Source organism: Phyllobacterium sp. 22552, assembly GCF_052044585.1.
GTDB lineage: Bacteria > Pseudomonadota > Alphaproteobacteria > Rhizobiales > Rhizobiaceae > Phyllobacterium > Phyllobacterium ifriqiyense.
This window is the reverse complement of sequence record NZ_JBQENG010000005.1, coordinates 230,295-345,637: the sequence shown is the minus strand read 5'-3', so window position 1 is coordinate 345,637 and position 115,343 is coordinate 230,295. Positions and strand designations below refer to the sequence as shown.

Genomic DNA, 115,343 nt, shown 5'->3' with positions numbered 1-115,343 from the left:
GTTCATCGCAGCACACTCATCGGTACGTGGTCCATGTCGGTAAAGCTCTTATTGTCGCCGCCCATTGCCCAGATGAAGGCATAATTGGCCGTGCCCACGCCGGAATGGATCGACCAGCCGGGGGAAAGGATCGCCTGTTCATTTGCCACGATCATGTGGCGTGTCTGGCTCGGCTCACCCATCATGTGAAAAATGCGGGTGTCGGGGGCAAGGTCGAAATAAAGATAGGCCTCCGAGCGGCGGTCATGCGTATGGCAGGGCATGGTGTTCCACATATTGCCGGGTTCGAGCTGTGTCATGCCCATGACAAGCTGGCAGCTCTCGCAAATATCCGGGTGGATATACTGGTAAAGCGTACGCTTATTGGCGGTCAGCTGATCGCCCAGTATCAGCTTGTTGGCTTGTTCAGGCTTGATAAGCACATTTGGATGCGAAGCGTGAGCAGGCGTTGAAAGTAGATAGAACTTAGCCGGATTTGCCGCATCCACGCTCTCGAAGATCACATTGACGACGCCTTTGCCGACATAGAGACAGTCGCGGGCGGCAAGTTCGTGCACAGTGCCGTCAAGCGACACGCGGCCAGCGCCGCCAATGTTGAATATGCCAAGTTCGCGTTGCGCAAGAAAGAATTCCTGACCCACGGGAGTGGGCGCTGTCAGCGGCAGAGGCTTGGAGAGGGGCACCGCCCCGCCAATGATCAACCGGTCAATATGACTATAGGTGAGGGTAATCTCATCGGCCTCGAACATGTTTTCCATCAGGAAATGGCGACGCAGTTCGTCCGTGTCAAAATTGCGTACCGCATCCGGATGGCAAACCTGTCTCACTTCGATCTTCATTTCAGAACCTTTGCATGTCGGTGTTTTGCCGCTTTAAAAGCGGTCAGTCAGTCATCATCGATGAAAAATGCCGGGTCGACATTCGTCGTGTCTTTCACCTCGTTCAGCATCTGCCCGAGGTGAAAGCCCATGGCTTCTGTTGCGTGCGCTATATCGTGGCGGCGGATGCCATCGAGAATTGCTTCATGCTCGACAATGACGCGGGTAAGACGCCCGCTGAGCGGTAGTGTCAGCCGCCGATAGCGGTCGATCTGCATCTTTACCTGCTGGATCACGTTCCATATGCCGGGAAATCCGGCAATTGAATTGATCGACAGATGAAAATCCGTATCAGCGCTGTGAAAGCGTTCATTGTCGCCAGATGCTTCGGCGGCCACGAGATCGGCAATGCTTCGTTCCAGCCGGGCAATATCGGCAGGTCTCGCCTGTTCGGCAGCCAGCTTCACGGTCGTCTCTTCAAGGGATTTGCGGATGAGGATTGCTTCATAGAGCGCGCGTCGCGGAATGCGCGAAACGAAAGTTCCCGATTGTGGAAAAATATCGATCAGCCCGTCATCGGCAAGTCGCAAAACCGCTTGGTGGACAGGCGTGCGGCTCACGCCAAACTGCGCGGCGATTTCCTTCTCAAGAATGGGCTCCATCGGTCTGCGGCGCAGCGAAATAATGTCGTCAAGCAGTTGCTTGTAAATATGGGTTGCAGCCCGGGGGGTGGCTGCCCGCTGCTGAGCATAGTCCGTGCTGGATGTCGCGAGCGGGTGGGCCCGGTCACGCTTGCGCTCCGATGATGCGAGGGGGTTATCGGTCACTGAAAGCCGCAATCGCCCGCAAGGCGAGTCGTTAACAGGGGCAACCGGAACTTTTGATACTGCAAGAAAACCTCCTCCCAAAGGATTTGAAATATAAATATTCTAATATTTTAGTTTTGGCAAGCGCTTGCTTTCTGCTGGAGCGGGCCGGAGGATCACTGCGGGGAAAGCTGTTGCAATTATGCGTTGCACAGTTTACGCATATACACCGAAGCGAGATTGTATCCGGTTGTATTGCCGATGAAGTACAACCTTTTGTCGAGACTGAATTCTGATTTTATAGTAGCGTGCACGATATTTCGATAAGAACGGGCTGTTCTTTGACGACTGATTAAAAGCTTTGTGAAATTATGTGCCGTTAGGCGCGTCACCAGGTAATATTTACGATATAAAAATTGCCCGTAAACCATTTCATTTTGGGTATTGTGCGTTTTTTGGAAAGTTTCACGAATATTATGGAAACGGATTCAGGCAAATCACTGGACACATCCCGTCAACGCATTTTTGGCGTTCCCGTGGTCGCCGTTATTGGCCTTCCGCTTTTGGCCCTGCTGATTGTGCTGTTTTTGGGTTTTAGCCTGATCTTGCAGACGCAACGTACCGATCTGACAAAGACTTATGCTGACAGGACGGCGGAGTTTCTGGCCAGAGATATCGCCAATCAACTCGGCCATCTTGTTACGCCGCTTGAGGAATATGCCGATGCTTTTGCATCGCGGGTAAAAGCTGCTGGATGCAGCAATGCTGAATGCGTTTTTTCTTTTATCGAGGCGGATAGGGCCACTCCAGAGCGGGTTCCTATCCAGGTGTCGGTTCTCCGTTTCGGTGCAAGCAATGGTCATCTGTTAAGCGTTTTCAAGATCAAGGAGACCGACCGGGATTTTAAGGGGCAGGGCAAGACGCAATCGGACAACCCATCGCGTCTTCTTGTGACAAGGCCGGACAGGCCCATGCAAGAACGTGACTTCAATCTGTTTGAGCGAGGCTGGTATCGCGGCGGTATTGTCGGCAGGACACCGACCTGGAGTGCTCCCTATGTGGTGAATAATACCAGTGATCTGTGCGCTTCCACGCAAGGCAGCGTATGGACCATGACCCGGGTTCTGCCGATTTTTGGTCCGGATCGGAAGCCTTTAGGGGTCCTTGCACTCGACATGTGCGTCAATCGCATCAGCGCATTCCTGAGCAGCGCGACAGGCAATACTGTCCAGGAAATTAGCGTTTTCACGCCTTCCGGAGAGGAGCTTTCGGTTTCGGGCGGTCAATTCACGATCGGGCGGGACACAAGCAAAATCTCCGCCGACCTGGGAAACGCCGTATCTCTGGATAAGTTTGATCTCAAAGGCTGGCGCGTCGTCGTTACACTTGGTGACGAATTATCGGCGAAGGCGGATTGGGATTGGTATTATACGGCCGTCTGCTTGATCGGGCTTGCAATAAGTATTGCGCTGACTGCCTGGGCCGCGAGCTTTGTCGTCAATCCATTGATGCGGCTTTCAAGGGCTGTGACAGATGTCGGCAATCTCAATCTGGACACGCCCATCTCCGTTCCCACCAATATTAGAGAAGTCGGCCTGCTGGCCTCGGTGATTGAAAGAATGCGTCTTGTTCTGCAACGCAATCAGACGCGCCTCGAATTTCTGGCCTATCATGATCCGGCCAGCGGTTTTCTCAATCAGGCCGGTTTGGTCAAAGAGTATGATTTGCTGGTTGGCAAGGAAGGCCAGATTGATCTGATCCTCATAAAAATATGCAATTACCATCAGATCGCCAGCATTTTTGGCGATGAGGTTCTGGCACGAATGATCAGCAGCAAGATCGACAAGCTTCAAGCCACGCTTGCAGGGGGCGTCGTGGGCTGCCTCAACAATAATCTGATAGCCTATATCTATCCCAGCGACGAGGGGGTGGATATTCCTCTCATGCGCAAGATGCTTGCGGAAATGCGGTTGCCTTATGAAAATGAGGGGATACGTATTTCACCGGTTATTGCCTGCTCTGTCGCCCAGAAACAGGGGCAAATAGAGCCATTCGGCTCTTTGCTGCGCCGCGCCAATGGTGCCATGTATCACGCGGAAGACACCAAGAGCGAAGATGCTGTCTGGCACAATTCCGCTCTCATTCAGGATCTGCGGGCAGCTTTGGATTTTGGCGGTGATATTACGCGGGCCATCGGGCGCGGCGAATTTTCAGTGAGATATCGCCCTGTCGTGGATTTGCGGACAGGCCGGATTTGCGAAGCGCATACAAGTGTTATCTGGCATCATCCGGAATTCGGAGACATCAAATCGCATAAGTTCATTCCAATCTTTGAACAAAATGGCTCCATTCTTCATCTCGGCCTTTTTATCATGTCACGAGCATTTGAATTCCTGCACAATTTCAAAAAATACTACCCCGACAATAAATTACTGATCGGGATCAAGCTTTCTTTCCCCCAGCTCATGGACCCGCTGTTCATTGAACGCATCAGGGAGCTGCAGGCCGAATGGGGCGTCAATGCTTCGGAAGTAAATTTCATTATTTCGCAGAATATTGCGATGCTTGACGATCAGCAGATCTTCCGTGTCATGCGCAGGCTGCGGGATATCGGTTTCCGCCTGATAGTCGACCAGTTTGCCATGTCTCATTCTACGGTAAATGGAGCCATGGCGCTCCAATATGATGGAATGATGATTGGGTCGGAGGCCTATCGGAACATTGACCAGCCAGGCCCCGAGCGGGTCATTCTGTCAGCAGTATGCGAACTGGCAGGAAAACTGGATATGGAAAGAATAGCCGTTGGAATTGATACGCATGCCATCATCGAGCCATTGGTAAAATGCGGCTGCAATTTTGGCCGGGGTCCATGGTTTGGCCATTCGGGTTCGGAACAGGAGTTTCTGTCGCGCTATGACGAGAACGCCGCCATGTTCTCCAATGAGCCCGCTCACTGAGCAGATGACGTCTGCACCGACTTTGTGCGTGGTTCGATGAGGCTCACCATGGGGAAGGTGAGATGATTGGCAGGGCGCAATATTCTAAACGATGAAGATTATCTGTGCAGTTTACCAACTTTCCTCATGGTGAGCCCCGTCGAACCACGCACTATATAGTTGCAAGTTAAATTGCCGAGCTAGGCGAGGGGCCAAATGCAATAAGCCGACCCACCCCCTAATCAACACGCCCGCGAGCGGCCACCGGGGCGATCTCAGTGACCGTATCGCCCGAAATAAGCACGACACTATCGAAGAGATTGGACACGACACAGGCATGATTGGGGATGATGCGGATGCGCTCGCCTACCTTGGGCTTGTGCTGACATGCAGACAGGTCGATTGTGCCATGCTCTTCGCTAAGCGAGGAAATGACCGCATCTGGATATTCCACCACCCTGCCAAATCCGCTTAAACCCAATGTATCGCTTGTCAGCGACTTCGAGCCCGCGTCGATGATGGCGCGATTTTTGGTCGGGCGGCTTACGACAGTTGCAAGCACGGTGAGAGCGCAATCATCAAGGGTGCCGGCACCTTTGGCGACCTGAAAGAGATCCATATAGATATAAGTGCCAGGACGGTGTTCCGTTGCGCTCGCCACTTCATGGGCCCGCCACATATCGGGGGTTCCGCCATTGGAAATGGTGTGCGGGTCCAGCCCGGCTGCGATCGCCAGTTTTTCCGCCTCTGCGAGAAATGCCTGCGTGGTTTCGATACCGCCAGTTTTCGGATATGTCATGAAGCCGGCAAAGTTAAGCCCTTCCGATGCGTCGATCAGCTTGGCAAGCGCGACCGCTTCCTGCGGGGATTGAACGCCGCAGCGGCCCATGCCCGTATCGCATTCGACCAGAACGGTCAGTGGCTTCTTGCGCCCGGCAAAAGCCTCGGCATAACCGCGTATGGCCGTTTCATTATCTGCGGTTACGCTGATCGTGATGCGCTCATTAAGCTTGGCAAGACGCTCAAGCTTTGCTTTGCCGATAATATTGTAGGGGATGAAAATATCGCTCATTCCCGCATCGGCCATCACTTCAGCCTCGCCGAGTTTTTGGCAAGTAATCCCGATAGCGCCAAGCTCTATGGCTCGTTTGGCAAAACGCGGCAATTTATGTGTCTTGATATGCGGACGCACGGTCAAGGCATGATTGTCGGCATAGGTCTGGAATTTTTGTAGATTTGCCTCTGCGCGGTCCGTGTCGATGAGAACAGCGGGTGTATCAATATCGGTCAGCTTCAATCTCAATCTCCGAGCGGCAGTGTGGTCGCGTTATTGGCGTGCATGGCTTGCAGGTTCTTGATGCGGCGCATCCGCTCGACGGCAGGGGCACCGATTTTTTCGGCAACGGTCATTGCCAGCATATCGGTAAGCGCGAGCAGGGCATAGCGGGCGGGGGAGGGCCGGTAAACATTGGTGCCTTCGTCAATGTGAAAAGGCATGACAAGTTCTGCGGCCGCCGCAAGCTTCGTGCCGGGTGCCGTGAAGGCAATTGTTTTGGCGCCATAGCGCCGCGCGATCATGACGGCCTCGATCAAGGGCTTGATTTCCCCTGAAAGCGAATAGGCAATGATAACAGTATCCTTGTTGCTGGTTGCCGCTGTCATCTGCTGCATTTCGCCATCAATATGCGATGAGGCGGCAATGCCCAGGCGGAACAGGCGATTTTCCATTTCGGTAGCTGCCATTGAGGACGACCCGCCGGAGCCATAGGCGCGAACCATTCCCGCTTGCGCAATGAGCGAGGCCGCAAGTTCCAGATCGTCTCTGTTGATCAGATTGCACACGGTTTCGACAGCATCGACGGCGCTGCGCGCGATGACCGACGTCACACTGCCGTTTTCATCCTGCGCGGGTCCCGGCGCGATAAACCGCCCGGCAATGGCAAGCGATTGCGCCAGCCTTACCTTGAAATCCCGCGTGCCCTCAAAACCGAGCATACGGCAGAAACGCGTGATTGTCGGCTCGCTCACCCCAGCCTTTTCGGCCAGCTTGTTGATAGGCGCATGAGTGGCGAAATCCGCATCGGACAGGATCGCAGCTGCGACCTGGCTGTCGGAATGTTTGCCTGTATCGGCAACCTCCCTCAGCCTTGCAACGATGTCGAAATGCGGTGGTGCCATCTGTTGCTTTATCCATCTCGTTTGCAATAACGATGTGCGTGGTTTGACAAGCTCACCATGAGGGAGGAATTTAGTGGCAAAACAAAAGCCAGTAACCTCACAGCTTTATGCAAGCAACCCACCTTCCTTATGGTTGGCTATCCTGAGCTTGTCGAAGGGCGAACCCAAGCACATGTCAAATTCTGTTTCCGGTTTTAGCGTCAAAGACATGCACCTTTGCCGGGTCAACCGTCAATGATAATTGAGTGCCGGGCTCCGGCGCTAAACGATCACGGAACACGCAGCGCACGGCAACACCGGAAATCGTGCCGAACAAATGGGTCTCGGAACCTGTCGGCTCAATCACCTCGACGTGATAGGCAAATCCATTGCCATCGGGTGCGAGGCGATAGTGTTCGGGGCGTACGCCGATCTCGACCGGCTGGCCCGAAGCGGCAGTGGTATCGCCGACCGGAATGATGGTGCCATTGTCGGTGCGAACCTTTGGCGCGCCATCGCCACGTTCCAATATTCCGGGAATGAAGGTCATGGCGGGCGAGCCAAGGAAACCTGCAACGAATTTGTTGACCGGCTTGTCGTAAAGCTCAAGTGGCGAGCCCGCTTGCTCAATACGTCCGGCATTCATGACAACGATTCGGTCGGCCATGGTCATGGCTTCGATCTGGTCATGGGTAACATAGACCATTGTGGTCTTTAACTGCTGGTGAAGCGCCTTCAGCTCCGTGCGCATCTGCACGCGCAGCTTGGCATCAAGATTGGAAAGCGGCTCGTCAAATAAGAACAGGTCCGGCTCGCGCACGATTGTACGCCCCATTGCAACCCGCTGGCGCTGCCCGCCGGAAAGTTGGCGCGGCACGCGGTCCAGATAGTCATGCAGATTGAGCGTTTCCGCAGCCTTGCCGACCTTCGCGTCAATGGCTGCAGCCGACTCGCGCCGGATTTTCGGACCAAAGCCGATATTCTTGCGCACACTCATATGCGGAAACAAAGCATAGCTCTGAAACACCATCGAAATATTGCGCTGCTGCGGCGGCAGACCATTGGACAGGCGGTCACCGATCCATAACTCACCGGAAGAAATATCCTCCAATCCGGCAATCATGCGCAGGAGCGTGGATTTCCCGCAGCCGGAAGGTCCGATCAGCACCAGAAATTCGCCGTCCCGCACTTCGAGGTCGATCCCATGCAGTATATTCATTGCGCCATAGGATTTGGCGAGTTGCTTGATCTGTAGTCCGGCCATGTCACTTGTCTCCGGCGAGCACGTCATTGATGAAATGGAGATTGCCTGCTGTCAGGCCAGCATCGACAGTCAGTGTTGCACCGGTAATTCCCGATGCGGAGGCGCAACTGAGGAAGAAAGCCGCTTGCGCCACTTCGCCAGGTGTCACAAGACGTCCGAGCGGATAATGCGGCAGAACCTTTGCCAGAAGCTCCGGCTGTTTTTCCAGACGATGATCCCATGCCGGGGTGCGCACGGAACCCGGACATACGGCATTAGACCTTATACCAAACCGGCCGCGCTCAACTGCAAGCGCCTTCATATAGGCGATCATGCCAGCCTTAGCGGCCGAATAGGCGGGATTGCCGAAATGGCTGAGCGCATTGACCGATGAGATGAATACGATACTGCCGTCGCCTTTTGCGGCCATGGCCTCCGCAATCGGGTCCGTGACATGAAATGCGCCATTCAGATTGGTCGCAATTTCGCGCTCCCAAACATCGCCATCGACCTGATCGAGAATCTCGCCGCGGGAAAAGCCGGCATTATTGATCAATACGTCCGGTGTGCCGTGATCGGCAATAAAGTTTCGAATTGCGCTGCCGGTCTGCGCCTTGTCATTGATGTTGAAGACAAGCCCATTTGCCAGCGGCAGTCCGGTCAATAAGCTCTCATCTTGATCGGCGCCTGAAACAATGGCCCCTGCCGCATTGAACGTGTCGATCAATGCTTGCCCGATGCCGCCACCCGCGCCGGTTATAAACACCTGTTTGCCATACAAACCAAGGGCTCTGTGCAATGTCTCTGAAGTCATATCGTGACCTTGTTTTGAAATGTTCCCCTAGCTTATTAATGACGGCATATGAAAAAAAGCAACATAAAACTGTCATAACCCCTCAATTTTTGACTTGCATGAAAATAAATTACATAGAATGATGGTGAAAGTTTCAAAATTACGCCGATGGGAGAATGCGGCGTGTAACAAAGGGGAACATCATGATGATCAGAAAACTAAGCCTACTTGCAGGCCTTAGCCTTCTCGCCTTTTCGGGTGGAGCATTTGCCGACACCGTCCGCGTCACCATTGCTGAATATAGCAAGGGCACAGGCCCCTATTTCGAAGAAGCGGCCAAAGCCTTCGAAGCGGCCAATCCAGATACGAAAATCCAGATCGAAGTTGTTCCGTGGGACAGCCTTCAGCAAAAACTGACGACCGATATTTCGGCCGGTGCCAATGCCGACCTTTCCATTATCGGCACGCGCTGGCTGCTGGATTATGTCAAGGAAGGCATTATCGCCCCGCTTGACGGCAATATTACGCCGGATTTCAAGGCGCGCTTCATCGATACATTCCTCACGCCATCGGTCATGGACGGTAAGGTTTATGGCCTGCCGATCGCAGCTTCAGCGCGCGCCATGTATTATAACAAGGATATCTTCGCCAAGGCTGGCATTGATACCCCGCCTGCAACCTGGGCAGACTTCAAGACGAGCGCCGAAAAGATCAAGGCGCTTGGCACCGAGACCTATGGTTTCGGCTTGCAGGGCAAGGAAATCGAGACGGATGTCTATTTCTATTATGGGCTCTGGGCCAATGGCGGCGAGATCGTCAAGGATGGGAAATCCGGTCTTGATTCAAAAGCAGCCATTGATACGGCGACGCTTTACAAGAGCTTTATCGATGGCGGTCTGACCCAACCGGGCGTTACCTCCTATAGTCGCGAAGATGTGCAGAACCTGTTCAAGCAGGGCAAGGTTGCAACCGTCATCACCGCGCCATTCCTTTCCGGCCAGATCAAGACCGAAGCGCCAAATCTCAATTATGGCGTAGCGCCCATTCCCGCCGGTCCTGATGGCGGCAAGGGTACCTATGGCGTGACGGATTCCATCGTCCTGTTCGAAAATTCAAAGAACAAGGAAGCAGCATGGAAATTCCTCGACTTCCTGTTCACAACGGAACAGCGCACAAAATTCGACAAGATCGAGGGCTTCCTTCCCGTCAATGCCGAAGAAGCCAAAGACCCGTATTTTGCCGATAATGCCGATCTGAAAGTGTTCACGAGCCTTCTTCCGAATGCGCGTTTTGCTCCGGTCATTCCGGGCTGGGAAGACATTGCCCAGACGACGTCCAACGCCATCCAGAAGATTTATCTGGGGCAGGGCGAGATCGAGCCAACGCTGAAAGAAGCCGCTGCCAAGATCAATGAGACGTTGAAGTAACATACCCCTCCCGGCTGCTTGGCAGCCACCCTCCCCACAAGGGGGAGGGCATGGTGCCACATCCGGCTATCTGGCTCTAAAGTCGGGTCAAGCGCTAGCCCAACCCTCCCCCTTGTGGGGAGGGACGGACCCCAGGTCCGGGGAGGGGTCTTTTACAAACCAAAGGTAATTCCATCGATGCAACGGGCTTCAGTCCCCTATTTTCTCATCTTGCCGAGCTTTCTTCTGGCGGCTGCCATCATCCTTTGGCCGCTAAAGGAGATCGTCTCGCTATCGCTGCATGATGTGAACCGCTTTGGCATGTTGAAGGATTTCATCGGGCTTGAGCATTATCGCAGCCTGTTTGCCAATCCGGATTTCATTGCCGCGACATGGCGCACCCTGTTCTGGACGGCGGCCGTTGTCATTGGCACGCTGATTGTTTCCGTTCCCATCGCGCTTATCCTCAATGAGGATTTTTATGGCCGCGGCATTGCGCGCATTCTCATCATGCTGCCTTGGGCCATATCCTTGACCATGACTGCAATTGTCTGGCGCTGGGCGTTGAATGGCGAAAGCGGCATGCTTAATTCGGCGCTGCGTGATCTCGGGATCATCAACACCAATATTCAGTGGCTGGCGGAAGCCTCGACCGCTTTTCCCATGCAGATACTCATCGGCATTCTGGTCTCGGTGCCCTTTACGGTCACAATCTTCCTTGGCGGCCTTTCTTCCGTGCCGGAAGATCTCTATGAGGCGGCGGCGACTGAGGGTGCGGGACGCTGGGACCAGTTTCGCCTGATCACGCTGCCTCTGCTCAAGCCCTTCATCAATATCGCCTTCGTACTGAACACGATCTATGTGTTCAATTCCTTCCCCATCATCTGGGCGACGACGCAGGGCGGTCCGGCCAATTCCACCGATATTCTGGTCACCTATCTTTATAAAACCGCCTTCCGCATGGGCAGGCTGGGCGAAGCCGCCGCCGTTTCGCTGATCATGTTCGCCATTCTCATTATTTTCACTATTCTTTATGTGCGCCTCGCCATGCGGGAGGAAAAGCAATGAGCAAGAAACTGAAACGCTCCATCCTGTTCTGGCTTTTCCTGTCGCCCATTGTCGTGGTGATCCTGTTTCCCTATGCGGTGATGGCCATAAGCTCACTGAAATCGGCGACCGAAGTGCTCAATCCGACCTGGTGGCCGGACGAGCTGCATTGGCAAAATTTCCCGGAAATGTGGCGCACCTCCGGCATTGCATCGGCACTGGCCAATTCGCTTTACGTGTCCGGCCTGTCCACCGCCCTGACGATCCTTGTCTCCATTCCTGCCGCCTATGCGCTCAGCCGCTATCAATTTGCCGGGCGCAATGCCTTCCGCCAGTTTTTGCTCATCTCGCAAATGCTCTCGCCCATTGTTCTGGTCATCGGGCTTTTCCGCCTTGTTGCCGGGGCGGGTATGATTGATAGCCTCAATGTGCTCGTCATCATCTATACGGCCTTCAACATCGCCTTTTGCGTGTGGATGCTGCAAAGCTATTTCTCCACCATCCCGCGCGATCTGGAAGAGGCCGCGTGGATGGAAGGCGCAAGCCGCACGCGCACGCTCTTCACCGTGTTTTTGCCGCTGGCGGTTCCTGCCATGGTGGTTACGGCGATTTTCACCTTCATCAATGCATGGAATGAGTTTGTCATTGCGCTGACCATGCTGCGCACGGAAGGCAGCTATACTTTGCCGATCCGCGTCTTTTCGCTGGTTGCGGGGCGCTATACGGTCGATTGGCACTATGTTATGGCCGCCGCTTTCGTCGCGTCAGTGCCGGTCGCCATACTTTTCGCCTGGCTGCAACGCTATCTGGTGCGCGGACTTTCCATCGGCGCAGTGAAATAATTCAACAACAGGAAACAGATCATGACAAAACAGCATTTCGGCCAGTCGCATGTGCCATTGTCGCCAGCGGTTCGGGCAGGGGATTTCATCTATATTTCCGGTCAGGTGCCGGTCGGCGCGGATGGAACAGTCATTATCGGCGGTATCGAAGCCCAGACCAAGCAGGTAATGGAAAACATCAAAACCGCGCTCGCCCTTGCGGGGGCAGAGCTTTCCGATGTGGTCAAGACCTTCGTCATTCTGGAAGATGCGCGCGAATTTGCTGCCTTCAACAAGACCTATGCCACCTATTTTCCGCAGAATCCGCCCGCGCGCACAACCATTGAATCGCGGCTGATGATCGATATCAAAATCGAGATTGAAGCGGTGGCCTATAAGCCTGCATGAATATTGTGCGCCCTTCGACAAGCTCAGGATGAGGAAGGTGAGTTGATTGCAGGGTGCTTGATCGTCAAGCGTTGAAGATGAGCTTTGCAACCCGCTACCTCCCTCATGGTGAGCCCCGTCGAACCACGCACAACTCAACTGCCATAACCACCCAACCGAAAGCATAAAATGCGTATATTCACCGCATCCTTCGCTACCGAGACCAACACCTCCTCGCCAGTGCCGACAGATCGCGCCAGCTTTGAGATGGCATTCTATGCCGGTCCCGGCCAGCACCCGGATACGCCGACATTGTGCTCGGCGCCCATGGTGGTCCTGCGCCGCCGCGCGCGGGAAGAAGGTTTCGAGCTTATCGAAGGGACAGCAACATGGGCCGAGCCCGGCGGCCTGTTGCAGCGCAAGACCTATGAAGATCTGCGCGACGAGATTCTCGACCAGCTCACGGCGGCAATGCCGGTCGATGGTGTTATTCTTGGCCTGCATGGTGCCATGGTCGCGCAGGGTTATGATGATTGCGAAGGCGATCTTCTGGAGCGCATCCGCGCCATTGTCGGCCCGGATATTCTTATTGCTTCGGAACTCGACCCCCATAGCCATCTGACGAAAAAGCGCGTCGCCAATGCGGATATATTGGCGGCATTTCTCGAATTTCCCCATACGGATTTTTACGAGCGCGGCGAACATGTGGTTGACCTGGCCCTGCGGACACTCCGTGGCGAGATCAAGCCGGTCATTTCAACCTTCGATTGCCGCATGATCGGCGTCTATCCCACAAGCCGCGAGCCGATGCGGTCCTATGTGGATCGCATGAAAGCCCTGCACGGCAAGGATGGTATTCTTTCCGTCTCGCTGATCCATGGTTTCATGGCGGGCGATGTGCCGGAGCTGGGAACACAGCTCATGGTGGTTACGGATAATGATCGCGCCAAGGGCGATGCTTTGGCAGAAAGGCTCGGCATGGAGCTTTTCGCCCTGCGTGGCACCACGGCCATGCCGATGCTCGACACGGAAGCGGGGCTTGATGCGACCATGGCGATTGTCGCGCAGCGCCCGGGCAAGCCTGTGGTTGTCGCCGATGTCTGGGATAATCCGGGCGGCGGTGTAGCGGGCGATGGCACGCTGATCCTCAATCGCATTATCGAGCGCGGTATTGGCAATGTGGCTGTTGCGACGATCTGGGACCCTATCGCCGTCACCTTTTGCCTCGCCGCAGGCGAGGGCGCGCTGATACAGCTGCGCTTTGGCGGCAAGGCCGGTCCTGATGGCGGCGCGCCTATTGATGCGCGTGTCGAGGTGGTAAGGGCCGTGGAGGAAGGCTGGCAAAGCTTTGGTAAGAGCCGGGTTACGCTTGGGCCCGCAGCGCTGATCCGCCTTGAAGGCACGGATATCGACGTCATCCTCAACACGAACCGCACCCAGACTTTTGAGCCTGACATCTTTTCCAATATTGGCATTGATCCCTTGTCGAAAGATATTCTGCTGGTCAAATCAACCAATCATTTCCATGCGGGGTTCGAGCCGGTGGCGTCGGAGATCATCTATATCGATGCGGGCGCGCCTTATCCCTCAAACCCGAAAAAGACAGACTACCGCAAGCTCTCGCGTGAAATCTGGCCAAGAGTGGAAAATCCTTTCGGTTAGTATTTCGGTCATCTCAAGGCACATGCTTGCGTGGCTTTTGATTGTGCGTGGTTCGCCCTTCGGCTCGCTCAGGAGGGCTCACCATGAGGAAGAGAGCTGAGTGCAGGGAGCCAGCTCTTGCAACGCTGAAGACTGTCATCGCAACCCACGCACTTTCCTCATGGTGAGCTTCGCCGAACCCCGCACTATACTATTTGCAGCGGGCCTACCGGAGCGTTAGACCGAGCTAGTCAAAGGGCAAAAAACGCCCCTTGCAATTACTAGACGACTGGTCTATTATAACCTTATGAGCAAGATCGACACACGAGCAGTTTTGATTGATGAGGGCCTGAAGGCGCTTCTTTCCCACGGCTATGATGGCGCGGGAATCGGCCCGATCCTCAAGTCGGCGGGCGTGCCCAAGGGTTCGTTCTATCACTTCTTCGAAAGCAAGGAAGAGTTTGCTTCGGCGGTGCTTGCAAACTATTGCACCAACAACCAGAAGGTACGCACGCGTCTTCTGCTGGAAAATAGGTCGAAAGCACCGCTCCAACGTCTGCGTGATTATTTCGATTATTACGAGACAGTCTATAGCAGCGGCGATCCAACCTGCGGTTGTCTTCTTGGCAATCTTGCCCAGTCCATTGCGGCCCATAGCGAAGTGCTCCAGCGCGAGCTGAATCGCTCATTCACCGCTTGGCAGGAGGATTTTAAAACGGTGTTGCGTGAGGCACGTGATGCCGGAGAATTGCCGGAACATCTTGATCCGGATGAGACGGCCGCCTTTCTGATTGATGCCTATGAGGGCGCGCTGATCAGAATGAAGGCGGAAGGAAGCATCAAACCATTACAGCGGTTCCGCGCGATGACGCTCGACGGCCTGCTGACCCGCACATCATAGGAGTATTTATTATGGCTTATATAGAGACGACTGGTCTACTAGAAATTGACCGCAACTATCGCACTGGCCGCAGCTATTCGTTGCGAAACTCCAATAAGGCTGGTTTGCTTGAGCGGTTTGTCGAAAGAGTCCGCACAAGTTTTGCTTCCGGTGGCGTGGTTAGCGCGGAAGATGCGCCTCTGGCCCGCCTCAGCGATCGCATGCTTGACGATATTGGCCTGACAAGAGCGGAGGCCTTGGAGCTGGATCGGCGGGCGAGAGAATTGAAGTGATTTTCGGCATGCATTAGAGTGATGCGTGGTTCACCCTTCGACAAGCCCGTCGAACCACGCACTATATTAATGCGAATAGTTAACCTTGCACATAAGCCAACGGGGGAGCGCCAAGGGATGGCAACCTAGCCCAGCTCACTCCGCCAGGGCGGGTTTGCGCCTGCGCGGGAAACGGTTACGGCTGCTGCCTTGGCACCAAGTGTCAGTGCAGCGCTGATCTGATCCTGTGTCAGGGCAGGCAGGGCCGTTTTCGTCAAAAGCCCGGCTTCCTGCAATGAAGCCAGTACACCGGCGGTAAATGTATCGCCAGCGCCCACCGTATCGACAACCTCAACACGCTGCGCATCGACATGCACGGTCTGATCCTGCGTATAGCCGGTAACGCCATCAGCGCCATGGGTAACGAGAATGAGTTTCGGTCCCTGTTGATCTGCCGCAACGATCCAGCGTTTTGCGATTTCGTCCATCGTTCCGGCTTCACCGAACCATCGCATATCCTCATCGGAAATCTTGACGATATCGGTCATGGCGATCATGCGGCGCATGCGGGCGAGATGCTTTTCCTTGTCAGGAATGAAACCGGGTCGGATGTTCGGGTCGAGCACGATGACGCGCTTTTCATGCTCGCGCGCCATCAGCGCTTCATAGGTCGCGCCGCAAGGTTCCGGAATGAGACTGATCGCCCCAAATTGCACTGTGGTGACATTATCGTCCAGCACCGGCAAATGGTCTGTTGTCAGGGACCGCCCCGCGCTGTTTTCATCATAGAAAATATAGCTGGCCTGTCCGTCAACAAGCCGCACGAAAGCCAATGTGGTCGGCTGCGGCGAAATATGCGCATAGCGCGTGCCAACATGGTTTTGTGCCAGGCTGTCCCGCAACATCTGGCCGAAGAAATCCGAAGAAATTCCCGAAAAGAATTCGGTTGGCACCCCAAGCCGTCCGAGGGCAATCGCCGTATTGAAAACAGCGCCGCCGACATAAGGAGCAAAAGCAGCTTCTCCGGCGCCGGTCTGGCGCGGCAGCATGTCGATCAGGGCTTCACCACAACATAAAATCATAGAATATCTCTCTGGATTCAGGACTTATCTGGATAAATCACACCCTTGCGGATGATGATATTGGCATAAAGTCGAGGTTCACTTGTCGCAACAATCGTGTGCGCCTTTTTGATGCGCGCATAGAGTGCCTCGCCATTGAGCGCAACCAATTCAAACCCCGGCGCGCGTCTGGAGCAGACAGCCTGCATTTCGTGGTGAACGGGGTCGGCGCGGTCCGGATCGCCCATTACGGAAGCGCGGAACAATGCCTTTGGTACGAAGTCATCGACAGGCAGCACTTGCAAGATTGCATCGAGAAGCGGAATCAGCGGCAGGCCATCGGCGCGGATCAGCCGCCGAGCATCTTCCTGCGCCGGATAATTGCCGTCGACGAGTGCAATCTCGTCGCCATGTCCCATGGCGCGCAGTGTCGCCAGCAGTTCCGGCCCCAGCATTGGGGAAATTCCAATCAACATGGGACATCACCAGAGAGAATAGCAATCGGCATCCCATTTTTCTTAAAGCCATAATTTTGCATGCACTAAATTTCTTTCCTGAAAATCTTCTGGCCCAGAAGGAAACGGTCAGCCAGTGGCAGGCTGGCGGCTCCCAGTGAACGGGCATGGATCCCAACAGTTCCTGCAAGAATTGAGGGAAGCGATAGTCCCTCCAGCCGGAACGTATTTATATGTTTTTGAACGGCCTCCACGACCCGGGCGCGAACATCTTCAGGCATCCAGCCATCGATAATTGCGGCTTCAAAATCCACAACCGAGGCCGATGCGACGACGGCCTGCGCAATCGCTTTGCCGGCTGTGTCGATCCACTCGTCGAGTTCAGGGCCCATCTGTCCCCAATCGTCAGGCGAAGCCCAGAGCGGCGAGGGGTCACGGCCAAGCGTGGTGACGACGCGCTCAAGACCGGTGATTGAAGCCATATCGATGAGCTGGCGGGCTGTGCCGTCATTCCCGAATACCGGCATTGAGCCAAGCGCACCGGCATTGCCGCTGCGCCCGGGATAAAGACTGCCATTGATGACAATACCGCCGCCGATAAACGAACCGATATAGAAATAGACGAAATCATTGATATCTTTGGTTTGGCCAAAGACAAGCTCTGCGCCGCAGGCGGCGGTCATGTCATTTTGCAAATAGGCGGGGAAGGAGCAGAGTTCCTGGATTCGGGCACGGATATCGCAGTCGCGCCACTGGTCCAGCACCTCCTGCGGCGCGCCGACGGCATCGGCCCATTTCCACAGCTCAAACGGCGCGGCAATACCGATCCCGGCGACCCTTTCGCGCTGTTTGGGTGTCAGTTCGGCCAGCATGTCCCGCATGCCTTCTGCAGCAATGCGAAAGATCGGCGCCGGTGCCAGATAATCATAGGGCGTATGGCGCATGGAGCGGATGCGTCCGAGAAAATCGATCAGCACAAGGTCGGCGCTGCGCCGCCCGATCTTGAAGCCAAAGAAGAATGCGCCTTCAGGATTAAGCGCCATGGGGATCATGGGTTGACCGATCCGCCCGCGCAAAGGCTCTTCGCGGATCAGCAGTTCATCGGCTTCCAGCATGCGCATGATGATTGAGCTTGTCTGGGCGGAGAGCCCGCTCATCCGCGCAATCGCCGTCTTGGCAAGGCTGCCATGCTGGCGAAGCAGCGACAGCACCACACGCTCATTGTGATCGCGCATGCCGCTCTGGTTCGTACCGTGATGATGCGACGGCCGCGCGGCGGCACTTCGCTCCGATACTCGAATAGCCAACGAAATTCCTCCCGATTTCCCTGGGACAATGGAACGGGGACCGGCTTCTGTCAATATTAAATCACAGTGATTTATTAATGTTGACAGGTTGGGACGAGTGGTATTTGCTTATAGGGCACTTGGCCGGGAGGATAACTGTCCGAGATGTTTAGAAAATTGAACAGGGACCTGTCGAACACGGTCTCAATGCGGACGAGTATGCGCTTGCCGCGTCCATAGGAGGAAGTCACACATGGCTAAGAATCTATATTTGAAATCCACGGTATTTGGAGCGGCTGTCGTTGCTCTGGCCGCTTTGGCCGCGCCTGCACAGGCTGCGGATGTCAGCGCATGCCTGATCACCAAGACAGACACCAATCCGTTTTTCGTCAAGATGAAGGAAGGTGCGCAGGCCAAAGCCAAGGAACTCGGCGTTGAGCTGAAGGCCTATGCGGGCAAGATCGACGGCGACAGCGAAAGCCAGGTCGCGGCAATCGAGACCTGCATCGCCGATGGTGCCAAGGGTATTTTGATCACAGCATCCGACACAGCCGGTATCGTTTCCTCGGTCAAGCAGGCACGTGATGCCGGTCTTCTGGTTATCGCGCTCGATACGCCGCTTGATCCTGTCGATGCTGCCGATGCGACCTTCGCAACGGATAATCTTCTGGCCGGTGAACTGGTCGGCAAGTGGGCTGCCGGTACTTTGGGTGACAAGGCGAAGGATGCCAAGATTGCTTTCCTCAACCTCACCCCATCGCAGCCATCGGTTGACGTTCTGCGCGATCAGGGTTTCATGAAGGGCTTTGGCATTGATGTTGCCGATATCAACAAGATCGGCGACGAAACTGACCCGCGCATTGTTGGCCACGACATCACCAATGGCAATGAAGAAGGCGGCCGCAAGGCAATGGAAAGCCTTCTGCAGAAAGACCCAAGCATCAATGTCGTGCACACGATCAACGAGCCTGCAGCTGCCGGTGCCTATGAGGCTCTGAAAGCGGTCGGCAAGGAAAAGGACGTTCTGCTCGTTTCCATCGATGGTGGTTGCCCGGGCGTCAAGAATGTTGAAGCCGGTGTTATCGGCGCGACGTCGCAGCAATACCCGCTTGCCATGGCAGCGCTCGGCATTGAGGCCATCAAGAAGTTTGCCGATACCGGCGAAAAGCCAAAGCCAACGGAAGGCAAGACATTCTTCGATACCGGCGTCGCGCTGGTCACTGACAAGCCGGTCAAGGGTGTTGAGTCGATCAGCGTCAAGGACGGCCTGGCCAAGTGCTGGGGCTGATCTGAGCGGTCTTACCCTCCCCCTTGTGGGGAGGGACGGAGCGTAGCGACGGGCAGGGGTTCTTCTCACTTTGTAAGACCCCTCCCTGCTGCTTCGCAGCTTCCCTCCCACAAGGAGGAGGGTTAGCATCGCGCCCAGCCTTTTGTTTTCAACAGAATTCATTACCCTGTTCTAGGGAGGTCACATTATGACAGAAACAGAGCGAACGCCTCATAAGGGGCAGGAGTTCGAAAGCGTGCTGACGCAAAGCGCGACGACCGTCGCCAGCTTTGACAGCGATGACAAGAGCGCGCTGGAAAAGATACGGCATTTCCTGCATTCAAGTCCGGCAGCCGTCCCCCTTATTGTTCTGGTCCTGTCGCTGGTCATTTTCGCCGCGCTGGTCGGATCGCGTTTCTTCACGCCATTCGCGTTGACGCTGATCCTGCAGCAGGTGGCCATTGTCGGCATCGTCGGAGCGGCGCAGACCCTCGTCGTTCTTACCGCCGGTATCGACCTTTCCGTCGGCGCCATCATGGTTCTGTCTTCGGTGGTCATGGGGCAGTTTACCTTCCGCTACGGCCTGCCTGTCGAGGTGGCTGTCGCTTGCGGGCTGGCGCTCGGTGCCTTTTGCGGCTTCATCAACGGCATGCTGATTGCCTATGTGAAACTTCCGCCATTCATCGTCACCCTTGGCACGTGGCAGATATTTCTTGCCACGACCTATATCTATTCCAATAATGAGACGATCCGCGCCCAGGAGATCGAGCAGAACGCTCCCTTGCTGCAATTCTTCGGCGACAAGATCAATCTGGGTGGCGGGGCCATGTTCACCTATGGCGTGTTCGCCATGATCCTGCTGATCATGCTGCTTTGGTATGTGCTCAACTATACTGCCTGGGGCCGTCATCTTTATGCGATCGGCGACGATCCGGAGGCGGCGCAGCTTTCGGGCGTGCGCACCAAGCGCGTGCTTGTCTCGGTCTATGTTCTTGCGGGCCTCATTTGCGGGCTGGCCGGTTGGGCCCAGATTGGCCGTAATGGCTCGGTTTCGCCGCAGATTGGCCAGTTCGCCAATATTGAATCCATAACGGCTGTGGTTATCGGCGGCATGTCGCTGTTCGGTGGGCGCGGCTCCATTCTCGGCATGCTCTTCGGTGCGCTCATCGTCGGCGTTTTCTCTTTCGGCATGCGCATGTATGGCACGGATGTGCAGTGGACCTATCTCATGATTGGCGTGCTGATTATCGCAGCTGTGGCAATCGACCAGTGGATCAGAAAGGCGGCAAGCTGATGAGCACGACACAAACCTCCGCGACCCCGCTGCTCACAGCACGCGGTCTGGTCAAGCGCTATGGCCGTGTCACGGCGCTGGATCATGCCGATTTCGACCTTTACCCCGGCGAAGTTCTGGCGGTTATCGGCGATAATGGTGCCGGAAAATCCTCGCTGATCAAGGCGATTTCCGGTGCCGTGCATCCCGATGAGGGCGAGATCAAACTGGATGGCAAGGTCATCAATTTCCGCTCGCCCATGGAAGCGCGCGATGCGGGTATCGAGACGGTCTACCAGAACCTCGCTCTGTCTCCCGCGCTTTCCATTGCCGACAATATGTTCCTCGGCCGTGAATTGCGTAAACCTGGCATTGCGGGAAGCCTGTTCCGCATGCTCGACCGCAAGGCGATGGAAAAGATGGCGCGTGACAAGCTCACGGAGCTTGGCCTCATGACCATCCAGAACATCAGCCAGACGGTGGAAACCCTGTCGGGTGGCCAACGTCAGGGCGTCGCCGTGGCGCGTGCGGCGGCTTTCGGCTCCAAAGTCATCATCATGGATGAGCCGACAGCTGCACTCGGCGTCAAGGAATCGCGCCGCGTTCTGGAGCTTATTCAGGATGTAAAAAAACGCGGGCTGCCAATCGTGCTGATCTCGCATAATATGCCACATGTTTTCGAAGTGGCAGACCGTATTCACATCCACCGCCTGGGAAAACGCTTAACAGTGATCAACCCCAAGGAATATACGATGTCGGACGCCGTCGCCTTTATGACCGGAGCGAAAACGCCGCCAGCACAGGTAAACTGAACGAATATTACAAGTATATCTCCCCCGCAAAAGGGGGAGATATACAGCTGCCAATCGACCCACTATACCCATAGGAATTTTTGAGAATGAAGCGTTCTGAAATCAATGCGATCATCCGCGAGAGCGACAAGTTCATTCGCTCGTTCGGCTATGTCATGCCGCCCTTCGCCTATTGGTCGCCGGAAGAATTGAAGGCTCGCACATCAAGCGATGCCAAGGCAATTCTCGATGCGCGTCTTGGTTGGGATATCACCGATTACGGTCAGGGCAAGTTCGATGAACTTGGTCTGTTTCTCTTCACCACCCGGAACGGCAATCAGGAAGATCTGAAAAAGGGTGGCGGCATGCTTTATGCCGAAAAGATCATGATCAGCCGCGAGAAGCAGCTGTCACCCATGCATCGCCACATCGTCAAGGCGGAAGATATCATCAATCGCGGCGGCGGCACGCTGGTGCTGGAACTTTTCAACTCCAATGAAGATGGCAGCGTAGACGAAAAGACCGATGTGGAAGTTGCCACTGATGGCCGTATCGTGCGCCAGAAGGCAGGCGGCCTTTTGAAGCTGCAGCCGGGTGAGAGTGTGACGCTGTTGCCGGGCAATTGGCACGCTTTCTGGGGCGAGGGCGGCGATGTGCTGATCGGTGAAGTTTCGACGGTCAATGACGATCTGACCGACAATATTTTCCGTGAGCCGATCGGCCGCTTCTCCAATATCGAAGAAGATGAAGCGCCGCTGCATTTGCTCGTTTCCGATTACGACAAATGGCTGGCCTGACCCTTTTGGACGACAGGCAGGAAGCCGTGACCGCGCAAGAGCTGGTCTCGGCTATTCTCGCCCGTGCCGCCGATACGAAACGGCTTGTCGTGGCGATTGCCGGCCCTCCGGGTGCCGGCAAATCCACGGTTTCAGCGACGCTTTGCGCCGCCATCAATGCGCGCGATCCGGATGCGGCGGTGGTCGTGCCGATGGATGGGTTTCATCTCGACAATGCCATTCTCGATGCGCGGGACATGCGCAAGCGCAAGGGATCTCCACCCACATTTGATTGCGCTGGCTTCGAGGTCATGCTGAGGCGGCTTCGCGAGGGCGGCGAGGATATCGTTATCCCGCTTTTCGACCGCAAGCTTGATCTGGCGCGGGCGGGAGCAGATATCGTAAAGGCCGATCAGCGGATTTTGCTTGTTGAAGGCAATTATCTCCTGCTCGATCAGGCGCCCTGGAACCGTCTGGAGCCGCTGTTCGACATGACGGTATTCTTGCAGGTGGATCGGCTTGAGCTTGAAAACCGGCTGGTGCAGCGCTGGCTCGGTTTCGGCTATAATGTCGGCTCGGCACAGGCGAGGGCATTGTCCAATGATATGCCCAATGCCGATCTCGTGCTTGAGCACTCACGGCCTGCGGATTTCATCTTGAAGAATTAGAGCTTGGTGGCTCCCGATTGAAAGAAAATTTCAGAATCGGGCCACTTGCATTCCGGCATGCCGCGCCATAGTCCTCAAAGGATCAATGAGGCGTGGGGTGCGATTGTGAATTTCAGAGCTATTTTCCTGGCGGCCAGCCTTGTGCTGTCCGTTCCGTCCTTGGCTTGGTCAGATGCGGCCCAGACCGCCTTTGACAATGAAGATTATGTCACTGCATTGAAGCTTTGGGAGCCGCTCGCCGATAAGGGTGAAGCTGCAGCACAATATGGCGTCGCCAGCATTTTTCTCAACGGCTATACCGGCGTGGAGGATTATGCAAAGGCCCGCGATCTGCTCAACAAATCGGCGGATCAAAATTATGCGCTGGCGCAAAATGCCATAGGCGATGTTTATCGCTTGGGGCTTGGCACGGAGGAAAATCTGGCGGAAGCCGTGCTCTGGTATCGCAAGGCGGCAGAGCAGGGATTGGCGCGGGCCGAACGCAATCTCGGCTTTCTCTATTCCAACGGCATTGGCGTTGAAGAAGATGATGCGCAGGCACTCATCTGGCTGACCAAAGGTGCCGATCAGGGCGATGCACTGGCCCAATATTACCTCGCCAATGTCTATGCCAATGGCTATGGCGTTGAGGTGAACAAGGCTGCTGCTGCTGCCCTCTACCGGAAATCTGCGGATCAGGGCAATGCGGATGCGCAGAACTATCTGGGATATGCCTATGAGAGTGGCGAAGGCGTCGAGCAGAGCGATAAGGAGGCCGTTGTCTGGTATACGAAGGCAGCGGAGCAGGGTTCATACCGCTCGCAGATGAGCCTTGGAAATATGTATCTTGAAGGGCGGGGCGGTTTGCCCAAGGACCCGAAAAAGGCTGTTGAATTTTATCAGCTTTCAGCCGATCAGGGCTACTCGGTCGCGCTTGACAATCTTGGTCTGCAATATGCAGCAGGCGTTGGCGTGGACAAGGATTATAAAAAGGCCATGGAGCTGTTTCAGCTGGCTGCAGAACAAGGTTATGCCGCCTCGCAATATAATATCGGCGTCTTTTATAATATGGGACGCGGCGTTAAAAAGGATATGAAGAAGGCTCTCCATTGGTGGAAGCTTGCTGCCGATCAGGGCAATGAACTTGCAGCGGAAGCGCTTAAAGCCAACCAATAAAGAACGCTTGCGGCAGGCTCGTTCGGAAGCGTTCTTTGTTTAATCCAGCTATCAATTTCAAATGCGAAACCCTCCCCGCATGCGGGGAGGGTTTTTAGTTTGTTGTGCAGTCTCAGAACTTGACTGTCAGGTCGGCTTTGACGGCATTGTCGCGTGTGTCGCCGGAGAACTGGCCGGTATAGGCGAGGCCGAGCGTTGTACGTTTGCCGATGCCGACATCAAACCCGGCTTCGACAGCAAAGGCATTCTTGGCAATGGGCAGGCCCTCGATGGAGAAGGGCGCGCCGCCAGCAAAAGCCAGCTCACGTTCAGGCGTTACATCACCGAAGGCGTGGTTCCAGCCAACCATGCCGCGTGCCGTCAGCACGGTTGTTTCGCTAAGCGCAAAATTGCGCGAAAGGCGAAGCCCGAGCGTTGTCGTGGTAACATCGCTGGAGCCGGACAGACCGGTCAATGCGCCATCGCCGCCATCTTCCTGGAAACTATCGGTTTTCAGATGGGTGTAGCGGGCAGCAGCAAAGGGTTCGAGCGCCGCATATTGCGTCTCGACCTTGTAGCCGAGTTCACCGAAGACCTGAACGGTTTGGGCATCATAGGATGCATTCTGGCCGTTGGTAACACCGCCAAGCACCACATCGCGATCCGTGTCGATCTCATGATGACCAAGATTGACACCCAGGCGAAGCCCGAGCGCATCCCACTGCGTACCGGCATAGACACCGACCTGATAGCTGTCCACATCGGCCTTGGCCCCACCGCTATGCATCGAGGTATTGCCATAGCTTGCCAAGAGGCCGAAGCGCCATGTTTCGGCAATCACGCCATCAAGGCCGGTAACAAAGCCGCCCGTATCGCGGCTGTAGCCGGAGGCATTGCCGTCGCTGTCGGCATGCGCCCAGGCGCCATAGGCCTGACCCCAAAGGGTAGGGGAGAGATCGGCCGGAGCAATTGCGGCAAAGGCTTCGCTGCCCGTTGCTTTTTCGCCCGGACCATAGGCGAGAGGGGTGATCGTTGCCTGCGGGGTGACAGCCACGCCGTCAAAGGCCGCGCGAAGACGTTCTGTTGCCGCCTGACTGATAAAGTGCCCATCCTCAATCAGAACGCCGTCCAGCGTCGCATGGATTTCGCCGGTCAGCGATTGGTAGGTGCCTGCAACGGCGTCAAAAACCGTGCTGGTTTCGATTGTGTCGTAAAGAGAGCTTCCAGCGCCGCCAGTTTCAATGGATTTTGCAACCGCTCTTTGATTGCGCGTCTTGGCGAAATCGTCAAAGCCCAATGCGTTGCGTTTGAAGCTTGCCGCAATGCCGGTCGGAGCATAGGCGAGAACGCCATCATAGAACACATAGGCCGACTGAACACTTGCAAACTGGCCGTTTATGCCGCCCGTCGATGTCAGGAAATTATAGCTGTTACTATTGAGGGCGGAGCGCACCTCCTGTGCGCTGGGTTTTGTCGTGGCTCCGGTCTCCGGCGTCAGGAGAACAACGCCGCCAAGCAGGGTCGTCGTGCCATTGACGACGAGCTTGTCAGCCTCACTGCCATTGACTTCAATATGCAGGGTTGAACCCGTGTTGAAGGTCGCATCGCCATTTGAGGTCAAGGTGCCTACCGAATTGCCGGGAGCGACCGTGCCGCCATTATTGGCTATGATACCGCCAACTGCGCCAATGCCGCCGAGCGTACCTCTATCGTTGATGACAGCCTTGGAAGTGATGGACCCATCAATTGCAAGCAAGCCGCCATTGATGAGCGTATCACCCCTATAGGTACTGTCGCCTGTCAGCCGCAGCGTGCCCATGCCGGTTTTTGTCAATCCGCCAATATAATTGTTCGGGTCATTCAGTTTCTCGGTCAGTGTCGGAACGAGTGCTTCATAGGCAGTAAATTCTTTCAGCGCTCCGGCAATACGGTCATCGGTGATCGTGCCGCGAATTGTTTCGGCACTGGCTTCAGGCGTAGCCGAGAAATCGACAAATTGTGGCGCCCGCGGAATGCTTGTGTTTGGAGCTGTTGCCACGAATGCATTCCATAGGGCAGTTGCTGCAGGGTCCGCCAGCATCTTGGCATCCGCCGCCTCGAATGCTGCATTGGCAGCTTCGAGCTGCTCATCAGTCAAAGGCGGGTTTTGAGGAAGATTGATAATGTCGAGTTTCGCGTATCGGTCCCTGACAAGTTCGATGGCCGCAGGGAAGTTGGAATCCGGAAATTGCGTTATGACCTGTTGCCGGATTTTTTCCTTGCTGGCTTCGGTTATGCCATTCTGCCAGCCTTCTGTGATTTTCTTGGCTTCCCAATCAGCGATTGTTTGCTGGTCTTCAACGAACCGCTGGTCCAGCGCGTCCTGTGAGATATCATTGCTCCAGACTTCTTCATTGGTGCCGCGATAGGAGGCGGGCAGATTTGCCTCGACACGGCTCAGGAACTGGCCGGGGCCCTTTATTGCCTTGTCGAGATTGATCAGACCCCAGCCGAACACATTATCAACCCCGGCTTCGCCAAGATCGGTGGATGTCGTCTTGAGAATTTCGTTGACATCGCCATTGGAGAGATAGGGGAAGCGTTGCTTCAGCACCATGAAGGCACCGGTCGCGGCCGGGCCTGCCATGGAAGTACCGCTCAGTTCTTCATAGCCAGACGTGAATCTGCTGTCGTCCATTACATCGCCGGGATTAAGGCCGGTAATGTCGCCAACCGGCACACCACTATTGATGTTTGTGCCAGGAGCGGCGACGCAATGATATTTGGAATAGCCGCAAATGCTGGAAAAGCCACTTCGTGAATAGCCATCCGGGTTTGTCTCATCAGCAACGACACTCATTGTCGTCAGCCAATTTTTCTCCAGTTCAGGACGAAAAGTTGCAAGCCCTGCAAGGGCGTCTGGTTCCAGTCCACCATCATTGCCGGCTGAGAATTCGACTACGATGCCGCTTTCCGCAGCCTTGATCGCGCCGTTATAGGCACCACCTTCGGGGGTGCCGAGAATGGCCTTGATCTCCTGATATTGCCCATAGGCTTCCGCATAGGTCCAGGATGAGCTTGAAAGACCAATGCCCCAGCTGTCGGTGATGATCGAGACGCCGCTATTGATCATGGCATCCCATGCCGCAGCATAAACTGCGCCATCATTGCCAAGTACAACGCCATCTTCTGGACCTGCGTCATAATTGCTGGCGGCAAAGATACTGGTATCGAAGGCCACGCCCATCATGGCTTTGCCATCGCGATTGGCGCCAGCGATACCGGCGACGTGCGTACCATGGCTGGAAATGCCACCATAGCCGTCAATATACTGCCTGCCATCGGCAACGAAGTGGTCACCGGCTTTCACGGGAATATAGGGATCGGTGTAAAGCCTTGTGCCTTCGGTTTTGACAAAGTTCATTTTGCCTTCACCGGCAAATTCCGAGTGAGCGGCATAGACCGGCTGATCGATGACGCCAAGCTTGGTGCCCTTACCGGTGAAGCCCATTGCATAGGCTGCATCGGCATTGAATGCTTTCAGGACATCATTGCCGTTGAACTCGGCATCATCGCGCCAGCTCTTCTTTGCGGCTTCGAAATCATCGGTTCGCGTGCCGTCAGCATTGTAATATCTGGGCTGTTGCTGGGCGATTGCACCTGCCGTTGCCGCGGTGAGCAAGATGGTGGTGAAGACTGTTGTAGTAAGATGTTTGCGGAATGTTTTTAGACGGGTTTTACGGGCGGAAACAGCTGCGTCAGAAGCATAAAAAGACATATAATATTCCTCCGATTCTCGGATCACCTAATCCGAAAGTACTAGGAGGTTGAAATTTATCGGCATCTTACGTCAAGTGGGAAAAAGGCCAATTGTGTTAACTTTGTGGTAACTTTTTGATTTCAATGACAGAAATTTGACAAAGCCGCGTGTACAGCTTTAAAAAAATTAATTCAATTTTTTCAGTATATTAGCTGCGCGGAGACAATTGGATTGCCATGCTCTGCATGATGGCCGACGCGGTATCGCGGGTTATTTCCGTCCAGGAGGCCAGCATTTCCGGCGTTACCCGGTAGGCAGGACCTGTCACGGAAACGCTGGCAGTGAACAGCGCATCGGTGCGGGAAAAAATCGGTGCCGCAACGCAGGTAATCCCCAGTTCATGCTCTTCCCGGTCATAGGCATTTCCGGTGCTTCGTATGGTGCTGATCTCGGATAGGAGGGCTGCGGCATCGGCCAAAGTGTTGGGGGTGTATGGCCGGAATTCGATGCGCTCGACCCGCTCGCGCAATTCATCGTCTGGAAGGGCCGAAAGCGCAGCTTTGCCGACCCCGGTGCAAAAGGCGGGCGCGGTGTTGCCGATCTGTGAAACCATGCGGATATTCTGGCGGCTCTCGATCTTGTCCAGATAGATCACTTCTATATCGCGCAGCACGCCAAGATGCACTGTCTCGCCTGTCGCCTCATGCAACTTCTGGATGTGAGGGGCGGCGACATTGCGAAATTCATTGCCAGCCCACGCTTTGGATGCAAATTGCAACAATCGCAATCCTAGCGTGTAACAATTATCCCTGTTAACCGCGATAAGCCCCTCGTCGATGAGATTGGAAATTTGCCGGTGGAGGGTGCCGCGCGGTTGGTCGGAAAGTTTCAGCACATCCGTGAAACGCAGCGCCTCGGAAGAGTTGGCTATGATGTCAAGAACGCTGATGGCTTTGCCGAGCGTGCCGGTATCTTGACTGCCACCGGATTTTTTTACCCTATCGGTCGCCACTCTTTGCGGTTTGCTCATGTTTTTCCTGTTCTTGGAGTGTCTGGGGCGATTTGCTCCCGCTTTTGCTGTAACTTGAGCAATATTTGCCGAAGAATCCCCGATTTTTGCTGAAAATTTACAATCGCCAATAGAAATTTGGTTGTGCGAAGTTGAACCATTGACCAGACTCATTTTCCTTGACTTCTTGCAGCATAGGATGACAATTCAGCATAGTCAAACATAGTTCCAAATAATGGAATTAACTCAGCCTTATGAGAATCCTGCCATGATGCCTTCCGCTATTTTTCCCGACCTGAAAGATCGATCTGTGCTTATCACCGGCGGGGGTTCCGGCATTGGCGCTTCATTGACTGAAGGCTTTGTGCGTCAGGGTTCGCGCGTTGCCTTCATCGACATTGCCGACGAGCCTTCCAATGCGCTGGTGGAACAGATGGAAAGCCAATACGGAAACCGCCCGCTTTATATCAAGGCTGATCTTTCAGATGTGGCGGCTCTGCGGGCTGCCGTTGCGCAAGCCATTGAAAATATTGGCCTAATCACCGTACTTGTCAACAATGCTGCTTGGGATGACCGGCACGATATTGATGAAGTGACGCCGGAATATTGGGATAAGAACCAATCTATTAACCTGCGTCCCCAGTTCTTCGCAGCGCAGGCCGTTGTACCATGCATGCGTCAGTCGGGTGGTGGTTCGATCATCAATTTCACCTCGACTTCGTTCATGATCAACCATGGCGAAATGCCTTCCTATACGGCCGCGAAAGCCGGAATCATCGGTCTTACCAAGGGGTTAGCGGGACGATTGGGGCCGGAGAAAATCCGGGTGAATGCCATTGCCCCTGGCTGGGTCATTACGGAACGCCAGCGCCAATTGTGGGTATCGGGAGATCGCCTGAAACACCACATTGAACGGCAGGTTTTGCGGGAGGAAATTCAGCCCGGTGATATGGTCGGGCCTTGTCTTTTCCTCGCTTCCGATGCAGCGCGCATGCTGAGTGCCCAGACCCTGATCGTCGATGGAGGCTATCTGTGAGCCAGGTCCCGATCTATGCGCTAAGTGATTGGGGAACAACGCGTTTCAGGCTCTGGCTCGTCGATGGCGCGGGCAATGTTCTTGGCGAAAAACGTGCCGATGACGGGCTTGATGTATCGCGCGTTAAGGGGTTTGCCTCTGTGCTTGAGGGGCATCTTGCAAGCCTTTCAGCACCCTCAGATCTGCCGGTCGTCATATGCGGCATGGCAGGCTCGCGTCAGGGTTGGGTCGAGGCGAATTATGTGCCGGTTCCTGCCGATTTGAATGCCATTCTTGTTGGTGCCGTCAAACTGCCAGACATGGCGCGCGACGTTCGCATTATTCCCGGTCTTTGCCAGTTGAACGATACGCCAAATGTCATGCGCGGTGAGGAAACCCAGTTGCTTGGAGCTATTCTGGATAGAAATTTATCCAATGGAATCATAGCGATGCCCGGAACCCATTCAAAATGGGTAGAGTTGGAACAGGGCAGGGCCAAGTCATTCGGCACCTATATGACCGGCGAGCTTTATGCGCTAGTCAGCCAGCAATCGATCCTGCGCCATTCCATTCAGGATGCAGCGGAATCCGCTTCGGCGGATCATCCGGAATTTATTGCCGCGCTGAAATCCATGCTCGCCGGAAACTCTCTCCTGGGCCAGCTCTTTGGCATACGCGCCGCCATGCTCTTGAATGATTTGAAGCCGGAGGCAGCTGCTTCACGGCTTTCGGGCCTGCTTATAGGTGCAGAGATAGCCGGGCAAAAATCCATAACAAACAATAGGATAGTCTTGGTCGCGTCGGGTGCAATGGCCACTCTTTATGGCAAGGCGTTCGACGTCGCCGGACTGGATTTTGATCTGGTGGATGCAGATGAAGCCGTGCGTAAAGGATTGTTCGTTGCTGCCTCCGGTATTTGGCCAAACGTTAAAGGAAACTTCAAATGACCCTTTCTTCCGCTCCATGGCCCAAGCTTAAACGCGACCTGATCGCGATCTTGCGGGGCGTCCGGCCAGATGAAGTTTTGGCAATTGGGGAGGCGCTTGTTGCTGCGGGAATCGATGTCATCGAAGTGCCGCTCAATTCCCCTGATCCGTTCCAATCCATTGAACTGCTTGCAAAAAAACTGCCTTCGCACGTTCTTGTTGGCGCTGGGACAGTGCTCGATGCAAATGACGTTCAACGGCTTGGGGATGTCGGAGGGCGTCTTGTCATTTCGCCAAATATCGATCCTTCCGTGCTGGCAGCCGCTGCCAAAGCAGAGATGGTGTCCATGCCGGGCGTTTTCACGCCGACTGAAGCGCTTGCTGCTTTGAAAGCCGGTGCATCCGGCTTGAAGTTCTTTCCGGCAAGCGTGCTCGGTCCCGACGGTATAAAGGCGATCAGCGCAATTCTACCCAAGGGAACCATTATCGGTGCTGTTGGGGGTGTCGATGAAAACGGCTTCGCGTCCTATGCGAAGGTTGGCGTTAGAACCTTCGGGCTAGGTTCCAGTCTTTACAAGATTGGCGCGACAGCGGGAGAGGTGGGTGACCGCGCAAGAGCAACAATTGCCGCATATGATCGGGTTTTTGGGGAAGTTTGACGATGAAACAGCCAAAAATCAGCGTTTTTCACGATGTTCCATGTCAACTGGGCGAGGGGCCGGGTTACGATCCACTAACGAAGAATGCCTGGTGGTTCGATATCGTCACGGGCCGTCTGTTCGAAAAACCCTTGGCTGGCGGCGACGTCGCAATCCATCAACTCGGGCAAATGGCGAGTGCGCTGGCGGTGGTCGACGCGCAGCATCAGTTGATTTCCACGGAGACCGGGCTTGTGCTTCGTGACCGCCATACGGGCGTGCTGAAAATGCACCAGCCAATCGAGGCGGATAATCCGATTACGCGCTCAAACGATGCACGCGTGCATCCAGCCGGTGCTTTCTGGATTGGCACAATGGGCAAGAAAGCAGAGCAGGGGGCGGGCTCGATCTATTGGTATCGAAAAGGCGAATTGCGTAAAATATTCAACGACATAACAATTCCAAACTCGATCTGCTTCTCGCCCGATGGCAGTATTTCATACTTTGCAGATACAGATAAAAATATAATCTGGCGAGTCGATACCGATCCTGAAACCGGGCTTCCCATTGGCGAGCCGACAGAGTTTTATCGACACCAGGAAAAGGGCGGTGTTGACGGTTCTGTAGTCGATGGCGATGGAAATCTGTGGAATGCCTGTTGGGGCCGTTCAGCCGTGGATGTCTATTCGCCATCCGGTAAGCGCATACATTCCATCACGATGCCCGTAAAGCAGCCTTCCTGTCCCGCATTTGTCAGCGAGGATACGGCGAGCATGATCGTTACAACGGCCTATCATGATATGAGCGAGGCTTATCACAAGACTGATCCTGATGCGGGCAAGACGTACCTTGTTGAGCTGGCTGGTAAAGGCCGCTTTGATCGACCTGTGCAATTGTAATTGCAACTCAGGAACCATTGCCGGGCATCATCGTTTCTTCCCTGTAACCAAATATCAACGACTACGAACGCAAGCCGCCTGGCTGCGAATGGTGGTCTGTGTCTGTAATCAGGAGAATGAACATGGGATTTTTTTCCAAGGATATCAAAACGATGGACGACCTGTTCGTCCATACGCTTCGGGATATTTACTATGCGGAAAACCAGATCGTAAAAGCTTTGCCCGAGATGATCGACAAGGCTACTGATCAAACTCTCAAGGATGGATTTGAAAAACATCTGCAGGAAACACATCTGCAGATTGAGCGTCTGGAGCAGGTTTTTGCCCAGCATGGTGTTGAAGTCAGTGGTGTGAATTGCCCAGCCATTGATGGCATTCTGGAAGAGGCCGACGACATTGCAGGCGAGGTAGATGATGATCGCGTCCTTGATGCGGCGTTGATCGCTGCCGCTCAGGCTGTCGAGCATTATGAAATTACACGCTATGGCACGCTCGTCGCATGGGCCAAGCAGCTTGGTCGCCATGATTGCGCCGCCCTGCTTCAGCAAAATCTCGATGAAGAGCTAAAGACGGATAAGGCTCTGACCGGCATGGCAGAAAATCGCATCAACGCTGCTGCAGCGTAAGTTTTGGCATCCGTACGGCCAGTCTTTCAAGCCATCACTTGAAAAGGCTGGCCGCACCATTTTTCGTTGGTCAGAACCATAAGATTTGAGGATTAACAATGGCCAAGAGGATCGAAGCGCCAAGGATAAAGCAGGGCGAACAGGGTTACCCAATTCTGGTAGTGCTGGTCGTGTTATTCGGGCTAGCAGCGCTTATCTGGCTGGGCGTTGAGGTCTACAGTCAATATATTGCCAGTGGCGGATAGCTGGAGCCGTTCGCAAATACCTCCTCTCTTGCCCAGATTACAATAGGAAACGGCGCTTGCGGATCATGCCGCCAACGGGTTAACAAGGCTGCGAAATACCGCAATCGCTCGGGAGCGCAGTCCGCCGTATGAACCATCCTAAAACCTCCGATATGAAGTCAAGCTGGGCAGTCGGTCTCATGACCGGCACTGTGCTGGATGGTTTCATCGATATTGCAATGATACGCAGTGATGGCGAAACCATTGACGAGTTCGGCCCCTGGGAATTGGCACCTTATCCCACCGATATTCGCTCGCTTTTGGCGGAAACTTTGGACATTGCCCGTGAATGGCAATTCAAGGGTCCTGAGCCGGAAATCTTTCGCAAAGCGGAAATCGCGTTGACGGAAGCGCAATCGCTTGCCGTCAATCTGTTCCTTGAAAAGCATGGCTTCCAGTCTTCCGATATTGCAGCTGTCGGCTTTCACGGTCAGACGGTTCTCCATGTGGCGCCTCAAGACGGAAATCGCGGATTCACACGACAATTGGGCGATGGCGCAATCATGTCGCGGATTGTTGGAACGGATGTTGTGTTCGATTTCCGTTCTGCGGATGTAGAGGCAGGCGGGCAAGGAGCGCCGCTTTCGGCGATTTATCACAAGGCCATGTTGCAAAAGATTGGAGCTGGCGCCGATCATGCCATGCTCAATCTGGGCGGTGTCGCCAACATCACCTGGTGCAATTCAAGCGACATGATCGCCTTTGATACCGGTCCGGCCAATGCTCCGGTCAATGACTGGATACGGGCGAAAACGGGCAAGGAAATGGACCGTGACGGCAAGATTGCCGCAAGTGGAAACGTTGATGAGGAGCGCTTGCGCGTGCTTCTCAGCCATCCATTCCTCCATGCACCATATCCGAAATCGCTTGATCGGTTTGATTTCCCGGCATCCATGGCTGACGGTCTTGGTCTTGAAGATGGTGCAGCGACCCTGACAGCTTTTACTGCTGGCGCGGTGGGAAAAGCGTTGGACCTTCTGCCGGAACGACCCAAGAAGATTGTCGTATGTGGCGGTGGGCGCAAGAACCCGGTAATGATGAAGGAAATTGCCAAGCGAGCTAGTGTGGAGGTGATCATCGCTGACGATGTGGGCCTGCGCGGCGATGCGGTAGAAGCGGAATGCTTCGCTTATCTGGCAATGCGTTCGCTTAAGGGACTGCCACTCAGTTTCCCGCACACAACAGGCGTTGCAAAACCACAGACCGGCGGCAGAATTGCACGCCGCGGCGATTTAGAGGTCTCAAGCTAAAACAGAGAAATTCGAATTGCTTCAGATCGCGCATTGCTGGATCTGGCTTGGTTCCATAAGATAGATTACGTGATAACTATGTGTATCCGGGGTGGGTTCAAGGATGAAGTGCGACACGTATTAAATGTCTGGTTTAGGAGGATGCAACGCGCCCGGCGGTGCATCCCAATCTAATGCGTACTTTGCCAAAGTACCCTGCTATCAGAAATGCTCGTTGCTATCTGCCCTCTTGCCGAGGATCAATGCAGCGATGAGGCCGAGCGCCACGCCGAACATGACATAATAAGTCGGCGCCATGGGTGATCCGGTCTTCTGGATCAGCCAGGTCACGATGAACTGTGCAAAACCACCAATGAGCATCACGGCAATATTGTACGAGATTGACAGGCCCAAAGACCGCACGCGTGTTGGAAAGAGCACGGCCATGACTGTGCTGAACACGGCAAAGAATGCTGCCGCGCAAAGACCGGTTGCCAGCTGTACCACGATAAGCCTGCTGATCGTGGGAGCGGCTGTCAGCCACGAATAGAGCGGAAACAAGATGACGAGATAGACCGCAAGCGAGGTGATCAACAGCTTGCTTCGGCCCACCCTATCGGAAAGGATACCCATCAAGGGTGTCAGGACAACAACCCACAATGCCCCAAGCATCTGAACCTCGAACGTTTCCTGAAGTGGCAGCTGAAGGATCTTCGTCGCGAAGGTCACGAGATAGGTGAAGGTTATATACACCGTAACAGTAGCAGCGGCGACAAGCCCGATGCCCAATACTGTTTCGCGCCATGAGCTTGCCAGCAATTCTCCGATACTGATGTGGGTGCCTTTAACGGTCTCTTCCCGTTTGGCATTGCGGAATACTTCTGTCTCATCAAGGCGTTGACGGATATAGACGGCAACAGGAATGATGACCAGGCCAACGAAAAAGGGAATGCGCCAAGCCCATGCCTCGATCTGCTCCTGCGTAAAATAGACTGTCATTAACGTGCCTGCAGCGGCGCCAATCAACAGTCCGATCATCTGGCCGGTCATTTGCCAGGAGCCATAAAAGCCACGCTTTTCGCGAGGGGCCATCTCGATGAGCAATGCTGTCGCCGTGCCGAATTCGCCGCCGGCCGAAAAGCCCTGTATCAGCCGGGCGATAAGGATCAGCAATGGAGCCAACACGCCCGCCGCCTGATAGGTCGGAGCGAATGTGATGATCGCCATGGAAACCGCCATGAGCGAAGTGATCAACACCATGGCAGCCTTGCGGCCATGCTTGTCGCCATAAAGACCAAGAATAATGCCGCCGACGGGACGCATCAGAAACCCGACGCCAAAAATGGCCGTGGTCATCAGGATAGCATTCAGATCGCTGCTTGAGGCGGAGGGATCGACCGGAAAAAACAACCGCGCGATGATGGGTGTCATAAAGGCAAACACAAGAAAATCATACCATTCGAGCGCATTGCCGATAACAGCAGCAACAAGATTACGCACCGGCACTTTGTGAGGCTGCTGCATGATTATTCCTTTATCAGTGGGGTTTTCTGTCAGAAGGTCGTAGCCAGCCTGCCAGGAGACTCGCTTCAGCTACAGTTGAACCCCTCTCCCGGATTGGTCCAGTCCCTAGAAGTTGTTTTCCCCATGAACCAATGGTGCGCTGCAAAATCCCTTATGTTGCGCCGAGACAAGGCTCACTGTTGCAAATTACTGAAACAGGCTTTTATCTTGGCTGCGTGCCGAAACCGGGTCTAACGCTATTCGAGAGGGTCCAATCATGAAATATTTCTATTCTCCCGACACTTGTGCTTTAGCCGGGCATATCGCCCTTGCGGACGGCGGTCATACGCCGCAGCTGATCAAGGTCGATGTTTTCACGCGAACGATCAAGGAACCTGGCGATTACAATAAGGTAAATCCCAAGGGCTATGTACCCCTGCTGGAATTTGACGATGGTCGGCAACTTACGGAAAATGTTGCAATTCTCAACTGGATCTCACGAAACTCGCCGCGATTTTCGGAAGGGTCAAAGCCTGATATCGACAGGCAAACTGAGATGTTGGCTTTCATATCAAGCGAAATTCAAAAGCCCTTCGTCTTTTCCTTTTTCCTGCCGGGTGACGAAGCAAAAAGCGACCTGACCAAAATGGTCGCCGGGCGGTTCGCCTATCTCACCGAGGTGCTCGATGAACCATTTCTGTTGGGCAGCGATTTCAGCGTGGCGGATGCATTTCTCTATGTCATGTTACGCTGGGCGCGCATGTCGAATATGGAAGTATCGCCGCGGCTCCTCGAATATCGGGATAGGATCGAGCGTATGCACTCAGTACAACGAGCTTTGACTGAAGAAGGACTGGCCTAAAAAATCCATTCAGGCTTCAGAGCCAAGGTGCTTGGACCAGGTTTAACATCAAATGAAAGCCCCAGTGACATTCAGAGGTTGTTTTTGCGTGGTGCACAGGCCATGCTCCAACAATACCGAATGTAGATCAACTGTCGGTTCTATACGTTGAGAATGAAATGGAATTAAGCATACTGGCGACGGGGATTGTGCGGATACTTGGTATAACCGCGCTCGTCATCCTTTCCTATTCGATGGTCATTCGTAATTTTCCGAATGGTTGGAAAAAGAGCGCTGCTATCGGCATCCTCTTTGCCACTGGTGCCATATTGTCGATGAACGATGCGGTGATGCCGGCACCGGGTGTCTTCTTCGATGGCCGCACCGCTCTCCTGGCAATTGTTTATCCTTACGGGGGACTTATTGGCACCGTCATTGCTGCTTTATTGATCGCTGCCTATCGCATATGGCTCGGCGGCGTTGGTGTCGTGCCAGGGCTGTTGTCCATCTTGATGCTTTGCTGCGTGAGTTATGCTGCAGCGCGTGTTCCGGTCCGAAAAATTCCGGTTGGCTTTGGTCGCTCGACGCTCATCGGGCTGGCTGCATCGCTCTCGATTATTTCCGTTGTGCTGCTGCCAGGTGAAGTCGTTGCAACCATTGTCGGCGCGCCATTGATCGCAGTCATATTGGCCAATATCGCCAATGTCGTCATTATCGTCAATTTCCTGGAAAGGGAAAAATCCCGCTTGAGGATCATCAGGGCGCTGGAGCATGAAGCTTCTGTGGATCCCCTGACAAAGCTCCAGAATCGCAGGGCCTTCGACAAGGCAGCTTTAAGAGCAATGAATGATAATCGAGCCAAAGCGGCCCATTGCTCGTTGATAATGATTGATATTGATCATTTCAAAACAATCAACGACAGGCTTGGACATTATACGGGTGACACGGTACTGGCTGATGTGGCGGCAATCATCCAGAAGAATGTGCGCCTTGGTGATGTTGTGGTCCGCTATGGCGGCGAAGAAATCTTGCTACTGCTCGCCAATACAAAACAGGATGCTGCCAATGCATTGGCAGAACGCGTGCGCAGTGAGATTGAAAATACGGATTTTGTCTCGGGATCGGAAAGCGTCAATGTCACTGTGAGCGCCGGTGTTGCCAGCTTGGGCGAGAAATATGCAAGCATGGAGGCCTTGCTCAAGGCTGCTGACAAGGCACTTTATCATGCAAAACTAAGCGGCCGAAATCGCGTCGAGGTCGCTTAGCTCGGTTTTTTAAATACCCTCGCCATGCATATGACCATCGTGAGTCAGCGTGGCTATGAAGCGTTTTGTACGTTCATGCTTGGGCTGAGTGAAGATATCACGTGAAGTACCCGTTTCAACAATTACGCCGCCATCCAATACGATCACTTCATTGGCGATGCGTGAAGCCAGCCGCAAATCATGCGTGGCCATGACCATTGTTGTGCCTTCCCGCGCCAATTGAGCCAGAACATCGACCACCTCGCCCGATAGTTCCGGGTCGAGCGCAGAGGTAGGTTCGTCGCACAAAAGGACCTTGGGTGATGGAGCCAATGCGCGGGCAATGGCGACACGCTGTTGCTGCCCGCCGGAAAGTGTTGAGGGCCAGACCTCCGATTTATGTGCAAGGCCAACTTTTTCCAAGAGGGCCTTTGCGCGCTCCCTCGCCTTCTCTTTGGGCCATTTGAGAACGGTGGTCAGGCCCTCGGTCACGTTCTCAATCACGGTTCGATGCGGAAAGAGCTGGAAGTTCTGAAAGACCATGCCAGTGTGACGCCGGAGCAATTGAATTTGCTTCGTCGAAGGTTTGACGCCCGGCTGAAACTCAAGACGGTCTCCGGCGATTTCGACGCTGCCAGCGGTGGGAATTTCAAGCAGGTTAATGCAGCGAAGCAACGTGCTCTTGCCGCCACCGGAAGGGCCGACAAGTGCCATGACCGCACCTTCTGCTACATCAAGAGAGACATTCTTCAGGACTTGAAGATCGCCAAAATTCTTCTCGATATTCTTGAGTTGGATCATCATGACCGAGCCTCCAGAAAGCCACCATACCGGTTGAGCCGCGTTTCCAGTCTTGCCTGCAAGGATGAGAGAACCGAGCTTAAAATGAGGTAGATGATCGCCGCTTCAATGTAGAGAATAAGTGGCTCATAGGTCGTGGCGACAATCCTCTGTGCCGCCTGGAAAAGCTCGGGCACAGTGATTGCGGCTGCAAGTGATGTGTCTTTCACCAAGGAAATGAACGTATTGGACAATGGCGGTACTGCGACACGGGCAGCTTGCGGCAGGATTGTGCGCCGCATGGCCTGTGACCAGTTCATACCAATGGAATAGGCGGCTTCCCACTGGCCTTTAGGGACCGAGGAAATGACCGCACGCAGAATTTCCGAAGTGTAGGCACCGATATTGAGTGTGAAGCCAATCAGTGCAGCGGTGAAAGCATCAAGAACAATTCCGGCGCTTGGCAGGCCATAGAAGATCAGGAAAAGCTGAACCAGCAACGGTGTGCCACGGATAATCCAGACGTAGAATTTGATGATGGCCGCAAAGGGCGCGGGAGCGAAAAGCCTTATAAGCGCTGCGAGCAGGCCAACAGAGAGCCCCAGCACGAACGATAAAAGCGTCAGCGGAATGGTGAAGATCAAGCCAGCCCACAAGAGTGAGGGCAAGGATTCGAGCATCAAAGTAAGCCAGCTGGGCACGGCCTCTTCTCCTTGGAAAAAATAAAAGGCAGGGGGACAAACCCCCTGCCCTGTTAGAGCGTAAATTCTGTTTGCCGTAAACGGTGATTACTTGGAAACGTCCTGGCCGAAATATTTGTCGGCAATCTGTTTATAAGTGCCATCGGTCTTGATTGCTTCAAGCGCCTTGTTGATTTCTGCCAGCAATTCAGGCTCGCCTTTGCGAATGATGATTCCGGAGAAATCCGCATCGGCCTGTTCAGCTGCAATTTTTACATTGGCGTCGGGCTTGTGTTTTTTGAAGTCAAGAAACGACAGGCTGTCATTGACGGTTGCATCTGCGCGTCCGCTTAGCAGAAGCTGGATCGATTGATCAAAACCATCAGTCCCAACCAGCTCTGCGCCATTGCTCTGGGCGATCTTGCCGAAATTGCTGGAAAGAGATTGAGCAGACTTTTTACCCTTCAGATCAGCAAAACCCTTGATTTCATCATTGTCGCCTTTGACGATGAGAACGGCCTTGGATGCGATGTAGGGTTCGGAGAAGTCATACTTGGCCTTGCGGGCCTCGGTAATGCCGACCTGATTGATAACAGTATCGTAGCGCTTGGCGTCAAGACCGGCAATCAAACCATCCCATTTGCCTTCCAGGAATTCGGCCTTCACGCCGAGCTTTTTGGCAATGGCTTCGCCGATTTCCACATCGAAACCAACAAGCTTGCCGGCGGCGTCGTGATAGGTAAATGGCGCATAAGTGCCTTCAGTACCGATCTTGAGAACACCTGCGGACTTGATTTCCTCAAGGTTCGAGCCTGCGAATGCATGCACGGGTGAGATTGCCAGAGCACCGATGACGACGATTGATTTCAGCCAGTTCATTTTGTTTCCATCCGATATCTATGCGCCGCTGCGTCTTTGTACGCATTTGGGCTAATGATTGGAAAATGTCACTTTGTAGATCGCCTGTATAGGCATTCTAGCGTCATGAAAGTAGAATTAGACGAAATTCATACCACATTTTACGGGATATCAGGAATATAATTTCGGTGCGGTTGTTTTCTTCAATTGCCGAACCTTACGGACGCAGGCACAATTTCTTGAACCATTTTGGATAGACCTTCCGCGGGGTTCAACAAGCTAACCATGAGGAAGGTTTATGCCATTGCATCGAGCTCGATTCACGAGACTTGCAGCCCACCCATCCCCTCATGCGAGCTCCTGAGCTTGCCAAGGGCGAACCACGCAAAGACGTCTATGCTCTCTATATGGCCTACCCGATGCGCAAACCGCTCGCGCCATGGAAAAGATGGACATTCTCTGGTTTGATGCCAAGTCCAATCATATCTCCGGGTTGCCGGTCTGTCCTACCCATGGCGAATATACAAGTCTGGTGCCCGGAAAGCTTCGTATAGAACTGCGTCGACAGTCCAAGAGGCTCTATGACCTCTATCTGTGCCTTCAGACCGGTGCCGCCGCCGACTTCAATATTCTCGGGGCGAATGCCAATTGTCACTCTTTCGCTGTCCGAGATTTCCAATTGCGGAAGCAGGCCAATGGTCTGACCATCGCTCAACTCGGCCCAAGCCTTATCCCCCTCGCGGCGTACCACAGCTGGAAGGAAGTTCATTCCCGGAGATCCGATGAATCCTGCAACGAAAATATTGGCCGGATTATCGTATAGTTCCAAGGGCGTGCCGACTTGCTGGATAATGCCATCATGCATGACCACAATGCGGTCTGCCATGGTCATTGCTTCCACCTGATCATGGGTGACGTAAACCGATGTGGTTTTCAGCTGCTGGTGCAGCGCCTTGATTTCCGTACGCATATGCACACGAAGCTTGGCATCGAGATTGGAGAGTGGTTCGTCAAAAAGGAACACTTTGGGATCACGAACAATAGCGCGGCCCATGGCAACCCGCTGGCGCTGACCACCGGAAAGCTGGCGGGGAAGCCGCTCTAAAAGCACGTCCAGCCCCAGTCGCTTTGCGGCGCTGCTGACCCGGTCCAGGACAAGTTCCTTGGCCGCTTTCCGCAGCATAAGACTAAAGCCCATATTCGAGGCCACATCCATATGCGGATAGAGCGCGTAGGATTGAAACACCATGGCGATGTCGCGATCCTTGGGCGCCACATCATTGACGACGCGGTCGCCAATCCTGATCTCTCCGGCGGAGATTTCTTCAAGCCCGGCGATCATGCGTAGCAAGGTGGACTTGCCGCAGCCTGACGGCCCGACAAGCACGACAAATTCGCCATCCGGAATTTCGAGATTAACGGCAGAGAGCACATTCATGGCGCCGTAGCTTTTCTGGACGTTGGTAATAGTGACAGAAGCCATCGTGTTAAATCCCTTATTAGCCCTTCACCGCACCGGCCGTGAGGCCTGTGACGAGGTATCGTTGCAGGAAGGCGAAGAATAGACATGCGGGTATCAAAGCCAGCACCGAGGCGGCCATCATCTGACCCCAGTCGACCGCAAACTTGCCAATGAATGTGAGTAGGCCAACCGCGAAGGTTTTCTGGTTGTCGCTGCTAATAAGCATCAATGCGAACAGCAATTCGCTCCATGCCGCAGTGAATACGAAACCGAGTGTTGCCCCCATTCCCGGTAGGGTCAGAGGAATGATAACGCGGCGCAAGGCTTGGCTGCGATTGCAGCCATCGATCATCGCTGCCTCTTCCAGGTCTTTCGGGATGCCATCGAAAAACGATTGCATGAGAAATGTGGCAAAGGCGATGTTGAAGGCAGTATAGATGATGATCAGACCGGTCAGGCTGTCAGTCAGCCCAAGCTGGCCCATTATTCGATAAATTGGCGGTATCACCATGACCAGAGGAAACGTCTGGGTCAGCAAGAGTGTGACGGCGACAGTCGTTTTTCCACGAAATGAGAAGCGCGACATTGCATAGCCGGCCGCCGATGCAATGATTGTTACCAGCACTGCCGTTATGACTGATACAATGACACTATTGACGAAGTAGCGCGGAAAGTCTGTAGCGCGCAAAACAGTCTTGTAATTCTCGAATGTTGCTGATGACGGCCAAAGCGTTATGCCCTCTGAATAGAGAAGCGATTGCGGCGTGACTGAAATTTTCAGTGTCCAGAACAGGGGAAAGAGCGCAAAAATTACATAGGCGGCGACTGCGCTATAAAGGCCAATTCCGCCAAGAATCCTGGCATTGCGTGAGCGTCCGGCGATCATCAGGAATACCTCACGAGAGATTTGCGAATACGGATCAAAACGATCGCGTAGAGGATGAGGAGTGCAAGCAGGAGTACCGCGACCGCTGAGGCGTAGCCTTTGTCCAGTGTCTTGAAAGCGCTCACATAAATATAGGTTGCAACTGTATTGGTTGAACCCGCGGGTCCGCCCTCGGTCATGACATAAATCAGGTCGGCAAAAGTGGCGATCCAGATGGTGCGCAGCATCACTGTGATCGCAATGGTGGGCGCAAGAAAAGGCAGGGTCACTTTCATGAAGCGTTGCCACGGGCTCGCCCCATCAATGGCCGCAGCTTCATGCAGTTCGCCGGGAATGGATTTCAACGCAGCCAGCAGGGTGATGGCGAAGAAGGGCACGCCGAACCAAACATTCGCTATGATAGGCCCCCACATGGCGGTGGCTGGATCAGCGAGAATATTGGTGGGTTCGGACTTGAGCCCCAAAGCGAACAGCCAGTGTGGCAAAGGCCCGACAATAGGATTGAAAAGCCACGCCCATGTAAGACCTGAAAGGAAGGACGGAACTGCCCAAGGCAGGAATACGATGGCCTGCACCACTTTCTTGCCGTAAAAATTGCGATCAAGCAGCAATGCCAATCCTAAACCAAGGAAGAACTGCAAAACGAGGCTGGCAACAGTCCACCACAGTGTATTCATCAGCGCCTGACCGAGATTTGCATCATGCAGCAGGGCTTCATATTGACCAAGGCCGACAAATTCAGATTTGAACGCCGAGAACTTCCGGAAAGAATAGCTGATACCGAATATCAGCGGAACGACGAGCACGAGCAAAAGCAGGACAAGTGCGGGGCTCAGATAGAGCCATGGTTCGAAAATAGTCGAGAAACGGCGCTTGCCACCTTCCCTTCCATTCCCCTGCGGCAAACCCGCCGCTGTTGCGTGTGTCATTAGAATCTTTCTCCATAATACACGACACAATGCTTTAAGCTCGTTTGCATAGGTTTTGTGCGTGGTTCGACAAGCTCACCATGAGGGACGTGGTTAGTTGCAAGGTTTTCTGCAACGTCTCAGAATCCGGCTCCCTGCAGCTTATAAACTTCCCTCATGGTGAGCTTGTCGAACCACGCACAAGGCAATTGCAATCCCCGCAATGAATGCTCCGGCACAGCGCACCGGAGCATTTATTCAACTCAGATTATTTCTTGTTCTTGGCCATCCAGGCTTGCTGCTGTTCGGTGAGGAAAGCAGCCCACTCATCAGCGACTGCTTTTGGCGTTTTCTGGCCGAGCAATACTTCCTGAAAATTCTTGACTGAAACGGAGTCATAGAAATTGCCGAGGTTTTCAAGATGGGTTGGTGGTGTCACCAATTCGAAGGTTTTTGGGTCGTTGATTTCCTCAAACCATCCTTTGAAGGCTTCAGCGCCGAAATATGGGTCTTTGTCCGCGCCATTGTGGATCGGCAGAACCCCGACATTCTTGGCGAATTCAATATTGTCTTCAGGCGAAAGCAATGTCGCCATCAGTTTCCATGCGTCATCCTTGACCTCGGAATCAGCAAACATCGCCCAACCTGCATAACCCAAAGTCGGGTAGGATTTACCGTTTGGTCCTGTTGGCAAGGGAGCGACGCCGAAGTCTTCCGCTTTCATTTTTTCAGCAATGCCGATCAGTGCATCTGGATCCTGATCAAGCATTGCGCAGGTTCCGGAGTAAAAGCCGGTGACGATCTCGTTGAAGCCCCAGCTCACGCTGTCTTTTGGAGCATAGCCATTCTTGTAAATGTCGGCCAGCAACTCCAGACCCTTGACCGAGCCGGGTTCGTTGATTGTCGCTGTGCCATCGGCATTGAAATAGCCGCCCTTGCCATTGGCAATGTTCATGAACATCTGAACGCCGTTGAAGCCGCCAGGACCACCGCGCAGGCAATAACCATATTTGCCTTTGATCGCGGAAATCTTCTTGTTGGCTTCCATGAATTCGTCGAGTGTCTTCGGCGCTTCTTTGAGACCTGCCTCGGCGAAGAGCTTCTTGTTCCAGAACATGGCTCGGATGTAATAGCCGTAAGGGATCATGTACTGCTTGTTATCGACAACCGAACCGAACTGCTTGGCGCGATCGCCGAGCGTGCCGGCATCTTTCCACTTGGCGAGATAGGGTCCAAGGTCTTCAAGCTGGGCATTATTGGCATAAAGGCCCATCCAGCGTTCGGGCATCTCGACGATGTCGGGCGTGTCCCCGGCCTGGACCATGGTCAGGAATTTCTCAAACGCCTGTCCCCATGGAAGCGATACAAGTTCCACCTTTATGCCGGGGTTTGCCTGTTCGAAGCTGGCAATCTGCTTTTTCAACAGCTCGGTACGAGGCGGGCTGGTGATGACCTCCACCATTTTGATTGTCGTATCAGCAAAGGCTGCCGATACGGTCATGGACAGTGCTGCGATTGCGCTGGCCAGAAATGTTCCCATTCTTTTTTGCATTTTATGCTCCCATCTTGTTTTTAAGTTCAGCGTTTTGCCGCGGTGAATGCGTTGGCGAGGTCCGCCCAGAGTTCCTCAACATTTTCCAGTCCGACATGTAGGCGGATCGTTCGGGGGCTGACACCGAAGCGCCCGATCGAATTTGCGTCCGGCGTTTGCTGCAAGGAAGCAAGTGCGGGGACAACGAGGCTTTCATGACCGCCCCAGCTGACGCCGATGCGGAACAGTTTCAACGCATCGACAAAGGCGGGCACATCGATCTCATCTGTAACTTCGAATGAAAACAGGCCCGAATAACCGCTAAGCGTGGCTTTGCCAGGATGGTTTGAATAGACCGGGTGCATGACCCGCTCGACATTGCCGTGGCCTTTAAGCCTTTCAGCGATTATAAGGCCGCTCTTCATGTGATGCGGCAACCGCAATGTCAGCGTGCGCAGCCCGCGCAAAAGAAGCCAGGCCTCGAATGGCGAGAGCTTTGCGCCGAGGTAAGAGTAGGTGCGGCCATTGATCCGGTCGATCATTTCTTGCGAGCCGGAGACAATGCCAGCGACCGTATCGCTGTGTCCGCCCAGATATTTGGACGCGGAATGCATAACCAAATCAATGCCATGGCTGATTGGCTTTTGGAAAAGCGGCGTTGCCCAGGAATTGTCGATTGTGGTGACGACGCCATGTTGTTTGGCAAGACGCGCATAATGGGCGATGTCCTGCAATTCGAACATCATGGAACTTGGACTTTCCAGATAAAGCAGCTTGGCGCCCGGCAAAGCAGCAGCGACAGCATCAGGATCGGAGCCATCGACATAATCTACCTTGATGCCAAGATGAGGCAGAAGACGTTCGAACAGACGGTAGGCATCGCCATAACAATTGCGAACAGAAACAATGCGTTCGCCTGCGCCGACGAAGGCAAGAACCATGGCGCTGATCGCACCCATTCCACTGGAAAAAGCCCGTGCCGCCTCAGCGCCTTCAAGCGCCGCGATCTTCTTTTCAAACTCCATGACAGTCGGGTTATCGCCGCGGGAATACATTGGTTGGCGCTTGCGACCGGCGAAAGCATCGGCCATTTCGGCGTAATTCGTGAAGGTGAAAAGTGAAGTTTGATAGATTGGCGGAACAACAGAACCGCCTGGAAAAGGATCGTCATGAGCCAGCAGAGTTGCGGCTTGCGCCATCATGTCCTGATCGTGGAAAAAAGGATTGTCATTCATTCTAAATATGAACTCGGTTTTTCTGGGTTTGTTTTTTCAGGTTGGCGGCGCCGCGCTTCAGGTCATCCTCGACTGTGGCGATCAACTTCAGTGCCTCTGCTCTGGCAGCAATAGGATCGCGCGCGGCTATCGCATTGAACAAGGTACGATGGTAGGGAAAGCTGGCATGACCGAAGTCGCGAACGCCCAGCGGATGCTCCCAGAAGCGGTGAAACATTTCATACATGGCAGCGATAATCTGCTCGAATAAAGGATTGCCAGATGTGCGGAAGACAGCCAGATGGAAGTCCCAATCCTCATCGGCGGACATGCCATGGCGTTCATGAAATGCCTCTTCCATCCTGATCAGTTTTTGCTCGATCATGGCGATATCCGCATCGCTGACACGTGCTGCCGATAGAGCCGCTGCCTCAGCTTCAAGACCCCGGCGAATTTCCAATGTATGCATTAAGCTATTGAAATCATTGCCGGAAGCAAGAGTAAGCGGCATGTGCAGCATATTGCGCGTAACGGCTGCCTTCAAATAAGTACCACTGCCCTGCCGCCGCTCCACGAGGCCCAATTCCTGCCAGCGGGTGAGCGCTTCGCGGACAGTTGTCCTGCTCACCTTCAAGCGCTCGGCAAGGACACGTTCCGTCGGTAAACGGTCGCCTGGCACAAGCCCCTCATCCGTCACAAATCCAACAAGCGCCTGCAAAACCGCATCGTCCCGCGAAGATGTCTGAACTGGAGAAAGGATCTGGCTGATCAAGCGACGCTCTTTCTAAATTGGTTGGACCATTGTGCCAATTGAGCACGAAAGAAACCGGGAGTCAAACAGGAATGTCAGGAAGCCTGTGGGACTTGCCTGTGCTCCTCGGGTGAATTGGGTGAGCAGCCTTAAAAGTTAGTCCAGCGACAAGGTGATGAGTTTTCCGCATAACCAGGGCGGCAAATGCAAAGCGCCCGCTTGCGGGTACAAGCGGGCGCTTTCAGAAAGCTTCAATATCCAGATCGGGCATCATTCAACCGACAACAACTAAATTGCATGCGTAGGTTGTATTTTTTGGGTAAAAATCGACGATTCTTCAGCAAAATTCCGCCCTTTTGCGGAAAAAGTCTTCCAGTTCAAATAAAGTCGGGAAGAACTCCTGCCTTTTTGTGGTTTTTCAGGTAGGCACGGAAAATCGCTTCGATTTTTTCCTGTGCCTGTCCTGTGTGAAGCTGGATCACGCCTGGTTTTGCCCCCGGTTAATCGAGATCGAAAGCAGCACCAATGAGCGTCTTTGTATATTCATGATGCGGGCTTTCAAATATGTCCTCGGTCTGACCTTCTTCGACGATTTTGCCGTTCTTCATCACCACCACATAATCGGACATGGCTTTGATGACCGCCAGATCATGGCTGATGAAAATATAGGACAGGCCGTGCTTTGACTGAAGATCACGCAATAGTTCGATAACCTGTCCCTGCACCGAGCGATCCAGCGCGGATGTCGGTTCATCGAGGATAACGACCTTCGGCTTCAAAATGATAGCGCGGGCAATGGCGATGCGTTGCCGTTGCCCGCCAGAAAATTCGTGCGGATAACGGTTGCGGGCAGCGGGATCCAACCCAACTTCCTTCAAGGCGGCAACCGCCCGTTTGTCACGGTCTGATCGGCTTAGTTGCGGCTCATGGATGAGCAGCCCCTCTGTGATGATTTCGCCAACAGTCTGCCGCGGCGAAAGCGAGCCGTAAGGGTCCTGGAATACCAATTGCAACTGTTTGCGCAATGGCCGCATGGCGGACCGGCCAAAGCTCGAAATATTCTTGTCGGCGAAATGATAGTGGCCACTGCTCGGCAAGAGACGCAGCAGAGCGCGACCCAAGGTCGATTTGCCCGATCCGGATTCCCCCACGATGCCGATTGTCTGGCCTTCCTGAAGACGGATAGTCACGCCATCAACAGCACGGAAAAGCGTGTGGGCACTGGTAAGGAACCCTCCACCTATTCTGAAGTCGACGGAAACATTGCGCCCTTCAAGCACGACAGGAGCAGTTTCCGCCGGAGGAGCCTTGCTGCCGCTGGGAACAGCGTCCAGAAGCATTTTGGTATAGTCTTCCTGCGGCCGTTCGAAGATTTGCTCGACAGTGCCTCTTTCGACCACTTCACCTTTGCGCATCACAACCACAGTTTCGGCAAAATGTTTCACAATGCCAAGATCGTGGGTGATGAGCACGATGGCCATGCCAAACCGCTTTTGCAGGTCGCGCAGCAGATCCAATATTTGCGCTTGAATGGTAACGTCGAGCGCAGTTGTGGGTTCGTCGGCGATCAGAAGATCGGGTTCGTTGGCAAGCGCCATGGCAATCATGACCCGCTGGCGCTGGCCACCCGACATTTCATGCGGATAAGAATTGATGCGCCGCTCAGGTTCCGGAATGCCGACAAGCTTGAGCAATTCCAGCACACGCACCTTAGCCTGTTTGAAGCTGAGACCCTTGTGGTGAACGATAGGCTCGGCAATCTGCCGCCCAATCGTATAAAGCGGATCAAGCGAGGTCATGGGTTCCTGAAAGATCATTGTGATCTTTGAGCCGCGGACCTTATTGAGTTCCTTGATCGGAAGCCCGATCAATTGCTTGCCGCGATATTCCGCGGAGCCGGTGACTTTGCCATTGGCTGCAAGCAATCCCATGATACCCATCATGGTCTGGCTTTTTCCGGAACCTGACTCACCGACGACGGCAAGCGTTTCTCCGGCCTTCACATCAAGGTCAATGCCCTTGACGGCATTCACGTCACCATCCGGTGTTGTGAAGTCTACTTTCAGTCCGCGAACGGACAATATGGTTTCATTCTTGTCCGTCATCTCAGCGGTCCTTCGGATCGAGTGCATCGCGCAGCCCATCGCCGATGAAGTTCAGCGAGAACAGTGTGACGACAAAGAAGATGGCGGGGAAAATCAGCAGCCAGGGTGCAGACTGCATTTTGTTGGCTCCTTCGGAAATCAAAGCGCCCCAGCTTGTCAAAGGCGCTTGAACGCCAAGGCCGAGGAACGACAGAAAGCTTTCCAAAAGAATGACCTTCGGCACTACCACTGTGACGAACACAATGACGGGACCAATCGTATTTGGAATGATGTGACGACGGATAATCTGCCAGTCAGTCAAGCCCAATGCCTGTGCAGCGCCGATGAATTCGCGGCGTTTCAAGGCCAGGGTCTGGCCACGCACGATACGCGCCATGTCCAGCCACTCAACGGCACCAATGACGAGGAAGATGAGAATGAAACTTCGCCCGAAGAACACGACGAGGACAACGACAAGGAACACGAAGGGCAGTGAATAGAGAATTTCGACAAGGCGCATCATGACATTGTCGACACGCCCGCCAAGATAACCCGATATCGCACCATAGGTGACACCGACAGCCAGCGAAACGAGGCTGGCCAAAAAGCCGACAGCAAGGGATATCTGGCCGCCAAGCATGACACGGGCAAGCAGGTCGCGCCCGTTATTATCAGTACCAAACGGAAAATATTCGCGATTGACATCGCCCGTCAATTTCAGAGTTGCGCCACCATCTTCCGTGGCCGCAACCTGTGTATTGTCGAATTCATTGGCGCGATCGAAATAGCGCGTTGAACGCGGGTCAATCGGCTTGTCGGAATGAATGGTTGCGGTGAATGTGTTGCCGTCCACGGCAAATTCGCGCAACTCAACTCTGGCGCGGTCGGCGACGCCTTTCATCACTTCACCAAGACTATCCGCCTTGGGAAGCGGCTCGATGCTGGGTGGCACCGTGACATAGGATGAGAACACCTGATCATAGCTATGGCTGATGACATAGGGCCCGAGGAACGAGAAAACAGTGATCAGGAACAGCAGAATACTGCCCGTCATTGCTGCTTTATTGCGGCGGAAGCGAATGGCGGCGAGCTGGAAAAGACTGCGGCCTTTGGATTCTTCCGGTGGAATAATTGTTGCAGGAATATCAGTCATGACGAACCCTCGGATCGAGAAGGCCGTAGAGAATATCGACCACTAGATTGAATACGATGACAAAAATGGCGACGAGGACGACGGTTCCCATCACCAATGTGTAGTCACGATTAATGGCGCCGAGGACGAAATAACGTCCGACACCGGGTATTGTGAAAATGCTCTCCACGACAGCGGAACCTGTGAGAAGCGCGGCAGCACAGGGTGCCAGATAGGAAACCACGGGGAGAAGAGCACCGCGCATGGCATGGGTGATCACAACAGAGCGGGAGGGCAATCCATAAGCCTTGGCCGTTCGAATATGGTCGGCATGCAGCGCCTCAATCATGGACCCGCGCGTCAACCGTGCAAAAACGGCCAACTGCGGAAGCCCAAGCGTTATGACGGGCAATATCAAAAACGGCCAAGAGCCGTCTCCCCACCCTCCTCCGGGTAAAAGCGAGAATGTCAGTGAAAAAATCAGCAGAAGAACCGGGCCGACAACGAAGTTCGGAACCGTAACACCGGTCGTCGCGACCGACATGGTCAAGAAGTCAAAAAATGAGTTTTGCCGGAGTGCTGCAAGGGTGCCGACAAGCACGCCGCCGATGAGCGCGAACAGAAGGGCAAAACTGCCCAGCTTGACCGAATAGGGCAGGCCTTTGCCGATGAGTTCGGCAATCGTATTGTCCTTGTAAATATAACTCGGCCCGAAATCGCCGGTAACGGCGTTCTTCAGATAGTTGAGATACTGGTTCCATAGAGGCTGATCAAGATGATAGGCCTTCATGAGATTTTCCATCGTCGCCGGTGGTAATGGCCGCTCAAGATTGAAGGGCCCTCCGGGCGCAAAGCGCATGAGGAAAAACGAAATGGTGACGACAATGAACAATGTCGGCACCGCGCTCGCCAGTCGGCGAAGGATGAAATGGAACATGGGCTACTCTCCAATCATGGGCGCAATCCGTAAACCGGATCGCGCCTCAAGGTCTTATTCCGTGACGCTAAAATATTTGCTGAGATGGTCGTTCGATCCGTTATCCACCCAGCCCTTGACCTTGTTCGACACAAGCCAGAGCTGTCCAAAATTCATCATGGGTGCAATCGGCTGGTCACGCAGAACCATGGCTTCGGCTTCATGCAAAAGCTTGGAACGGGCGGCCGGATCTTTCTCGGTGTAGGATTTTTCGACCAAAGCATCATATTCGGGATTGTCATACCGGCCGTAATTAAAGGTTGGATTTTTCTTCATGTTGATTGTCATGAAGTTTTCCGCGTCCGCATAATCGGCTGTCCAACCTGCACGCGCCACATTGAATTTTCCGCCTTCCTTCAGATAGGCGTAATGGGCGCTGATATCGATCTGCGAGAGAGTGACCTTGGCACCGAAGACCGTTTTCCACATGTCGGCGACGGCGGTGGCCACAGCTTCGTGGTTGGGGTTTGTATTGTATCTGATCTCGATTTCGAGCTGCTTGCCGTCTTTGCCGTAACCGGCTTCCTTCATCAGTTCGATAGCTTTGTCTTCGCGATCGATCTGGGTCCACGTGGCAAAGTCTGGCTCTTCCGGTTTGCCATAATTGGTTATACCGAGAGGGACCAATGAGTAGGCTGGTAGCTGCGCACCCTTGTAGATTTCCCGCGAGAGGAAGTCGCGATCAATTGCCATGGAAAGCGCGCGCCGGACGCGGACGTCGTTGAACGGTTCTACGCGTGTATCAAATGAGTAGAAATAGGTAGACAATGCCGGATTCACATGGACCTGATCCCCATATGAGGCGCGCAGCCGCTCGATCTGGTCTGCCGAGAAATTATAGACCAGCTGAATTTCACCAGCTTCAAAACGGCGGACTGCCGCTGCCTGATCTTCGGTCGGATAGAAGATAACCTTATCCAGCTTTACATTGGCGGCGTCCCAATAATCCGGATTTTTGACAGCCGTCAGATGATCGTTCTGCACATGCTCGGCCAGTTCAAAAGCGCCGTTGGAAACCAGCTTGCCGGGTTTGATGAACTCGGCACCATTCTTCTTAAGGCTTGCCTTATTGACCGGCAGGGCGGTCTGATGCGCCAGTAGCTGAAGGAAGAAAGGCGTCGGGCGTTCGAGCGTTATTTCCAGGGTTTTGGCATCGAGTGCCTTCATGCCCAGCTCTTCAAGCTTGGCCTCACCCTTGTTCACCTTCTCGGCATTCTTGATCGGATAAAGAATATTGGAATAGCCGGCTGCTGTTTTGGGATCTTCCACGCGCCGGAACGAGAATATGAAATCCTCGGCAGTGACAGGCGACCCATCGGACCAGTTGGCTTTAGGGTTGATCTTGAATGTATAGACAGTGCCGTCATCGGAAACCGTCCAGCTTTCGGCTGCGCCGGGGACGATATCGCCCGCCGCATCATAGATCGTCAGTCCTTCATACAAATCTTTCAGAATGAACGCCTCGATCTCCAGAGAAGTCTGCGAGGGATCAAGTGTCTGCGGCTCGCCGCTATTGCCACGGTGCAGGACAGCTTCCGCCAGTGCCGGAGCAGCGCCCAAAAGCAGCGAGGCAGCGACTGCTGTTGTTAAAGTGAACTTTGAAAAGTACATCTTATGAAAACTCCTATTTCTGCCCAAATTCTACAGTGCTTTGGCTGAGCCTGGTTCTTGGTGCGTGGTTCGACAAGCTCACCATGAGGGAGGTTGAGGACTGCACGAGCGCAGATTTGCAATGTCGCAATTATCATTGCAGCTCACAATCTTCCTCATGGTGAGCTTGTCGAACCACGCACAGCACCTTTGCAGAGGTTTTAATGCCAGACCGCCACCTGCAAAGTGAGCTTGTCGAAGGGCGAACCATGCATAGAGCCTTTGCCAATCCTCATGTGAAATGAGGTGGCGTCCAAAATCATGTGGATTTGAGTTTTGTAAATTTGGCACGGGACATCGGTAAGCGGAATGTGGGTGACCGGCGGCCACCCACATTCAGGCTTTCCTTATTCTGCGATGCTCAGATATTTGCTCAGATGTTCATTGTTGGGGTTGTCGCCCCAACCCTTGACCTTGTCGGCAACGAGCCAGAGATTGGCATCGTTCATCAAGGGAGCAATCGGTTGATCGCGTGCGATCAATGCTTCAGCTTCGTGCAGAATCTTGGAGCGCGCAGCAGGGTCACGTTCCGCATAGGACTTCTTCATCAGCGCATCAAATTCCGGATTTTCATAATGTCCGTAATTGAAGGTCTTGTTGGTGCTGACGTTCAGATTGAGGAAGTTTTCGGCATCCGCATAGTCGGCGGTCCAGCCTGCACGGGCGACGTTAAACTTGCCGCCTTCCTGCAGATAGGCGTAATGCGATGAAATATCGAGATTCATCAGCGTCACGGTTGCGCCGAAAGTCTTTTTCCACATATCGGCCACGGCTGTTGCAACACGCTCATGGTTTGGATTGGTGTTGTAGCGGAGTTCGATGTTGAGCGGCTTCCCGCCTTCGCCATAGCCCGCCTCTTTCATCAGCTCGACAGCCTTGTCTTCGCGATCAAGTTGCGAAAGGCCGGCAAAATCTGGCTTCTCGGGATCGCCATAGGATTCAAGGCCCGGAGGAACGAGCGAGTAAACCGGCAATTTTGTGCCATCGTAAATTTCGTTGGCAAGGAAGTCACGATCGACAGACATGGACAAAGCGCGGCGGACGCGGACGTCATTGAATGGCTCTGTGCGTGTGTCGAATGGGTAGTAATAGGTTGCAGCTGCCGGAGTGACATGAACCTGCTTCGGATTTGCGGCGCGCAGACGGTCAATCTGATCGGATGAGAAGTTGTAAACGAGATCGAGTTCACCCGCCTCATAACGACGGACATTGGCTGCCTGATCGTCGATTGGATAGAAGATCACCTTATCCAGTTTGACATTGGCGGCGTCCCAATAATTCTCGTTCTTGACGACGGTCAGATGATCATTCGGCACATGTTCGGTGAGCTTGAATGCGCCATTGCCGACCAATTTGCCGGGCTTGACGAATTCAGCCCCGTTCTTCTCGAAGCTCGCCTTGTTGATTGGCAGCGCTGTCTGATGCGACAAGAGCTCGATGAAGAAAGGCGTTGGCTGTTCGAGGGTGATTTCCAGCGTCTTTTCATCAACGGATTTTACGCCAAGCTCTTCAAGCTTTGCTTCGCCCTTATTGACCTTCTGCGCATTCTTGATCGGATAGAGAATATTGGCATAGCCAGCAGCAGTCTTGGGGTCTTCGACACGTCGCATGGAGAATACGAAGTCTTCAGCCGTTACCGGCGAGCCATCGGACCATTTTGCATCGGCGCGAAGCTTGAATGTGTAGACGAGACCATCATCGGAAACGGTCCAGCTTTCTGCGGCACCGGGAACAATCTTGCCATCGGCATCATAGACTGTGAGACCTTCATAGAGATCTTTCACGATGAATGCTTCGATATCAATCGAGGTTTGGGACTGGTCGAGTGTCTGTGGCTCGCCGCTATTGCCGCGATGGAGCACAGCTTCAGCCAGGGCCGGGCTGGCGCCGAGCATGAGTGATCCGAGCAGCAGCGCGGTGCGGAAATTAAGTTTCATTAGGGTCATTTCTTGTTCCTTCCCCTCTAAGAGAATTGTGAAGAGCTGAACAAATGCCAAAATTTGCCGCAAAGCAAGGAGGCTCTAATAGTTTCGACGTAATATTTTAGTTTAATAAGAGTTACGGGGGCGTCAAAAAATATTGCACTATATGGACCCGAGGGCCATTTTACGCCATTTTTGCGTGCTGATGCGCCAATATTGACCCTGCAATATTTTTTTTCGTTTATGTGGAAAACCCGTCAGCGTGTGCGTGAATAGGCTTCCAGAGCGCGTTTTCCCGCTGCGCCATGCTCCACAATCGGGCCGGGATAGTCTTTGTCAAGTTCGATATTTGCCGAGTTCAGGACGACAGCCGGTGCGGTCCATGGTTTGTGCAAATATTTATCCGGCAGATCTTTAAGCTCCGGAACAAACTGCCGGACATAATTTCCCTTTGGATCGAATTTTTCGCCTTGGAGGATGGGATTGAAGATACGGAAATAGGGTGAAGCATCCGCACCCGACCCTGCAACCCATTGCCAGCTCGCGGCATTGCTGGCGGGATCGGCATCGACAAGCGTATCCCAGAACCATTTCTCCCCTTCCCGCCAATCGATCAGCAGGTGCTTAATCAGGAACGACGCCACTATCATCCGCACCCGGTTATGCATCCAGCCGGTCTGCCAAAGCTGGCGCATGCCGGCATCGACAATGGGATAGCCGGTCCTGCCGGTTTTCCAGGCATCAAAATTTCTGGCGCTGCTGCTCCACTCAAAACTATCGAAGCTTTCGTTGAAATTATCCTCATGCAACTTTGGGTTGTTGAAGAGGAGATGATAGGAAAATTCCCGCCATCCCACTTCTTTGCGGAATGTGTCGAGTCCGGCATTTTGGTCCTTTATTGCCGGTGATTTTGATGCATGCCAGATCTGAAATGGCGTGATTTCACCATGGGCAAGATGTGGCGACAGGCGCGAAGTGCCCTCTCTGCCGGGCAAATCCCGGTCATTTTTGTAAGACACCGCCCTATCCTCCAGAAAATCCGCCAGCTTTTGCTTCGCCCCCTCCTCGCCGGGCGTCCAATCATGATGAAACGCCTTTGCCCAATCCGGCTTTTCTGGCAGCAGGCGCCAGTCGCGAAGATCGGCGGAAGCAATCTCGCCAATCCATGGCTTCAGCTTTGCCGGTGCGGGAACCGGATCGCGCGGCTCCGGGCCGCCTAGAAATGCGCGCCAGAACGGCGTGAAAACGCGGTAATATCCGCCCGCTCCTGTTTTGAGCGAATAGGGCTCATGCAGCAAATGCCCGTCAAAGCTCTCTGCTCTCAAGCCTCTTTCGAGCAATCGCGCTTTGAGCGCCGTATCAGTCTCGATTCCTGCCGGATCATATCGGCGGTTCCACAGGACCATATCAGCCTTGGTCTGGCTAATAAGCTCATCGACAATGGCTTGGGTCCGGCCTTTTTGCAGGATCAGCTTTACACCGATTGCACGGAAGGATTTGTCGAGCAATGTGAGGGAATGGTGCAGCCACCATTGGCGCGCCCCGCCCAGGGGTCTCGTAGAGCTGGCAGTCTCCTCGTCAAGGACAAAGACCGGAATGACAGGCTTTCCGGTCTGGGAGGCAGCATAAAGCGCGCGATTATCCGCCAGGCGCAAATCATGGCGGAACAGGACCATTACCGGTTTTTCGGTTGTATCACTTCCGATTTTTCTGACCATATTCATTCAACCACGTCGAGCATTGCGTGCACATAATGCAACTGCCATTGTTTTTGTTTGCCGGGCAATCCCATTTCCTATAAACTTTTGAATGTAGATTTGGTTGCCTGATTATTCATTGCCATTATATTGATATTAAAGAGATTTTTATGCTCAAAGCTGATATGGAAGACCGTAATGGCGGCCCGGCACGCTATAATGCATGGCGTGAATATGCGGCCATCACCACCGTCATTTGCATTTTGATCGTTGCTGTCGCCGCCTTCTTTTGGGGCGGTGATCTTTTCCCTTCAGATTTGCAACAATTGACTGCGGCCAAGCCGGTCGAAGTGCGGGATTCCCAGCCCAACCTCGAACTTGCCAGGCTTTATGCGCGTTATGAAATGAAGCCACTACCGGCGGAGATTGCCAGAAAATCTCCGATTGCAGGGCAAATCGCAAGGCTGCAAAGCGAACCTTGCGACTGGAACGTCACTTATGATTTTGCAACGGCATTGAAAAGAGAGAGTTATAGCCGCGAGAGCGCGAGGGTTTTTCAATCATACTCCAACAAATGCCGACCATCAGATGTGGCACTCTATAATGCGGCAGACGCCCTGTATGGACTGAGCGATTTCGACGGCGCGCTCAAGATCGTTGATGACCTGCTTGTCATGTCCCCTGACCTTGCGCAATTCTACTATCTCAAAGCGCAAATTTTAAGCGATGCAAAGCGCTACAAGGAAGCGATCAACGCATTTGAATCGACGATTGGTCTGACAGATAATCTGGAAAACATAAGTGGCGAAGTGTTTCGTCAGATGTCCCTGAGCTATGCTGCACTCGGCGACTATTGCGGTGCGATTACCCCCATCCAGATGTGGGTATCGATCAATCCAGCTGAAAATGACACGGCGCGTTCACAGACAATGCTGAAGGACTACACTTCAAAGGGCAAATGTGAGCAGCAATATGCCAAGGGCAAAGACCGTTTTCCCATTACGGGAAAGAATGTCATCCGGGCAACCGTCAGCATTAACGGTGTGGCAGGCAACTTCATTGTCGATACAGGCGCAAGTTTTGTATCGATAAGCAGGGATTTTGCGACGCGCATCAAACTGCCGCTTTCAGAAGATTTCACGGTGCGTATGCAAACGGCGAATGGCGTGTCTCTGGCCCAACACACATCCGCATCGAAGGTCAATATTGGCAATGTCGAAGCCAATGACGTGGCGATGATTGTCATGGCCGACAAGAAAGCACTCGGCGATGAGATTGACGGGCTTTTAGGCCGTTCGTTCCTCTCCAGATTCAATGTGACTTTCGGCCCGAAGGCTTGGGAGATTCAAAGCAAGTAGTCGGTGGTTTGCCATATGTTTGCAGTGGTGCTGTGTGTGGTTCGCCCTTCGACAAGCTCAGGATAGCTCAACATAAATTTGCAATTAATGCTGTGCGTGGTTCGACAAGCTCACCATGAGGAAGGTGATTTGATCGCAGGGAGTCAGATCTTGCAAGGTTGGCGCCCAACTTGCAGCCCATCACATTCCCTCATGGTGCTATCCTGAGCTTGTCGAAGGGCAAACCACGCATAGCACCACTGCAAAGGCTCTCTCATAACCTTCATGGTGAGTTTTCCTGACCGGTTTCAGACCAGGGGCTGGTCGTCGCGCAGCATTGCTTCAAGCGTTTCCAGCCGGTCCGCCTCGATGGGCGGCTTGTCCCATCGCAGGCGTGATATGCGCGGGAAGCGCATGGCGACGCCAGACTTGTGCCGCTTGGAACGGTTAAGCCCTTCAAAAGCAACCTCCAGCACCAGACCGTGCTGGGGTTCGGCCCGCACCGAGCGAACCGGCCCAAAGCGTTCCGTCGTATTGTTGCGCACGAAAGCGTCAAGTTGTTTCAACTCTTCATCGGTGAAGCCGAAATAGGCTTTGCCCACCGGCACCAGATGCGGCTCTGTTTCAGGTCCGGTCCAGACTGCAAATGTATAGTCGGAGTAATAGCTCGACCTTTTACCGTGGCCGCGCTGCGCATAGACCAGGACCGCATCAATGATGAATGGATCACGCTTCCACTTGAACCAGGGGCCTTTCGGTCGTCCGGGCACATAGGTGGAAGAGCGTTGTTTCAACATGAGCCCTTCAATGATGGGATGCGGCGGTGTCTTGCGCAGTTCCACCAGATCGTCAAAATGATCGTAGGCGATGAGTGGCGAAAGATCGAACCGCGTCGGCTCAAGCTGCTTTGCGAAAGCTTCAAGCCGCGTGCGCCGCTCGATGAATGGCAAGGTGCGAATGTCATCCCCGCCATCGACAAGCAGATCATAGAGCCTGACAAAGGCAGGATGACTTTCAAGCTGCCTGGCTGAAACCGTCTTTCGGTTGAGCCGTTGCTGGAGATCGCCAAATGCGCCGATCTCCATTTCATTGTCTCCGCTTCGCGCCACCAGCAACTCGCCATCAAGCGTGCCTTCAAATGTCATATAGTCGGCAATATCGGGAAAGGCGTGGGAAATGTCGTCACCGGTGCGCGAGTAGATGCGGCGCTGCCCCTGTTCGGAAGTCAGCTGAACCCTGATCCCGTCCCATTTCCACTCAGCAACATATTCTCCGGCATTGATGCGTGAGTAATCGGGCTCCTCCAAAGGCGTTGACAGCATGACGGGACGGAATGGCGCAGCACTGAGGCTTTCGGGCTTTTCCGCGCTCTTTTCCAACCAGGCAAAGAGCGGTTGATAGGGCGGGGTCAGCCCATGCCATAGCTCTTCGATCTCGGTGACATCCACTTGCCCGAACTGGGCCAGAGCCTGCTTTGCCAAACGGGCCGAAACACCAATGCGCATGCCGCCTGTTACCAGTTTCAACAATGCGTAGCGCGCCGATGCATCAAGCTGATCCAGCCATTTTTCCACCATGCGGACGGCATCGCTGCGCGAGGCACGCTCAAGAGCCGTCACCACATCGCCAAGTGTCGGCACGCTGTTGGAACGTAAAGGCTCGTCGGCGGACCAGACGAGCGAAATAGTCTCGGCAAGATCACCAACATAATCATAGGAATAGGCGAAAAGCTGTTCATCCATGCGCTCTGCGATGAGAGTGCGCAGCATGGCCGGTTTGACATTGGCGATGTTCAGATCGCCGGTAATGGCGGCAAGTGCCAAACCGCGATCAGGGTCTGGCGTATCGCGGAAATAATCGGAAAGCAGGGTCAATTTTCCATTGCGTGAAGGCGTCAATACAAGCCGGTCGAGAAGCGCTGCAAATTCTTCCATCAATCGCCCTCATCTTCATAGCCGACAAGGTGGAGCGGTCGGGCTGCATATCCGTTCAGATCGCACCAACGGACCAGGGCTTCTTCACGCCCATGCGTGACCCAGACCTGCTCCGGATCAAGTTCGGTGATCGTCTGCGTCAGCTCATCCCAATCGCAGTGATCGGAAAGAATGATCGGCAGTTCGACACCGCCTTGACGCGCACGCTGGCGAATACGCATCCAGCCGGAGGCAAAGCAGGAAACGGGATCGGGGAAACGTCTTGCCCACCTGTCCTGAAAGGCCGATGGAGGCCCGACCACAATGGTTCCGGCAAAGTCCGGCGCGCTATCCTTTTCCAGTGTGGCGGGGGCAAGAGGCCCAAGCTTTATGCCCTGCGTTTCATAATAGTCGCAAAGCTTGGCCAGTGCCCCGTGAATATAGATCGTCTGATCATATCCGGCATCGCGCAACAGGCGGATCACGCGCTGCGCCTTGCCAAGCGCATAGGCACCAATGAGATGCGAACGCTCGGGAAATTGCTCGACCGATTTGAGCAGCTTTGCCATTTCATCGCGGCTGTCCGGGTGGCGAAACACCGGCAGGGCGAAGGTCGCCTCGGTGATAAAGACATCGCAGGCGATGGGTTCGAAACCGAGGCAGGTGGGGTCGCTGGCTCGCTTGTAGTCACCCGACGCCACAATGCGCATGCCATCCTTTTCAACAGCAATTTGCGCAGAACCCAGCACATGCCCAGCCGGATGAAAGCTGATAGTCACGCCATTAAGCCCGGTGGTTTGGCCAAGCTCTGCCGCTTGCGTTTCGCCAGCAAAATCCGCCCCATAACGCAAGGCCATAATATCGAGCGTTTGTTGTGTCGCCATGACCTTGCGATGGCCGGAACGGGCATGATCGGAATGGCCATGGGTGATGAGGGCGCGCTCAACGGGACGGATCGGATCAATGTAAAAATCACCGGCTGGCGAATAGAGACCGGCAGGCGTGGATCGCAGAAGTTCTTCGGGTCGTTTAACCAAGCTGATGTTCCGTTTATGCCGTGTTGCATTGCCGTCGAACCACGCACAAAGCTGTTGCCAAAATACAGAACGAAGATAGGGCATAATTGGCTCCATGCAATCTTCGTAAATGCTCCATCACATTGCATTCTTGCCAAAAGAAAACTTGGCGCTTTGATGCCGGACCACTACATTCGCCCCAGTGAAAATCAGCAAAGCACCCACCGCCGACACCGGCTCCGCCCTTTTGCCTCCGCTTTTCCTGAACTGGTTTCAGGCCAAGGGCTGGTCGCCGCGTGCCCATCAGCTGGAACTGCTTGAGGCGGCGCAGGCAGGGCAGTCGACCCTGCTGATTGCCCCAACCGGTGCGGGCAAGACGCTGGCGGGTTTTCTCCCCTCGCTGGTCGATTTAGCCCAGCGCGGCAAAAGCAATGCAGCGAGCCGCGGCATTCACACGCTCTATATTTCGCCGCTCAAGGCGCTGGCCGTCGATATTCAGCGCAATCTTGCCAAACCTATCGAAGAAATGGGGCTTGGCATAAGGCTTGAAACGCGCACCGGCGACACGCCTGCCCATAAGCGCCAGCGGCAGAAGCTGGCGCCGCCCGATATATTGCTGACTACGCCGGAGCAATTGGCACTGCTGATTGCGGCCAAGGATGCAGGGCGGTTTTTCGAAGATTTGCGCTATGTCATCTTTGATGAATTGCATTCGCTGGTAACATCGAAACGCGGGCATCTTCTATCGCTGGGACTGGCGCGATTGCGCCGCCTGCAACCGGGATTGCAGACAATCGGCCTGTCGGCAACCGTTGCCGACCCTGATGAATTGCGCGGCTGGCTTGTGCCGCAAACCGATGGCTCGCCCTTGGCAAGTCTGGTCAAGGTTGAAGGCGGTGCAAAACCGCATATCACCATTTTGCAAACGGAAGACCGGGTTCCCTGGGCGGGACATTCGGCGGTCTATGCTTTGCCGGGCATATATGAAGCAATCAAACAGCACGCCACGACGCTGATCTTTGTCAATACGCGCAGTCAGGCGGAGCGCTTGTTTCACGATCTTTGGATGGCCAATGAGGATAATCTGGCGATTGCGCTGCATCATGGCTCACTCGATGTAAGCAAGCGGCGCAAGGTGGAACAGGCGATGGCTGCCAATGCCTTGCGCGCCGTGGTTGCGACTTCGACGCTCGATCTTGGTATTGACTGGGGTGATGTCGATCTGGTCATTCATGTAGGCGCGCCAAAGGGCGCGAGTCGCCTTGCGCAAAGGATCGGGCGTTCCAATCACCGGATGGATGAGCCATCGCGGGCGATACTGGTTCCAGCCAATCGCTTCGAAGTTATGGAATGTCAGGCGGCGCTCGATGCCAATTATATCGGGGCGCAGGATACGCCAGCCTTGGGCGAAGGTTCGCTGGACGTATTGGCCCAGCATGTGCTGGGCATGGCTTGCGCCGATCCATTTCAGGCGGATGAGCTTTATGCGGAAGTCACCACCGCCCTGCCCTATGCCGCTTTGCCGCGCGATACATTTGACCGGATTATCGAATTTGTCGCGACGGGTGGCTATGCGCTGAAAAGCTATGAACGCTTTGCGAAAATCCGGCAGGCGGCGGATGGCTCATGGCGGGTGACGCATCCGCGTGTCGCCCAGCAATACCGTTTGAACGTCGGGACAATCATTGAAGCGCCTTCGCTCAATGTGCGGCTGACACGGCAGCGGGGCAAGGGCGGCAATGTGCGCGGCGGGCCGGTGCTTGGCAAAGTCGAAGAGCATTTTATCGAGGCGCTCAGCCCCGGCGATACATTCTTCTTTTCCGGCCGCGTGCTGCGGTTTGAGGGAATACGCGAGAACGAATGTATTGTGTCAAAGGCGGATGGTTTTGACGCAAAGATACCGTCTTATGCGGGCGGCAAATTTCCGCTGACTACTTATCTCGCCGATCAGGTGCGCAATATTCTGGCGGACCCGGCTCGCTGGGGCGCGCTGCCCGATCAGGTGAGCGATTGGCTGCGGATCCAGAAGGAAAAATCCGTGCTGCCGCAACCGGGAAGCCTTCTGGTGGAAACATTTCCGCGCGGCGAGCGATCCTATATGGTGATCTATGCCTTTGAAGGCAGGCTGGCGCATCAGACGCTGGGCATGCTTTTAACGCGCAGGCTGGAGCGGGCAAAGGCGCGGCCACTCGGCTTTATCGCCACCGATTATGCGCTGTCGATCTGGGGCCTGCGCGACATGGGCCGCATGTTCAAAAAGGGCGAGCTACCGCTTTCGGAACTCTTTGATGAAGACATGCTGGGCGATGATCTGGAAGCGTGGCTGTCGGAAAGCTTCATGCTGAAACGAACCTTCCGCAACTGCGCGCTGATTTCCGGTCTCGTTGAGAAGCGGCATCCCGGACAGGAAAAGACCGGGCGGCAGGTGACGGTTTCCACCGATCTGATTTACGATGTGCTGCGGGAGCATGAGCCGGATCACATTCTCATTCAGGCAACCCGCGCCGATGCGGCGACCGGACTTCTGGACATTCGCCGCCTCAGCGATATGCTGGGGCGAATCAAAGGCCATATCATCCATAAGGATCTGGACCAGATTTCGCCGCTGGCCGTTCCAGTCATGATGGAAATCGGCAAGGAACGTGTTCCCGGCGAAGCGCATGAAACCTTGCTTGAAGAAATCGCCGAAGAATTGACCCGGGAAATGTCGGACCATTCATGAATCTCGTATCGCAAATAACCAAGACTATGTTGCATGGGGCGGCCGAAATGGTTGTCGCCGGGCATAGATGCGTTTGCGACCCTTCCGGCGCTATGTATCTGGAAGATGACCGGATTCTGGTCGTATCGGATTTGCATTTCGAGAAGGGCTCATCCTTTGCGCGCCGCGGCATGATGCTGCCGCCCTATGATACGGCAACAACGCTTGCCGCCTTGGGGCGGGTGATCGCGCGCTACAATCCCGCCAGCGTTATCAGCCTTGGTGACAGTTTCCACGATGGAGAGGCGGCTGCGCGCTTGCCGGAGCAATATGCGGCGCAGCTCGGTTCGCTTATGGCTGGACGCGAATGGGTATGGATCACGGGAAACCATGATCCGGACCATCCTGCGGAGCTTCCGGGTGAAACATTTACCGAATTGGCTTTCGGTAATCTGATCTTCCGGCATGAACCCTCCAAACGCCCCTGCCCCGGCGAGATCGCCGGGCATCTGCATCCAGCCGCCAAAGTGGTGCGCCGTGGACAGGCGGTGCAACGCCGCTGTTTCGTCAGCGATCGCTCCCGCATGATCATGCCGGCTTTCGGCGCCTATACGGGCGGCATGAATATTCTCGGACGGCCATTTCACGGGCTGTTCGATGCACAGGCCATCATCGCCTATATGCTTGGCAGCAAGCGGGTCTATCCTATGACCGCCAAGGCGCTTTATATTTGAGTGCTGGCTTTGCTGTTTGAAAAAATCAAACAAATGCCTTATATCTGATGCGAGATGTTTGATGCGTGATGCAGGGCACGAAAATGAGAACGACACTGGCAATAGATGATGATGTACTTGCGGCGGCTAAAGGATTGGCTGCAAGGCAGCACAAGACTGTCGGAGAGGTGATTTCGACGCTGGCTCGTCAGTCGCTTCAGACTCCAGGCATGGGGAAAGATAAGCGAAATGGCGTGCCTCTGCTTCGGATAAAAGACAACACCCCGGTAACAATGGAATTCGTCAATCAGCTTCGTGATGAGCTGCCATAATGGCGTTCCTACTCGACGTTAATGTACTGATCGCCTTATTCGACCCGGTACATGTCCATCATGATGCAGCACATGAGTGGTTTGATCGTGTAGGCAAAGCGTCGTGGGCAACGTCTCCGCTGACTCAGAACGGTGTGCTGAGGATCATAGGCAATCCACGCTACCCGAATTCCCCCGGCACACCGGCGGCGGTCATGCCGCTACTTTCCAGCCTGACAGCTTTGCCCGGACACGTCTTTTGGCAAGATGATTTAAGCTTTGTAAGTTCTGACCTTATTGATCCAACAAGGCTTCTCAGTTTCAGCCAGGTTACGGATACTTATCTGCTCGCGCTCGCCCGTATGCGAGGCGGCCAACTGGCGACATTCGACCGGAGGCTGGTAACGGATGCTGTAGATGGAGGCAAGGGTTGCCTCCATGTCATAGATCAGTAGGCAGGCCAAGTGACCGGCAAATTGGTAATGCGTGCTTCGACAAGCTCAGCATGAGGAACTAGAGATTGGCAGGAAGCTAGCTCTGAGATTTTGCAACTCACTACCTCCCTCATGCTGAGCTTGTCGAAGCACGCATCAAATTCATGCAAAATCACTGCGTCTCCCTGGAGCACCGTTTTGATTCAATCAAAACGCCAAGCGCTTTAGCCTCAGCTCTTCAACCGATATCCTGTCTTGAAAATCCAGCGCAGGATCAGCATGCAGGCCACAAGGAATACGGCAGTCATGGCAAGGCTGGTGCCGATATGCACATCGGAAAGGCCATAGAAGCTCCAACGGAAGCCGCTGATCAGATAGACAACCGGGTTGAACAGCGTCACCGTCTGCCAGAATGGCGGTAGCATGTCGATGGAGTAGAAGCTGCCCCCAAGGAAGGTCAGCGGCGTGACAATCATGAGCGGCACGAGTTGCAGCTTTTCAAAACCATCCGCCCATATGCCGATGATGAAGCCGAACATGCTGAAAGTCACCGCCGTCAGGACGAGGAACAGCAGCATGATGAATGGATGCTCGATACGCAGCGGAACGAACAGCGCTGCTGTGGCGAGAATGATCAAGCCGAGGATGATGGATTTCGTGGCGGCGGCCCCGACATAGGCAATGACAATTTCCACATAGGAGACGGGCGCCGACAAAAGCTCGTAGATCGTGCCGACAAATTTCGGAAAATAAATGCCGAAGGAAGCATTGGAAATGCTTTGGGTCAGCAGCGACAGCATGATCAGGCCCGGCACGATGAATGCGCCATAGCTGACACCGCTGATCTCGGGAATACGTCCGCCGATCGCGGAACCGAAAACGACGAAGTACAGGCTGGTCGACACGACAGGCGAAATAACGCTCTGCATGATCGTGCGCCATGTACGGTGCATTTCGAACAAATATATTGCTTTGACCGCATAGAGGTTCATTTGCGTTCTCTCACCAGGCTCACGAAGATTTCTTCAAGTGAGCTTTCTTTTGTCTGAATGTCATTGAAGCGGACAGATGCCTTGTCGAGGTCCTTGAGCAATGAAGTAATGCCGGTCCTCTCTTTCTGCGTGTCATAGGTATAGACCAGTTCGTCGCCATCCTGCGACAGTTCCAGCCCGTATTTTTCCAGCGCTGCCGGAATATCCTGACGCGTTTCGGACAGTTGGAGCCGAAGCTGCTTCTTGCCCAAAGACCGCATCAGCTCATCCTTTTCCTCGATCAGGATAATCTCGCCGTGATTGATGACGCCGATACGGTCGGCCATCTGCTGGGCTTCTTCGATGTAATGCGTGGTCAGGATGATGGTGACACCGGACTCCCGCAATGCCCGAACCACATTCCACATATCGCGGCGCAACTCGACATCCACACCGGCAGTCGGTTCGTCCAGAAACAGGATTTCCGGCTCATGCGACAATGCCTTGGCAATCATGACGCGGCGTTTCATGCCGCCGGAAAGGGTCATGATCTTGGAGTCTTTCTTCTCCCAGAGAGACAATTCTTTCAGGATCTTTTCGATATGCGCCGGATTGGCAGGCTTGCCGAAAAGGCCCCGGCTGAAGCTGACTGTTGCCCAGACTGTTTCAAAGGAATCAGTCGTCAGCTCCTGCGGCACAAGGCCGATCTTGGTGCGGGAGGCTCTGTATTCCTTGATGATGTCGTGACCATCGGCGAGAATTGTGCCCGATGTCGGATTGACGATACCGCAGATTATGCTGATCAGCGTCGTCTTGCCCGCGCCATTTGGCCCAAGCAGGGCAAAGATCTCGCCGTGACGGATTTCAAGATTGATATTTTTCAGCGCCTGAAACCCGGATTCATAGGTCTTGTTGACGCTGGAGACGGAGATTGCTGATGACATGATTTGTATCCGGAAGGAAACTTTATGCAATCTGAACACTGACACATGAATCAGATCGCCTGATGTGAAGCATCTAGGAAATGACGTTCCTTATATGGTGTTGAAAAAGGAATTTCAAACCACCCTGCTGACAAATGGCGTCAGTAGCCAAAAACAAAAAGGGGAAGCCACGCAAAGGCTTCCCCTTTTTTAAAGATTGTCAGGTCCTGATCTTAGGCTTTTGCAATCTCGCCCCGGACTTCTCGCATGCTTGGCAGGAAGATGGTCAGCAAGCCGAGGAAAGGCAGATAGGCACAAATCTGATATACAAAATCGATGCCCTTATTATCGGCGACGAAACCGAGCACAGCCGCCGCAAGCCCGGCCATGCCGAAGGCAAAACCGAAAAAGATACCGGCTACCATTCCAACCCGACCGGGAACCAGTTCCTGCGCAAACACGACAATTGCAGAAAAGGCGGAGGAAAGAACGAAGCCGATGATGACGGTCAGCACGCCGGTCCAGAACAGGTTTGCATAAGGCATCATAAGCGTGAATGGCAGAACACCGAGAATGGAGAACCAGATCACGGCCTTTGTGCCAATCCTGTCGCCGATAGGTCCGCCAAGGATGGTCCCGGCAGCGGCTGCACCAAGGAACAGGAACAGCATCATCTGAGACTGCTGCACCGTAATCTGGAACTTGTGAATGACGTAGAAAGTGTAATAGCTGGAAATGCTGACCATATAAATATTCTTGGTAAAGACCAGCAGGGTCAAGATGAACAGCGACATCATGATCTTGCCGCGCGTGAGGTTCACAATCTTTCTTGGCTGGGTCTTCTTGGCATTGGCAACACGGTAATCCTGATACCAGCTACCCACACGATAAAGAATGATCATGCCAAGCAGTGCAGCGGCCGAGAACCAGATAATGCTCTTTTGGCCATAGGGCAAAACGATAAAGCCTGCCAGCAATGGGCCAAGGGCTGTGCCGAAATTTCCACCAACCTGAAAAAGCGACTGGGCAAGCCCGTGCCGGCCACCGGAAGCAAGCCGGGCAACGCGCGAGGATTCCGGGTGGAATATGGAAGAGCCTATGCCAATCAAGGCGGCCCCGACGAGCAGCATTGCATAATGGGTGGCGAACGAAAGCGTGGCGAGACCCGCCAGCGAAAAGGCCATCCCGACCGGCAGTGAATAGGGCATGGGGCGCTTATCCGTATAGGTTCCCACAAGAGGCTGAAGCAGGGAGGCAGTCCCCTGAAAAATAAGGGTCAGAATGCCGATCTGCTTGAAATTCAGGCCATAATTCTCTTTCAGCATCGGATAGATGGCCGCAAGTAGCGACTGCATCATATCATTGAGCAGATGACAGAAGCTGACGGCGAATATAATAGCGAAGACGGTTGTTTCGGCAGCGGAACGCTGCGCGGGCATGGCTGTATCGGTCATTAAACTGGTCCATCAACTATGAGCGGATAAGCGAGGTTGCGACGCTCAGCTCATCCTCATACAGAAATTGCATGGAACCTGCTTTCGTGGTTTGGTCCATTTCTTTCGCAGGTGGGCCAAATGTACATGGTCGTGCGATATTTCGACTGGATACAGCCTATGTACGACCACTGGACTTTAGTCTCATTGAAATCGAAATAAATATAACGTTGAGTGGGGGTCGTTCATTGGGGAGTGATGAACGTTCTTTCCTGAAGCATATCAGGTGCTCGGGAAACATATGTGAGGGGGAACTATGGAAAATAGTCTTGCGCTGACAATATTCCTGCCTGTGTCGCTGGGCATTATCATGCTCGGTCTTGGGCTGGCCTTGACCTTGGAAGATTTTCAAAAGGTGCTCAAGGCACCCAAAGCGGTTCTGGTAGCACTTGTCTGCCAGACATTCATTCTGCCTTTGGCCTGTGTTGCGATTATTTATCTATTCAATCTCGAACCCGCACTTGCCGTCGGAATGATGCTTCTGGCAGCCAGCCCCGGTGGCACGTCCGCCAATCTCTATAGCCATCTTGCTGACGGGGACGTTGCGCTGAATATCTCTCTTACTGCAATCAATTCCGCACTTTCGATCATAACTCTGCCGCTGATCGTAAATTGGTCGCTGGCGCATTTTTTCTCAGAAGGGCAAGCGATCCCGCTGCAGTTTGCCAAAGTGATGCAAGTATTCATTATTGTGCTCGGGCCGGTGATCATTGGTATGTGGATACGCCACCGCTTTCCTGCTTTTGCCGACAATATGGCACGGCCCGTCAAGATATTGTCTCTGGTATTTCTGATGATGGTCGTGTTGGTCGCGCTTGTGCAGGAATGGGAAACACTCCAGATTTGGGCGCCGATAGTCGGACTCGCGACTTTGACATTCAATCTGGTCAGTCTCGCTATTGGTTATTTCGTGCCAAGGGCAGTTGGTATCGATAACCGCCAGTCGACCGCAATCGGCATGGAGATCGGTATTCACAACGGCACGCTTGCCATCGCCATAGCGCTCAGCCCGTTTCTCCTCAACAATCCTACAATGGCTGTCCCCGCAGCAATTTATGGGCTGATCGCCTTTGTCACGGCCGCTCTCTTTGGCTACTGGCTGAAGACGCGGCAAAAAGCTGCTGGAAAAGTGACTTTTGTCGATCCTATGTGAAACAGGCGGCTCATGGGTTCGACAAACATGCTCCAGGATCGGCAAGCCTTTAGCAGTTGAGCCAGCCTCGTTTTCATGGTTTGGTCTACTTCTTTCGTAAGTGGGCCAAATCCATGCGTTACAAAACCTTCCCGGGTACGAACTCTGCCGGAATGGAGCTGGAGAACCTGCACCAGCTCCGGTTGACGTGGCTGGATCAGGCGGAAGGAGATGTTCTTGCGCTTGCAACAGCCTATCCGGCGGGACATCATATCGCGCGTCATTATCACAACCAGTCGCAATTGTTGCACGCTATAGCGGGTGTGGCGATGGTCACAACCAAGTTCGGGCGGTGGATGGTTCCTCCACACCATGCCTTATGGTTGCCTGCAGGGATTGAACATGCTGTCGACATGTTTGGTGACGTTTCCATGCAGTCGATCTATGTGCGGCCAGAGGCTGTGGATGGATTGAAAGGGCACCTCCATGTGGTGGGGCTGACGCCGCTGATGGACAGCTTGATCCGGGAGGCCGTTAACCTGCCAGCGGATGCCACTGCCAATACGCGGGCAGCCTTTGTCATGGGCTTGCTATTGCACGAGATTCCAAATCTACCCGAACGGCCGCTGGGTCTCCCCTTTCCAGATGATCGCCGCCTGGCAGCGCTTTGTCATGATTTTCTCAAAAGCCCATCGCCGCATACGAATATTGATCATTGGGCCGATGAGCTTGGCATGAGCAGGCGCACATTTACCCGCATATTCAAGCGGGAAACGGGTTTGAGTCTTTCCACCTGGCGTCAGCAAGCATGTCTGCTCGCCGCCTTGCCACGACTGACAGCGGGTGAACCGGTGACAAGTGTTGCGCTTGATCTCGGCTATGACAGCGTCCCGGCATTCACAACGATGTTCAAGCGGATGCTTGGAACGCCGCCCCGCGCCTATCTTCATCAAAGACTTTAGACGTCAATCGAACTTGATAAGCGTTTTACCGGCAGAGCGGCCCGCGCGGCTCTGTTCGATATTTTCCGGTACTTCGTCCAGTGAAATGATCTGATCAACCGGCACGACCACGCGGCCTGCAACCACATGATCGACAAGACGCTCTAGAAGAGCTTGATCGGCGGCGAGTTCAAAATTGCCGCCCTTGAGTGAGCGCTTTTGCAACTCTTCATCATCGGCCACAAAGGCTGTTGTATAGGCGGTTCCGCCCTGTTTGACCTGTGCTGAAAGCGCGGAAAACTCCGCAGCATTGCTCATCAGGTCGATCAAGCCGTCAATGCCGCCTGGATAGAGCTTATGCAGCTGTTCGCTAGCAGGCGAAGCAGTGTGGTCAATCGTGGCAATGGCACCGAGCTTAATCGTCGCGGCGGCTTTTGCAGGGCGGGCGGTTGCAATGACTTTCAGGCTGCGAGCCACCGCCAATTGCACGGCAAATGATCCGACGCCGCCTGTAGCGCCGACAATGAGAATGGTTGCGCCCTTTGGCAGATCAAGATTTTCGACCATTTGGAGCGCCGTCATTCCGGCAGTGGGAAGGGCGGCCGCCTGAAAGACAGTGAGGGCTTCTGGCAATTTTATCAAAAGGTTCGATGCGGGCACGCGCGCATATTCCGCATAAGGGCCCTCGCCGAGCGGCATATGCAGAAACTGGCCGAATATTCTATCGCCCGCGGCAAAACCAGTAACGTCCTCACCGCAGGATTCGACCACACCCGCTGCGTCATTACCCAAGATCAAGGGAAAAACATGCGGCGCCTTGCCTTTGAGAATGCCGTTTGCCACTTTCCAGTCGAATGGATTGATTGCGGCGACAGAAATTTTGACCAGAAGTTGATCTTTACCGGGCTGCGGCTTTGGAACGTCAATCAGTTCCACCTTTGCGCCAAATGACTGCACTGCTGCTGCCCGCATGATGATCTCCAAGCTATTCCGCCGCTAAAATGCGGGGCTGAGGAACATAGTTGAGAATTGGCCCAAGCCAACGCTCGACCTCTTCAATCGGCATGGATTTGCGCTGCGAATAATCCTCGACCTGATCGCGCTCCACCTTGGCGACACCGAAATAATAGGATTCGGGATGCGCAAGGTAAATGCCGGAAACGGAAGAACCCGGCCACATGGCATAGCTCTCGGTGAGCCGGACATTGATCTTTGCTTCCGCATCAAGAATGCGAAAGAGCGTTTCCTTTTCCGTGTGATCCGGCTGCGCCGGATAACCGGGCGCCGGACGGATGCCGCGATAGGGTTCGCCGATCAGCTCATCGGGCGCAAGTGCCTCATCCGGGGCATAGCCCCAATAGTCCTTGCGCACATTCTCATGCATCAACTCGGCAAAAGCTTCGGCAAAACGGTCGGCCAAAGCTTTGACCAGAATGGACGAATAATCATCATTGGCGCGCTCAAAGCGTTCGGCAATGGCGATTTCCTCAATACCAGCGGTGACGACAAAGGCACCGATATAATCCTGTTTGCCGCTATCGAGAGGGGCGACGAAATCGCTTAAAGCAACGTTTGGACGGCCATCGCGCTTGGATAGCTGCTGGCGCAGCGTATAGAAGGTTGCCAGATCCTCATTGCGGTTTTCATCGGTAAAGACGCGAATATCATCACCGACTGCACCGGCTGGCCAAAGACCGATGACGGCCTTGGGGTTGAACCATTTTTCAGCAATGATTTTCTTGAGCATTGCCTGCGCATCATCGAATAATTGACGGGCGGCGGCGCCCTGTTTTTCATCGTCCAGAATTGCCGGATAACGACCCTTCAACTCCCATGTCTGGAAGAAGGGTGTCCAATCAATATAACGGGCAATTTCGGCCAGATCATAATTCTCGAATATGCGGGTGCCAATGAAAGCCGGTTTTGGCGGTGTGTAAGCTGACCAATCAACCTTGTGGGCATTGGCACGGGCTTTCGCCAGAGGCAGGCGCTGCTTGTCGGCCTCATTGCGCGCATGGGCATCGGCAACCTTGGCATATTCGGCGCGAATGGTTTCAATATAGCCCGGCTTGATATCTGCGGACAGAAGGTTCGAAACAACGCCGACCGCGCGGCTCGCATCGGTGACATAGATCGTCTGCCCCTGATGATAGCGGGGATTGATCTTGACAGCCGTATGCACGCGACTGGTGGTTGCGCCGCCAATAAGCAATGGAATGTCAAAGCCTTCGCGCTCCATTTCGGCGGCGACATGCACCATCTCATCCAGCGATGGCGTGATCAGGCCGGACAGGCCGATAATATCAACATTCTGCTCGCGTGCGGTCTGAAGGATTTTCGTGGCCGGAACCATGACGCCCAGATCAATGATCTCGTAATTATTGCAGGCAAGCACGACGCCGACAATATTCTTGCCGATATCATGGACATCGCCCTTCACCGTCGCCATCAGCACTTTACCGGCGCTTTCGCGCTCGCCCGTGCCGCCATTGGCAAGCTTTTCCGCCTCCATATAGGGCAGGAGCAAGGCAACGGCCTGTTTCATCACACGGGCGGATTTCACCACCTGCGGCAGGAACATTTTGCCGGCGCCGAAAAGATCGCCGACAACATTCATTCCGGCCATTAACGGCCCTTCGATGACATGCAGCGGGCGTTCTGCTTCAAGACGGGCTTCCTCTGTGTCCGCGTCGATGAACTCGGTAATGCCGTTGACAAGCGCGTGTTCAATACGTTTGTCGACAGTCCACTCGCGCCATGCAAGATCGCGCTCGCGCGCCTCCTTGCCAGCCGCGCCCTTATAGCGTTCTGCCAGATCGAGCAGGCGTTCCGTTGCATCATCGCGCCGGTTGAGCACCACGTCTTCGCAGGCCTCACGCAGTTCCGGATCAATGGATTCGTAAACCGCGAGCTGACCCGCATTGACGATGCCCATATCCATACCGACCTGAATGGCGTGATAGAGGAACACCGCATGCATGGCCTCGCGCACCGGCTCATTGCCACGGAACGAGAAGGACAGATTGGAAATGCCGCCGGAAATATGCACATGCGGCAAGGTTTCGGTGATCTGTTTGGTCGCCTCGATAAAGGCGACGCCATAGCCATTATGTTCTTCGATGCCGGTTGCGACAGCAAAGACATTGGGATCAAACACAATATCTTCCGGCGGGAAGCCAGCCTCTTTGGTCAAAAGCTCATAGGCGCGGGTACAGATCTCGACCTTGCGCTCCAGCGTATCGGCCTGCCCCTCTGTATCGAAGGCCATGACCACAACCGCAGCGCCATAGGCACGAACCTTTTTGGCATAGGCGATGAAGGCTTCCTCGCCTTCCTTCATGGAAATGGAGTTGACCAGAGGCTTGCCCTGCACGCATTTCAGACCAGCCTCGATAACATCCCATTTGGACGAATCGATCATCACAGGAACACGGGCAATGTCCGGTTCAGCGGCAATCAGATTAAGGAACTCGATCATCGCCTTTTCGCTGTCGATCAGGCCCTCATCCATATTGATGTCGATGATCTGAGCGCCGTTCGCCACCTGATCGCGCGCCACATCCAAGGCTGTTGCATAGTCGCCAGCGGTGATGAGCTTGCGGAACTTCGCCGAGCCGGTGATATTGGTACGCTCGCCCACATTGACGAAAGGAATCTCCTTGGTCAGCGTGAAGGGTTCAAGACCCGACAGGCGCATATGGGTTTCAATTTCAGGTATTTTGCGCGGCGGATATTTGCTCACTGCCTCGGCAATGGCCCTGATATGCTCCGGTGTCGAGCCGCAGCAGCCGCCAACAATATTCAGCAAGCCCTCGCTGGCGAAGCCTTCAAGCTGCGCCGCCATGGCTTCGGGGCTTTCATCATATTGACCGAACTCATTGGGAAGACCGGCATTGGGATAAGCGCACACGAATGTGTCGGCTACGTTTGAAATTTCCGCCAGATGTGCGCGCATGGCATTGGCGCCCAAAGCACAATTGAGGCCGATGGTGAATGGCTGCGCATGGCGCACTGAATTCCAGAAGGCGGTGGGGGTCTGGCCCGAAAGCGTGCGTCCCGACAAATCCGTGATCGTGCCGGAAATCATCACCGGCAGGGTGATACCTTTTTCTTCGAACACCTCATTGGTGGCAAAAATTGCCGCCTTGGCATTGAGCGTATCGAAAATGGTCTCGATCAGGATGATGTCTGCACCGCCATCGATCAGACCGCGAACCTGTTCGGCGTAGGCAGTGCGCAGATCGTCGAAGGTGACAGCGCGATAGCCGGGATTGTTCACATCCGGAGACATGGAGGCGGTGCGATTTGTCGGGCCGAGGGCACCGGCCACGAAGCGCTTGCGTCCATCCTTCTGTTCCGCCTTGATGGCCGCGCGGCGCGCAAGCCTCGCCCCGTCGCGGTTCAGCTCATAGACGACCTCTTCCATACTGTAGTCAGCCTGGGCAATGGTGGTCGACGAAAAAGTATTGGTTTCCAGAATATCGGCACCAGCCATCGCATAGGCATAGTGGATATCTTCAATCGCCTGTGGCTGGGTGAGAATCAGAAGGTCATTATTGCCCTGCAAATGGCATGAGCAATCACCAAACCGGTCGCCGCGAAAATCATCCTCATTGAGGCTGAGACCTTGAATCTGCGTGCCCATAGCGCCGTCGAGAATCAATATGCGTTCTTTGGCAGCCTTTGTCAGCGCTGCAAAAACTTCCCTGCCGTCCCGTGGCGCGCCCATGGGACCGAAGAGATTATCAACCGCATTATTCATAACTCGAACGCCTCAAAACCAACACTGGGATGAGGTTTAAGGTTCACATAAAGATATGTTTATGTCAACAAATCAATTCTGCAAGCGGCATAAAATGTCGTAGTTGAACAGGGCGTTCTTTTCGTGTTTTCCCGTGCTCTGATGGCTCGCCCTCCTGAGCTAGTCGAAGGGCGAACCACGCATTACATCAATGCCCTCTTCCGCCCTCCTAACCCTCTCGAAGGGCGAAGCACGCATAGCTTCATTGCAATGTCGGTTAACTGTCAGATGGCGGCGGACTGCGGCAGAACAAATGGCATTTGTCCCGCTGGCAGGACACCCACTTTGAGCGCGCACTCATAAACACGTAAAATGCGCTCGTCAGTCAGGACATCCTGCGGCGCTCCTACCTTATCCACATGACCCTTATGCATGACAATGACGCGATCCGCATACATGGAGGTCAAATTGAGATCGTGAAGAATCGCGATCACACCGCCGCCGCGTTTGGCAAAGGATTGCGCGATTTCCATGATGATCAGCTGATGCTTGATATCGAGGCTTGAGACGGGCTCATCGAGAAAGAGAAAGCGCGGTTGATTATCCAGTACCGGCTGCCAAACCTGGCATAATACGCGGGCAAGTTGAACACGTTGCTGCTCACCGCCGGAAAGCTCTTGGTAGAAACGACCGCCGAATCCGGCAAGGTCAACCATTTCAAGAGCTTCGTCAGGCAGGTGTTCAACATTCTTTACGGTGCCAAGTGAGCGGCCGCTCGTCAGTCCAAGCTTGATAATTTCACGGACCGTAAATGGAAATGCCAGCGTGGTGGATTGCGGCAGGACGGCGCGCATTGCCGCCATCTGCCAGAGCTTTAAATGTTTCAGGGAATGCCCGTTGATGGTGGCTGTCCCGCTATAGAGCAAATCACCCGAGAGCGCGCGCATAAGCGTGGTTTTGCCCGAACCATTGGGCCCAACAATGACAGTGATCTCTCCGGCCAAAGCGTCAAAGCTTGCATTGTGCACGATTTGGGTCTTGCCCAGATGAACACCTAAGTCCGAGACGTGAATCATTGTTATAAATCCAGAATGCCGCGTTTGCGCAGCAATATCCAAAGGAAGACTGGAGCCCCGACAGCCGCCGTGACAATACCTATCGGCAGTTCTGCGGGCGCAACGACTGTCCGGCTGACAGCATCGGCCAAAAGCAAAAGGCTGGCTCCAAACAGCGCCGATGCGGGCAGAAGATAGCGGTGATCGGGTCCGATGACGAGCCGCAGCAAATGGGGGACAACCACGCCGACAAACCCGATAACACCGCTCACGGCCACGGAAGCGCCTGTCGCTGCCGCAACGGCGATGATCGCTATGATCTTGAAGCGCTGCACCGGAATGCCGAGATGGTTGGCTGTCGCCTCGCCCAAGGCAAGACCATTAAGGCCGCGCGCCAAAAAGGGCGATACGAGCAATGCAACCACGATGAACGGAGTTGTTGCGGCGATTTTCATCCAGCTTGCTCCGGCCAGTGATCCCAATAGCCAGAAGGTCAGATCGCGAAGCTGGCGATCGTCCGCAATATAGGTAAGCACGCCCATATAGGCTGTCGCCATGGCGCCAAGGGCAATGCCTGCGAGAAGCATGGTGGCGATGGAGGTTTGGCCGCGCCGCGTGGCAACCGTGTAAAGTATGAAGGTGAATGCCAAGGCGCTGACGAAAGCGGCGAGCGGCAGCGAATATAGGCCCAGAAGCGCCATGACGGGTGCCAAGACCGTATTGCCGAGCACGATCACACTAAGCGCTCCAAGGCCAGCCCCGGAGGAGACGCCGACAATGCCAGGATCGGCTAGCGGATTGCGGAAAAGCCCCTGCATGACGGCACCGGAGACGGCAAGCGAAGCGCCGATCAGCGAGCCCAGAATGACACGGGGCAGACGAATATCATAGATGATGATGCTATCGCGCGCCGACAAAGCGTCTGTGCCGCTATTGCCTGTCTGAAACCATGATCCGACAACGGAAACCACTGATGCATCAGAGGCTCCGGCCGTGAGACTGAACATGAAAGTCACGGCAAACGCCAAGCCGAGCAACGCGATTACGAACCTGGCCAGAAAAGACCGGTCGCCATCCGCCCGGCCTTTCCTGCTGCCCCGTTCTGAGCGCAGGGAAGCAGGTTTCATGAGAATGGCCTCGCTCATTGGCTTACTGCGTCGCCGTAAAGTCGCTTGGACAAGTCACGAACTGCACTCGCTGTCCGTGGCCCAAAGCCTAGCAGATATTGCCCGCCCATACGTATGATTGCTTTGTTCTCACCTGCTGGTGTTGAGGCAATCGCCTTATTGGCAAGCAGTTCCTTGTCGACTGTCGCGTGATTGTCGCCGCGATCCATTACCAGGATCACATCGGGTTTTGCCAGCAGGATGCTTTCATCGCTCAAAGCCTTGTATCCGGTAAAACCTTCGACAGCATTGTCTGCGCCTGCGAGTTTAATGATGCCGTTTGCAGCTGAATGGTCGCCAGCAGCCAGAATCTTTCCGCCCTGAATGCTGAGAACGAACAAAACGCGCTTGCGGGTTTTGATGTCTTTCGTTTCAGCCCGAGCGGCAGCAAGATCGGCTTCAACATCGTCCGCAAGCTTTTTGGCCTTGTCTTCAACGCTGAGCGCTTTGCCGACGATCCGGATTTTCTCCGAAACGCTTGTGGCCGTGTAATTTTCAGGAACGAAAACGAAAGGAACACTGGCCTTTTTCAGAAGATCGACAGCTTGCTCCGGGCCGCTGCCTTCCACGGCAATAATCGCAGTCGGATTGATCGAAAGAACACCTTCAGCCGACAAAGCCCGCATATATCCGACATCAGGCAGCGCAAATGCTTCCTTTGGATAGACGCTGGTCGTATCGCGCCCGACGAGACGGCCCTGTTCTCCGAGTGCGAAGATGATCTCGGTGATCGAGCCGCCAATGGATACGACCCGGCTGGTATCGGGTAGCGACCCCGAGACTTCCTTGGCAAATGCATGGCTGGAAAGAGCCAGAACCCCGAAAATCCCGGCAAGAGCAGCTAATTTGACAGACTTGGTCATTTTATGCGGCCACACGCATCAGGCGAGGCAGACTCTCCACGAGATTGCGCCAGTCGGGACGTTCATGAGAACCTTCATGACGTTTTCCAAAGAACTGGATGATCATCTCGCCTTCCGCACCATAGGCCTCAAGAGAGGTTACGTGACCATCTTTGGTCGGTTTGCGTACGGCCCAAAGCTCGGCAATATGATCGGTACGCAGATGCAGATGGAAGGTTTCGTCCATGACGTTGATCCATGGACCCATTGGTTTGACATTCTGGACCGGGCCGGAATGAATCTGAATGCAGCCGCGATTGCCAACAAAGCACATGATCGGCAATGCTTCCTGTGCCGCATGGTGTATCATTGCCGTCAGCGCATCATTATCCAGCTGCCAGGCATAGTCCTGACCAATCACCTGTACCGCCTGATGACGGGTCATTTCCAGTGAATTCAGGATGCCGAAAAACTCGTGCACATCCTTCATCTGGGTCCAGCGATCCCGCAGGCCGGCAGTATCGAGCTCTTCAAGCTCCCGCTTTTTCTGCTCGAGCTTCGGCAATTCGGTGGTCTCGATCGTCTGGGACTGATCTTCCAGTTTCAGCTTTGCCACCAGAGCTGTGTAGGCTTCCAGATTGGAAGCGGGGCGCAGATGAATCTTGTGAATGGCTTCGCCTGCAGCATCGAAGAATTGCAGGCTGCGGCGAACCACATCGCCATCGTCCTTCTCAACGGCAAAACCATGCGCCCAGGATTTGGGAAACAGGCGCAAGTCGATCTGTTCGCCGAGCATCATCGAGGCATGTTTGCCGACGATGGGCTTGTCATAGACGCCGATCTTTTCATGAACGGCGCTTTCATTGCGGGTAAGCGCCATGACTTCGCCGAGAGCTTCGATCTCGGTCAGGAATGTTTCAATCTGTGGTGTGATACGGGTTGCACTGATACCGCAATAGGCGGCGACGAAATCAGCTTCGGATATAGTCAACTGCTGCGCCAGATCGCGCTCACGCATTTTGGGATTGTCTATTCTTGCCTGGCGGATCGCTTCGGGTGTCATTTTATTACCATTCGTAACGTTGGTGATCGATTGCTGGGTCATTTATTCAGGATGAGTTTGCCTTGGCGGGTGATTTTCAAACGATAGAGCGAGCCGGCATGTTCAATGCCGACTTCGCTTGATCCGTCGAATAGAAGATCACTGCCAAACACGCGGATATCTGATTGTACGGGGCGGCTATAGTCTGCTCGCATGGGCGTCATGTTAGGAAGGCGAACCTGCAGATCGATGATTTGGCGTCGCGACATGGCAATGGCCTTTTCGTGCCTTTCTCAAAGGGTGATGGTTGGTCCAAGACCCCTCTATTTAAACTTGACTACAAGTTTCATCTTTATTACTCAAATTAAATAAGAGTCAATGAGTCATGTTTCAGAATTGACAAAACTGTGATCAGGAAATGGACGTCATGGTGCACAATACACAGGGCCATTTTATAAGGTTTCTGACGCGGCATTCCCTCGGCCTGCTTGCCGCAACGGGATTGCTGGTTCTCGCCGCAGCAGACATTGCGCCAGCGCAGGAAAGTGCCCCACCGGCGCTGACCTTGGAGCTGAATGCACTGCAGCCTTCGGAAAAGGGCTGCCGGCTAACCTTTGTCGTTACCAATAGTCTTGGCGTGGCCTTGGACAAGGTGGGTTTTGAGGTCGCGCTGTTCAATCAGGCTCAGGTGGTCGACCGTATCACCGTGCTGGATTTCAAAGAACTGCCGCAGGGAAAAACCAAAGTGCGCCGCTTTGATCTTGGTGAGCTTGATTGCACGAAAATAACGCGTGTTCTGGTGAATGATTCAACGGAATGCGCGGGAGCCGGGATAGACCCGAAAGCCTGCATCCGGCAGCTGAATCCTACCACAAAATCCGGTATTCAATTTGGAAGTTGATATTGCACTGATGCTGTGCGTGGTTCGCCCTCCGACAAGCTCAGGAGGGCGGAAGAGGCCATTGATCTAGTGCTTGGTTCGACGAGGCTCACCATGAGGAAAGTAGTGGGTTGCACATCTACCTGAAACGTCTTGCCCGAAACGTCTCAAAACCAGCTCCCTGCCAAATCTTCACTTTCCGCATGGTGAGCCCCGTCGAACCACGCACAGCATCAGTGCAATGTCCCAGTTGATCGTAAAGATAGGCTGGCGGCTAGTAGCTATTGCAAAACGCTGTTGCAAAAAAGGCCCCTCGCAGGGCCTTTTCCAGCTTCATTCATGTGTCTGATCAGAATGGTGAATCAGGGAAATAGAATTCAGCGGCATTATCCTTGGTGACGAGTGTTGCATCAAGAATATAGCTGCCCCGAACCGGAACCTGATCGTAGAAATTGGCAACGGTCAGTTCCATTGCAGTTGCGATCATTGAAGGTGGATAAAGCACGTTGATCGGCGTCATTGTATCGCCATCAGCAACACGCTTGATCATGTCCTTCATGCCCGCACCACCGATAACCATTTTGATATCGGTACGCTTTGCCTGGCTAATGGCTTCAAGAACGCCAACGGCCATATCGTCATCCTGGCACCAGACCGCATCGATCTTCGGGAATTTGGTCAGATAGTCCTGCATGACCTTGAACGCGTCATCGCGCGACCAATTACCAAACTGCTTGTCGAGTACCTTGATGCCGCTACCTGCAATGGCTTCGTCGAAGCCCTTCTGGCGCTCTTCATCGATAACGATAGGAAGGCCGCGGATAACCACGACATCACCGGTCTTCAATGTGTCTTTCAGATAGGTTCCCGCTACGCGGCCAAGCTCCGGATTGTTGCCAGCAACGTAGAGGTCCTGAACTGTCGGATCGGAAAGCGCGCGGTCAACAACCGTGACGAAGATGCCCTTTTCCTTGACTTGGCGAAGCGGGTCGGTCAATTCATCCGAATTGTGCGGCAAGGTCACCAGAGCGTCCATGCCCTGTGTGGTCAAATCTTCCAGGGCATTGGCCTGCGAAGCGCCGTCAGGCGAAGTCTTCACAGTGATCTTCAGACCCGGATGGGCTTTTTCAAGCAATTTGGCGGCACGTTCAGCGTGATAGACAACGCCGCCGGTCCAACCATGGTCAGCCGCCGGAATCGACACGGCAATATTGACCTGTTTGTCTTGCGCGTAGGCGAAGGTCATTGTCGAGGCGAGTGCCGCCCCCACCAGACCCATCATGAGTTTACGCATTTGTTCTCTCCCAATTTTTCGTTCGGGCCTTGATTTCGGCTCGGTGGGTGGCCCCTTTTCCCCCGTCCCGTCTGAAGAGGCAGCCTCCCGCCCCTATTCGTTGTCATCATTTCTTCTTTTGCAGCGTCCGTTGGACGAGCATTGCAATGATGATGATCGTGCCCTGAACGGCTCCGATCAGATATTCGCTGACAATGTTGGACAGCACCATGATGTTGCCGACGATCTCCAGCATGAAAGCACCGCAGATCGTGCCCCAGATACGCCCGACGCCGCCGCGCAGCGCAGTGCCGCCAATGACCACAGCCGTGATTGCCTGCAACTCCCACAACATGCCGGTTGTTGTCGTTGCGGCCCCAAGGCGCGGAATATAAACGACGACGGCGATGGCGACGCAAATACCTTGCAGCACATAGGTCATGGCGCGCACACGGTTGACATGGATGCCGGAATATTTCGCTACATCCTCGTTAGAACCGACGGCGATCACATGCCTTCCGAAAGATGTTTTGTACAAAATGAAAGCTGCCAGAATACCGACAATTGCGATGATCCAGACGGGAATGGGCAGCCCGATGAATGTGCCGGTGTAAACAGGCCTGAACAGAGCACGCATCGAGGTTGATTTCATGGCGATGGACCCGCCATCTGCCAGCCAGACCGTGACAGACCGGAAGATTGCCATGGTTCCGAGCGTCACGATAAAGGGTTCGATCTTGCCGATCGTGATGATTGCGCCGTTGAGCAGACCCGCCAAGGCGCCGACACCAATAGCGACGACAACGCCAACGCAAAGCATCGCCATATCGCCATCAATCGCCGCTGAATTCAAGAACAGCAGCATGATGCCCGCAACCAGCGCAGCCATGGACCCGACAGACAGATCAAGACCGCCAGCCGAGATGACGAAGGTTGCGCCAACGGCAATGATTGCAATGAAAGACGATCTGGTCAGAACGTTGAGAAGATTGTCTATCGACAGGAAGTTCGGATTGATGAGCGCACCAAGGACGAACAGCGCCGCTAGCGCAAGGAAGGGAGCAACGGCTGTCTTGTCCAGATCAGCCAGTTTGCGAAAGGCACCGCGTGTATCGGTATTTGTTGATGTGTCGCTCATGCGTTCCCCGCACTGTAAAGCTCTGCTTCGTTGATCTTGACGCCTGTGGCGTGGACGACGATTTCTTCTTCGGTCATTGCATCGCCTGTCACTTCGCCGACGATGCGCGATGAGCGCATGACGAGGATGCGGTGGCAAATGCCTATCAGTTCCTGCATCTCGGACGAGATAACGATGACGGATTTCCCTGCCTTGGCGAGGTTTGCAATGAACTGATAAATCTGTTCCTTGGTGCCGATATCGATGCCGCGTGTCGGCTCGTCGATAATGACGATGCTTGGTTCCAGCAGCATCATCTTTGCCAATAGGAGCTTCTGCTGATTGCCGCCCGAAAGCTGCCCGGCCAGAAGATCACGGCGACGGGCGCGAATATCGAAATCGCTGATCGCTTTATCGAGACTTTTATCCTCCCGCTTGCGTTCTATCAGCGGCCCTTTGGTGAATTTTTCGAGCGTGGCCAGCGTGAGGTTTGTACGCAGGTCCTGCGCCAGAAGAAGTCCTTTGCCCTTGCGATCTTCGCTCAAATAAACAATGCCTGCCGCCATGCTGTCACGCACGGTGTGGAATGTGATGGGCTTGCCATTAAATTCAATCGTGCCACTGCCATGGCGCAATCCGACGATGCCCTCAAGCAGCTCTGTACGGCCAGCGCCGATCAGACCGGCAAAGCCAAGGATCTCACCTTTCCGCAAGGTAAAGGATGCGTCACGGGCATAGCCCGGCACGTCGAAATTCTTGACTTCAAGCACCGTCTGGTGCGCGGCCGTATCCTCGCGCTCAGGATAAAGTTTTGACATATCCCGGCCGACCATTAATCGCGCCATGTCGACTGGCTGCAATTCAGAGGCGTTGCGGGTTGTAATGAGCTTACCATCGCGCAAGACTGTGATGCGATCTGCAATCGCAGCCACTTCAGGCAGGCGATGCGAGATATAGAGAATGGCCACGCCCTTGTCGCGCAGGTCGCGGATGACTTTGAGCAGCGCTTCGGTTTCGATGGGGGTGAGCGAGGCTGTCGGCTCATCGAAAATGACAACCCGGTGCGGCACCTGCAACGCGCGGGCGATCTGGACCAATTGACGCCGCGCAATGGAAAGGCGGGCAATCTGCGTGGTCGGATCGATATCGGCTCCGAGGCTTCGAACAGCCTCCGCTGACTGCCTGTTCATCTCACGGTCGTTGACCATAAGGCCGCGCTTTAGCTCACGCCCCATGAAAATGTTCTGGGCAACGGTCAGGTCCGGTGCAAGCAGAATTTCCTGATGCACCAGAACCAGACCGCGATGTTCCGCATCGACGGGACCGGCAAAACTCACGGGCTCATTATCAATGGCAACGGAACCGCGTGTCGGCTTGAGGTGCCCGCTGAGGAGTTTCATCAGCGTGGACTTGCCCGCGCCGTTTTCGCCGATGATCGCATGGACCTCACCCGGCATGATCGACAGGCTGATATCGGTCAAAACTTCCACGGGACCAAACGCCTTGGCAATGCCGCGTGCTTCCAGCACCGGTACGTTCGAGGCGTTCAAGGGTTTATTTGTCTCCATCACACCTTCGTCCAAACGCCGCCAGCCTTCGAAGACTTGACCGCAGCTTCAATGAATTCCATGCCGGCCAAGCCATCTTGAACGGTTGGATAAATGACATCCTTCGGCAGTTTTTTGCCGCTGCGAGCCGCAAGAATTGCCTGCGCTGCCTCGGTATAAATATTGGCAAAGCCCTCAAGGTAGCCTTCTGGATGCCCGCCGGGAACGCGCGTTACGCGCGCCGCTTCCGGCGATGCACCCGCGCCGCCGCGGGTCAGCAATTGCTTGGGCTTGCCGAAGGGCGTGTACCAGAGATAATTCGGATCGGCCTGCGTCCATTCCAGCCCACCCTTGGTACCATATATACGCAGCTTCAGGCCATTCTCATTGCCCGGAGCGACCTGGCTTGCCCAGATCATACCCTTGGCGCCACCTTCGAAGCGCATGAGAATTTGCACATCATCATCAAGAACGCGGCCTTCGCCAAAACTGGTCAGCTCGGCGCAAAGTTGCTTGAGCTTCAAACCGGACACGAAGCAAGCAAGATTATAGGCATGGGTGCCAATATCGCCGATGGCGCCGCCGGCACCCGAACGCTTGGGATCAACGCGCCATTCGGCCTGTTTCGAACCGGAACTTTCCGTCTTCTCGGTCATCCAATCCTGAGGATATTCAGCCTGCACCACGCGAATGGTTCCAAGCAAACCCTTTTCCACCATGGCACGCGCCTGCCGCATCATGGGGTAGCCAGTGTAATTATGGGTAACCACGAAAAGCTTGCCGGTCTTGTCTACCAGAGAGACAAGCTCCTTTGCTTCCTTGACAGTCGTGGTCAGCGGCTTGTCGCAAATGACGTGAATGCCAGCTTTGAGAAAAGCCTTTGCTGCCGGGGCGTGCATGTGGTTTGGCGTGACGATGGAAACGGCCTCGATGCCATCAGGACGCTTGGCCTCCGCTTTTGCCATTTCTTCGAAAGATGTATAGGCGCGATCATCGGCGATGCCGAGCTCGCGGGCTGACGCCTTGGCGCGCGCCGCATCGGATGAGAGTGCGCCTGCAACCAGCTCAAACTGGTCATCCATACGCAGCGCGATGCGGTGAACCGCGCCGATGAAAGCGCCCTGCCCGCCACCGACCATGCCGATACGGATGCGCTTGCTCGCAGGCTTTTCTTTTGATGCTCCAATGGCCATTGCTTTACCCTCTTACTTCAAGCCAAGAATACGGCGATTGGCCGCGTCGTCGGTGCCGGACCCGGCAAAATCGTCAAATGCCCGCTCGGTCACGCGGATCAGATGAGCGTCGATGAATTGGGCACCTTCGCGCGCCCCATCTTCGGGGTGTTTCAACGCGCATTCCCATTCCAGAACTGCCCAGCCATCGAAATCATAGGCAGTCAGCTTTGAAAAGATTGCGCCGAAATCCACCTGTCCATCGCCCAGCGAGCGGAAACGCCCGGCACGGTTCACCCAGGATTGGAAGCCGCCATAGACACCCTGCCGTCCTGTCGGGTTGAACTCGGCGTCCTTCACATGGAAGGCTTTGATACGCTCATGGTAGATGTCGATATAATCAAGATAGTCGAGCTGCTGCAGCACGAAATGCGAAGGATCATAAAGAAGATTGGCGCGCGAATGGTTGTTCACCCGCTCCAGAAACATCTCGTAGGTTATGCCATCGTGCAGATCTTCGCCGGGGTGAATTTCATAGGCAGCATCGACGCCTTGCTCATCGAAATAGTCGAGAATAGGTGTCCAGCGTTTTGCCAGTTCATCAAACGCCGCTTCGACCAGACCTGCCGGACGCTGTGGGAATGGATAGAGAAAAGGCCATGCCAGCGCACCGGAAAAGGTGGGAACGGTCTTAAGGCCCAGATGCTTGGACGCCCGCGCCGCCCGCTTCAGCTGATCAATAGCCCATTCCTGCCGCGCCGCTGGGTTGCCATGCACTTCAGGCGCAGCAAAGCCATCCATGAGCTCGTCATAAACAGGATGAACGGCAACGAGCTGACCTTGGAGATGGGTTGCAAGCTCCGTGATCGTCAGGCCGTGGGACGCTGCTGTCCCGGCGATCTCATCGCAATAGTCCTTGGAGTCGGAAGCTTTCTTCAGATCAATGAGACGCCCGTCCCAGGCAGGAATCTGGATACCCTTATAGCCATGGCCAGCGGCCCAACCGCACATGCCATCCAGCGTATTGAACGGCGCAGCATCGCCCGCAAACTGTGCGAGAAAAATGGCGGGTCCTTTAATCGTCTTCATATGTATTCCTCCAATTCCAAAATATAGCCGTCAGGGCATGTTGTCCCTGAGAAAGATGTCGATGCGGATATGTTCCTGCCCCGAAACAATGGGGCGGCCCTCTTTCAGGGCAGTCAGGATGCGCGCGGCGCTGCGGGCCATGTGGCCCACATCCTGATTGATGATTGCGTCGATTGTGCCACGCACAAGGTGACGACGTGTTGACGACGTCAATTCGTGGGCAACAAAAATCATGTCAGATGTGCGCCCGGACGTTTCCAGGGCAGCGATGACACCAGCCTGCCCTCCCCCGGCATTATAGATCGCAACTGTGTCGGGGTGATCTTCGATCAGCGACCGGCAGACGGCTTCCACCCGGGCATTTTCGTCGCGTGCTTCGCGAACCGGCAGGACTTCAAGATTGGGGTATTCGCGTGCAAGAACCTGTTCAAACCCGAATTGCCGCTCGACATGATCACGCAGTGCCAGCGAACCTGCAATCATCCCGACCTTGCCTTTGCGGGTTCCAACGAAGCGGCCGATCAGCGATGCAGCGGTGCGGCCTGCCGCAAAATTGTCGATGCCGACATAATGCGCCCGCCGTGAGTTGGGCACGTCTGATACGAGCGTCAGGACAACAACGCCGGAATCGGCCAGTGTATTTATGGCCTCGGTAACAGCAGGGTGATCCAGAGCGACAACGGCGACACCATCAATGCCTCTTGGCAGCTTTTCCAAGGCGGTGGCAAGTGCTTCGCCATCGAATGTATCGACATATTGAATGGTCAGGCGCACCCGCTCCTGCAATTGACGTTCGCGAGTAGCGCGAAACTCGGCAGCAAGAGCCTGCATGAATTCATTTTCGCCGGTGGGGAGAATGATGCGGAAATCGTAATCGCGTCCGCGAGCCAGCCGCGACGCATGGGGATCAGGAAGGAAGCCAAGCTGTTTGATAGCCGCATTGACGCGTTGGATCGTGCGCGCATGCACACCTATCCTCCCGTTTACCACGCGATCAACCGTTGCAAGACTGACACCGGCTTCTCGGGCGACGTCTTCAAGCGTCATTTTCACCACGAGAATTCTCCTCCGCCTGAAATAGTAATTCAGTCAAATGAGGTGTGCAACTCTTTTTGAGCTTTTTTGATGGGAATTTGATGGGATTGAAATACTGCTTGCAGCGCTACAGCCTGCGCCTCCATCGATGATGAAGGGCACGCGGCGGAAGCGATGCGGAAACGCGGCGAGAACCTGAGGGGGCGAGGAGCAAGTCAATCAGCTTCCTGACCCCATCTTGTGATCATTGGCGTTCAGGGTTCGTTTCGGCCTGTCTTGAACGGCAATATCATTTCATAAGACCTCGCAAGGCTAAGCAGGCGAGCATCCGTTCTAGGTCGGCCTATGAGCTGCATACCCATCGGGAGGCCATTGCGAAACCCCACTGGTACATTGACAACCGGACATCCTGAAAGCGTCGCCAGAGCAACGACTTCCATCCAGCGATGGTAACTGTCCATTTTTCTGTCGCCGATCATTTCGGGCCAATGCAGGTCGGCATCGAACGGGAAAACCTGCGCGGAAGGAATGGCGAGAAAATCATATGTCTGGAACAATTCAAGCATGGTTGCATACCAGGCTGTCCTTGTCTGACTGGCATTAAGGATGTCGATGGCAGACAAGGAAAGACAACCTTCCACCTCCCATTGCGCTTCATCCTTGAGAAGAGCCCGCTTTGCCGGATCGTCATAGAGTGGCTTGAGTCTGGCGCTCAAATTGAATTGACGAAGGGTTGTAAAACAACCCCAAAGTGCCTCAAAGTCGAAATTTGGCAGGACTGGCTCTATTGTGCATTCAATATCGGTCATGGTTTTCAAAGCAGTTTCGCAAAGATCGATAATGCCAGGCTCGAAAACCAGATGGCCGCCAAGATCGCCCAGCCAGCCTATACGAGACGGACCAATTTGTTCATGGCAACTTTGGACAAAGGAAGCAGCCGGTCGCTCTATAGATAGAGGCGCTCGCGGTTCATATCCGGCTTGCACGTCCAACAGGAATGCCAGATCTTCGACGCTGCGGGCCATGGGACCTTCAGTGCCGAGCTGGGAAAAAAATGAATCCGCCGCGGGCCAATTTGGCACCAGCCCCTGAGAGGGACGAAAACCGAAAATATTGTTGAATGCCGCAGGATTACGCAAAGACCCGCCAAAATCACTGCCATCAGCAACGGGTAGCATTCTCAAGGCAACAGCGACCGCAGCTCCGCCGCTCGAACCGCCCGCAGATTTCGACGCATCGAAAGCATTGCGGGTGATGCCGAAAACAGGATTGTAGGTGTGAGATCCCAAACCGAATTCAGGTGTGTTCGTTTTTCCAATAATCAGGGCGCCCGCACTTCGCAATCGCTCCACCGAGAGGGAGTCCATTTCGGGCACAAAGTTTGCATAGATCGGGGACCCGAACGTGGTTCTCAAGCCCTTTGTCATGGACAGGTCTTTAATGGCAATGGGAAGACCATGAAGTGGACCCGTCGGGCCGTGACGGGAAAGCATCTCATCGGCAGCACTTGCTTCTGCCAGGATTTCGTCTCGAGGACGTAAGGATATGATGGCATTGTGGATCGGATTTAAACTGTCGATCCGGCCCAGAAAATCCAGTGTTATATCGTAGCAGGAAGCAGTTCGAGCTTGGACGAGACGGCTGAGTTCGGCGGCACCAAATATGGAATAATCAGTCAATAGTCACTCCTGATCGCATGAGGAATGCGGTATGTGGTTTGCAACCAGGCCTTGAACTTGCGGCTGGCCTTACCGAGCAAGCCAGGCATTGAAGCGCTCTGTCAATACTTCCAGATTGTCGGTCCAGAAATTTTGATTCAGGCGGAATGCCGGATTATCCCCAACGGGCATGATGTTTTTTCTTTCACCCGGCACGCGAGCTGGTTCGTCCAGTTGAATGTGGCCGGCATTGCCGGCCACAAGATTTTATGCGGGTCTTTCTTCGGCAGCATTGGGCCGCCACTTGATGAGTTTGCCTTCAGCGACATCGAGAATTCTGTCGATAATCAGGACGAATACTGCCAGAATAATGATGCCGGCAAATACGCCAACCGCGTCGAAATTGCCTTCTGCCTGGGCGATAAGGTAGCCCAATCCAGCGGAAGCACCGAGATATTCCCCGATAATGGCGCCGACCACTGCAAAGCCTACTGACGTGCGCAGCGATGATAAAATCCAGCTTGCCGCAGCAGGAAAATAGACATGCCTCAACAAATCCGACCGTTTGGCACCGAGGATTTTCGCGTTGGCAAGCACAACAGGATTGACTTCGCGCACGCCCTGCATGGCATTGAAAAACGTAATGAAGAACACCAGCGTGACAGCCAACGCTACTTTCGACCAAAGGCCCAAGCCAAGCCAAAGAACAAAGATCGGCGCGAGAACGACACGGGGAATTGCATTGAGGCCCTTGATAAAGGGATCAAGGATGCGGGCTGCACTGCGGCTGAGACCAAGCCAAACACCGGCGGCGACGCCGAGCGCCGTGCCTATGACATAGCCGAGAACGGTTTCTGTCAACGTAATGGAGACATGCTTGTAGAAGCTTGGTTGGATAATCCAGGTAACAATCTGGTTGAAGATATCCAGAGGAGCTGGAAAGAAGAATACGTCGATGACACCGGCGGTTACGCCCAGTTGCCAGCCACCGAGAATAAAAACCAGAATACCCAGCTGGATGATGCGTTCAGTCACGACGTTCATAGCTTTTCTCCACTTCGCCGCGCAGGCTTGCCCAGATATTTCGGTACAGATCCATAAAGCGTGGATCGAGTTTGATTTCCGCGACATCGCGAGGCCGTTCCAGCTCAACGGGGAAGCTTTCTATGACCCGTGAACGCGGCCCGGCCGCAAGGATGGCGACGCGGTCGCCAAGAGCAATGGCTTCCTCCAAATCATGCGTGATCATCACGACGGCCCGACGCTCTTCCTGCCAGAGCCGTAGAAGTTCGTTCTGCATCAAATGTCGGGTGTGGATGTCGAGCGCGGAAAATGGCTCGTCCATCAAGATGACCTTTGGTGCTGCGATCAGCGCCTGCGCCATCTGTACGCGCTTGCGCTGGCCGCCCGACAACTGGTGCGGATACCGATGCTCGAACCCTTTAAGGCCAACCTTTGCAAGCCAGTTCATCGAGCGTTCGCGGCGCTCTTTGACTGCAATACCTTTAAACATCAGACTGAGTTCGACATTTTCGATGGAGGTCTTCCACGGCAGCAACGCGTCTTGCTGGAACAGATAGCCAATATCATTCTGGATGTTATTGATGAGCGTGCCATCAATACTCACCGTTCCCTTCGTTGGCTTCAGCAGACCGGCAATAGCATTCAAAATGGTGCTCTTGCCGCAGCCCGTGGGCCCAACGATGGCGAGAAACTCGCCATCGGCAACAGTCAAGTTGACATCCTGTACAGCTACATAGGTGCCAAATGACATTTCAACCGAGTCAATCGATACCATTGGCCTCGTATCTGGCTCGCCCGGTTGGACGGGCACGGGTTTTAACATAGCCAATGACATGGCTTCCTCCTCGGATCAGTTAGTGGTCTTGCCAGTCACCTTGTTCACGAAATCATTCGTGTAGGTTTTAGAAAGATCGATGGTTGTATTGGCTACTTTCTCATTGAAGCTTTTGAGGACAGCCAACGGCGTTTGAACGTCGGTATCGTTGAATTTGCCACCAACCGAGAAGATGGGCTTGGCATTCTGGACTGCCTTCACATAGGTTTCCCGATCTCCGGAAATGAACTCTTTGGGAAGCTTCTCAACGATTTCCTCAGCGCTGTGTTTGTTCATCCATTCCAGCGCTGCAACGGTCGCATTCGTGACCTTCTGGATCGTTTCAGGGTTTTCGTCGATGTAAGACTGCGTAGCATAGAGTACTGATGTGGGATAAATTCCGCCGTAGATTTCCTTAGCACCTTCATCGCTACGGGCATCGATCAGAATCTTGCCGACACCCTTGGCTTCGATGAATGTCGCCGCCGGATCGTAATTGACCAGCAGGTCAACCTTGCCCTGTTCCAGCGCCGCAACAGCAGCCGAACCGGAACCGACGCCGATCAGCGAAACATCATCCGCCGACAGTTTGTGGCGCTGTAAATAGTAACGAACGAAGAAGTCAGATGATGAGCCCGGGGCGGTGATGCCGATTTTGGCTCCTTTGATCGTTTCGGGCTTGGCCGGATCGAAAGTGGCGTTTTTTCCTCCGGCAAGAACGAGGCCCGAATTGCGTGCCAGAAGTACGAAACCGACGACTGCCTTGTTCTGCGACTGCATCTGGATCGTATGGTCGTAAAAGCCAACGGCGATATCGGTTGAGCCCGCGACAAGCGCCTGGAGCGTCTTCGATCCACCGGAGGCGAAATTCTCAACAGTTACCTCAAGGCCCTCTTTTTCATAGAGACCCAACCCCGCAGCTACCGGAAAAGGCAGATTGTTGAGATTATAGGATCCGACGCTGATGCGAACGGGTTCGGCGAGAGCCGTTCCAGCAAAAGCCACGGTTGCCGCAAGCGCGAGCACGAGTTTACGCATGATGTTTCCTCCGATTGTAATGTTGTTTGGCTACCCTCCCGGTAGCCATTTCAAATTATGCCGCGCGAACGATGCTGCCGAGCGGCTTTGCAAAGACATGTCCTTCGAATAGTCTCCGCGCTGTTCTAAGTATTCCTGCCACGACCTTTCCTTCGCGGGAATCCAGTTTTACGTCCAGGTGACCACTTGGATGTTCCAGGCTGAGGATCACTGGCGGGGTGTGTTTGCCGATCAGCGATGATGCGATCGTACCTTCACTAATGCATGCGGTTGCAATGCCAACGGCACCCGTCGTCGCCAGGGATGGATGACATTCGTCCGGCATGAAATAACGGACATTGAGATCTCCGCCATTTCTCGGTTTGGAAATCAATACCGGCTTTGGCGTGACCTGATTGCTAACATCTCCCATTCCCATGAGCCGGCCAGCTTCGAGCCGCAAATGCTTCAGCCGTTTCAGCAAGGCGTCATTGCTGTTGAGATCGACCGCCGTCTCATATCCGCTTACTCCGACTGCTTCAGCCTCAACCAGCACCATAGGCATGGCGCAATCAATACAGGTAACGTCGACACCATCGATGCGATCACGTGCGTTTCCCGTGGGGAAGAGTTTTCCCGTTCGAGCACCGGCTGCATCCATAAAAGTCAACGCAATCGGCGCCGCCAGTCCGGGAACGCCGTCGATTGCCGCATCTCCGAGATAAGCAACCTTTCCACCGGGGGTTGGAACCTCCGCTTCGATCAACTTGCCCGTATTAACATTGTGAATTCTGACGCGAGTCAAAGGCCCTGTCGCCGCTACGAGCCCCGCCTCAATCGCAAAGGGTCCAACGGCTGCCAACATATTCCCGCAATTTGGCGAGGTATCGACCAATTGCTGATCAATCCGAATTTGCGCAAACAGATAATCAACATCCGCGCCAGCAATGCTGGAGGGTCCGACAATGGCCACCTTGCTTGTGACCGGATTGCCGCCACCTATCCCGTCGATTTGAAGTGGATGCCCGGAGCCCATTAAAGACAGAAGAATCACATCACGCTCTGCGCTATTGGAAGGCAGGTCTGACGAAAGGAAGAAGGGTCCTTTTGAGGTGCCGCCCCGCATGAGAACACAGGGAATGGACATCAGGTCGTTCATTATTGCTTCACCTACCGATGTGATTTAGGTATCAATGGCCTTATTTGTTCCAGTAAACGGTATTATGATTGATATGTGAAATGCGAAAATCCGAGGGAATGATGCGTTATGAGCATTAATTGCGAAATTCTGGACTTGCGTGCTTTCCTGGCTGTTGTCGAACTCGAGAACTTCCATCGCTCGGCTGAGGCGCTCAATCTGTCTCAACCTGCATTGAGCCGGCGCATTCAAAAGCTCGAGCAGGCGATTGGGGGGCCACTGCTGGAACGTACGACGCGGCACGTTTCAACAACTGCACTTGGCGCTGAACTCATCCCGCTTGTGCGCAGAATGCTGGAGGAGTTCGACACCTCGCTTTTCGCAGTTCGGGATACGGGATCGCAGCGTAGTGGATTGGTGACCATTGCATGTCTTCCGACAGCCGCGTTTTACTTTCTTCCCACGGTAATCAAGCAGTTCAACTCGGAATATCCGCATATTCGTTTTCGAATCCTCGACCTGACCGCCACCGATGGATTGCAGGCGGTTGCGCGGGGAGAAGTTGAGTTTGGTATAAATATTATGGGGTTATCCGATCCCGATCTCATCTTTGAGCGCCTGATAGAAGACCCATTCGTGCTCGCTGCGCGCAACGATCATCCGCTGGCGGCAAAAACCGAATTGGAGTGGGGTGACCTGACGCCGTACCAGTTGATCACGGTTCACAGGTCCAGCGGCAATCGAACCTTGCTTGATGCAGCCCTTGCCAAATCCAATCTCAAGCTTCGCTGGTCCTATGAGGTGACGCATTTGTCGACATCGCTCGGGCTGGTTGAAGCCGGGCTTGGAATTTCCGTCTTGCCAAAATTGGCGACACCTCAGGAAGAACATCCCTTTTTGGTTACAAGACCAATCCGCAATCCAGAAATATCCCGAACAATAGGCATTGTACGTCGACGAGGCGGAACGCTGTCACCCGCTGCTGAGAGGTTTATGACGCTCCTTATCGGTACTTGGGCTGACCCTAACACCCCATAGCCCGTTGCGAGCAGTTGCACGCAATAGAAAATTTCTCTGCCTCCTGCCCTTGAATCGGGAACTGCGGCCGCCTAACTCTCCCCCAACCCGCTGGTCCGGGCCCCTCTGGCAAGTGCCCCGGCGAACTTGTGATGTCGGACCGTTTCCCGACAACGCACGCCGGTGGAGAAATCCTCAATGGAACTCGATTTTTTGTTCATCGACTGGCTGGGTAAGCCGGTCTGGATGTGGCTAAGCTTTTTTGGCCTCGTTCTCGCTATACTGGCATTCGATCTCGGCGTTCTTCACAAGGAAAACAAGGAGATCAATGTGGTTGAGAGCTTGAAGCTCTCTGTTCTTTATATTTCCCTCGGCCTCGCTTTCGGCGGGTGGGTCTGGTGGTATATCGGTGCCGATGCGGGTATGGCCTATATAACGGGCTTCGTCGTCGAAAAGACGCTCGCGCTGGACAATGTCTTTGTTATCGCCCTGATTTTCTCCTTCTTTGCCGTCCCCCGTCTCTATCAGCACCGGGTCTTGTTCTGGGGTATTCTCGGCGTCATCGTGCTGCGCGCCATCATGATCGGCGTTGGAGCAACGCTCGTTGCTGAATTTGCGTGGTTGCTTTATATCTTTGCGGCTTTCCTGATCTTCACCGGCCTGAAAATGCTGGTTATGGAAGAATCCGAGCCTGACATTGCCAATAATGCGCTGGTCCGCTTCATGCGCCGCCGGTTCAACGTGACCGAAACCCATCATGGCGAACATTTCTTCGTGCGGCAGGCGGACCCCAAGACGGGCAAGCTGATCTGGTTCATTACGCCGCTGTTCATGGCGCTTGTTCTGGTCGAGGTTGCCGATGTGATCTTTGCCGTTGACTCGGTACCAGCCATCTTCGCCATCACCACTGACCCGTTCCTGGTCTATACGTCCAATATCTTCGCCATCCTTGGGTTGCGCGCGCTTTATTTTGCTCTTGCGGCAATGATTCACCGCTTCCGCTATCTCAAACCAGCCCTTGCTCTGGTTCTGATTTTCATCGGTTCGAAGGTTTTCGTCGCTGATATGCTGGGCCTTGAAAAGTTTCCTGCCGGGCTGTCGCTGGGTGTCACCTTCGCGATCATAGCCGGCGGGGTGGTCTGGAGCCTGGTCAAGACCCGTAAGGATGAGGTTGAAGTATGACGAGCGACCAAGCCTCAAGCAGGCTTTGAGCGATGAAAATTGCGGGAGGGGGCGTTATGCCCCCACCTCTTGCCTGATCTCGTCCAGCACCTTCAGCCTTCCCGTGGGCATCATCACCGTCAGCCTTGGCGGCTGTTACATGATCTGGCTGCTATTATGGGGAAGCTCATAAACTTCGCCCTGGGAATTATATTTCGCTCCAGCAGGAGCAAGTCGCATGGAGCCGGCTGTTGGTGCATTGGCAGCCGGCTATGTCCACATCCGCCTCAAGCACTCAACAATATTGTCACTGTAGTCACTCTGTCTATTTGTTCTGCCGAGTACAATAATGGAACAGGGTGCCCGGTATGCCATGGCTTCAAGAGATCGATATAATGCGGAGAATCTGGCAATCCTGATTGTCCCGGATTATTGACGAAAAAACTGTTGTCCCACGCCCCAACATCGATGACCATTCGAACCGACGGCCCTGAGATGACTGAGAAGTCGTTCAATCGGTAAGTGGCATAGTTGAGGGTAGAACTGCTCCCGCCCAAGGCGATTGGCCCAGTTGACCACTCTTTGTCCGTGAGCGCCTGTAGAGGATGGCGCAAGTGAAGCCTATGGATGGAACCCCACGGAGGGTTCGCGGCGCCCGCTTCCCCCAAAGCAGTATATTCCGTCCAAGCATCTCTAAGGCTTTGGCGAAGGGCTTTAGCAATCTCGGGACTATCCGGCGCTTTTTCCAGCCACGAAGCAATGCTTGGTGCATCAAATGGCATTAACAACGGAATAATTTCCGGTGCGGCCCCTTCCAGTCGAGCGACAAGAGGACCGAGATGCTTGCTGAACCATATCTCAAAAATTGCTGCGGGCGCGGAATGTGCAGCCAGATCGCCATCCCAATTCTGCAGAAGCCGCCACGCCTGTTCATTATTGTCATTGCCAAATACTCGTTGGACTCGCTTCAACACGCGGACGGCAATCGGTGACCGCGTTGAACTCTGAAGCGCTACGCAATCTTCGAGGGAAATCGGCTCGCTGCGGGAAAGCTCATTGTGGAGCGTGTCGTGCCTGCTGCTGTCGAGCCACTCATAGCCGATAGCTGGATTGGATGCGGTCCAAGCGACCGGTACATTCATAGCGTTGGCGGTCGCTATAAAACCGCGTGAAGGGTTAATCTCCAAGGGCCCCGATTGCGGTGACAGATAGCCATTCCATTCAAATCGCCCATCGCCAGGAACCGGAAGCAAGCCATCCCAATTGTTGCGAACTGGCGTGGCACCAGACGGCTTCCATGCAATTGTGTTGGCCGTATCAGCATAAATATGATTGACGGAAGGGCAGCCCCAGCCTTCCAGCGCGCTGGAATATTCAGTGTAGTTCGTCGCTTTCATCACGGAGAGGCTAGCCATATAGGGCGCCATGCCCGCGTCCATCCAAACAGTTCGCAAGCCGAAAGCGCGATGGTTTTTTTCATCCTCGTAGATGATCGGACCATGGCGGGTGAACTTTAATTCGACTTTTTGATCGGGGTATCCTTTGACGGGAATTGTCTCGGTGATGGTTTCGACCTGTTCCCAATCGTCTGCGTAGGCATATTGATCAGGATCATCTTTCTTCGTCTGATAGACATAGATATCCTCTTGGTCTGCACCGAAAATGGTAAGACCGAAGGCGATCTTGCCATTATGCCCCATCGATATTCCAGGAACCATCGGCTCACCCGCACCGATCACGTCTAGACCCGGCATGGTCAGGTGAACGACATATCGTATGGATGGCAAACTATGCGTGCGATGCGGATCGAGAGCGAGTATAGGGCGACCGGTTGTGGTTTTCTCCGCCGATATGGCCCAGTTGTTGGAGCCCTCTTCAAAAGAAGCGCGAACAATATCGCCAGTCGGAGCCACTGTCGTCCAAAGGGCTGCCTCATCCAATGTGGCAGCCAGCCGCTCTTTTGAAAATGTCGCGGGACTGATGGCAAGGTTGAAATCACGTAGCACCCTGTCCGTCATAATTGCCGGGTCAAAGCCTTCCACCGGCTTGGGCACAATGCCGTGGGACAAATCCTTGCGAAGCATGTCGAGCTTTGCGCCAAGCTCAATGCCCGCAGCAGCCATGACTTTGGAGCGTAAAAGTTCGGAGGATGCATTGCGCGTCAGCGAATGGGTGCGCACCCGCACAACATCTTCCGCCTTCCAGTGTTCTGGCCGATGACCAAGCAATAGGAACTCTGGCGGAAGCGCTATCGAGCCTGCATTGCAGGCATCGACATAAGCATTGATACCGCTCGCAAATGCAGTGCAGATTTCTTCAGAATCCTGCCCGTAAGCTCGCCATTCGGCCGCCATGTCGCCGCGGTAAAGCAACAACCGAGCTGCCCTGTCCTGCTCCAGATAGCCTGGGCCAAAATCACGCGCCAGCAGACCCAGCCCGCGTTTGCGGGCTGTGTCGATCTGCCAGAGACGATCTCGCGCAGCATTCCAGCCTTGCGCAACAAAGAGATCGTGAAGGTTGCTGGCTCTGATATGAGCCACCCCCCACTGATCCACATTAATCGTAGCGTCATCCTTCAGGCCCGGAATCTGGGCTTTGGTCAGTCGGCTTGCATCAGACATGGTAGGACCCGTTGCGCCTTATTCCAGCCGCAGGAACAAGCCTGCGTGAAGACGCGCGCGCTCGATCAGACTGTCTTCGAAGATATGCTCGCCCAAGGTGTGCAGACCATCACCACGCACGCCGATGGAATCAAGTGTCGGCACACCGAGCGCGCCGGTAAAGTTTCCATCGGAACCGCCACCCGAGCTTTGGGCCGTCATGGTAAATCCAACCTCTTTCGCAATATCATTAGCGAAGTTGAAAAGCTGCATATCTTGCGGCTGCCCGGGCTCCCAAACTGGCCGCGTCACCCCGCGAGTGACGATCAGTTCCACATCATCTTTCGCGCCCGCAAGAGCCATGATACGTGAAACACCCTCTTCGAGATCCTTTTGGGTTTTCGCCATGCTGAGCGCCTCGGCTTTGCAGCTTGATGAAACGCAATTGACCCATTGCCCGGCCTGAATAACACCGACAGAGAATGTACAATCTTCCGTCGTGAGTGCTTCGATCTCGATGATCTTTTCGGCCATGCGGCGGATGGCTGAGCGTCCTTCCTTGAGCAGCCAGCCAGCATGACTCGGCCTGCCAATAGTTTCGAGATTGTAGCGCGCAATGGCATAGCGCCCCACGACGGCGCCACCATCACGCCGTGCGGGTTCCGGTACCAGAACATATTTGTTCTTGAGCGCTTCCTGCTCAATCAGATCACGCGTGGAAGGCGTTCCCACCTCTTCGTCGGGCGTCAACAGAAAGGTGACAGGAAGCTTGGTTGCGAGCCCGTTTTTTGCAATCTGACGCATGGCCTCAAGCGCAACGAAATTGCCACCCTTCATATCCTGGATGCCAGGGCCGTAAATCTTGCCATCATCCCGGCGAAACGGATTTACATCAATGACGCCAAGCGGATGGACGGTATCGAGATGCCCTGACACCAGAATGCCGGGCTTGCCATGATGTTCGTGCGGAAACCTTGCGCGCAAAGACCCGCCAAATCCCATTCGCCCCGGAATGAATTCAACGCTGGCACCTGCAGCGGCAAAGTCATAGGCGGCAATATCCACCATTCGATTGACCGCCGCTGCATCGAAAGTCGGGCTTTCGGTTTCGATCCAGGGGCGCAGACGCGCAATCATGTCATCAAGGTCAAATGGAAGTTCAAACGCGCTCATGCAGCCAATTCCTTGTTAACAGACAAGCGGGTTTCCACGATCCGAGCATAGATAGACGCGCCAATCGGAAGCACTTCCGGTTCGAGTGTAAATGCCGGATTGTGCAAGGCGGCCTTGCCGGCGTGCTGCACGTTAATGTAAGCACCTGGCACCCGGGCGAGCATATCGGCGAAGTCCTCGCTGCCCATAAAGGCTGGGCAGTCATCGCTGACATTTTCCTCGCCGAGCACATCGCGTGCAGCGGCGATATAGGCGTCGGAAAGCTCGTTATCATTACGCAAAACATCGAAGACATTGCGAATATCGACATCAACGGTCACGCCGTAACCAGCTGCCACGCCTGCGCAAATTTCTCTCAGGCGGCTTTCCGCCACATCGTAGACGTGACGCTCGAAATAGCGGATCGTACCGGTGATCGTGGCGACTTCCGGCACGATATTATAGGCGCTGCCGGTGTGAAATTGGGTGCACGAAACAACGCAGGCTTCAGTCGCGGGGATATTGCGGGAAACGATGGTCTGAATCTGACCAACAAGATCGGCGCCGATTACCAGCACGTCACGTGAGTTATGCGGCTGGGCCGCATGACTGCCTTTCCCCGTTAGTTTGATGTCGAAAAAGCTGGCCCCGGCCATGGCGGGACCCTTGCGTATCTGCGCTTTGCCGAGCGTACCTAATGGCTGATTGTGCATTCCGTAGATTTCGTCGCAGGGAAAGCGCTCGAACAGACCTTCGGCGATCATGGTACGCGCACCACCAAGACCTTCCTCAGCGGGTTGAAATACAAAAACCGCCGTGCCTTCGAAATTGCGGGTAGCCGCCAGATATTGGGCTGCGCTCAGCAACATCGTCGTATGACCATCATGGCCGCAGGCGTGCATACGGCCTGGGTTTTGCGATGTATAGGCAACGCCCGAAATCTCGTCGATCGGCAGTGCATCCATATCTGCTCGCAGGCCGATCCGGCGATTGCCAGGATTATGACCTTTCAGAATGCCGACGACGCCAGTCTTGGCAATATCGGTGTGAACTTCATCGAAACCCCACTTCTTTAGAAGACCAGCGACAACGCTGGAAGCGTGGTTCTCCTCAAAGCCAATTTCGGGATGACGATGAAGGTCTTCGAAAACCGCGCGCATCTCGCCGGCCTTCTCCTCAATAAACGGTATGATGGGCATAATTTCGTTCCTGTTTGAAGCATTGAAGATAATCGGGGCCGCAAGCAGCGGCCCTTCGATCAGGCGGCGGGACGTCCAGCCGCGAAATCCCAGAAGCGGCCGGGAGCCGCCTCAATCAATGAGCGCGTATATTCATGCGACGGATTGCCAAGCACGTCGGCAGCATTGCCATGTTCGACAACCTCTCCGCGTTTCATCACCAGCACGTCATCACATATCTGTGCTGCGACGCGCAGATCGTGAGTTATGAAAATAATGGCGATGCCGGTATCCTTCTGAAGCTGTGCGAGAAGATCAAGAACCTGTGCCTGTATCGAAACATCCAGCGCGGAGACCGCTTCGTCCGCCACGAGAATGTCGGGCCTGAGGGCAACAGCCCTGGCAATGGCAATACGCTGGCGCTGCCCGCCAGAAAATTGATGCGGATATCGCTTTAAAGCATCCAGTGGCAGCGAGACAATCTTCAACAGACGTTTCGCCTCGGCCACGGCTTCTTCGTAAGGCACATCGTAGTTGAGCGGCCCTTCCGTCAGACTTTGCTCAATAGTCCAGCGCGGATTGAGCGACCGGAACGGGTCCTGAAATACAACCTGCAGTTTTTTGCGAAACGGCTTCATTTCGCGTTTGCCAAGATGTGCAATGTCGCGTCCACCGACAAATATCTCGCCTTCTGTCGGCTCAATCAACCGCATGATCGAACGAGCGACAGTGGTTTTGCCGGAGCCGGACTCGCCGACAATCCCGAGCGTGCGTCCGCGTGGAAGCTCGAAAGTTACGTTGCGTGACGCTTGAACACCCGGCTTGGTGATGAAAATACCGCGGCTTCGATAAGTCATGCCGAGATCGCGCACCCGGATCACAGCTTCGCCGCCTTGCGATGCGCGCGCCAGTCGGGGAATGAGACTTGGCACCGAACCAAGCAGATCTTTTGTATATTGCTTTTGCGGTGAAGCCAGAACTTGCCGAATCGTGCCGTGTTCTACGATTTCGCCATTGTGCATAACGCAGACACGGTCGGCAATTTCGGCAACCACTCCCATGTCATGCGTGATGAACAGAACCGCCGTGCCATGTTTTGCCTGCATTTCGGCAATCAATGACAGAATTTGCTTTTGCGTTGTCACGTCGAGCGCGGTGGTCGGCTCATCTGCGATCAAAACCACGGGCTCAAGTATGAGCGCCATAGCAATCATGATGCGCTGACGCTGACCACCCGAAAGTTGGTGCGGAAAGCTTTGATAGATGCGCTCAACGTCAGGCAGGTGCACCTGCTCCATAATATTGATGACTTTGACGCGTTTCGCGTCGGCCGACAAATTGGTGTGAATATCCAGAACTTCCATGATCTGCTCACCAACCCGCATAACCGGATTGAGCGCCGTCATTGGCTCTTGAAAAATCATCGAAATGCGTGTGGCGCGCATCTTCTTCATATCGGCGGGAGACAATTTCAGCAGGTCAATGCCGTCAAGTCGAATTGCTCCCGTTTTTACCAGCAAAGCATTCTTGGGAAGAAGGCCCATGGCCGTCAGTGAGGTCACCGATTTGCCTGAGCCCGATTCGCCAACGAGACAAACTGTTTCGCCTTTACGGATATCAAGGCTGACGCTGCGAAGAACCTGTGTGCCGCTGGGTAGCGCCACGACGAGATTCTCAATTTCGAGCACGACCGGTTCTGTTGTGAAATCACGATTGCGCAATTCCATTTCAGCCCTCCCGCTTTTTCAGGCGCGGATCAAGCGTATCGCGCGCCGCATCGCCCAGAAGATTGATTGAAAGGACGCAGAGGGTCAGCAGAAGCCCTGGCCAGAGCACAATAGACGGTTTGATGCGGAAAAACTGGCGGCCTTCGGCCATGATGTTCCCCCATGTCGGGATCTCGGTGCTGATGCCTGCCCCGAGAAACGATAGGATTGCTTCGGTCAGAATTGCCGATGCGACGATGTAGGTGCCCTGCACGATAAGCGGAGCCATTGTATTGGGCAGAAGATGCTGGAAAAGAATTTTTGGCGTGCTCGAACCAAGGGCCAGCGCGGCTTCGACGTAGGACTCTTCGCGAGCACTCAGGATTACCGACCGCACCAGACGCACGACGCGAGGAATTTCCGGAATGGTAATTGCTACGATCACCGAGCCAATGGATGGCCCGTTCAGTGCGACCAATGCGATGGCGATCAAAATGGAAGGCATTGCCATCAGCGCATCCATCATGCGCATGATGATCGCATCGGCAGTGCGGAAAAAACCAGCGACCAAGCCGATGAGAATGCCCACGCCAATTGAAGCTCCGGCAGCAAGAAGGCCTATCAACAGGGAAATACGCCCACCGAGAATCATGCGTGAGAAGAGATCACGACCGTAATTATCAGTGCCAAGCAAATAGTCATCCGAAGGCGGCTTGAGCCGCATCAACGGGTTCATGGCCAGCGGATCATGCGGAGCGATCCACGGTGAGGCAAGGGTGAGAATGAGAATTGCGGCAAGGAGAACGCCCGCAATCATCGGTCCGATACCAACGCGTGTAACGCGCGGCAGCGAGAACAGGCGCAGCAACCAATGCATGCCAGTCGATGTCGGTTCAGAGGCCATCAATAGCGTATCCTTGGATCAAACAATGTGTAGGAAAGATCGATCAACAGATTGACGAAGACGTAGAGCGCGCTCGTCAAAAGGATCATGGCCTGAATGACCGGATAGTCGCGCGCCAGAACCGCATCAACCGTCAGACGTCCGATGCCGGGTATGTTGAAAATGCTTTCCGTGACCACGACGCCCGAAATGAGTAGCGCGAACCCGGTGCCAATAATGGTGACGACCGGCACAGCTGCATTCTTCAAAGCATGTACGAACAGGAGACGACGATCACTAACGCCTTTTGCCCGTGCGGTGCGAATGTAATCCTCGCCCAAAACATCCAACATGGCTGCGCGGGTCATGCGGGCGATGAGCGCGATATAGATCGAAGCCAGTGTCAGTGCGGGCAATATGGCTCGCTCCATGAAACTGCCAAAGCCCGACGAAATTGGTTTGAAACCCTGAACCGGAAGCCAACCCAGATTGACCGAAAAAATGAGCAGCAACACATAACCAACCAGAAAAACTGGAACGGAAAAGCCCAGAACAGAAAAACTCATGACGAGATAATCAATCCACGAACGATGCCGCCAGGCCGCGATCACACCCATCGGAATTGCCGCGAGAACAGCAATAATGATGGTGAGAACCGCTATGGAAATCGTCGGGCCGATACGTTGCGAAACCAGATCGAGCACCGGAACGCCTGATATCAGCGAGACGCCAAGATCTCCCTGCATTATATTGCCCATCCAGACGAAATATTGCGTCAAGATGGGTTTGTTGAGCCCCATAGCCTCCCGAATGCGTTCGAGTTGTTCGCTTGTGGCGGCATCGCCTGCCAGAATTGCCGCCGGATCACCCGGCGTAAGTCGCAGGAGGAGGAAGACAAAAATCGATACCAGCAGCAACACCGGTACAAGAGCAAAAATACGTTTTAAAAGGTAGATAGCCATATGCGCGTCCCGCGAGAGGCGGAACCGATACCGAACCGGTTCCGCATTGAATTGGGAGCCATCACGTCAAACGCGATAGCGGCGGGCAGATTATTCTTCGGTCTTTTTTACGTTCCAGAACACCGGGACGGGAGAGCCGAGCATATCGACGACATTGGAACGGCGGCCCTGTGGTGGATTATATTCGCCAAGCGGAATATAGAGGACGTTCTCAAGCGTATGGGCCTGGATTTTCTCAATAACGGCTTTCTGCTCTTCCGGCGTTTTCCCGGCAATATATTCCTTCTTAAGCGCTTCGATCTTGTCGTCCTTCGGCCAACCGAACCAGCCCTGATCGCCGCGACCATTGAGCATGACGGAGTTTAGCGGTGTGGCAATTTCCGGAATCTGCCAGTTTGTGAAGAAGATGTTCCAGCCACCCTTTGAGGGCTCATCCTTTGAGGCCCGACGACCGACAAGCGTCTGCCAGTCCATTGGCTGCATGTCGACAGTAAATCCTGCCGCGCGCAACTGCTGTGCTGCCACAACTGGTTGAGGAGAGAGACTGGAAACGTCTGTTGGCTGCATCAGTACAACCGGCTTTCCATCATAACCGGCTTTTTTGAGCAGTGCTTTTGCTTCTTCAATATTGCCTTTCCCGACAATGCTGTCAGCGCCGACATTCGTGGCGTTAGGCGTGCCGCAGCCGAAAATAGCACCGCAAACCCTGTAATATTTGGGATCGGCCATAAGCGCGGCAAGCACTGGTTCCTGCGACATGGCAAGAAAAGCTGCACGGCGAATGTCCGGATTGTCAAAAGGTGGATGCTTGAAGTTGAGGCGCCCCATGGTCTGATAGCCGAGCGGGTCGCGCTGTTCGAGAACCACCGTGTCATCGCCTTCAAACAGCGACACCAGGTCGACGGGCACCTGCTCCATGTAGTCGACTTCACCGCTTGCAAGAGCGTTAACCGCCGTCTGCGCATCGGTCATCGTGACCCAGCGAACCTTGTCTACATTTACGACTTTACCGCCTGCCATCCAATTGGCTGGTTCCTTGCGCGGTATATACTCTTCGTTTTTAACATAGCTTACGCCAACGCCGGGCTGGAACTCTGCCGGCACAAACTTGAATGGGCCGGAACCAATATGCTCTGTAATTGCGGTATCGGCTGGCGTTGCGGCGATGCGCGCGGGCATGATGAATGGAGGCAGGGCGGCCTGCTTGGAAAGCGTGTCAAGGAAGGGGGCAAATGGCTCCTTGAGTGTCCAGACCAGCGTTTTATCATCGGTCGCCTTCAGGGATTCCGTAATATCCATGATAAGCTGACCGCCAGCATCGCGCTTGGCCCAACGCTCGAGCGAGGCCACTGCGTCAGCGGCTGTTACCGGCGCACCATCGTGGAATTTAAGACCATCGCGCAGTGTGAATGTATAGATCTTACGATCGTCCGAAACGGTCCATTCTGCCATCTGAGGCTGTGGCTTGAAGTTTTCATCGACCGCGATCAGCACGTCGTAAATCATGTAAGCATGATCGCGGGTGATATGTGCTGTGGTGATGATCGGATCAAGGATGCGCAGGTCTGAATGCATGACTGCAGTAAGCGTTGTTTCCGCCCATGCAGCGCTTGTACCAAGCGCGATCAGTGAGGCTGCAATTCCATATTTTAGTTTACGAAGGGTCGGGCTAGGTTGGTGAAAACTGATAAACTTCATCTACTTAGTTCCTCTGGAGGTTGTTCTTATTGTTCTAGTTGAATTCCTGTCCGAGCGGCTCAAGCCTTATGCCCGCCCGCAAGCGCTTCCACGGCAATTGCGCCGGGCTGAGCGGCATCGCACCGGGGGCAATGCAGACAAGAAGCTTTTCCGCGATTGGTGCGAAGTCGGCTCGAAAATGGACGGAGCTTTTATTAACGAGGATGGCTTCCTGTTCTGGTTGAATCCCAACCATGCGATAAAGTTCACGATCTGCCATTTGGGCAAGATTGGTCGTAACAACGATACGCGTCCCGCCGAGTCGAAGGCAGGCAGATGGACCCATATCCAACCATGTGCCACCATAATAGGGACCTGTTGCATGGACCTTGCCGTCAGAGAGTTTCTCGACGGTGAACCGGGCTTTGAACGGCTCGTCGTTCTCGATCCCTGATTTGCCGCCAAGCGAAATCTCGATCTCAGCTTCCTCGCCTGCTTGATGCGCAAGCCTTGCGGCTTCCGGATCGTGAATACACCCAATGGCCGCACGTTCGGCGCCGCTGGCAACAAGTGCGCGAAGCATCCCGGTCGTATCCGAACTGCCACCCGCTCCGGGATTGTCTTGAGTATCCGCAATGACGACCGGGCGAACGGCGCTCCGAGCCAGCTCAATCGCCTTTTCAATCCCCTCCTTTGGCTGATAGGCTGTGCCGACAAAAGAGGATTCAGCCGCCGAAAGAGCCGTCATGATATTATCGGCGCACGCATCTACCGCCTGCTTATCCCAACCATAGGCGAAGACCGAAGGCCCGCATTCGGCAAAGTCAGCAGCGGGGAAGCCCATGAAGAGCGAGGCCGTCAGCACATTCTCTGGCAGATCGACCGTCATGCCATATAGGCCTTTTGCGGGTTCTTCCTGCGTGCACTGCCATGCAATCGGGATCAGATAATCGCCCTGTCGCATCGCCTTCTGCCAGCCATCAGGCCTGTCCATCAATGCCTGCAAAGCCTGTGCCGACCGATAACCGGTTTCGGCCATATCGACGTGCGGGTAAGTACGAAAACCGACCATCACATCCGAAAGGTCGAACATACGCCGCGTAATATTTCCATGCAGGTCTAATGCGACGGCAATCGGTTCCGATGGGCGGATGGAACGAACTCGTTCAAGAAGCTCGCCTTCGCCGTCATCCACGTGCTCAGCAACCATTGCGCCATGCAGATCGATAAAAATGCCATCCAGAGGCCCACAATTGCGCAGCCCTTCGACAATCTCGGAAACGATTGTTTCATAGGCGTCTTTGGTCACCGGCGCGGAGGGGATTGCCCCTGCCCACAGGATGGGCACGATTTCCCAGCCGGCCTGTTGCGCAAAGTTCAATGCCCCGACAATACCGAGGTTAACATTCTGCGCATTCTCGAAAATCGCGTTTCCACGGGAGATGGGGATGTATCCGCCACCCTGAACAAATGCTGCCATGGTTGCCGGCGCCGCAGCAAACGTATTTGTTTCATGCAAAAAGCCAGCGACAGCCACGCGTTTTGACACGAGCATACTCCCATTTTTGATTTGCCCCCTCGGGCTGATGTGTGTATCTCTCAGCGATACATCTATATTGTTTTTTATGATAGGAACCAATTTTGATGCTTGTCAATCCTCCAATGTCGATTAGAGATTTTTCATGACCACATTTCGAGATCTTCGCGGCATATCCAGTTTCGACCCTGATGAAGGAGAAGCTTACAAGGACGATCCGTTGTTTATGCGTTCGGTCGCAAGAACGGTCGCTGTCATGTCAGCATTTCAGAGCGCGCGTCATCCGTTATCGCTCAGTCAGGTTGCGACAGCTGCTGGTGTGGATCGCAGCGCTGCGCAACGGATCGTTCACTCACTCTTGAAGCTGGGTATGCTCACCCGCGACCCTGAGGATCGCGGCTACCTGCCCGGTCTGCGTGTGCTCGACATGACGCACGATTTGTTGCGACTTAACCCAATGCTCCAGCGCGCAAATCCCGTCATGTTGGAGCTACGCCGCCGTGTCCGTGAGCGTGTCGATCTTTCGCTCTTTGACGATGTGCGCGTCGTCTATGCTTTGCGCATGCCCTCAAAGCATGAAATCTTCAGCGCGACCATTGTTGGACATGCGGTTCCGACTTACTGCACGGCGGGCGGCATTGCCATCCTATCGCTCCTCCCTGACGAGAAGGTCGCCGACATTGTGAAACGCTCGGATTTGACACCTTTTACCAGTCACACCATCCGCACTCTTGATGAAGTTATGGTGCATGTCCACGCCACGCGTGAGCGGGGGCATTCCGTATTATGCAGGCAATTGTTAAATCATGAAGTGGCCATCGGCGCTCCGATACGAGATTCGAGCGGTGCTCCTATTGGCGCAATCCACGTCGCGGGAAGTCTGCAAGAGTGGACGGCCGAAAGCTTCAGTGACAGCTTCGGTCCGCTGGTGCAAAACGCGGCGCAAACAGTTTCGGAAAAAGCTCCCATCGGGATCCGAAAAGGGATTCAAGAATAGGTCAATGCCCAATAGTCGGCGGCTCTGCTGCGTCTGCTGGCTAAAGCAACCACTTCCAAAACCGTCCATCAAACAGGATCATCATGAGGAAAACAGCCGGCTTGGTACTTTTCAACGGGTACCTCAGCAAATGCAATAGTCGGGGCCTGACCACGTTTGCCCGGAGCGATGAGCGAAGGGCATAAGTTCTAAACGGAGTGGCCGCAGGCATATCTTTTACGGATTTGCCGAAATGAGTTCTTTCATGACTTTGCCGAACTTATGTTCGATCTGATCGCGAAGCCGGTGGCGGCCGTGATCAACCTGCTTGATGCCCGTTACCCAAGTCGAATCTACTTTGGCACCATTGGCAAAAATCCATGAGTCCAACGCAACGTCACCGGAAAACAGATCCGGCGTCTGGAGCTGGATGCTGATGAAATCCGCGGGTTTGCCAATGGCAAGGCCTGTCTCGACGCCGAGGGCAGTTCCGCCGCCGCTGACAGCGTGGTCGAACAGCGCCCTGCCTGTCGATCCGCCCGCTGGTGCGAGCACGTTGCGCGAGCGATGCGCCAGACGCTGCGAATATTCTAGCTGACGCAGCTCGTCGCCAATTCCTATCAGAACATTTGAGTCCGAACCGATGCCGAAGCCACCGCCCGCTTGCGTGAATAATTGTGCTGAAAATGTTCCATCGCCCAGATTGGCTTCCGTGATTGGGCAGAGACCGGCAATTGCACCGCTGCGGGCCATGGCCTGGGTCTCGTCATCTGTCATATGTGTCGCGTGTATAAGACACCAACTTTTGTCCAGATCAGCATTTTGGAGCAGCCATTTGACGGGACAGGCACCGGACCAGGCGATGCAATCGTCAACTTCCTTTATTTGCTCGGCGACATGGATGTGTTTCGGATTTTTTCCAGCGATGGCCGTCACGGCTGCCAGTTCATCCGGCGTCACTGCTCGCAGACTATGGGGCGCTACGCCGACTTTCGCATCGGGCAAGTCCTTGACTGCCTGCTGGCATCCGGCATGAAGCTTTTCATAAGCGTCCAGTGTGTTGATGAACCGGCGCTGTCCCTCTGAGGGGGCAGCGCCGCCGAACGTGGAATGCGCATAGAAAACAGGCAGTAGGGTAAGTCCTATCCCCGTCACGTTTGCAGCTGCTGCAATCCGCTCACCCATCTCGGCAATATTTGCATATTGCCGCCCGTCAATATCGTGGTGGAGGTAATGGAACTCGCCGACACGTGTAAAACCCGCCTCCAGCATTTCCATATATAGTTGCGCTGCGACTGCTTCCATCTGCTCCGGCGTCATTGTCAGAGCAAAGCGATACATGACATTGCGCCAGCTCCAAAAACTATCGGCACCAGGACCGCGGCTTTCTGCAAGTCCTGCCATGCCGCGCTGAAATGCGTGGCTGTGAAGATTTGGCGTGCCGGGGAGAATGATCGAATGGCGCTCATCGTCGGGAAGCGGAGCGCTGTCCGGCTGCATAGCGGTAATGCCAGTGCTGTCAAAACTTATGCGGACGTTCTGTTGCCAGCCGGAAGTCGTCAATGCTGCCTGTGCAAATATATGCGTCAATGGTGAATCCTCCCGAAGCGACAGAAAAACCGTTTGCGTTGATCTCAATTATGTCTATACATATTAGCAGGAGAAGAAAAGGCGTAAAGCTCATGGGCGGAAATATAATTTCAGACGAAAGTGAGGCTCGGCATGCAGATGTGGAAGTGTGGCGCAATATGCGCCTGCTTAGCTGCCAGCGCGATGCAACCGCTATCATTGATCAAGCGGCGATCCTCGTAAAGAATGGGCGTGTTGTTCTTGCGGGCGCGGAAAAAGACCTTCCGGCGGAAGCGCAAGCGGCCACATCCCATGACCTTGAAGGCAGATTGGTGACGCCATCTCTGATCGATTGTCACACGCATCTTGTCTATGGCGGCAACCGCGCGCGGGAATTCGAAATGCGGCTTGAAGGGGCAAGCTACGAAGACGTTGCCCGCGCTGGCGGCGGCATTGTTTCATCCGTCAAGGCAACCAATGCGTTGAGCGAAGATGAACTAATCGCGCAAAGCCTGCCGCGCCTGGATACGCTGCTGGCAGAGGGCATTTCAACCATCGAAATCAAATCGGGCTATGGGCTGAATATTGAAGCCGAGCTGAAAATGCTGCGCGTTGCGCGGCGATTGGCGACCATGCGGCCGGTGCGGATTTATAGCAGTTATCTTGCTGCCCATGCAGTGCCGCTTGAATATCGTGGCCGTGCCGATGATTATATTTCTGAGGTCGTGCTACCCGGGTTGGAAGCTGCTCATGCGGAAAAGCTGGTCGATGCGGTCGACGGATTTTGCGAGGGCATTGCTTTTTCTCCAGCGCAGATCGCCCGTGTGTTTGACAAGGCAAAATCTCTCGGCCTTCCCGTCAAGCTTCATGCAGAACAACTTTCCAATCTCGGCGGTGCCAAGCTTGCGGCATCTTACGGCGCGCTTTCCGCCGACCATCTCGAATATCTTGATGAAGAGGGTGCGAAAGCCATGGCAGCGGCTGGAACAGTTGCTGTTTTGCTGCCGGGCGCTTTTTATACTCTACGCGAAGAACAGGCTCCGCCCGTCCAGTTGCTCCGAGAGGCAGGCGTTCACATTGCCGTGGCAACCGATTGCAATCCCGGTACCTCACCGCTCACTTCGCTGCTTTTGACGATGAACATGGCTTGCACGCTTTTCCGCCTGACAGTTGACGAGGCGTTTTCGGGTGCAACGCGCGAGGCGGCGCGTGCGCTTGGCATATTGAATGACACAGGCACGATCGAAGCGGGCAAATCAGCCGACTTCGCGGTCTGGAATGCGACGAGCCCGGCTGAGCTTGTCTACCGTATAGGGTTCAACCCTCTCCACATGCGTATTTTCCGCGGACAAAGGATTACTCGATGACCATTATACTTCATCCGGGCAGTGTTTCGCTCAGCACGCTTGAGACGATTTACTGGCAAGGAGCGCCCGTCAGGCTGGACCCGTCATCCCATGCCGGGATTGAGGCCGCCGCGCGGCGTATTGCTGAAATTGCTGCTGGCAATGTGCCCGTTTACGGGATCAATACGGGCTTTGGAAAGCTGGCTTCTATCAAGATCGATGCTGCCGATGTTGGAACGCTGCAACGCAATCTGATCCTTTCGCATTGCTGCGGTGTCGGCAATGCTTTGCCGGAAAATATCGTCCGCCTAATCATGGCTCTGAAGCTGATATCGTTGGGCCGTGGCGCTTCCGGGGTGCGTTTCGAGCTGATCACGCTCATTGAGGCAATGCTGGAAAAGGGCGTTATTCCGGTCATTCCGGAAAAGGGTTCAGTTGGCGCTTCCGGTGACCTTGCTCCTTTGGCACATATGGCTGCGGCGATGATCGGCGAAGGCGATGTCGTTTTCGATGGCGCGCAAATGCCTGCCGGAGATGGTCTCGCCAAGGCGGGTCTGAGGCCCGTCGTGCTTGCGGCCAAAGAGGGGCTTGCACTTATCAATGGCACGCAAGTCTCCACTGCACTGGCTTTGGCTGGGCTGTTTCGCGCCCATCGCGCTGGCCAGTCGGCATTGGTCACAGGTGCATTGTCGACAGATGCGGCGATGGGCTCATCGGCTCCTTTCCATGCGGACATACATTCGCTTCGGGGCCATCGCGGCCAGATCGATACAGGTGCTGCATTGCGGCGCCTGCTTGAAAACTCTCCTATTCGCGAGAGCCACATTGAGGGCGACGAGCGGGTACAGGATCCTTATTGCATCCGCTGTCAACCACAGGTTGACGGGGCATGTCTTGATCTGCTCCGAATGGCGGCGCGCACCCTGGAAATCGAAGCCAATGCGGTGACAGACAATCCGCTGGTCTTGAGCGATGGCTCGGTGGTTTCGGGCGGTAATTTTCATGCTGAACCCGTGGCTTTTGCTGCCGATCAGATCGCGCTCGCCATCTGCGAAATTGGATCGATAGCCCAGCGCCGCATCGCCTTGCTAGTCGATCCGACCTTGAGCTATGGCTTGCCGGCATTCCTGGCTCGCAAGCCGGGACTAAATTCAGGACTCATGATTGCTGAAGTAACGTCAGCCGCCTTGATGTCTGAGAACAAGCAGATGTCGCATCCGGCCTCTGTCGACTCGACACCCACATCGGCCAATCAGGAAGACCATGTTTCGATGGCCTGTCATGGTGCGCGCCGTCTCTTGCAGATGACAGATAATCTTTTCTCGATCATTGGTATTGAAGCTTTGACTGCGGCACAGGGAATTGACCTGCGTGCACCGCTGCAGACCAGCCCGGAACTCACGCGCGCTCATGGCGTTATTCGAGCAGCGGTGCCTACATTGGAGGAGGATCGCTATATGGCTCCTGATCTGAAGGCTGTTTCAGAGGTGGTTGCTTCCGGCAAGCTGAACGCTGCCATCTCACCCGACATCCTGCCGCTGCTCGATACAAGCTTGTGAGGATCGGTCAATGAGCGCTGTTGAAGTAAAACAAGGTACATCTCCAATTATTCTCGGTTTTCCGCATACGGGTACGGAAGTTCCGGCCGATATCCATGCGCGTCTCAACGAGAATGGCCAGATGCTGGCGGATACGGATTGGCACATTGATCAACTCTATGATGGCCTGCTGCCAAACGTAACTACGGTGCGTGCAACATTCCATCGATATGTCATCGACGCCAATCGCGACCCCGATGGAAACAGTCTTTATCCCGGCCAGAATACAACGACACTGGTTCCGGAAACAGACTTTGACGGCAAGCCGATCTGGCGCGACAAACAGCAACCCACGCCCGCCGATATCAAGCTGAGGCTGGAGGCTTTTCATCGTCCCTATCACGATGCTTTGTCAGCGGAAATCAAACGGGTTCATGAGATGCATGGACTGTGTATCCTCTACGATTGCCATTCCATACGCTCGCACATTCCCTTTCTGTTTCAGGGCAAATTGCCGGATTTCAACATTGGTACAAATGAGGGCAAAAGCTGTTCACCGGAAATTGCTTCGGCAGTGGGGCGTATTGCCTTTGCCGCTTCCGGATATGACGCGGTCATCAATGGACGTTTCAAGGGCGGCTGGACAACCCGGCACTATGGCCAGCCGGAGAACAACATCCACGCCATACAGATGGAGCTGACGCAATCTTCCCATCTAACGACCGAGGCCCCTCCTTTCGACTATGACGAAGCCAAGGCGGAAAAACTGCGCAAGCACCTCAAAGATATTCTCGAAATTCTTGAACAGACTGCAATCAAACTGGGAAGCAGATATGAACAATCCAAGGCATAATATCCGCGAAATCCGCAGCCCTCGCGGCAATGAACTCAATGCAAAATCGTGGATGACCGAAGCGCCCTTGCGCATGTTGATGAACAATCTCGATCCCGATGTTGCAGAGAATCCGAATGAGCTGGTTGTCTATGGCGGCATAGGCCGCGCCGCCCGCACATGGGATGATTTTGACAAGATTGTCGCCACGCTGAAAACGCTGAACGAAGATGAGACATTGCTGGTGCAATCCGGCAAGCCTGTCGGCGTGTTCAAGACCCATTCAAATGCACCGCGCGTTCTGATTGCAAACTCCAATCTCGTGCCGCATTGGGCGACCTGGGATCATTTCAACGAACTGGATAAGAAGGGTTTGGCCATGTATGGCCAGATGACTGCCGGTTCATGGATTTATATCGGTACACAAGGTATCGTTCAGGGTACATATGAAACCTTCGTCGAGGCGGGTCGTCAGCATTATGGCGGTAGCCTCAAGGGCAAATGGATATTGACCGGCGGCCTTGGCGGCATGGGCGGCGCGCAGCCACTGGCTGCTGTCATGGCAGGTGCGTGCTGTCTCGCTGTCGAGTGCAACCCGGACTCAATCGATTTCCGTCTACGCACCCGCTATGTCGATGCGAAAGCTGAAACGCTGGATGAAGCGCTCGAAATGATTGACCGCTGGACCAAGGCGGGTGAAGCAAAATCGGTTGGCCTTCTTGGCAATGCCGCGGAAATATTGCCGGAGCTGGTTCGTCGCGGCGTCCGCCCGGATATTGTGACTGACCAGACTTCGGCGCATGATCCGATCAATGGCTATCTTCCTAAAGGCTGGACCATGGCCGAATGGCGGGCCAAGCGCGAGAGCGACCCGAAAGCTGTCGAGAAAGCCGCACGCGCCTCAATGCGTGAGCATGTCGAAGCGATGATTGCTTTCTGGGAACAGGGCATTCCAACGCTCGACTATGGCAATAATATTCGTCAGGTGGCCAAGGATGAAGGTTTGGAAAATGCTTTCGCATTCCCCGGCTTCGTGCCTGCCTATATCCGCCCGCTTTTCTGCCGTGGTGTCGGCCCGTTCCGTTGGGCTGCACTTTCCGGTGATCCGGAAGACATTTACAAGACCGATGCCAAGGTCAAGGAACTGACGCCCGGCAATACGCATCTGCACAATTGGCTCGACATGGCGCGTGACCGCATTGCCTTTCAGGGCCTGCCAGCACGCATCTGCTGGGTGGGTTTGGGTGATCGCGACCGGCTGGGTCTCGCGTTCAACGAAATGGTTCGCACGGGTGAGTTGAAAGCGCCAATTGTTATCGGTCGTGATCATCTTGATTCCGGTTCCGTTGCTTCTCCCAATCGGGAAACGGAAGCGATGAAGGATGGCTCGGATGCCGTATCGGACTGGCCTCTGTTGAACGCGCTTCTGAATACTGCATCGGGTGCAACATGGGTGTCGCTGCATCATGGCGGCGGTGTGGGCATGGGCTTCTCGCAACATTCCGGCATGGTGATCTGCTGCGATGGCACGGACGACGCTGCGGAGCGCATCAAGCGGGTTCTGTGGAATGATCCGGCGACCGGTGTTATGCGTCACGCGGATGCGGGCTATGAGATAGCGCTGGATTGCGCCAAAGAAAAAGGTCTCAACCTGCCGGGCATATTAGGCTGATGCATATATTGCGCGCCAGTGATCACAAACAGATGCCCTGGAAAAACGGCGGCGGTGTCACGACGGAGATTGCCGTAGCCCCCGCCGGGGCAGGTGTTGGTGAGTTTCATTGGCGCGTCAGTATGGCGACAGTTGCCTCCGATGGACCATTCTCCTCCTTCGAGAATATTGATCGCATCCTTACGGTTTTGGACGGAGAAGGTATGAATCTCGATGTGGCGGGAATGGAGCCCATTCGCCTGACAACTGCCTCCGAGCCCTTTGCCTTTCCCGGCGATGCCGAAACATCTGCAACACTGGTCTCCGGCACCATCACTGATCTCAATGTCATGACCCGCCGAGGTCAATGGCATGCGACGGTGGAGCGACTGACAGTCAAAGAACCCTGCATTGTAAGAACTGGTTCCGGCAGCAGCATCATTTTTTGCGTCGAGGGAACGCTCGAACTGGCGGATCGATCGGTCCTCACGAAACATGATGCGTTGTTTGTCGGCGAAGCAGATGGTATGGCCACGATTGCTGTTGGGGGCTCTGCGGTTATCTTGATTATTCGCCTTGCGCCCAGTTCGTTGACGAGGCCAATTTGAACAAAGCCACCCTCCCCTCACCTGTTGACCCTGACCAATCCAAAGGCCAGCTGT

Annotated in this window: 101 protein-coding genes (2 of these 101 cut by a window edge); 40 read left to right on the top strand and 61 right to left on the bottom strand. The window is 54.3% G+C overall.

Annotated elements, in window-relative coordinates; all coding sequences use genetic code 11:
- The 3 genes in view from kduD to ACTJI9_RS14545 are tightly spaced (at most 47 nt apart) and all read right to left on the bottom strand, a layout consistent with a single transcriptional unit that may run on beyond the window.
- A protein-coding gene (gene kduD, locus ACTJI9_RS14555) for a 2-dehydro-3-deoxy-D-gluconate 5-dehydrogenase KduD (protein ID WP_115053652.1) crosses the window boundary here: on the bottom strand, positions 1-6 show its beginning. The gene continues 750 nt to the left of window position 1, outside the view; the window shows 6 of its 756 coding nt (coding positions 1-6); it begins with the start codon at positions 4-6; its stop codon lies off the left edge, out of view.
- A complete protein-coding gene (gene kduI, locus ACTJI9_RS14550; protein WP_440808862.1) occupies positions 3-839 on the bottom strand; it encodes a 5-dehydro-4-deoxy-D-glucuronate isomerase in 837 nt (278 codons plus the stop codon). Before kduI ends, kduD begins: the two co-directional genes overlap by 4 nt.
- Before the next feature lie 47 nt (positions 840-886).
- Positions 887-1,645, bottom strand: a complete 759-nt coding sequence (locus ACTJI9_RS14545) for a GntR family transcriptional regulator (RefSeq protein ID WP_440808860.1) — start codon at positions 1,643-1,645, stop codon at positions 887-889.
- Positions 1,646-2,100: 455 nt separating this feature from the next.
- Between ACTJI9_RS14545 and ACTJI9_RS14540 the strand changes: the two genes are divergently transcribed.
- Entirely contained in the window at positions 2,101-4,581 is a 2,481-nt protein-coding gene (locus ACTJI9_RS14540) for an EAL domain-containing protein (RefSeq protein WP_307275364.1), read from the top strand.
- 217 nt (positions 4,582-4,798) lie between these two features.
- On the opposite strand, the gene ACTJI9_RS14535 is transcribed toward ACTJI9_RS14540, so the two are convergent.
- The 4 genes from ACTJI9_RS14535 to ACTJI9_RS14520 all read right to left on the bottom strand — a co-directional run bounded on the left by ACTJI9_RS14535 (position 4,799) and on the right by ACTJI9_RS14520 (position 8,774).
- Positions 4,799-5,857, bottom strand: a complete 1,059-nt coding sequence (locus ACTJI9_RS14535; RefSeq protein ID WP_440808857.1) for a D-TA family PLP-dependent enzyme — start codon at positions 5,855-5,857, stop codon at positions 4,799-4,801.
- 2 nt (positions 5,858-5,859) lie between these two features.
- The gene (locus ACTJI9_RS14530; RefSeq protein ID WP_115053657.1) at positions 5,860-6,738 is read right to left on the bottom strand and encodes a MurR/RpiR family transcriptional regulator; all 879 of its coding nucleotides are present in this window, start codon (positions 6,736-6,738) and stop codon (positions 5,860-5,862) included.
- A gap of 175 nt (positions 6,739-6,913) precedes the next feature.
- On the bottom strand, positions 6,914-7,981 hold the full coding sequence (locus ACTJI9_RS14525; RefSeq protein WP_440808854.1) for an ABC transporter ATP-binding protein: 1,068 nt from the start codon (positions 7,979-7,981) through the stop codon (positions 6,914-6,916).
- Position 7,982: 1 nt separating this feature from the next.
- A complete protein-coding gene (locus ACTJI9_RS14520) occupies positions 7,983-8,774 on the bottom strand; it encodes an SDR family oxidoreductase (RefSeq protein WP_440808851.1) in 792 nt (263 codons plus the stop codon).
- Between the two features lie 182 nt (positions 8,775-8,956).
- Here ACTJI9_RS14520 and ACTJI9_RS14515 point away from each other — a divergent pair, with 182 nt between their 5' ends.
- The 7 genes from ACTJI9_RS14515 to ACTJI9_RS14485 all read left to right on the top strand — a co-directional run bounded on the left by ACTJI9_RS14515 (position 8,957) and on the right by ACTJI9_RS14485 (position 15,228).
- Positions 8,957-10,180 (top strand): ABC transporter substrate-binding protein, encoded by a 1,224-nt coding sequence (locus ACTJI9_RS14515; RefSeq protein ID WP_440808850.1) that lies wholly within the window; start codon positions 8,957-8,959, stop codon positions 10,178-10,180.
- Between the two features lie 177 nt (positions 10,181-10,357).
- Positions 10,358-11,227 carry a carbohydrate ABC transporter permease gene (locus ACTJI9_RS14510; protein WP_307275351.1) on the top strand — a complete coding sequence of 290 codons (870 nt, stop codon included), beginning with the start codon at positions 10,358-10,360 and terminating at the stop codon, positions 11,225-11,227.
- Positions 11,224-12,048, top strand: a complete 825-nt coding sequence (locus ACTJI9_RS14505; RefSeq protein ID WP_115053662.1) for a carbohydrate ABC transporter permease — start codon at positions 11,224-11,226, stop codon at positions 12,046-12,048. The genes ACTJI9_RS14510 and ACTJI9_RS14505 overlap by 4 nt, the downstream gene beginning before the upstream one ends.
- Before the next feature lie 18 nt (positions 12,049-12,066).
- Positions 12,067-12,435 carry a RidA family protein gene (locus tag ACTJI9_RS14500; protein ID WP_440808914.1) on the top strand — a complete coding sequence of 123 codons (369 nt, stop codon included), beginning with the start codon at positions 12,067-12,069 and terminating at the stop codon, positions 12,433-12,435.
- A gap of 168 nt (positions 12,436-12,603) precedes the next feature.
- Positions 12,604-14,076: a M81 family metallopeptidase gene (locus ACTJI9_RS14495; protein ID WP_440808847.1), complete on the top strand. Its 1,473-nt coding sequence runs from the start codon at positions 12,604-12,606 to the stop codon at positions 14,074-14,076.
- A gap of 286 nt (positions 14,077-14,362) precedes the next feature.
- A complete protein-coding gene (locus ACTJI9_RS14490) occupies positions 14,363-14,956 on the top strand; it encodes a TetR family transcriptional regulator C-terminal domain-containing protein (RefSeq protein WP_115053665.1) in 594 nt (197 codons plus the stop codon).
- Positions 14,957-14,967: 11 nt separating this feature from the next.
- A complete protein-coding gene (locus ACTJI9_RS14485) occupies positions 14,968-15,228 on the top strand; it encodes a DUF1127 domain-containing protein (protein WP_307275343.1) in 261 nt (86 codons plus the stop codon).
- Between the two features lie 125 nt (positions 15,229-15,353).
- Here ACTJI9_RS14485 and ACTJI9_RS14480 read toward each other — a convergent pair whose 3' ends face one another.
- From ACTJI9_RS14480 to ACTJI9_RS14470, 3 genes are all read right to left on the bottom strand, one after another.
- A complete protein-coding gene (locus ACTJI9_RS14480; RefSeq protein ID WP_337355006.1) occupies positions 15,354-16,289 on the bottom strand; it encodes a carbohydrate kinase family protein in 936 nt (311 codons plus the stop codon).
- 17 nt (positions 16,290-16,306) lie between these two features.
- Positions 16,307-16,744 carry an RbsD/FucU family protein gene (locus ACTJI9_RS14475; protein WP_336441933.1) on the bottom strand — a complete coding sequence of 146 codons (438 nt, stop codon included), beginning with the start codon at positions 16,742-16,744 and terminating at the stop codon, positions 16,307-16,309.
- Positions 16,745-16,809: 65 nt separating this feature from the next.
- Positions 16,810-17,958: an ROK family protein gene (locus ACTJI9_RS14470; RefSeq protein WP_440808911.1), complete on the bottom strand. Its 1,149-nt coding sequence runs from the start codon at positions 17,956-17,958 to the stop codon at positions 16,810-16,812.
- Positions 17,959-18,280: 322 nt separating this feature from the next.
- On the opposite strand from ACTJI9_RS14470, the gene ACTJI9_RS14465 reads away from it, so the two are divergent.
- The 6 genes from ACTJI9_RS14465 to ACTJI9_RS14440 all read left to right on the top strand — a co-directional run bounded on the left by ACTJI9_RS14465 (position 18,281) and on the right by ACTJI9_RS14440 (position 23,939).
- Positions 18,281-19,297 carry a sugar ABC transporter substrate-binding protein gene (locus tag ACTJI9_RS14465; RefSeq protein ID WP_115053843.1) on the top strand — a complete coding sequence of 339 codons (1,017 nt, stop codon included), beginning with the start codon at positions 18,281-18,283 and terminating at the stop codon, positions 19,295-19,297.
- Positions 19,298-19,484: 187 nt separating this feature from the next.
- Positions 19,485-20,570, top strand: coding sequence for an ABC transporter permease subunit (locus tag ACTJI9_RS14460; protein ID WP_115053670.1), 1,086 nt, complete (start codon positions 19,485-19,487; stop codon positions 20,568-20,570).
- Entirely contained in the window at positions 20,570-21,361 is a 792-nt protein-coding gene (locus ACTJI9_RS14455) for an ATP-binding cassette domain-containing protein (RefSeq protein ID WP_115053844.1), read from the top strand. Before ACTJI9_RS14460 ends, ACTJI9_RS14455 begins: the two co-directional genes overlap by 1 nt.
- Before the next feature lie 86 nt (positions 21,362-21,447).
- Positions 21,448-22,137: a D-lyxose/D-mannose family sugar isomerase gene (locus ACTJI9_RS14450; protein ID WP_115053671.1), complete on the top strand. Its 690-nt coding sequence runs from the start codon at positions 21,448-21,450 to the stop codon at positions 22,135-22,137.
- Positions 22,125-22,784: a nucleoside/nucleotide kinase family protein gene (locus tag ACTJI9_RS14445; RefSeq protein ID WP_440808844.1), complete on the top strand. Its 660-nt coding sequence runs from the start codon at positions 22,125-22,127 to the stop codon at positions 22,782-22,784. The genes ACTJI9_RS14450 and ACTJI9_RS14445 overlap by 13 nt, the downstream gene beginning before the upstream one ends.
- 57 nt (positions 22,785-22,841) lie before the next feature.
- A complete protein-coding gene (locus ACTJI9_RS14440) occupies positions 22,842-23,939 on the top strand; it encodes an SEL1-like repeat protein (protein ID WP_440808841.1) in 1,098 nt (365 codons plus the stop codon).
- 112 nt (positions 23,940-24,051) lie between these two features.
- On the opposite strand, the gene ACTJI9_RS14435 is transcribed toward ACTJI9_RS14440, so the two are convergent.
- The gene (locus ACTJI9_RS14435; RefSeq protein WP_440808838.1) at positions 24,052-27,675 is read right to left on the bottom strand and encodes an autotransporter domain-containing protein; all 3,624 of its coding nucleotides are present in this window, start codon (positions 27,673-27,675) and stop codon (positions 24,052-24,054) included.
- Between the two features lie 190 nt (positions 27,676-27,865).
- The gene (locus ACTJI9_RS14430) at positions 27,866-28,687 is read right to left on the bottom strand and encodes an IclR family transcriptional regulator (protein WP_440808835.1); all 822 of its coding nucleotides are present in this window, start codon (positions 28,685-28,687) and stop codon (positions 27,866-27,868) included.
- Positions 28,688-28,934: 247 nt separating this feature from the next.
- Here ACTJI9_RS14430 and ACTJI9_RS14425 point away from each other — a divergent pair, with 247 nt between their 5' ends.
- From ACTJI9_RS14425 to ACTJI9_RS14395, 7 genes are all read left to right on the top strand, one after another.
- Positions 28,935-29,702, top strand: a complete 768-nt coding sequence (locus tag ACTJI9_RS14425) for an SDR family NAD(P)-dependent oxidoreductase (RefSeq protein WP_440808832.1) — start codon at positions 28,935-28,937, stop codon at positions 29,700-29,702.
- Complete coding sequence (locus tag ACTJI9_RS14420; RefSeq protein ID WP_440808829.1) at positions 29,699-30,628, top strand: 2-dehydro-3-deoxygalactonokinase; 930 nt, start codon at positions 29,699-29,701, stop codon at positions 30,626-30,628. The genes ACTJI9_RS14425 and ACTJI9_RS14420 overlap by 4 nt, the downstream gene beginning before the upstream one ends.
- Positions 30,625-31,266: a 2-dehydro-3-deoxy-6-phosphogalactonate aldolase gene (locus tag ACTJI9_RS14415; RefSeq protein WP_440808827.1), complete on the top strand. Its 642-nt coding sequence runs from the start codon at positions 30,625-30,627 to the stop codon at positions 31,264-31,266. Before ACTJI9_RS14420 ends, ACTJI9_RS14415 begins: the two co-directional genes overlap by 4 nt.
- A 2-nt stretch (positions 31,267-31,268) precedes the next feature.
- Positions 31,269-32,144, top strand: coding sequence for an SMP-30/gluconolactonase/LRE family protein (locus ACTJI9_RS14410; RefSeq protein ID WP_440808824.1), 876 nt, complete (start codon positions 31,269-31,271; stop codon positions 32,142-32,144).
- 122 nt (positions 32,145-32,266) lie between these two features.
- A complete protein-coding gene (locus ACTJI9_RS14405; RefSeq protein WP_115053680.1) occupies positions 32,267-32,770 on the top strand; it encodes a DUF892 family protein in 504 nt (167 codons plus the stop codon).
- Positions 32,771-32,868: 98 nt separating this feature from the next.
- The gene (locus ACTJI9_RS14400) at positions 32,869-33,015 is read left to right on the top strand and encodes a hypothetical protein (protein ID WP_307275307.1); all 147 of its coding nucleotides are present in this window, start codon (positions 32,869-32,871) and stop codon (positions 33,013-33,015) included.
- A gap of 152 nt (positions 33,016-33,167) precedes the next feature.
- Positions 33,168-34,304, top strand: a complete 1,137-nt coding sequence (locus ACTJI9_RS14395; RefSeq protein WP_440808909.1) for an anhydro-N-acetylmuramic acid kinase — start codon at positions 33,168-33,170, stop codon at positions 34,302-34,304.
- A gap of 201 nt (positions 34,305-34,505) precedes the next feature.
- Here ACTJI9_RS14395 and ACTJI9_RS14390 read toward each other — a convergent pair whose 3' ends face one another.
- Entirely contained in the window at positions 34,506-35,807 is a 1,302-nt protein-coding gene (locus tag ACTJI9_RS14390) for an MFS transporter (RefSeq protein ID WP_115053681.1), read from the bottom strand.
- A gap of 256 nt (positions 35,808-36,063) precedes the next feature.
- Here ACTJI9_RS14390 and ACTJI9_RS14385 point away from each other — a divergent pair, with 256 nt between their 5' ends.
- Positions 36,064-36,648 (top strand): glutathione S-transferase C-terminal domain-containing protein, encoded by a 585-nt coding sequence (locus ACTJI9_RS14385; protein WP_440808821.1) that lies wholly within the window; start codon positions 36,064-36,066, stop codon positions 36,646-36,648.
- Between the two features lie 158 nt (positions 36,649-36,806).
- Positions 36,807-37,892: a GGDEF domain-containing protein gene (locus tag ACTJI9_RS14380; RefSeq protein ID WP_115053683.1), complete on the top strand. Its 1,086-nt coding sequence runs from the start codon at positions 36,807-36,809 to the stop codon at positions 37,890-37,892.
- A 9-nt stretch (positions 37,893-37,901) separates the two neighbouring features.
- Here the strand turns inward: ACTJI9_RS14380 and ACTJI9_RS14375 are convergent, their stop codons facing one another.
- The 15 genes from ACTJI9_RS14375 to ACTJI9_RS14305 form a co-directional block, all read right to left on the bottom strand.
- On the bottom strand, positions 37,902-38,672 hold the full coding sequence (locus ACTJI9_RS14375; RefSeq protein WP_115053846.1) for an amino acid ABC transporter ATP-binding protein: 771 nt from the start codon (positions 38,670-38,672) through the stop codon (positions 37,902-37,904).
- Positions 38,672-39,352: an amino acid ABC transporter permease gene (locus ACTJI9_RS14370; protein WP_115053684.1), complete on the bottom strand. Its 681-nt coding sequence runs from the start codon at positions 39,350-39,352 to the stop codon at positions 38,672-38,674. Before ACTJI9_RS14370 ends, ACTJI9_RS14375 begins: the two co-directional genes overlap by 1 nt.
- An 87-nt stretch (positions 39,353-39,439) precedes the next feature.
- On the bottom strand, positions 39,440-40,210 hold the full coding sequence (locus ACTJI9_RS14365; RefSeq protein WP_115053685.1) for an amino acid ABC transporter substrate-binding protein: 771 nt from the start codon (positions 40,208-40,210) through the stop codon (positions 39,440-39,442).
- A 391-nt stretch (positions 40,211-40,601) separates the two neighbouring features.
- Positions 40,602-41,672 carry an ABC transporter ATP-binding protein gene (locus ACTJI9_RS14360; protein WP_440808816.1) on the bottom strand — a complete coding sequence of 357 codons (1,071 nt, stop codon included), beginning with the start codon at positions 41,670-41,672 and terminating at the stop codon, positions 40,602-40,604.
- Positions 41,673-41,688: 16 nt separating this feature from the next.
- On the bottom strand, positions 41,689-42,537 hold the full coding sequence (locus ACTJI9_RS14355) for a carbohydrate ABC transporter permease (RefSeq protein WP_307275296.1): 849 nt from the start codon (positions 42,535-42,537) through the stop codon (positions 41,689-41,691).
- Positions 42,537-43,466 (bottom strand): carbohydrate ABC transporter permease, encoded by a 930-nt coding sequence (locus ACTJI9_RS14350; RefSeq protein ID WP_336441943.1) that lies wholly within the window; start codon positions 43,464-43,466, stop codon positions 42,537-42,539. The genes ACTJI9_RS14355 and ACTJI9_RS14350 overlap by 1 nt, the downstream gene beginning before the upstream one ends.
- A gap of 247 nt (positions 43,467-43,713) precedes the next feature.
- Positions 43,714-44,985 carry an ABC transporter substrate-binding protein gene (locus ACTJI9_RS14345; RefSeq protein ID WP_336442023.1) on the bottom strand — a complete coding sequence of 424 codons (1,272 nt, stop codon included), beginning with the start codon at positions 44,983-44,985 and terminating at the stop codon, positions 43,714-43,716.
- A gap of 38 nt (positions 44,986-45,023) precedes the next feature.
- A complete protein-coding gene (locus tag ACTJI9_RS14340; protein ID WP_307275293.1) occupies positions 45,024-46,211 on the bottom strand; it encodes a PLP-dependent transferase in 1,188 nt (395 codons plus the stop codon).
- A 1-nt stretch (position 46,212) separates the two neighbouring features.
- Positions 46,213-46,962 carry a FadR/GntR family transcriptional regulator gene (locus ACTJI9_RS14335; protein WP_435530187.1) on the bottom strand — a complete coding sequence of 250 codons (750 nt, stop codon included), beginning with the start codon at positions 46,960-46,962 and terminating at the stop codon, positions 46,213-46,215.
- A gap of 479 nt (positions 46,963-47,441) precedes the next feature.
- Complete coding sequence (locus ACTJI9_RS14330; RefSeq protein WP_115053691.1) at positions 47,442-49,046, bottom strand: ABC transporter ATP-binding protein; 1,605 nt, start codon at positions 49,044-49,046, stop codon at positions 47,442-47,444.
- Between the two features lies 1 nt (position 49,047).
- Complete coding sequence (locus ACTJI9_RS14325) at positions 49,048-50,178, bottom strand: ABC transporter permease (protein WP_115053692.1); 1,131 nt, start codon at positions 50,176-50,178, stop codon at positions 49,048-49,050.
- Entirely contained in the window at positions 50,171-51,094 is a 924-nt protein-coding gene (oppB, locus tag ACTJI9_RS14320; protein WP_115053693.1) for an oligopeptide ABC transporter permease OppB, read from the bottom strand. Before oppB ends, ACTJI9_RS14325 begins: the two co-directional genes overlap by 8 nt.
- 54 nt (positions 51,095-51,148) lie before the next feature.
- Positions 51,149-52,744, bottom strand: a complete 1,596-nt coding sequence (locus ACTJI9_RS14315) for a peptide ABC transporter substrate-binding protein (RefSeq protein WP_440808810.1) — start codon at positions 52,742-52,744, stop codon at positions 51,149-51,151.
- A 386-nt stretch (positions 52,745-53,130) separates the two neighbouring features.
- Entirely contained in the window at positions 53,131-54,729 is a 1,599-nt protein-coding gene (locus ACTJI9_RS14310) for a peptide ABC transporter substrate-binding protein (RefSeq protein ID WP_115053695.1), read from the bottom strand.
- A 233-nt stretch (positions 54,730-54,962) separates the two neighbouring features.
- Positions 54,963-56,423 (bottom strand): cryptochrome/photolyase family protein, encoded by a 1,461-nt coding sequence (locus ACTJI9_RS14305; RefSeq protein WP_440808905.1) that lies wholly within the window; start codon positions 56,421-56,423, stop codon positions 54,963-54,965.
- A 149-nt stretch (positions 56,424-56,572) separates the two neighbouring features.
- On the opposite strand from ACTJI9_RS14305, the gene ACTJI9_RS14300 reads away from it, so the two are divergent.
- A complete protein-coding gene (locus ACTJI9_RS14300; protein WP_440808807.1) occupies positions 56,573-57,760 on the top strand; it encodes a TIGR02281 family clan AA aspartic protease in 1,188 nt (395 codons plus the stop codon).
- 287 nt (positions 57,761-58,047) lie between these two features.
- Here ACTJI9_RS14300 and ACTJI9_RS14295 read toward each other — a convergent pair whose 3' ends face one another.
- Complete coding sequence (locus ACTJI9_RS14295; RefSeq protein WP_440808804.1) at positions 58,048-59,673, bottom strand: cisplatin damage response ATP-dependent DNA ligase; 1,626 nt, start codon at positions 59,671-59,673, stop codon at positions 58,048-58,050.
- Complete coding sequence (locus tag ACTJI9_RS14290; protein WP_307275273.1) at positions 59,673-60,689, bottom strand: ligase-associated DNA damage response exonuclease; 1,017 nt, start codon at positions 60,687-60,689, stop codon at positions 59,673-59,675. The genes ACTJI9_RS14295 and ACTJI9_RS14290 overlap by 1 nt, the downstream gene beginning before the upstream one ends.
- Positions 60,690-60,870: 181 nt before the next feature.
- Here ACTJI9_RS14290 and ACTJI9_RS14285 point away from each other — a divergent pair, with 181 nt between their 5' ends.
- The 4 genes from ACTJI9_RS14285 to ACTJI9_RS14270 all read left to right on the top strand — a co-directional run bounded on the left by ACTJI9_RS14285 (position 60,871) and on the right by ACTJI9_RS14270 (position 64,848).
- Entirely contained in the window at positions 60,871-63,390 is a 2,520-nt protein-coding gene (locus ACTJI9_RS14285) for a ligase-associated DNA damage response DEXH box helicase (protein ID WP_440808800.1), read from the top strand.
- Entirely contained in the window at positions 63,387-64,103 is a 717-nt protein-coding gene (pdeM, locus tag ACTJI9_RS14280; RefSeq protein WP_370878655.1) for a ligase-associated DNA damage response endonuclease PdeM, read from the top strand. Before ACTJI9_RS14285 ends, pdeM begins: the two co-directional genes overlap by 4 nt.
- An 83-nt stretch (positions 64,104-64,186) precedes the next feature.
- Positions 64,187-64,414 carry a CopG family transcriptional regulator gene (locus tag ACTJI9_RS14275; RefSeq protein ID WP_115053850.1) on the top strand — a complete coding sequence of 76 codons (228 nt, stop codon included), beginning with the start codon at positions 64,187-64,189 and terminating at the stop codon, positions 64,412-64,414.
- Positions 64,414-64,848 (top strand): TA system VapC family ribonuclease toxin, encoded by a 435-nt coding sequence (locus tag ACTJI9_RS14270; protein WP_336441950.1) that lies wholly within the window; start codon positions 64,414-64,416, stop codon positions 64,846-64,848. The genes ACTJI9_RS14275 and ACTJI9_RS14270 overlap by 1 nt, the downstream gene beginning before the upstream one ends.
- 209 nt (positions 64,849-65,057) lie before the next feature.
- Here ACTJI9_RS14270 and ACTJI9_RS14265 read toward each other — a convergent pair whose 3' ends face one another.
- From ACTJI9_RS14265 to ACTJI9_RS14255, 3 genes are all read right to left on the bottom strand, one after another.
- A complete protein-coding gene (locus tag ACTJI9_RS14265) occupies positions 65,058-65,819 on the bottom strand; it encodes an ABC transporter permease (protein WP_115053701.1) in 762 nt (253 codons plus the stop codon).
- Positions 65,816-66,742: an ABC transporter ATP-binding protein gene (locus tag ACTJI9_RS14260; RefSeq protein WP_440808795.1), complete on the bottom strand. Its 927-nt coding sequence runs from the start codon at positions 66,740-66,742 to the stop codon at positions 65,816-65,818. Before ACTJI9_RS14260 ends, ACTJI9_RS14265 begins: the two co-directional genes overlap by 4 nt.
- Positions 66,743-66,954: 212 nt before the next feature.
- Positions 66,955-68,175, bottom strand: a complete 1,221-nt coding sequence (locus ACTJI9_RS14255) for an MFS transporter (protein ID WP_115053703.1) — start codon at positions 68,173-68,175, stop codon at positions 66,955-66,957.
- Between the two features lie 295 nt (positions 68,176-68,470).
- Here ACTJI9_RS14255 and ACTJI9_RS14250 point away from each other — a divergent pair, with 295 nt between their 5' ends.
- Together ACTJI9_RS14250 and ACTJI9_RS14245 are read left to right on the top strand one after the other, a co-directional pair.
- Positions 68,471-69,367 (top strand): bile acid:sodium symporter family protein, encoded by an 897-nt coding sequence (locus ACTJI9_RS14250; protein ID WP_337354808.1) that lies wholly within the window; start codon positions 68,471-68,473, stop codon positions 69,365-69,367.
- Positions 69,368-69,480: 113 nt separating this feature from the next.
- Positions 69,481-70,308, top strand: a complete 828-nt coding sequence (locus tag ACTJI9_RS14245; protein ID WP_115053705.1) for a helix-turn-helix domain-containing protein — start codon at positions 69,481-69,483, stop codon at positions 70,306-70,308.
- Between the two features lie 3 nt (positions 70,309-70,311).
- Here the strand turns inward: ACTJI9_RS14245 and ACTJI9_RS14240 are convergent, their stop codons facing one another.
- The 7 genes from ACTJI9_RS14240 to hemP form a co-directional block, all read right to left on the bottom strand.
- Positions 70,312-71,259: an NADP-dependent oxidoreductase gene (locus ACTJI9_RS14240; RefSeq protein ID WP_440808791.1), complete on the bottom strand. Its 948-nt coding sequence runs from the start codon at positions 71,257-71,259 to the stop codon at positions 70,312-70,314.
- Positions 71,260-71,272: 13 nt separating this feature from the next.
- Positions 71,273-75,049, bottom strand: a complete 3,777-nt coding sequence (gene metH / locus ACTJI9_RS14235; RefSeq protein WP_440808789.1) for a methionine synthase — start codon at positions 75,047-75,049, stop codon at positions 71,273-71,275.
- Between the two features lie 263 nt (positions 75,050-75,312).
- On the bottom strand, positions 75,313-76,104 hold the full coding sequence (locus tag ACTJI9_RS14230) for a heme ABC transporter ATP-binding protein (RefSeq protein WP_115053708.1): 792 nt from the start codon (positions 76,102-76,104) through the stop codon (positions 75,313-75,315).
- Positions 76,105-76,106: 2 nt separating this feature from the next.
- A complete protein-coding gene (locus tag ACTJI9_RS14225; protein ID WP_440808786.1) occupies positions 76,107-77,210 on the bottom strand; it encodes a FecCD family ABC transporter permease in 1,104 nt (367 codons plus the stop codon).
- Positions 77,211-77,224: 14 nt separating this feature from the next.
- Positions 77,225-78,112 (bottom strand): heme/hemin ABC transporter substrate-binding protein, encoded by an 888-nt coding sequence (locus tag ACTJI9_RS14220; RefSeq protein ID WP_440808784.1) that lies wholly within the window; start codon positions 78,110-78,112, stop codon positions 77,225-77,227.
- A 1-nt stretch (position 78,113) separates the two neighbouring features.
- Positions 78,114-79,154, bottom strand: coding sequence for a hemin-degrading factor (locus ACTJI9_RS14215; RefSeq protein WP_307275932.1), 1,041 nt, complete (start codon positions 79,152-79,154; stop codon positions 78,114-78,116).
- Positions 79,155-79,192: 38 nt separating this feature from the next.
- The gene (hemP, locus tag ACTJI9_RS14210; protein ID WP_307276008.1) at positions 79,193-79,348 is read right to left on the bottom strand and encodes a hemin uptake protein HemP; all 156 of its coding nucleotides are present in this window, start codon (positions 79,346-79,348) and stop codon (positions 79,193-79,195) included.
- A gap of 212 nt (positions 79,349-79,560) precedes the next feature.
- Between hemP and ACTJI9_RS14205 the strand changes: the two genes are divergently transcribed.
- Complete coding sequence (locus ACTJI9_RS14205) at positions 79,561-80,034, top strand: hypothetical protein (protein WP_336441958.1); 474 nt, start codon at positions 79,561-79,563, stop codon at positions 80,032-80,034.
- Positions 80,035-80,362: 328 nt separating this feature from the next.
- On the opposite strand, the gene ACTJI9_RS14200 is transcribed toward ACTJI9_RS14205, so the two are convergent.
- The 12 genes from ACTJI9_RS14200 to ACTJI9_RS14145 all read right to left on the bottom strand — a co-directional run bounded on the left by ACTJI9_RS14200 (position 80,363) and on the right by ACTJI9_RS14145 (position 92,917).
- Entirely contained in the window at positions 80,363-81,307 is a 945-nt protein-coding gene (locus tag ACTJI9_RS14200; RefSeq protein ID WP_115053711.1) for a substrate-binding domain-containing protein, read from the bottom strand.
- Positions 81,308-81,413: 106 nt separating this feature from the next.
- The gene (locus ACTJI9_RS14195) at positions 81,414-82,424 is read right to left on the bottom strand and encodes an ABC transporter permease (protein ID WP_115053712.1); all 1,011 of its coding nucleotides are present in this window, start codon (positions 82,422-82,424) and stop codon (positions 81,414-81,416) included.
- Positions 82,421-83,971, bottom strand: coding sequence for an ATP-binding cassette domain-containing protein (locus tag ACTJI9_RS14190; RefSeq protein ID WP_115053713.1), 1,551 nt, complete (start codon positions 83,969-83,971; stop codon positions 82,421-82,423). Before ACTJI9_RS14190 ends, ACTJI9_RS14195 begins: the two co-directional genes overlap by 4 nt.
- The gene (locus ACTJI9_RS14185) at positions 83,971-85,143 is read right to left on the bottom strand and encodes a Gfo/Idh/MocA family protein (RefSeq protein WP_115053714.1); all 1,173 of its coding nucleotides are present in this window, start codon (positions 85,141-85,143) and stop codon (positions 83,971-83,973) included. Before ACTJI9_RS14185 ends, ACTJI9_RS14190 begins: the two co-directional genes overlap by 1 nt.
- Positions 85,144-85,155: 12 nt before the next feature.
- A complete protein-coding gene (locus ACTJI9_RS14180; protein WP_354345092.1) occupies positions 85,156-86,211 on the bottom strand; it encodes a sugar phosphate isomerase/epimerase family protein in 1,056 nt (351 codons plus the stop codon).
- Positions 86,212-86,241: 30 nt separating this feature from the next.
- Positions 86,242-87,258 carry a LacI family DNA-binding transcriptional regulator gene (locus tag ACTJI9_RS14175; protein WP_307276003.1) on the bottom strand — a complete coding sequence of 339 codons (1,017 nt, stop codon included), beginning with the start codon at positions 87,256-87,258 and terminating at the stop codon, positions 86,242-86,244.
- A gap of 242 nt (positions 87,259-87,500) precedes the next feature.
- Positions 87,501-88,925 (bottom strand): amidase, encoded by a 1,425-nt coding sequence (locus ACTJI9_RS14170; RefSeq protein WP_440808779.1) that lies wholly within the window; start codon positions 88,923-88,925, stop codon positions 87,501-87,503.
- A 69-nt stretch (positions 88,926-88,994) separates the two neighbouring features.
- Positions 88,995-89,165: a hypothetical protein gene (locus tag ACTJI9_RS14165; protein ID WP_336441961.1), complete on the bottom strand. Its 171-nt coding sequence runs from the start codon at positions 89,163-89,165 to the stop codon at positions 88,995-88,997.
- Between the two features lie 6 nt (positions 89,166-89,171).
- Entirely contained in the window at positions 89,172-89,948 is a 777-nt protein-coding gene (locus ACTJI9_RS14160; RefSeq protein WP_115053717.1) for an ABC transporter permease, read from the bottom strand.
- Positions 89,932-90,762: an ABC transporter ATP-binding protein gene (locus ACTJI9_RS14155; protein WP_115053718.1), complete on the bottom strand. Its 831-nt coding sequence runs from the start codon at positions 90,760-90,762 to the stop codon at positions 89,932-89,934. The genes ACTJI9_RS14160 and ACTJI9_RS14155 overlap by 17 nt, the downstream gene beginning before the upstream one ends.
- A 15-nt stretch (positions 90,763-90,777) precedes the next feature.
- Complete coding sequence (locus ACTJI9_RS14150; protein WP_440808775.1) at positions 90,778-91,779, bottom strand: ABC transporter substrate-binding protein; 1,002 nt, start codon at positions 91,777-91,779, stop codon at positions 90,778-90,780.
- 55 nt (positions 91,780-91,834) lie between these two features.
- Positions 91,835-92,917 (bottom strand): 4-oxalomesaconate tautomerase, encoded by a 1,083-nt coding sequence (locus tag ACTJI9_RS14145; RefSeq protein ID WP_354345099.1) that lies wholly within the window; start codon positions 92,915-92,917, stop codon positions 91,835-91,837.
- A gap of 108 nt (positions 92,918-93,025) precedes the next feature.
- Between ACTJI9_RS14145 and ACTJI9_RS14140 the strand changes: the two genes are divergently transcribed.
- Positions 93,026-93,934: a LysR family transcriptional regulator gene (locus ACTJI9_RS14140; protein ID WP_115053721.1), complete on the top strand. Its 909-nt coding sequence runs from the start codon at positions 93,026-93,028 to the stop codon at positions 93,932-93,934.
- Positions 93,935-94,111: 177 nt separating this feature from the next.
- A complete protein-coding gene (locus ACTJI9_RS14135) occupies positions 94,112-95,095 on the top strand; it encodes a TerC family protein (protein ID WP_440808771.1) in 984 nt (327 codons plus the stop codon).
- Between the two features lie 266 nt (positions 95,096-95,361).
- On the opposite strand, the gene ACTJI9_RS14130 is transcribed toward ACTJI9_RS14135, so the two are convergent.
- The 8 genes from ACTJI9_RS14130 to ACTJI9_RS14095 form a co-directional block, all read right to left on the bottom strand.
- Complete coding sequence (locus ACTJI9_RS14130) at positions 95,362-97,695, bottom strand: penicillin acylase family protein (protein WP_440808769.1); 2,334 nt, start codon at positions 97,693-97,695, stop codon at positions 95,362-95,364.
- A gap of 18 nt (positions 97,696-97,713) precedes the next feature.
- Positions 97,714-98,847 carry a M20/M25/M40 family metallo-hydrolase gene (locus ACTJI9_RS14125; RefSeq protein WP_336441964.1) on the bottom strand — a complete coding sequence of 378 codons (1,134 nt, stop codon included), beginning with the start codon at positions 98,845-98,847 and terminating at the stop codon, positions 97,714-97,716.
- Positions 98,844-100,025 carry an amidohydrolase gene (locus ACTJI9_RS14120; protein ID WP_115053725.1) on the bottom strand — a complete coding sequence of 394 codons (1,182 nt, stop codon included), beginning with the start codon at positions 100,023-100,025 and terminating at the stop codon, positions 98,844-98,846. The genes ACTJI9_RS14125 and ACTJI9_RS14120 overlap by 4 nt, the downstream gene beginning before the upstream one ends.
- Before the next feature lie 59 nt (positions 100,026-100,084).
- Positions 100,085-101,731: an ABC transporter ATP-binding protein gene (locus tag ACTJI9_RS14115; RefSeq protein WP_440808765.1), complete on the bottom strand. Its 1,647-nt coding sequence runs from the start codon at positions 101,729-101,731 to the stop codon at positions 100,085-100,087.
- Between the two features lies 1 nt (position 101,732).
- Positions 101,733-102,527, bottom strand: a complete 795-nt coding sequence (locus ACTJI9_RS14110) for an ABC transporter permease (protein ID WP_370878668.1) — start codon at positions 102,525-102,527, stop codon at positions 101,733-101,735.
- Positions 102,528-102,613: 86 nt separating this feature from the next.
- Positions 102,614-103,555 carry an ABC transporter permease gene (locus ACTJI9_RS14105; RefSeq protein ID WP_115053728.1) on the bottom strand — a complete coding sequence of 314 codons (942 nt, stop codon included), beginning with the start codon at positions 103,553-103,555 and terminating at the stop codon, positions 102,614-102,616.
- A gap of 90 nt (positions 103,556-103,645) precedes the next feature.
- Positions 103,646-105,253 (bottom strand): ABC transporter substrate-binding protein, encoded by a 1,608-nt coding sequence (locus tag ACTJI9_RS14100; RefSeq protein WP_115053729.1) that lies wholly within the window; start codon positions 105,251-105,253, stop codon positions 103,646-103,648.
- Positions 105,254-105,287: 34 nt separating this feature from the next.
- Entirely contained in the window at positions 105,288-106,787 is a 1,500-nt protein-coding gene (locus tag ACTJI9_RS14095) for a M81 family metallopeptidase (protein WP_307275892.1), read from the bottom strand.
- 127 nt (positions 106,788-106,914) lie between these two features.
- Between ACTJI9_RS14095 and ACTJI9_RS14090 the strand changes: the two genes are divergently transcribed.
- Positions 106,915-107,766, top strand: coding sequence for an IclR family transcriptional regulator (locus ACTJI9_RS14090; protein ID WP_336441968.1), 852 nt, complete (start codon positions 106,915-106,917; stop codon positions 107,764-107,766).
- Positions 107,767-107,982: 216 nt separating this feature from the next.
- Here the strand turns inward: ACTJI9_RS14090 and ACTJI9_RS14085 are convergent, their stop codons facing one another.
- Complete coding sequence (locus ACTJI9_RS14085) at positions 107,983-109,335, bottom strand: formimidoylglutamate deiminase (RefSeq protein ID WP_440808762.1); 1,353 nt, start codon at positions 109,333-109,335, stop codon at positions 107,983-107,985.
- 92 nt (positions 109,336-109,427) lie between these two features.
- On the opposite strand from ACTJI9_RS14085, the gene hutI reads away from it, so the two are divergent.
- The 6 genes in view from hutI to hutC are tightly spaced (at most 10 nt apart) and all read left to right on the top strand, a layout consistent with a single transcriptional unit that may run on beyond the window.
- Positions 109,428-110,681: an imidazolonepropionase gene (hutI, locus tag ACTJI9_RS14080; protein WP_440808759.1), complete on the top strand. Its 1,254-nt coding sequence runs from the start codon at positions 109,428-109,430 to the stop codon at positions 110,679-110,681.
- Positions 110,678-112,219, top strand: coding sequence for a histidine ammonia-lyase (gene hutH, locus ACTJI9_RS14075; RefSeq protein ID WP_336441971.1), 1,542 nt, complete (start codon positions 110,678-110,680; stop codon positions 112,217-112,219). Before hutI ends, hutH begins: the two co-directional genes overlap by 4 nt.
- Positions 112,220-112,229: 10 nt before the next feature.
- Positions 112,230-113,051, top strand: coding sequence for an N-formylglutamate deformylase (gene hutG, locus ACTJI9_RS14070; RefSeq protein WP_440808755.1), 822 nt, complete (start codon positions 112,230-112,232; stop codon positions 113,049-113,051).
- Entirely contained in the window at positions 113,032-114,702 is a 1,671-nt protein-coding gene (gene hutU / locus ACTJI9_RS14065) for a urocanate hydratase (protein ID WP_115053736.1), read from the top strand. Before hutG ends, hutU begins: the two co-directional genes overlap by 20 nt.
- Positions 114,702-115,289: a HutD/Ves family protein gene (locus ACTJI9_RS14060; RefSeq protein ID WP_307275876.1), complete on the top strand. Its 588-nt coding sequence runs from the start codon at positions 114,702-114,704 to the stop codon at positions 115,287-115,289. The genes hutU and ACTJI9_RS14060 overlap by 1 nt, the downstream gene beginning before the upstream one ends.
- On the top strand, positions 115,286-115,343 hold the 5' end (the start) of the coding sequence (hutC, locus tag ACTJI9_RS14055; protein ID WP_115053738.1) for a histidine utilization repressor. It continues 695 nt past the right edge of the window; the window shows 58 of its 753 coding nt (coding positions 1-58); the start codon lies at positions 115,286-115,288; its stop codon lies off the right edge, out of view. Before ACTJI9_RS14060 ends, hutC begins: the two co-directional genes overlap by 4 nt.

Bases quoted from the DNA above. Each gene is read 5' to 3' on its own strand.
- ACTJI9_RS14310 (WP_115053695.1), bottom strand. From the start codon at position 54,729: ATGACCCTAATGAAACTTAATTTCCGCACCGCGCTGCTGCTCGGATCA.
- ACTJI9_RS14105 (WP_115053728.1), bottom strand. From the start codon at position 103,555: ATGGCTATCTACCTTTTAAAACGTATTTTTGCTCTTGTACCGGTGTTG.
- ACTJI9_RS14385 (WP_440808821.1), top strand. From the start codon at position 36,064: ATGAAATATTTCTATTCTCCCGACACTTGTGCTTTAGCCGGGCATATC.
- ACTJI9_RS14115 (WP_440808765.1), bottom strand. From the start codon at position 101,731: ATGGAATTGCGCAATCGTGATTTCACAACAGAACCGGTCGTGCTCGAA.
- ACTJI9_RS14390 (WP_115053681.1), bottom strand. From the start codon at position 35,807: ATGCAGCAGCCTCACAAAGTGCCGGTGCGTAATCTTGTTGCTGCTGTT.
- pdeM (WP_370878655.1), top strand. From the start codon at position 63,387: ATGAATCTCGTATCGCAAATAACCAAGACTATGTTGCATGGGGCGGCC.
- ACTJI9_RS14445 (WP_440808844.1), top strand. From the start codon at position 22,125: ATGGCTGGCCTGACCCTTTTGGACGACAGGCAGGAAGCCGTGACCGCG.
- ACTJI9_RS14110 (WP_370878668.1), bottom strand. From the start codon at position 102,527: ATGATTGCGGGCGTTCTCCTTGCCGCAATTCTCATTCTCACCCTTGCC.
- ACTJI9_RS14510 (WP_307275351.1), top strand. From the start codon at position 10,358: ATGCAACGGGCTTCAGTCCCCTATTTTCTCATCTTGCCGAGCTTTCTT.
- ACTJI9_RS14155 (WP_115053718.1), bottom strand. From the start codon at position 90,762: ATGTCATTGGCTATGTTAAAACCCGTGCCCGTCCAACCGGGCGAGCCA.
- ACTJI9_RS14095 (WP_307275892.1), bottom strand. From the start codon at position 106,787: ATGCTCGTGTCAAAACGCGTGGCTGTCGCTGGCTTTTTGCATGAAACA.
- ACTJI9_RS14360 (WP_440808816.1), bottom strand. From the start codon at position 41,672: ATGGCTTCTGTCACTATTACCAACGTCCAGAAAAGCTACGGCGCCATG.
- ACTJI9_RS14295 (WP_440808804.1), bottom strand. From the start codon at position 59,673: ATGGAAGAATTTGCAGCGCTTCTCGACCGGCTTGTATTGACGCCTTCA.
- ACTJI9_RS14220 (WP_440808784.1), bottom strand. From the start codon at position 78,112: ATGACCAAGTCTGTCAAATTAGCTGCTCTTGCCGGGATTTTCGGGGTT.
- hemP (WP_307276008.1), bottom strand. From the start codon at position 79,348: ATGCGAGCAGACTATAGCCGCCCCGTACAATCAGATATCCGCGTGTTT.
- ACTJI9_RS14350 (WP_336441943.1), bottom strand. From the start codon at position 43,466: ATGACACACGCAACAGCGGCGGGTTTGCCGCAGGGGAATGGAAGGGAA.
- ACTJI9_RS14405 (WP_115053680.1), top strand. From the start codon at position 32,267: ATGGGATTTTTTTCCAAGGATATCAAAACGATGGACGACCTGTTCGTC.
- ACTJI9_RS14315 (WP_440808810.1), bottom strand. From the start codon at position 52,744: ATGTACTTTTCAAAGTTCACTTTAACAACAGCAGTCGCTGCCTCGCTG.
- ACTJI9_RS14525 (WP_440808854.1), bottom strand. From the start codon at position 7,981: ATGGCCGGACTACAGATCAAGCAACTCGCCAAATCCTATGGCGCAATG.
- ACTJI9_RS14485 (WP_307275343.1), top strand. From the start codon at position 14,968: ATGGCTTATATAGAGACGACTGGTCTACTAGAAATTGACCGCAACTAT.
- ACTJI9_RS14090 (WP_336441968.1), top strand. From the start codon at position 106,915: ATGACCACATTTCGAGATCTTCGCGGCATATCCAGTTTCGACCCTGAT.
- ACTJI9_RS14185 (WP_115053714.1), bottom strand. From the start codon at position 85,143: ATGGCCATTGGAGCATCAAAAGAAAAGCCTGCGAGCAAGCGCATCCGT.
- ACTJI9_RS14365 (WP_115053685.1), bottom strand. From the start codon at position 40,210: ATGAACTGGCTGAAATCAATCGTCGTCATCGGTGCTCTGGCAATCTCA.
- ACTJI9_RS14400 (WP_307275307.1), top strand. From the start codon at position 32,869: ATGGCCAAGAGGATCGAAGCGCCAAGGATAAAGCAGGGCGAACAGGGT.
- ACTJI9_RS14530 (WP_115053657.1), bottom strand. From the start codon at position 6,738: ATGGCACCACCGCATTTCGACATCGTTGCAAGGCTGAGGGAGGTTGCC.
- metH (WP_440808789.1), bottom strand. From the start codon at position 75,049: ATGAATAATGCGGTTGATAATCTCTTCGGTCCCATGGGCGCGCCACGG.
- ACTJI9_RS14265 (WP_115053701.1), bottom strand. From the start codon at position 65,819: ATGAACCTCTATGCGGTCAAAGCAATATATTTGTTCGAAATGCACCGT.
- ACTJI9_RS14270 (WP_336441950.1), top strand. From the start codon at position 64,414: ATGGCGTTCCTACTCGACGTTAATGTACTGATCGCCTTATTCGACCCG.
- ACTJI9_RS14450 (WP_115053671.1), top strand. From the start codon at position 21,448: ATGAAGCGTTCTGAAATCAATGCGATCATCCGCGAGAGCGACAAGTTC.
- ACTJI9_RS14225 (WP_440808786.1), bottom strand. From the start codon at position 77,210: ATGAAACCTGCTTCCCTGCGCTCAGAACGGGGCAGCAGGAAAGGCCGG.
- hutG (WP_440808755.1), top strand. From the start codon at position 112,230: ATGAGCGCTGTTGAAGTAAAACAAGGTACATCTCCAATTATTCTCGGT.
- ACTJI9_RS14505 (WP_115053662.1), top strand. From the start codon at position 11,224: ATGAGCAAGAAACTGAAACGCTCCATCCTGTTCTGGCTTTTCCTGTCG.
- ACTJI9_RS14345 (WP_336442023.1), bottom strand. From the start codon at position 44,985: ATGGGAACATTTCTGGCCAGCGCAATCGCAGCACTGTCCATGACCGTA.
- ACTJI9_RS14435 (WP_440808838.1), bottom strand. From the start codon at position 27,675: ATGTCTTTTTATGCTTCTGACGCAGCTGTTTCCGCCCGTAAAACCCGT.
- ACTJI9_RS14160 (WP_115053717.1), bottom strand. From the start codon at position 89,948: ATGAACGTCGTGACTGAACGCATCATCCAGCTGGGTATTCTGGTTTTT.
- ACTJI9_RS14440 (WP_440808841.1), top strand. From the start codon at position 22,842: ATGCCGCGCCATAGTCCTCAAAGGATCAATGAGGCGTGGGGTGCGATT.
- ACTJI9_RS14515 (WP_440808850.1), top strand. From the start codon at position 8,957: ATGATGATCAGAAAACTAAGCCTACTTGCAGGCCTTAGCCTTCTCGCC.
- ACTJI9_RS14150 (WP_440808775.1), bottom strand. From the start codon at position 91,779: ATGCGTAAACTCGTGCTCGCGCTTGCGGCAACCGTGGCTTTTGCTGGA.
- ACTJI9_RS14325 (WP_115053692.1), bottom strand. From the start codon at position 50,178: ATGACTGATATTCCTGCAACAATTATTCCACCGGAAGAATCCAAAGGC.
- ACTJI9_RS14380 (WP_115053683.1), top strand. From the start codon at position 36,807: ATGGAATTAAGCATACTGGCGACGGGGATTGTGCGGATACTTGGTATA.
- ACTJI9_RS14275 (WP_115053850.1), top strand. From the start codon at position 64,187: ATGAGAACGACACTGGCAATAGATGATGATGTACTTGCGGCGGCTAAA.
- ACTJI9_RS14520 (WP_440808851.1), bottom strand. From the start codon at position 8,774: ATGACTTCAGAGACATTGCACAGAGCCCTTGGTTTGTATGGCAAACAG.
- ACTJI9_RS14475 (WP_336441933.1), bottom strand. From the start codon at position 16,744: ATGTTGATTGGAATTTCCCCAATGCTGGGGCCGGAACTGCTGGCGACA.
- ACTJI9_RS14230 (WP_115053708.1), bottom strand. From the start codon at position 76,104: ATGATTCACGTCTCGGACTTAGGTGTTCATCTGGGCAAGACCCAAATC.
- ACTJI9_RS14175 (WP_307276003.1), bottom strand. From the start codon at position 87,258: ATGACGCTTGAAGACGTCGCCCGAGAAGCCGGTGTCAGTCTTGCAACG.
- oppB (WP_115053693.1), bottom strand. From the start codon at position 51,094: ATGTTCCATTTCATCCTTCGCCGACTGGCGAGCGCGGTGCCGACATTG.
- ACTJI9_RS14200 (WP_115053711.1), bottom strand. From the start codon at position 81,307: ATGCGTAAACTCATGATGGGTCTGGTGGGGGCGGCACTCGCCTCGACA.
- hutI (WP_440808759.1), top strand. From the start codon at position 109,428: ATGGGCGGAAATATAATTTCAGACGAAAGTGAGGCTCGGCATGCAGAT.
- ACTJI9_RS14205 (WP_336441958.1), top strand. From the start codon at position 79,561: ATGGTGCACAATACACAGGGCCATTTTATAAGGTTTCTGACGCGGCAT.
- ACTJI9_RS14215 (WP_307275932.1), bottom strand. From the start codon at position 79,154: ATGACACCCGAAGCGATCCGCCAGGCAAGAATAGACAATCCCAAAATG.
- ACTJI9_RS14415 (WP_440808827.1), top strand. From the start codon at position 30,625: ATGACCCTTTCTTCCGCTCCATGGCCCAAGCTTAAACGCGACCTGATC.
- ACTJI9_RS14120 (WP_115053725.1), bottom strand. From the start codon at position 100,025: ATGCCCATCATACCGTTTATTGAGGAGAAGGCCGGCGAGATGCGCGCG.
- ACTJI9_RS14355 (WP_307275296.1), bottom strand. From the start codon at position 42,537: ATGATCGCCGGACGCTCACGCAATGCCAGGATTCTTGGCGGAATTGGC.
- ACTJI9_RS14190 (WP_115053713.1), bottom strand. From the start codon at position 83,971: ATGGAGACAAATAAACCCTTGAACGCCTCGAACGTACCGGTGCTGGAA.
- ACTJI9_RS14100 (WP_115053729.1), bottom strand. From the start codon at position 105,253: ATGAAGTTTATCAGTTTTCACCAACCTAGCCCGACCCTTCGTAAACTA.
- ACTJI9_RS14430 (WP_440808835.1), bottom strand. From the start codon at position 28,687: ATGAGCAAACCGCAAAGAGTGGCGACCGATAGGGTAAAAAAATCCGGT.
- ACTJI9_RS14060 (WP_307275876.1), top strand. From the start codon at position 114,702: ATGCATATATTGCGCGCCAGTGATCACAAACAGATGCCCTGGAAAAAC.
- ACTJI9_RS14540 (WP_307275364.1), top strand. From the start codon at position 2,101: ATGGAAACGGATTCAGGCAAATCACTGGACACATCCCGTCAACGCATT.
- ACTJI9_RS14240 (WP_440808791.1), bottom strand. From the start codon at position 71,259: ATGCGGGCAGCAGCAGTGCAGTCATTTGGCGCAAAGGTGGAACTGATT.
- ACTJI9_RS14195 (WP_115053712.1), bottom strand. From the start codon at position 82,424: ATGAGCGACACATCAACAAATACCGATACACGCGGTGCCTTTCGCAAA.
- ACTJI9_RS14260 (WP_440808795.1), bottom strand. From the start codon at position 66,742: ATGTCATCAGCAATCTCCGTCTCCAGCGTCAACAAGACCTATGAATCC.
- hutH (WP_336441971.1), top strand. From the start codon at position 110,678: ATGACCATTATACTTCATCCGGGCAGTGTTTCGCTCAGCACGCTTGAG.
- ACTJI9_RS14375 (WP_115053846.1), bottom strand. From the start codon at position 38,672: ATGATCCAACTCAAGAATATCGAGAAGAATTTTGGCGATCTTCAAGTC.
- ACTJI9_RS14145 (WP_354345099.1), bottom strand. From the start codon at position 92,917: ATGAACGACCTGATGTCCATTCCCTGTGTTCTCATGCGGGGCGGCACC.
- ACTJI9_RS14180 (WP_354345092.1), bottom strand. From the start codon at position 86,211: ATGAAGACGATTAAAGGACCCGCCATTTTTCTCGCACAGTTTGCGGGC.
- ACTJI9_RS14395 (WP_440808909.1), top strand. From the start codon at position 33,168: ATGAAGTCAAGCTGGGCAGTCGGTCTCATGACCGGCACTGTGCTGGAT.
- ACTJI9_RS14330 (WP_115053691.1), bottom strand. From the start codon at position 49,046: ATGACGGACAAGAATGAAACCATATTGTCCGTTCGCGGACTGAAAGTA.
- ACTJI9_RS14410 (WP_440808824.1), top strand. From the start codon at position 31,269: ATGAAACAGCCAAAAATCAGCGTTTTTCACGATGTTCCATGTCAACTG.
- ACTJI9_RS14425 (WP_440808832.1), top strand. From the start codon at position 28,935: ATGATGCCTTCCGCTATTTTTCCCGACCTGAAAGATCGATCTGTGCTT.
- kduI (WP_440808862.1), bottom strand. From the start codon at position 839: ATGAAGATCGAAGTGAGACAGGTTTGCCATCCGGATGCGGTACGCAAT.
- ACTJI9_RS14125 (WP_336441964.1), bottom strand. From the start codon at position 98,847: ATGAGCGCGTTTGAACTTCCATTTGACCTTGATGACATGATTGCGCGT.
- hutU (WP_115053736.1), top strand. From the start codon at position 113,032: ATGAACAATCCAAGGCATAATATCCGCGAAATCCGCAGCCCTCGCGGC.
- ACTJI9_RS14460 (WP_115053670.1), top strand. From the start codon at position 19,485: ATGACAGAAACAGAGCGAACGCCTCATAAGGGGCAGGAGTTCGAAAGC.
- ACTJI9_RS14245 (WP_115053705.1), top strand. From the start codon at position 69,481: ATGCGTTACAAAACCTTCCCGGGTACGAACTCTGCCGGAATGGAGCTG.
- ACTJI9_RS14455 (WP_115053844.1), top strand. From the start codon at position 20,570: ATGAGCACGACACAAACCTCCGCGACCCCGCTGCTCACAGCACGCGGT.
- ACTJI9_RS14135 (WP_440808771.1), top strand. From the start codon at position 94,112: ATGGAACTCGATTTTTTGTTCATCGACTGGCTGGGTAAGCCGGTCTGG.
- ACTJI9_RS14470 (WP_440808911.1), bottom strand. From the start codon at position 17,958: ATGCGCGATCACAATGAGCGTGTGGTGCTGTCGCTGCTTCGCCAGCAT.
- ACTJI9_RS14305 (WP_440808905.1), bottom strand. From the start codon at position 56,423: ATGGTCAGAAAAATCGGAAGTGATACAACCGAAAAACCGGTAATGGTC.
- ACTJI9_RS14480 (WP_337355006.1), bottom strand. From the start codon at position 16,289: ATGATTTTATGTTGTGGTGAAGCCCTGATCGACATGCTGCCGCGCCAG.
- ACTJI9_RS14490 (WP_115053665.1), top strand. From the start codon at position 14,363: ATGAGCAAGATCGACACACGAGCAGTTTTGATTGATGAGGGCCTGAAG.
- ACTJI9_RS14495 (WP_440808847.1), top strand. From the start codon at position 12,604: ATGCGTATATTCACCGCATCCTTCGCTACCGAGACCAACACCTCCTCG.
- ACTJI9_RS14140 (WP_115053721.1), top strand. From the start codon at position 93,026: ATGAGCATTAATTGCGAAATTCTGGACTTGCGTGCTTTCCTGGCTGTT.
- ACTJI9_RS14340 (WP_307275293.1), bottom strand. From the start codon at position 46,211: ATGAATGACAATCCTTTTTTCCACGATCAGGACATGATGGCGCAAGCC.
- ACTJI9_RS14130 (WP_440808769.1), bottom strand. From the start codon at position 97,695: ATGTCTGATGCAAGCCGACTGACCAAAGCCCAGATTCCGGGCCTGAAG.
- ACTJI9_RS14300 (WP_440808807.1), top strand. From the start codon at position 56,573: ATGCTCAAAGCTGATATGGAAGACCGTAATGGCGGCCCGGCACGCTAT.
- ACTJI9_RS14255 (WP_115053703.1), bottom strand. From the start codon at position 68,175: ATGACCGATACAGCCATGCCCGCGCAGCGTTCCGCTGCCGAAACAACC.
- ACTJI9_RS14250 (WP_337354808.1), top strand. From the start codon at position 68,471: ATGGAAAATAGTCTTGCGCTGACAATATTCCTGCCTGTGTCGCTGGGC.